The 111,652-nt window shown below is 71.3% G+C and carries 101 protein-coding genes and 3 pseudogenes (1 of these 104 cut by a window edge); 56 read left to right on the top strand and 48 right to left on the bottom strand.

All coding sequences use genetic code 11. The annotated features are described in order from the left end of the window. Nucleotides 1-380: the final stretch of a PP2C family protein-serine/threonine phosphatase gene (locus tag ACFV2X_RS29720; RefSeq protein WP_385622157.1), read on the top strand. It extends 859 nt beyond the left edge of the window; the window shows 380 of its 1,239 coding nt (coding positions 860-1,239); the start codon falls outside the window, past its left edge; its stop codon occupies nucleotides 378-380. 643 nt (nucleotides 381-1,023) lie between these two features. Here ACFV2X_RS29720 and ACFV2X_RS29715 read toward each other — a convergent pair. The 4 genes from ACFV2X_RS29715 to ACFV2X_RS29700 form a co-directional block, all read right to left on the bottom strand. Then, nucleotides 1,024-1,362 (bottom strand): XRE family transcriptional regulator, encoded by a 339-nt coding sequence (locus ACFV2X_RS29715; protein WP_014178220.1) that lies wholly within the window; start codon nucleotides 1,360-1,362, stop codon nucleotides 1,024-1,026. After that, nucleotides 1,359-1,745, bottom strand: a complete 387-nt coding sequence (locus ACFV2X_RS29710; RefSeq protein WP_385622214.1) for a type II toxin-antitoxin system RelE/ParE family toxin — start codon at nucleotides 1,743-1,745, stop codon at nucleotides 1,359-1,361. Before ACFV2X_RS29710 ends, ACFV2X_RS29715 begins: the two co-directional genes overlap by 4 nt. Nucleotides 1,746-2,462: 717 nt before the next feature. Then, entirely contained in the window at nucleotides 2,463-3,917 is a 1,455-nt protein-coding gene (locus ACFV2X_RS29705) for a choice-of-anchor P family protein (protein ID WP_385622154.1), read from the bottom strand. Between the two features lie 44 nt (nucleotides 3,918-3,961). Continuing rightward, nucleotides 3,962-5,023, bottom strand: a complete 1,062-nt coding sequence (locus ACFV2X_RS29700) for a winged helix-turn-helix domain-containing protein (RefSeq protein ID WP_385622152.1) — start codon at nucleotides 5,021-5,023, stop codon at nucleotides 3,962-3,964. A gap of 290 nt (nucleotides 5,024-5,313) precedes the next feature. Between ACFV2X_RS29700 and ACFV2X_RS29695 the strand changes: the two genes are divergently transcribed. Then, nucleotides 5,314-5,505 carry a hypothetical protein gene (locus ACFV2X_RS29695; RefSeq protein ID WP_385622149.1) on the top strand — a complete coding sequence of 64 codons (192 nt, stop codon included), beginning with the start codon at nucleotides 5,314-5,316 and terminating at the stop codon, nucleotides 5,503-5,505. Between the two features lie 389 nt (nucleotides 5,506-5,894). Beyond that, a complete protein-coding gene (locus ACFV2X_RS29690) occupies nucleotides 5,895-6,245 on the top strand; it encodes a hypothetical protein (RefSeq protein WP_385622147.1) in 351 nt (116 codons plus the stop codon). Here the strand turns inward: ACFV2X_RS29690 and ACFV2X_RS29685 are convergent, their stop codons facing one another. Then, on the bottom strand, nucleotides 6,246-6,872 hold the full coding sequence (locus ACFV2X_RS29685; RefSeq protein WP_385622144.1) for an IS3 family transposase: 627 nt from the start codon (nucleotides 6,870-6,872) through the stop codon (nucleotides 6,246-6,248). A gap of 10 nt (nucleotides 6,873-6,882) precedes the next feature. Here ACFV2X_RS29685 and ACFV2X_RS29680 point away from each other — a divergent pair, with 10 nt between their 5' ends. Continuing rightward, entirely contained in the window at nucleotides 6,883-7,119 is a 237-nt protein-coding gene (locus ACFV2X_RS29680) for a hypothetical protein (RefSeq protein WP_350734924.1), read from the top strand. A gap of 1,031 nt (nucleotides 7,120-8,150) precedes the next feature. Here the strand turns inward: ACFV2X_RS29680 and ACFV2X_RS29675 are convergent. From ACFV2X_RS29675 to ACFV2X_RS29665, 3 genes are all read right to left on the bottom strand, one after another. Beyond that, nucleotides 8,151-9,476, bottom strand: a complete 1,326-nt coding sequence (locus tag ACFV2X_RS29675; protein ID WP_385622141.1) for a maleylpyruvate isomerase N-terminal domain-containing protein — start codon at nucleotides 9,474-9,476, stop codon at nucleotides 8,151-8,153. 347 nt (nucleotides 9,477-9,823) lie between these two features. Then, entirely contained in the window at nucleotides 9,824-10,597 is a 774-nt protein-coding gene (locus ACFV2X_RS29670; RefSeq protein WP_385622138.1) for a transcriptional regulator, read from the bottom strand. 103 nt (nucleotides 10,598-10,700) lie between these two features. Beyond that, on the bottom strand, nucleotides 10,701-11,939 hold the full coding sequence (locus ACFV2X_RS29665) for a hypothetical protein (RefSeq protein WP_385622135.1): 1,239 nt from the start codon (nucleotides 11,937-11,939) through the stop codon (nucleotides 10,701-10,703). Nucleotides 11,940-12,933: 994 nt separating this feature from the next. On the opposite strand from ACFV2X_RS29665, the gene ACFV2X_RS29660 reads away from it, so the two are divergent. The 3 genes from ACFV2X_RS29660 (at nucleotide 12,934) to ACFV2X_RS29650 (ending at nucleotide 15,819) form a co-directional block, all read left to right on the top strand. Further along, nucleotides 12,934-13,443 (top strand): hypothetical protein, encoded by a 510-nt coding sequence (locus ACFV2X_RS29660; protein WP_385622133.1) that lies wholly within the window; start codon nucleotides 12,934-12,936, stop codon nucleotides 13,441-13,443. A gap of 191 nt (nucleotides 13,444-13,634) precedes the next feature. Further along, nucleotides 13,635-14,381 (top strand): FG-GAP repeat domain-containing protein, encoded by a 747-nt coding sequence (locus tag ACFV2X_RS29655; protein WP_385622131.1) that lies wholly within the window; start codon nucleotides 13,635-13,637, stop codon nucleotides 14,379-14,381. 229 nt (nucleotides 14,382-14,610) lie between these two features. Further along, the gene (locus ACFV2X_RS29650; protein ID WP_385622212.1) at nucleotides 14,611-15,819 is read left to right on the top strand and encodes an alpha-hydroxy-acid oxidizing protein; all 1,209 of its coding nucleotides are present in this window, start codon (nucleotides 14,611-14,613) and stop codon (nucleotides 15,817-15,819) included. 60 nt (nucleotides 15,820-15,879) lie between these two features. On the opposite strand, the gene ACFV2X_RS29645 is transcribed toward ACFV2X_RS29650, so the two are convergent. Then, the gene (locus ACFV2X_RS29645; RefSeq protein ID WP_385622128.1) at nucleotides 15,880-16,854 is read right to left on the bottom strand and encodes a helix-turn-helix transcriptional regulator; all 975 of its coding nucleotides are present in this window, start codon (nucleotides 16,852-16,854) and stop codon (nucleotides 15,880-15,882) included. A gap of 137 nt (nucleotides 16,855-16,991) precedes the next feature. Here ACFV2X_RS29645 and ACFV2X_RS29640 point away from each other — a divergent pair, with 137 nt between their 5' ends. Further along, complete coding sequence (locus ACFV2X_RS29640; protein ID WP_385622210.1) at nucleotides 16,992-17,387, top strand: RidA family protein; 396 nt, start codon at nucleotides 16,992-16,994, stop codon at nucleotides 17,385-17,387. 39 nt (nucleotides 17,388-17,426) lie between these two features. Here ACFV2X_RS29640 and ACFV2X_RS29635 read toward each other — a convergent pair whose 3' ends face one another. Further along, on the bottom strand, nucleotides 17,427-17,963 hold the full coding sequence (locus ACFV2X_RS29635) for a hypothetical protein (protein ID WP_385622126.1): 537 nt from the start codon (nucleotides 17,961-17,963) through the stop codon (nucleotides 17,427-17,429). A gap of 335 nt (nucleotides 17,964-18,298) precedes the next feature. On the opposite strand from ACFV2X_RS29635, the gene ACFV2X_RS29630 reads away from it, so the two are divergent. The 3 genes from ACFV2X_RS29630 to ACFV2X_RS29620 all read left to right on the top strand — a co-directional run bounded on the left by ACFV2X_RS29630 (nucleotide 18,299) and on the right by ACFV2X_RS29620 (nucleotide 21,014). Then, nucleotides 18,299-18,880: a hypothetical protein gene (locus ACFV2X_RS29630; protein ID WP_385622124.1), complete on the top strand. Its 582-nt coding sequence runs from the start codon at nucleotides 18,299-18,301 to the stop codon at nucleotides 18,878-18,880. Nucleotides 18,881-18,911: 31 nt separating this feature from the next. Then, nucleotides 18,912-20,063, top strand: a complete 1,152-nt coding sequence (locus tag ACFV2X_RS29625; RefSeq protein ID WP_385622122.1) for a hypothetical protein — start codon at nucleotides 18,912-18,914, stop codon at nucleotides 20,061-20,063. Between the two features lie 261 nt (nucleotides 20,064-20,324). Continuing rightward, nucleotides 20,325-21,014, top strand: a complete 690-nt coding sequence (locus tag ACFV2X_RS29620; protein WP_385622120.1) for a glycoside hydrolase family 11 protein — start codon at nucleotides 20,325-20,327, stop codon at nucleotides 21,012-21,014. A gap of 36 nt (nucleotides 21,015-21,050) precedes the next feature. Here ACFV2X_RS29620 and ACFV2X_RS29615 read toward each other — a convergent pair whose 3' ends face one another. Beyond that, on the bottom strand, nucleotides 21,051-23,843 hold the full coding sequence (locus ACFV2X_RS29615; protein ID WP_385622118.1) for a BTAD domain-containing putative transcriptional regulator: 2,793 nt from the start codon (nucleotides 23,841-23,843) through the stop codon (nucleotides 21,051-21,053). A gap of 216 nt (nucleotides 23,844-24,059) precedes the next feature. On the opposite strand from ACFV2X_RS29615, the gene ACFV2X_RS29610 reads away from it, so the two are divergent. Both ACFV2X_RS29610 and ACFV2X_RS29605 read left to right on the top strand, forming a co-directional pair. Next, nucleotides 24,060-24,638, top strand: a complete 579-nt coding sequence (locus ACFV2X_RS29610) for a hypothetical protein (protein WP_385622115.1) — start codon at nucleotides 24,060-24,062, stop codon at nucleotides 24,636-24,638. Between the two features lie 86 nt (nucleotides 24,639-24,724). Further along, on the top strand, nucleotides 24,725-25,468 hold the full coding sequence (locus ACFV2X_RS29605; protein ID WP_385622113.1) for an aminoglycoside 3'-phosphotransferase: 744 nt from the start codon (nucleotides 24,725-24,727) through the stop codon (nucleotides 25,466-25,468). An 18-nt stretch (nucleotides 25,469-25,486) separates the two neighbouring features. On the opposite strand, the gene ACFV2X_RS29600 is transcribed toward ACFV2X_RS29605, so the two are convergent. From ACFV2X_RS29600 to ACFV2X_RS29580, 5 genes are all read right to left on the bottom strand, one after another. Next, on the bottom strand, nucleotides 25,487-25,948 hold the full coding sequence (locus tag ACFV2X_RS29600) for a PaaI family thioesterase (RefSeq protein ID WP_385622111.1): 462 nt from the start codon (nucleotides 25,946-25,948) through the stop codon (nucleotides 25,487-25,489). Between the two features lie 32 nt (nucleotides 25,949-25,980). After that, the gene (locus ACFV2X_RS29595; protein ID WP_385622110.1) at nucleotides 25,981-26,652 is read right to left on the bottom strand and encodes an enoyl-CoA hydratase-related protein; all 672 of its coding nucleotides are present in this window, start codon (nucleotides 26,650-26,652) and stop codon (nucleotides 25,981-25,983) included. Nucleotides 26,653-26,654: 2 nt separating this feature from the next. Further along, nucleotides 26,655-27,323 (bottom strand): TetR/AcrR family transcriptional regulator, encoded by a 669-nt coding sequence (locus ACFV2X_RS29590; protein WP_385622108.1) that lies wholly within the window; start codon nucleotides 27,321-27,323, stop codon nucleotides 26,655-26,657. A 374-nt stretch (nucleotides 27,324-27,697) separates the two neighbouring features. Continuing rightward, the gene (locus ACFV2X_RS29585; RefSeq protein WP_385622105.1) at nucleotides 27,698-28,045 is read right to left on the bottom strand and encodes a DUF1330 domain-containing protein; all 348 of its coding nucleotides are present in this window, start codon (nucleotides 28,043-28,045) and stop codon (nucleotides 27,698-27,700) included. A gap of 131 nt (nucleotides 28,046-28,176) precedes the next feature. Further along, nucleotides 28,177-29,010, bottom strand: a complete 834-nt coding sequence (locus tag ACFV2X_RS29580; protein ID WP_385622103.1) for an AraC family transcriptional regulator — start codon at nucleotides 29,008-29,010, stop codon at nucleotides 28,177-28,179. A 49-nt stretch (nucleotides 29,011-29,059) separates the two neighbouring features. Here ACFV2X_RS29580 and ACFV2X_RS29575 point away from each other — a divergent pair, with 49 nt between their 5' ends. The 4 genes from ACFV2X_RS29575 to ACFV2X_RS29560 all read left to right on the top strand — a co-directional run bounded on the left by ACFV2X_RS29575 (nucleotide 29,060) and on the right by ACFV2X_RS29560 (nucleotide 32,852). Further along, nucleotides 29,060-29,500 carry a DUF2000 family protein gene (locus ACFV2X_RS29575; RefSeq protein WP_385622101.1) on the top strand — a complete coding sequence of 147 codons (441 nt, stop codon included), beginning with the start codon at nucleotides 29,060-29,062 and terminating at the stop codon, nucleotides 29,498-29,500. A 20-nt stretch (nucleotides 29,501-29,520) separates the two neighbouring features. Beyond that, the gene (locus ACFV2X_RS29570; RefSeq protein WP_385622100.1) at nucleotides 29,521-29,820 is read left to right on the top strand and encodes a hypothetical protein; all 300 of its coding nucleotides are present in this window, start codon (nucleotides 29,521-29,523) and stop codon (nucleotides 29,818-29,820) included. 38 nt (nucleotides 29,821-29,858) lie between these two features. After that, a complete protein-coding gene (locus tag ACFV2X_RS29565; RefSeq protein WP_385622097.1) occupies nucleotides 29,859-30,398 on the top strand; it encodes a hypothetical protein in 540 nt (179 codons plus the stop codon). 177 nt (nucleotides 30,399-30,575) lie between these two features. Next, nucleotides 30,576-32,852, top strand: a complete 2,277-nt coding sequence (locus ACFV2X_RS29560) for a serine/threonine-protein kinase (RefSeq protein ID WP_385622095.1) — start codon at nucleotides 30,576-30,578, stop codon at nucleotides 32,850-32,852. Here ACFV2X_RS29560 and ACFV2X_RS29555 read toward each other — a convergent pair. The 3 genes from ACFV2X_RS29555 to ACFV2X_RS29545 all read right to left on the bottom strand — a co-directional run bounded on the left by ACFV2X_RS29555 (nucleotide 32,827) and on the right by ACFV2X_RS29545 (nucleotide 36,186). Further along, nucleotides 32,827-33,600 carry a sulfite exporter TauE/SafE family protein gene (locus tag ACFV2X_RS29555; RefSeq protein WP_385622093.1) on the bottom strand — a complete coding sequence of 258 codons (774 nt, stop codon included), beginning with the start codon at nucleotides 33,598-33,600 and terminating at the stop codon, nucleotides 32,827-32,829. The genes ACFV2X_RS29560 and ACFV2X_RS29555 overlap by 26 nt on opposite strands. Before the next feature lie 121 nt (nucleotides 33,601-33,721). Continuing rightward, nucleotides 33,722-34,774, bottom strand: a complete 1,053-nt coding sequence (locus ACFV2X_RS29550) for a hemolysin family protein (RefSeq protein ID WP_385622091.1) — start codon at nucleotides 34,772-34,774, stop codon at nucleotides 33,722-33,724. Further along, nucleotides 34,771-36,186 carry a hemolysin family protein gene (locus ACFV2X_RS29545; RefSeq protein WP_385622089.1) on the bottom strand — a complete coding sequence of 472 codons (1,416 nt, stop codon included), beginning with the start codon at nucleotides 36,184-36,186 and terminating at the stop codon, nucleotides 34,771-34,773. Before ACFV2X_RS29545 ends, ACFV2X_RS29550 begins: the two co-directional genes overlap by 4 nt. Nucleotides 36,187-36,443: 257 nt before the next feature. On the opposite strand from ACFV2X_RS29545, the gene ACFV2X_RS29540 reads away from it, so the two are divergent. Next, nucleotides 36,444-36,899 (top strand): tellurite resistance TerB family protein, encoded by a 456-nt coding sequence (locus ACFV2X_RS29540; RefSeq protein WP_014178179.1) that lies wholly within the window; start codon nucleotides 36,444-36,446, stop codon nucleotides 36,897-36,899. Nucleotides 36,900-36,915: 16 nt separating this feature from the next. Here ACFV2X_RS29540 and ACFV2X_RS29535 read toward each other — a convergent pair whose 3' ends face one another. Together ACFV2X_RS29535 and ACFV2X_RS29530 are read right to left on the bottom strand one after the other, a co-directional pair. Then, nucleotides 36,916-37,863: a M56 family metallopeptidase gene (locus ACFV2X_RS29535; protein WP_385622086.1), complete on the bottom strand. Its 948-nt coding sequence runs from the start codon at nucleotides 37,861-37,863 to the stop codon at nucleotides 36,916-36,918. A 3-nt stretch (nucleotides 37,864-37,866) separates the two neighbouring features. After that, complete coding sequence (locus tag ACFV2X_RS29530) at nucleotides 37,867-38,268, bottom strand: BlaI/MecI/CopY family transcriptional regulator (RefSeq protein WP_385622208.1); 402 nt, start codon at nucleotides 38,266-38,268, stop codon at nucleotides 37,867-37,869. A 186-nt stretch (nucleotides 38,269-38,454) separates the two neighbouring features. On the opposite strand from ACFV2X_RS29530, the gene ACFV2X_RS29525 reads away from it, so the two are divergent. The 3 genes from ACFV2X_RS29525 to tatA all read left to right on the top strand — a co-directional run bounded on the left by ACFV2X_RS29525 (nucleotide 38,455) and on the right by tatA (nucleotide 40,214). Beyond that, nucleotides 38,455-39,030, top strand: a complete 576-nt coding sequence (locus tag ACFV2X_RS29525) for a TerD family protein (protein ID WP_385622084.1) — start codon at nucleotides 38,455-38,457, stop codon at nucleotides 39,028-39,030. Nucleotides 39,031-39,133: 103 nt separating this feature from the next. Continuing rightward, entirely contained in the window at nucleotides 39,134-39,964 is an 831-nt protein-coding gene (locus tag ACFV2X_RS29520; protein ID WP_385622082.1) for a hypothetical protein, read from the top strand. Beyond that, nucleotides 39,948-40,214, top strand: coding sequence for a Sec-independent protein translocase subunit TatA (tatA, locus tag ACFV2X_RS29515; protein ID WP_385622079.1), 267 nt, complete (start codon nucleotides 39,948-39,950; stop codon nucleotides 40,212-40,214). Before ACFV2X_RS29520 ends, tatA begins: the two co-directional genes overlap by 17 nt. Before the next feature lie 22 nt (nucleotides 40,215-40,236). Here the strand turns inward: tatA and ACFV2X_RS29510 are convergent, their stop codons facing one another. Continuing rightward, nucleotides 40,237-41,427: an acyltransferase family protein gene (locus ACFV2X_RS29510; protein WP_385622077.1), complete on the bottom strand. Its 1,191-nt coding sequence runs from the start codon at nucleotides 41,425-41,427 to the stop codon at nucleotides 40,237-40,239. Between the two features lie 71 nt (nucleotides 41,428-41,498). Continuing rightward, a complete protein-coding gene (locus ACFV2X_RS29505) occupies nucleotides 41,499-42,125 on the bottom strand; it encodes a TetR/AcrR family transcriptional regulator (protein ID WP_385622075.1) in 627 nt (208 codons plus the stop codon). Between the two features lie 967 nt (nucleotides 42,126-43,092). Between ACFV2X_RS29505 and ACFV2X_RS29500 the strand changes: the two genes are divergently transcribed. Beyond that, the gene (locus tag ACFV2X_RS29500) at nucleotides 43,093-44,253 is read left to right on the top strand and encodes a serine/threonine-protein kinase (RefSeq protein WP_385622073.1); all 1,161 of its coding nucleotides are present in this window, start codon (nucleotides 43,093-43,095) and stop codon (nucleotides 44,251-44,253) included. Between the two features lie 134 nt (nucleotides 44,254-44,387). On the opposite strand, the gene ACFV2X_RS29495 is transcribed toward ACFV2X_RS29500, so the two are convergent. Both ACFV2X_RS29495 and ACFV2X_RS29490 read right to left on the bottom strand, forming a co-directional pair. Then, nucleotides 44,388-46,793 carry an FtsX-like permease family protein gene (locus tag ACFV2X_RS29495; protein ID WP_385622071.1) on the bottom strand — a complete coding sequence of 802 codons (2,406 nt, stop codon included), beginning with the start codon at nucleotides 46,791-46,793 and terminating at the stop codon, nucleotides 44,388-44,390. Continuing rightward, a complete protein-coding gene (locus ACFV2X_RS29490) occupies nucleotides 46,790-47,491 on the bottom strand; it encodes an ABC transporter ATP-binding protein (RefSeq protein ID WP_385622069.1) in 702 nt (233 codons plus the stop codon). The genes ACFV2X_RS29495 and ACFV2X_RS29490 overlap by 4 nt, the downstream gene beginning before the upstream one ends. A gap of 218 nt (nucleotides 47,492-47,709) precedes the next feature. Between ACFV2X_RS29490 and ACFV2X_RS29485 the strand changes: the two genes are divergently transcribed. The 4 genes from ACFV2X_RS29485 (at nucleotide 47,710) to ACFV2X_RS29470 (ending at nucleotide 52,805) form a co-directional block, all read left to right on the top strand. Further along, nucleotides 47,710-49,059: a sensor histidine kinase gene (locus ACFV2X_RS29485; protein ID WP_385622067.1), complete on the top strand. Its 1,350-nt coding sequence runs from the start codon at nucleotides 47,710-47,712 to the stop codon at nucleotides 49,057-49,059. Continuing rightward, nucleotides 49,056-49,742: a response regulator gene (locus tag ACFV2X_RS29480; protein WP_385622206.1), complete on the top strand. Its 687-nt coding sequence runs from the start codon at nucleotides 49,056-49,058 to the stop codon at nucleotides 49,740-49,742. The genes ACFV2X_RS29485 and ACFV2X_RS29480 overlap by 4 nt, the downstream gene beginning before the upstream one ends. 180 nt (nucleotides 49,743-49,922) lie before the next feature. Then, on the top strand, nucleotides 49,923-51,281 hold the full coding sequence (locus tag ACFV2X_RS29475) for a DUF1996 domain-containing protein (RefSeq protein WP_385622065.1): 1,359 nt from the start codon (nucleotides 49,923-49,925) through the stop codon (nucleotides 51,279-51,281). A gap of 195 nt (nucleotides 51,282-51,476) precedes the next feature. Continuing rightward, a complete protein-coding gene (locus ACFV2X_RS29470; RefSeq protein WP_385622063.1) occupies nucleotides 51,477-52,805 on the top strand; it encodes a FlgD immunoglobulin-like domain containing protein in 1,329 nt (442 codons plus the stop codon). A gap of 26 nt (nucleotides 52,806-52,831) precedes the next feature. Here ACFV2X_RS29470 and ACFV2X_RS29465 read toward each other — a convergent pair whose 3' ends face one another. From ACFV2X_RS29465 to ACFV2X_RS29455, 3 genes are all read right to left on the bottom strand, one after another. Continuing rightward, nucleotides 52,832-53,779 (bottom strand): SMP-30/gluconolactonase/LRE family protein, encoded by a 948-nt coding sequence (locus ACFV2X_RS29465; protein ID WP_385622061.1) that lies wholly within the window; start codon nucleotides 53,777-53,779, stop codon nucleotides 52,832-52,834. A gap of 92 nt (nucleotides 53,780-53,871) precedes the next feature. Further along, entirely contained in the window at nucleotides 53,872-54,573 is a 702-nt protein-coding gene (locus tag ACFV2X_RS29460; RefSeq protein ID WP_385622059.1) for a response regulator, read from the bottom strand. Then, the gene (locus tag ACFV2X_RS29455; RefSeq protein ID WP_385622057.1) at nucleotides 54,570-55,925 is read right to left on the bottom strand and encodes a sensor histidine kinase; all 1,356 of its coding nucleotides are present in this window, start codon (nucleotides 55,923-55,925) and stop codon (nucleotides 54,570-54,572) included. Before ACFV2X_RS29455 ends, ACFV2X_RS29460 begins: the two co-directional genes overlap by 4 nt. Before the next feature lie 132 nt (nucleotides 55,926-56,057). On the opposite strand from ACFV2X_RS29455, the gene ACFV2X_RS29450 reads away from it, so the two are divergent. The 3 genes from ACFV2X_RS29450 to ACFV2X_RS29440 are packed head-to-tail and all read left to right on the top strand — an operon-like array spanning nucleotide 56,058 to nucleotide 59,198. After that, a complete protein-coding gene (locus ACFV2X_RS29450; RefSeq protein ID WP_385622204.1) occupies nucleotides 56,058-56,981 on the top strand; it encodes an ABC transporter ATP-binding protein in 924 nt (307 codons plus the stop codon). Then, a complete protein-coding gene (locus ACFV2X_RS29445) occupies nucleotides 56,978-58,408 on the top strand; it encodes an ABC transporter permease subunit (RefSeq protein WP_385622055.1) in 1,431 nt (476 codons plus the stop codon). The genes ACFV2X_RS29450 and ACFV2X_RS29445 overlap by 4 nt, the downstream gene beginning before the upstream one ends. Further along, the gene (locus ACFV2X_RS29440) at nucleotides 58,401-59,198 is read left to right on the top strand and encodes a hypothetical protein (protein ID WP_385622052.1); all 798 of its coding nucleotides are present in this window, start codon (nucleotides 58,401-58,403) and stop codon (nucleotides 59,196-59,198) included. Before ACFV2X_RS29445 ends, ACFV2X_RS29440 begins: the two co-directional genes overlap by 8 nt. A gap of 112 nt (nucleotides 59,199-59,310) precedes the next feature. Here the strand turns inward: ACFV2X_RS29440 and ACFV2X_RS29435 are convergent. Beyond that, nucleotides 59,311-60,611, bottom strand: a pseudogene (locus ACFV2X_RS29435) (RNA-guided endonuclease InsQ/TnpB family protein). Nucleotides 60,612-60,628: 17 nt separating this feature from the next. Between ACFV2X_RS29435 and tnpA the strand changes: the two are divergent. Beyond that, nucleotides 60,629-60,835, top strand: a pseudogene (gene tnpA, locus ACFV2X_RS29430) (IS200/IS605 family transposase); the annotation flags it as partial. A gap of 90 nt (nucleotides 60,836-60,925) precedes the next feature. On the opposite strand, the gene ACFV2X_RS29425 reads toward tnpA, so the two are convergent. Further along, nucleotides 60,926-61,885 (bottom strand): D-2-hydroxyacid dehydrogenase family protein, encoded by a 960-nt coding sequence (locus ACFV2X_RS29425; RefSeq protein WP_385622050.1) that lies wholly within the window; start codon nucleotides 61,883-61,885, stop codon nucleotides 60,926-60,928. Nucleotides 61,886-61,990: 105 nt separating this feature from the next. On the opposite strand from ACFV2X_RS29425, the gene ACFV2X_RS29420 reads away from it, so the two are divergent. After that, complete coding sequence (locus ACFV2X_RS29420) at nucleotides 61,991-62,692, top strand: hypothetical protein (protein ID WP_385622049.1); 702 nt, start codon at nucleotides 61,991-61,993, stop codon at nucleotides 62,690-62,692. A 25-nt stretch (nucleotides 62,693-62,717) separates the two neighbouring features. Here ACFV2X_RS29420 and ACFV2X_RS29415 read toward each other — a convergent pair whose 3' ends face one another. Further along, the gene (locus tag ACFV2X_RS29415) at nucleotides 62,718-63,017 is read right to left on the bottom strand and encodes a putative quinol monooxygenase (protein WP_385622047.1); all 300 of its coding nucleotides are present in this window, start codon (nucleotides 63,015-63,017) and stop codon (nucleotides 62,718-62,720) included. A gap of 30 nt (nucleotides 63,018-63,047) precedes the next feature. Continuing rightward, nucleotides 63,048-64,124: an aldo/keto reductase gene (locus tag ACFV2X_RS29410; RefSeq protein ID WP_385622045.1), complete on the bottom strand. Its 1,077-nt coding sequence runs from the start codon at nucleotides 64,122-64,124 to the stop codon at nucleotides 63,048-63,050. A gap of 177 nt (nucleotides 64,125-64,301) precedes the next feature. Here ACFV2X_RS29410 and ACFV2X_RS29405 point away from each other — a divergent pair, with 177 nt between their 5' ends. Next, nucleotides 64,302-65,261, top strand: a complete 960-nt coding sequence (locus ACFV2X_RS29405; protein ID WP_385622042.1) for a helix-turn-helix transcriptional regulator — start codon at nucleotides 64,302-64,304, stop codon at nucleotides 65,259-65,261. Nucleotides 65,262-65,905: 644 nt separating this feature from the next. Here ACFV2X_RS29405 and ACFV2X_RS29400 read toward each other — a convergent pair. Genes ACFV2X_RS29400 through ACFV2X_RS29385 form a run of 4 tightly spaced genes read right to left on the bottom strand, consistent with a single transcriptional unit; the run spans nucleotide 65,906 to nucleotide 69,673 of the window. After that, the gene (locus ACFV2X_RS29400; RefSeq protein WP_385622040.1) at nucleotides 65,906-67,177 is read right to left on the bottom strand and encodes an ABC transporter permease; all 1,272 of its coding nucleotides are present in this window, start codon (nucleotides 67,175-67,177) and stop codon (nucleotides 65,906-65,908) included. 35 nt (nucleotides 67,178-67,212) lie between these two features. After that, a complete protein-coding gene (locus tag ACFV2X_RS29395) occupies nucleotides 67,213-67,869 on the bottom strand; it encodes an ABC transporter ATP-binding protein (RefSeq protein WP_089513719.1) in 657 nt (218 codons plus the stop codon). After that, nucleotides 67,866-69,125: an efflux RND transporter periplasmic adaptor subunit gene (locus ACFV2X_RS29390; RefSeq protein WP_385622038.1), complete on the bottom strand. Its 1,260-nt coding sequence runs from the start codon at nucleotides 69,123-69,125 to the stop codon at nucleotides 67,866-67,868. The genes ACFV2X_RS29395 and ACFV2X_RS29390 overlap by 4 nt, the downstream gene beginning before the upstream one ends. Then, nucleotides 69,125-69,673, bottom strand: coding sequence for a hypothetical protein (locus ACFV2X_RS29385; protein ID WP_385622036.1), 549 nt, complete (start codon nucleotides 69,671-69,673; stop codon nucleotides 69,125-69,127). The genes ACFV2X_RS29390 and ACFV2X_RS29385 overlap by 1 nt, the downstream gene beginning before the upstream one ends. A gap of 152 nt (nucleotides 69,674-69,825) precedes the next feature. Here ACFV2X_RS29385 and ACFV2X_RS29380 point away from each other — a divergent pair, with 152 nt between their 5' ends. From ACFV2X_RS29380 to ACFV2X_RS29360, 5 genes are all read left to right on the top strand, one after another. Next, a complete protein-coding gene (locus ACFV2X_RS29380; protein ID WP_385622034.1) occupies nucleotides 69,826-70,548 on the top strand; it encodes a response regulator transcription factor in 723 nt (240 codons plus the stop codon). After that, complete coding sequence (locus ACFV2X_RS29375) at nucleotides 70,545-71,822, top strand: sensor histidine kinase (protein ID WP_385622032.1); 1,278 nt, start codon at nucleotides 70,545-70,547, stop codon at nucleotides 71,820-71,822. Before ACFV2X_RS29380 ends, ACFV2X_RS29375 begins: the two co-directional genes overlap by 4 nt. Nucleotides 71,823-72,164: 342 nt before the next feature. After that, nucleotides 72,165-72,959: an ABC transporter ATP-binding protein gene (locus ACFV2X_RS29370; RefSeq protein WP_385622030.1), complete on the top strand. Its 795-nt coding sequence runs from the start codon at nucleotides 72,165-72,167 to the stop codon at nucleotides 72,957-72,959. Then, nucleotides 72,959-75,523, top strand: coding sequence for an FtsX-like permease family protein (locus ACFV2X_RS29365; RefSeq protein WP_385622028.1), 2,565 nt, complete (start codon nucleotides 72,959-72,961; stop codon nucleotides 75,521-75,523). Before ACFV2X_RS29370 ends, ACFV2X_RS29365 begins: the two co-directional genes overlap by 1 nt. Nucleotides 75,524-75,608: 85 nt before the next feature. Next, nucleotides 75,609-76,073: a tetratricopeptide repeat protein gene (locus tag ACFV2X_RS29360; RefSeq protein ID WP_385622026.1), complete on the top strand. Its 465-nt coding sequence runs from the start codon at nucleotides 75,609-75,611 to the stop codon at nucleotides 76,071-76,073. 56 nt (nucleotides 76,074-76,129) lie between these two features. Here the strand turns inward: ACFV2X_RS29360 and ACFV2X_RS29355 are convergent, their stop codons facing one another. Then, nucleotides 76,130-77,971 (bottom strand): trypsin-like serine protease, encoded by a 1,842-nt coding sequence (locus tag ACFV2X_RS29355; protein ID WP_385622025.1) that lies wholly within the window; start codon nucleotides 77,969-77,971, stop codon nucleotides 76,130-76,132. A gap of 274 nt (nucleotides 77,972-78,245) precedes the next feature. On the opposite strand from ACFV2X_RS29355, the gene ACFV2X_RS29350 reads away from it, so the two are divergent. Together ACFV2X_RS29350 and ACFV2X_RS29345 are read left to right on the top strand one after the other, a co-directional pair. Further along, entirely contained in the window at nucleotides 78,246-78,620 is a 375-nt protein-coding gene (locus ACFV2X_RS29350) for a hypothetical protein (protein ID WP_385622023.1), read from the top strand. Nucleotides 78,621-78,623: 3 nt separating this feature from the next. Then, on the top strand, nucleotides 78,624-80,972 hold the full coding sequence (locus ACFV2X_RS29345) for a caspase domain-containing protein (RefSeq protein ID WP_385622020.1): 2,349 nt from the start codon (nucleotides 78,624-78,626) through the stop codon (nucleotides 80,970-80,972). A gap of 11 nt (nucleotides 80,973-80,983) precedes the next feature. Here ACFV2X_RS29345 and ACFV2X_RS29340 read toward each other — a convergent pair whose 3' ends face one another. Together ACFV2X_RS29340 and ACFV2X_RS29335 are read right to left on the bottom strand one after the other, a co-directional pair. Next, nucleotides 80,984-83,653: a hypothetical protein gene (locus ACFV2X_RS29340; protein ID WP_385622018.1), complete on the bottom strand. Its 2,670-nt coding sequence runs from the start codon at nucleotides 83,651-83,653 to the stop codon at nucleotides 80,984-80,986. Between the two features lie 43 nt (nucleotides 83,654-83,696). Beyond that, nucleotides 83,697-84,890, bottom strand: coding sequence for an MFS transporter (locus tag ACFV2X_RS29335; RefSeq protein WP_385622015.1), 1,194 nt, complete (start codon nucleotides 84,888-84,890; stop codon nucleotides 83,697-83,699). Between the two features lie 95 nt (nucleotides 84,891-84,985). On the opposite strand from ACFV2X_RS29335, the gene ACFV2X_RS29330 reads away from it, so the two are divergent. Beyond that, on the top strand, nucleotides 84,986-85,993 hold the full coding sequence (locus tag ACFV2X_RS29330) for a DUF5937 family protein (protein ID WP_385622012.1): 1,008 nt from the start codon (nucleotides 84,986-84,988) through the stop codon (nucleotides 85,991-85,993). A gap of 63 nt (nucleotides 85,994-86,056) precedes the next feature. Further along, on the top strand, nucleotides 86,057-87,568 hold the full coding sequence (locus ACFV2X_RS29325) for an ATP-binding protein (RefSeq protein WP_385622009.1): 1,512 nt from the start codon (nucleotides 86,057-86,059) through the stop codon (nucleotides 87,566-87,568). Nucleotides 87,569-87,605: 37 nt separating this feature from the next. Here the strand turns inward: ACFV2X_RS29325 and ACFV2X_RS29320 are convergent, their stop codons facing one another. Further along, a complete protein-coding gene (locus ACFV2X_RS29320; RefSeq protein ID WP_385622006.1) occupies nucleotides 87,606-90,131 on the bottom strand; it encodes an AAA family ATPase in 2,526 nt (841 codons plus the stop codon). Nucleotides 90,132-90,332: 201 nt separating this feature from the next. On the opposite strand from ACFV2X_RS29320, the gene ACFV2X_RS29315 reads away from it, so the two are divergent. Together ACFV2X_RS29315 and ACFV2X_RS29310 are read left to right on the top strand one after the other, a co-directional pair. Then, nucleotides 90,333-91,313 (top strand): ATP-binding cassette domain-containing protein, encoded by a 981-nt coding sequence (locus ACFV2X_RS29315; protein WP_385622004.1) that lies wholly within the window; start codon nucleotides 90,333-90,335, stop codon nucleotides 91,311-91,313. Further along, on the top strand, nucleotides 91,313-92,149 hold the full coding sequence (locus tag ACFV2X_RS29310) for an ABC transporter permease (RefSeq protein WP_385622002.1): 837 nt from the start codon (nucleotides 91,313-91,315) through the stop codon (nucleotides 92,147-92,149). Before ACFV2X_RS29315 ends, ACFV2X_RS29310 begins: the two co-directional genes overlap by 1 nt. Here ACFV2X_RS29310 and ACFV2X_RS29305 read toward each other — a convergent pair. Together ACFV2X_RS29305 and ACFV2X_RS29300 are read right to left on the bottom strand one after the other, a co-directional pair. Continuing rightward, nucleotides 92,127-95,402 carry an ATP-binding protein gene (locus ACFV2X_RS29305; protein WP_385621999.1) on the bottom strand — a complete coding sequence of 1,092 codons (3,276 nt, stop codon included), beginning with the start codon at nucleotides 95,400-95,402 and terminating at the stop codon, nucleotides 92,127-92,129. The two genes, ACFV2X_RS29310 and ACFV2X_RS29305, sit on opposite strands and share 23 nt — an antisense overlap. A gap of 89 nt (nucleotides 95,403-95,491) precedes the next feature. Continuing rightward, nucleotides 95,492-96,007 (bottom strand): MarR family winged helix-turn-helix transcriptional regulator, encoded by a 516-nt coding sequence (locus ACFV2X_RS29300; RefSeq protein ID WP_385621996.1) that lies wholly within the window; start codon nucleotides 96,005-96,007, stop codon nucleotides 95,492-95,494. 87 nt (nucleotides 96,008-96,094) lie between these two features. On the opposite strand from ACFV2X_RS29300, the gene ACFV2X_RS29295 reads away from it, so the two are divergent. Beyond that, a complete protein-coding gene (locus ACFV2X_RS29295) occupies nucleotides 96,095-96,565 on the top strand; it encodes an SgcJ/EcaC family oxidoreductase (protein ID WP_385621993.1) in 471 nt (156 codons plus the stop codon). A 24-nt stretch (nucleotides 96,566-96,589) separates the two neighbouring features. Here ACFV2X_RS29295 and ACFV2X_RS29290 read toward each other — a convergent pair whose 3' ends face one another. After that, complete coding sequence (locus tag ACFV2X_RS29290) at nucleotides 96,590-97,936, bottom strand: diacylglycerol/lipid kinase family protein (protein ID WP_385621991.1); 1,347 nt, start codon at nucleotides 97,934-97,936, stop codon at nucleotides 96,590-96,592. A 259-nt stretch (nucleotides 97,937-98,195) separates the two neighbouring features. Here ACFV2X_RS29290 and ACFV2X_RS29285 point away from each other — a divergent pair, with 259 nt between their 5' ends. From ACFV2X_RS29285 to ACFV2X_RS29275, 3 genes are all read left to right on the top strand, one after another. Next, a complete protein-coding gene (locus tag ACFV2X_RS29285) occupies nucleotides 98,196-99,899 on the top strand; it encodes an AlkA N-terminal domain-containing protein (RefSeq protein WP_385621989.1) in 1,704 nt (567 codons plus the stop codon). 136 nt (nucleotides 99,900-100,035) lie between these two features. Further along, nucleotides 100,036-100,539 (top strand): methylated-DNA--[protein]-cysteine S-methyltransferase, encoded by a 504-nt coding sequence (locus ACFV2X_RS29280; RefSeq protein ID WP_385621987.1) that lies wholly within the window; start codon nucleotides 100,036-100,038, stop codon nucleotides 100,537-100,539. After that, a complete protein-coding gene (locus ACFV2X_RS29275; RefSeq protein WP_385621984.1) occupies nucleotides 100,536-101,732 on the top strand; it encodes an MFS transporter in 1,197 nt (398 codons plus the stop codon). The genes ACFV2X_RS29280 and ACFV2X_RS29275 overlap by 4 nt, the downstream gene beginning before the upstream one ends. Before the next feature lie 13 nt (nucleotides 101,733-101,745). Here the strand turns inward: ACFV2X_RS29275 and ACFV2X_RS29270 are convergent, their stop codons facing one another. Continuing rightward, complete coding sequence (locus ACFV2X_RS29270) at nucleotides 101,746-102,423, bottom strand: TetR/AcrR family transcriptional regulator (protein WP_385621981.1); 678 nt, start codon at nucleotides 102,421-102,423, stop codon at nucleotides 101,746-101,748. Between the two features lie 121 nt (nucleotides 102,424-102,544). On the opposite strand from ACFV2X_RS29270, the gene ACFV2X_RS29265 reads away from it, so the two are divergent. The 4 genes from ACFV2X_RS29265 to ACFV2X_RS29250 all read left to right on the top strand — a co-directional run bounded on the left by ACFV2X_RS29265 (nucleotide 102,545) and on the right by ACFV2X_RS29250 (nucleotide 105,510). After that, on the top strand, nucleotides 102,545-103,105 hold the full coding sequence (locus tag ACFV2X_RS29265; protein WP_385621979.1) for an NAD(P)H-dependent oxidoreductase: 561 nt from the start codon (nucleotides 102,545-102,547) through the stop codon (nucleotides 103,103-103,105). A gap of 123 nt (nucleotides 103,106-103,228) precedes the next feature. Beyond that, entirely contained in the window at nucleotides 103,229-104,011 is a 783-nt protein-coding gene (locus ACFV2X_RS29260) for an alpha/beta hydrolase (RefSeq protein WP_385621978.1), read from the top strand. A 100-nt stretch (nucleotides 104,012-104,111) separates the two neighbouring features. Beyond that, entirely contained in the window at nucleotides 104,112-104,363 is a 252-nt protein-coding gene (locus ACFV2X_RS29255; protein WP_385621976.1) for a hypothetical protein, read from the top strand. Between the two features lie 10 nt (nucleotides 104,364-104,373). Beyond that, a complete protein-coding gene (locus ACFV2X_RS29250; protein WP_385621975.1) occupies nucleotides 104,374-105,510 on the top strand; it encodes a flotillin family protein in 1,137 nt (378 codons plus the stop codon). 43 nt (nucleotides 105,511-105,553) lie between these two features. On the opposite strand, the gene ACFV2X_RS29245 is transcribed toward ACFV2X_RS29250, so the two are convergent. Beyond that, nucleotides 105,554-105,940, bottom strand: a complete 387-nt coding sequence (locus ACFV2X_RS29245; RefSeq protein WP_385621972.1) for a luciferase family protein — start codon at nucleotides 105,938-105,940, stop codon at nucleotides 105,554-105,556. Between the two features lie 285 nt (nucleotides 105,941-106,225). On the opposite strand from ACFV2X_RS29245, the gene ACFV2X_RS29240 reads away from it, so the two are divergent. After that, complete coding sequence (locus tag ACFV2X_RS29240) at nucleotides 106,226-107,410, top strand: thiolase family protein (RefSeq protein WP_385622201.1); 1,185 nt, start codon at nucleotides 106,226-106,228, stop codon at nucleotides 107,408-107,410. A 125-nt stretch (nucleotides 107,411-107,535) separates the two neighbouring features. On the opposite strand, the gene ACFV2X_RS29235 is transcribed toward ACFV2X_RS29240, so the two are convergent. From ACFV2X_RS29235 to ACFV2X_RS29225, 3 genes are all read right to left on the bottom strand, one after another. Next, entirely contained in the window at nucleotides 107,536-108,024 is a 489-nt protein-coding gene (locus ACFV2X_RS29235; RefSeq protein WP_385621970.1) for a hypothetical protein, read from the bottom strand. A gap of 86 nt (nucleotides 108,025-108,110) precedes the next feature. Further along, complete coding sequence (gene ribD, locus ACFV2X_RS29230) at nucleotides 108,111-108,827, bottom strand: bifunctional diaminohydroxyphosphoribosylaminopyrimidine deaminase/5-amino-6-(5-phosphoribosylamino)uracil reductase RibD (RefSeq protein WP_385621968.1); 717 nt, start codon at nucleotides 108,825-108,827, stop codon at nucleotides 108,111-108,113. Nucleotides 108,828-108,856: 29 nt separating this feature from the next. Next, the gene (locus ACFV2X_RS29225) at nucleotides 108,857-109,333 is read right to left on the bottom strand and encodes a hypothetical protein (RefSeq protein WP_385621966.1); all 477 of its coding nucleotides are present in this window, start codon (nucleotides 109,331-109,333) and stop codon (nucleotides 108,857-108,859) included. Between the two features lie 95 nt (nucleotides 109,334-109,428). Between ACFV2X_RS29225 and ACFV2X_RS29220 the strand changes: the two are divergent. The 4 genes and pseudogenes from ACFV2X_RS29220 (at nucleotide 109,429) to ACFV2X_RS29205 (ending at nucleotide 111,585) form a co-directional block, all read left to right on the top strand. Next, nucleotides 109,429-110,679 (top strand): annotated as a pseudogene (locus ACFV2X_RS29220) (multiprotein-bridging factor 1 family protein). Between the two features lie 188 nt (nucleotides 110,680-110,867). Then, nucleotides 110,868-111,203 (top strand): hypothetical protein, encoded by a 336-nt coding sequence (locus ACFV2X_RS29215; protein ID WP_385621964.1) that lies wholly within the window; start codon nucleotides 110,868-110,870, stop codon nucleotides 111,201-111,203. Beyond that, a complete protein-coding gene (locus tag ACFV2X_RS29210) occupies nucleotides 111,200-111,385 on the top strand; it encodes a hypothetical protein (protein WP_385621963.1) in 186 nt (61 codons plus the stop codon). The genes ACFV2X_RS29215 and ACFV2X_RS29210 overlap by 4 nt, the downstream gene beginning before the upstream one ends. Beyond that, nucleotides 111,382-111,585, top strand: coding sequence for a hypothetical protein (locus ACFV2X_RS29205; protein WP_385621961.1), 204 nt, complete (start codon nucleotides 111,382-111,384; stop codon nucleotides 111,583-111,585). Before ACFV2X_RS29210 ends, ACFV2X_RS29205 begins: the two co-directional genes overlap by 4 nt. Nucleotides 111,586-111,652 lie beyond the last annotated feature (67 nt).

Raw genomic sequence — 111,652 nt, 5'->3', positions numbered from 1 at the left:
TCAACGCCGGGCACCCGGCGCCCCTGTTGATCCGCAATTACCGCGTCGTCCAGGCCCTGGAGAGCCCGGGCACCCTGCCCGTCGGATTCGGCGGCGCCATCCCGCAGATCAGCGACCAGGCGCTGTCCCGCGGCGACCGGATCCTCTTCTTCACCGACGGTCTCATCGAGGAGCACCGCACCGGCGAAGAGCAGTTCGGCGAGGAGCGACTGCTCGACTTCGTGGACCGCGCGGGGTGCGCGGGCGAAGGCGTACAGGAAATGGTGCGCGGCCTGTCCCACACCCTGATGCGAGAACGCGGCGGGGTCACCACTGACGACGCGACGCTCTTCCTGGTCGAGTGGTGCGGGGGCACCGCCGACCATCTCGTCACGGTGTAAGCATGACCAGCAGGTTCCCCCCTGGCTCCGCGGGCGGGGCCCGGCCGCCCGACGCCACGCCGCCCCTACAGGGGCTCATCACGGCCTCGCCCCACCTCACCGCACCCGCCCCGACGCTGCGTCAACCCCCAGCGTTGGTCTCAGCGGCTACCGGAGCGTTCGCCGCTGGGCACCCAGGCGCGGAGACAGCCACGGCGGCTGGACGCGGCGCTCGGGTTTGCCGCTGCAAGGCCGCCTCGGGCCGGGTGGGCTTGTAGGCGATGCATCCCGCTGAACCGACGGAAATCAAGAACCTTCTGCGCATCCGCTGGCCTCGTGCCTTATCCATGCCCTTCGCAGCAGTCAGCAGCGGTCAAAAACGGTGCGATCAAGCCCCCGCGCACACGCCCTTTGGGCCACGTTTTCCCTGGTCAGCCGCACCACAGCCGCGGAGAGTGTCATTGATTCCCAAGCTCAGAGCGCGGGTTCGATTCCCGTCACCCGCTCCACGACGAAGGCCCAGGTCAGCGACCCGGGCCTTGTTTGTTGTCTAGACCTCTCTATGCCTCCCGTGCCCGCTGCATGCCCGTGATGTCTCTCGGAGTCGGTCAGCGTCTCGGTACGCGGGCGCGGAGCCCCTTCTCAGGCGACGGTGTACTCGGTCTCAGGCGACGGTGTACTCGGCATCCCCGAAGTCCGCGACTACGCGCAGCCGACCTCCGAGTGCTTCGACATAGGAGCGGATGGTGGCCAGCTCGGCACGGTCCAGTTCGCCGTGCTCGATCGCCGAGACCCGAGGAGCCGAGACGCCCATGGATGCGGCAACTTGGCGCTGGGTCAGCGCCTGCTCGCGCCGGACCTCTGCGAGCTTGTGAGCGCGCACCTCGGCAGTCAGCCGGTCCATCGCCGCCTGCTTTTCCTCCGCCGATCGCACCGGCAGCCCGGCAGTCTCGCGCCGCTCACGCGCCCTGCGCTTGGCCTCCTCCCAGCTGACCGTGCTCATTCATACTCCCTGGTTTCAAGATCGGCCAGATGCGCCTGGTAGCGCTTCTCGGCGATCGGGATGTTGGTCTCGTACCAGCCCTGCCAGTTTCCAGCTTTGTCGCCGGCCACCAGAAGCACCGCCCGCCGCACCGGATCGAACGCGAAGAGGATCCGGATCTCACTGGTACCTGACGACCCTGGCCTCAGCTCCTTCAAGTGATGATTCTCGGCACCCTTGATCCGGTCGACCAGCGGACGACCAAGCGTCGGACCAGTCGCCGCCAGCATGTCGACGGCATCTTCTACCTGCTCGGCACTGTCCCAGTCTGCTTCGGCCAGCGTCTCGAACCACGCCGCGACCTCCGCGACCAGGATCACTTCCCATTGAGCCACGGCATCGATGTTAATGCAAGCGTTAACTCGCCCAGGGCCGGGCCGCCTCGCGCACGCTCACATGAGTACCGTGCCAGATACGTGCCAGAACGAGCGGTGAACCACGGTCAACACGGGCAACCATCAGCCGCGCTCAAGGTCACCCTTGCACTCGTTTCCGCTGGTCAACACCGTGGCCTGTCTCCATCACCCCGTGATTCCCAAGCTCAGAGCGCGGGTTCGATTCCCGTCACCCGCTCCACGACGAAGGCCCAGGTCAGCGACCCGGGCCTGGTTATTTTGTCTAGACTTTCTCCAGGGCATTTTCCAAGCGCCGCGCACCGGATCCGCACCAGATGCCGCCACGGCGGCCTTCTGCCGGTCGGCACGCACCCGGGCATCGATCCCGGAGGTCATGCCGATGCCTTGAGACACCTCCCATTCCTATGACTGAGCGAGCACACCGCCGAGCGCGCACCAGCTCAGAGGCCCCTTCCAGTGATGGAAGGGGCGCCTTGCGTTGCCTGGTTGGCGGCGGTGGTTGACGGCAACCGCCGACGCTTCGATCAGACGGCGACCAGGGCAACAGACGCCTCCGGCCGCACCGACATCGGCACCTTCCTCCATACGACGACGTCGGCTCCCAAGACCACAACCAAGTCTTGGGAGCCGATGCCACGCACGGGCCCGAATGAACAGCGTTCGACACCGGCTCCGGGCCCCTCAAGCTACGTACGGTGTCGTCCGCTACGCGCAGTCGTGCGCACTGCTGGTGCTGGAGCCGATCACCACATCCGCACCGGCCGGCGTGGTCAGGTGAACGGCGTTGACCGTCAAGCCCTGGTCCGCGTCGGTCACCGGGATCTGTTCGTTGACCACGAGCTTGCCCGCGATACCGAGGTCGACCTCGAATCCCGGCGTGTCCGGGATGCTGACCGGCTTACCGGCGACGGTCAGTTCCAGGCTGACGCTGCCCTTCGCCGAGGAGCAGCTGCTCGACGACTCCGACGTGACCCCGGAGACTCCGATGACCGGCAGTCCGGGAAGTCCGATGGACACATCGGCCACGGTGGCGGTCGCCGTGGCGCTGCTCGGGCCGGCCGAGGTGACGACCTTGGCGCAGAGCGCGTCGGCGTTCAGGACGACCGCGCTGACGCCCTGCGCGCACGGGGGAGACTTTGTCTCCGCCTCCGCCGTCCGTACGGTCCCGGTGTCCGGGGTCGGGTCGATGCCCACGGGAAGGAGCGGGAGCGGCACCTTCGCGGTAAGGCCGTAGGACCGGCCTTCCACGTGCTGGAGCTTCAGCTTCTCGGTGTCCTCGGATTTCTTGTACTCGTCGTCGCCCGCGAAGGCCGCGGCGAGCGACACGGTGGCGTCGTCCGTGAGGGCCTGGTCGGCCACCTTGACGGTGCAGGTCGCCGTGCCCTTGGCGTCCGTCTTCCCGTCGCAGGTCTGGGCCGTGTCACCGGAACCGAGTTCGAAGGTCACCTCGCGGCCCTCGACCGGCTCGTCGGAATCCTCCGTCTTCAGCACGGCCGAGAACTCGGCGTCCGAGCCGTTGGAAATGCTTTTGTCGCCGGTGTAGGCAAGGGTGGTGGCCTCGGGCTCGGGGTCCGGGCCGGGGCCCGGGTCGCCGTCGCAGTTCTTGCTGGCGACGTTGCGCCAGGTCTTGCCGATGCCGCCGTACTCGACTCCGTCGAACCAGGCGTTGACCCGCTCGGAACCGACTTCACCCCAGGTGGCCCGGCCGTCGTTGTCGGCGTCGATGGCCATCTCGAAGTGCAGGTGGGGATGGCCGTTCGACGTCTCTCCCGTCTTTCCGACGCGTCCGATCTCCTGCCCCTGCTTGACCGTGTCGCCCTCCTTCACCGAGCGCGACTGAAGGTGGATGTAGGTGGTGAAGTAGCCGTTGCCGTGGTCTATCTGGATCATGTTGCCGGCGTTCTCGTGCTCGAAGGACTGGTTGACGACCCCGTCCGCCGGCGCGATGAGCAGCGCCCCCTCGGTCCCCACCTGATCGGGCTCACGCACCAGGTCAAGGGCAGGAGCGTGGTCATCGGCGTAGGAGTTGATCTGCCACTCCTGGCCGCAGGTGAACGGCAGTTGGAAGTCGATGGGCGGCTCCGCCGCCGACGCGGTCGGCATGCTCAGCGCACATGCCGCCAAGGCCCCTCCCAGCACCATGGCTATGCGGCTCTTCACTGCATTTCCTCCCCGTTGCGATGCGCTATTTGATGTAGTCGTGGCTATTGGAGAGGTGGCGACACCGCATTCACCAGGGGATTGCATCCTGCTGCAAACGGAATCTTTGCCTCAATATGCTCCCGCCCGCCCCGGGCCAGTTCCCCGCCCAGCCGCGTCGCGACATGCAGCACCACGCCGCCCTGCCGCATGCTGGTGGCCAGGCCCGCCTGCCGCAGCGCCGCCGCATGCCTGCTGGCGCTCGCCACGGACACCCCGATACGCAGCGCCAGTTCGCTGGTGGAGCAGGGGTGGGACAACGCCCGCATCGCCAACGCGCGTGTGCGCCCAAGGACCGTGGCGAGGCCGTCCGCCTCCGCTCCAGTGGACGCGGCGGGGCGCGGACCCGGATCCCCGTCGGGGACCGGATAGACAAGTACCGGCGGCAGCTCGGGGTCGATGAGTGTCACCGGCGTCGCGCAGAAGAAGGACGGGATGAGCGTGATGCCACGGCCTCTGAGGTGCAGGTCCCGGTCGACCGGATAGTCGACGGTGAGCACGGGCCACGCCCACCGGACCGACGGCGACAGGACTCCGAGCAGCTTCCCGACCCCGCCGTCCAGGACGCGCCGCCCGCACGCGGCGCGCTCCGCGAACACGGTCTCGTCCAGCTCGGGCAGGCAAGGGCGCAGCAGTTCGCGGTGGTACACGGCGAGTGCGCTCACCAGCTCCCGCCGCCGCTCACGGTCACCATCCGCCAACTGACGTACCCACAAGGGTCGTTCACGAGCCCGGAACACCGTCGCGAGATCATTGGCAAACAGTCGGCGACCGGCACCGCCGATCAGTCCGAGCGCGTCGGCGAAGTCCAACTGCCCCGGCGGCGTAAGGAAGTCGGGAAATTCGCCACGCGGCGGCACGAGCGTCGTCAGCTGGTGCAGTACACCCCGCAGATCGCGCGTGCGCAGCCGGTCGCGTACGTGTCTGAGCCAGGGTCTACAGCGGGCGGCGGGCCGCGGCAGCTGGAGCCGGTGGAGGCTGATCGTCAGCTCCCACATGATGTCCGGGCGCGCCGCGACCGTCGTACGCGCCAAATCCTCTGCCGTGAAGTGAATACGCAGCGCCATGCCGTCCCCCGACCATGGTTACGCGAGTGAGGCTGTCACCGTAAGTGGCGCCGATAAACGACCGATGGACGCGAACCAGACACGGATCCCACACGGGGAGGGCTTGGGGGACGCCCCCGGAGAACTCGGGCAGACTTGCGTCGGGTATGCGAAGGGCCTCGGGACCAGTACGGGACGATGTTGGTCAATTCGAGGTCCTGCGTGACGTCGGCCTTCAAGACCCGGTCCTGGTCTGGAGGACCTCACCCGGCCCGCCCGGCTGCGCGGGCCGCGTTGCCGTAGGAAGTCTGGTGATCCGGGTCCGGGAGGAGCTGGGGCCGCTGTTCACAGACCCAGGCGGTCCCCACACCATCTCCGGCACGCTGGACAAGACACTGTCGGAGATCTTCATGCCCGACTACGGAAGACGCCTGGAACAGGCACGGCAACGGCTCCTCGATGACAACGGGGACCAAGACGGGGTCGGCTCCGCGGCCGAATGAGCACCAAGGCGAGCACCCCCCCTGCCCGTGCCCAATGCGTGCCCGATAAGGCGGCGAACCACGGTCGACCAGGGTCTTCTACGAGCCTGGCCACGCCTGGATGAGCCGCTCATTTTCGCAGGTCAAAGTAGGTTCCAGAGGCGTGAGTCCCAGTGATTCCCAAGCTCAGAGCGCGGGTTCGATTCCCCTCACCCGCTCCACGACGAAGGCCCAGGTCAACGACCCGGGCCTTGTTTTTTGTCCAGACCTCTCCGTGCCACGCGTGCCCGTTGCGTGCCAGACCAGGCGCCGAGCATGCCGACCGGTCCCCTCGCGTCGGCGGTCACTCTCCGTAGCGCTCGGCTGCGTGATCGGGGCCGCTCACAGACCACATCAGCCATGCTGAAGTGATGACCAGGTATGCAGCGGCGAAGCCGTACGTACTGCCGGAGTCGCTCGGCAAGCTGAACGGGCCCACCACCGGTGGCGTGACGTTGCCCCGCCACATCGACTGGAGACCGCACTACATCTACGACCTGGCCGACGAGGCGGACTTCCGGCTGATGTACGAGCGCGTCATCCGGGAGGCTCAGACACGCGACGACCTCAATGCGTACCTGCACGCGACATCGCTGCGACAGGTGTGGTGTGGCCTGTTCCTCCCTGTCGCGGTCAAGACCGCTTGGGGAACCCGATTCCCTGAGCTCAGTGAACACGGCACGACGGCAGCTGAGGTTCCCCCGGTGCGCGGGTGTGGCTGATTAGCTGGTCAGGGCGGGTTGACGTGGTTTCAGGTTCACTGGTTTGGCCGCTGCCTGGTCGGCGTAGTGCTTCTCCTCGAATTCGATCGGGCTCAGGTAGCCGAGCCGCTTCTGGATGCGGCGGGGGTTGTAGAAGCCGTCGATGTACTCGAAGAGCGCGAGGTTCGCCTCGGCCCTGGTGGCGAAGGTGCGGCCGCGGATGCACTCGGTTTTGACCAGTATCCACAGGTTCTCCGCCAGGGCGTTGTCGAACGAGTCGCCGACCGAGCCCATGGATGCCTGGATCCCTGCTCTGACCAGGCGTGTCGTGAGCTTGATGGACGTGTATTGCGTGCCGTGGTCGGCATGGTGGACGAGCTCGCCGGGGGCGACCTCACGGCTGGTGAGGGCATACTCCAGCGACGACAGGACCAGGTCGGCGTCCGCGCGGGCGGAGGTCTCCCAGGCCACGACCCTGCGGGAGAACGCGTCCCGGATGGCCGACAGCCACAGTGGTCCCTCCCTGGTGGAGATCATGGTCAGGTCGGTGACCCACAACCGGTTCGGCGCGGGCGCCGTGAAGTCGCGTTGCACCAGGTCAGGAGCAAGGTCGGCGTCCGGGTCACGGCGGGTGAATCTCGGCGACACTCTGACCACGGTGGGAAAGGGTGGGCTTGTCGTCGTACCGCCCGGCCTGCCGCACGTCTTTGGGGCGGCAGAGGGTGAGGTGGCCGACGTGGTCGTCGTGCTCAGCCCTGGTATCGAACGGTTTGGCTACTTCGAGCAGCTGGCCGCCATCAGCCGTGGCGAGGCGGAATTCGCCTCGCTTCTCCCCGAGCAGCACCGCTACGACGTGCACTTCGAGGACCTCCCCGACTGGCGGTCGGCCCCCTAGCGGTAGGCCGTTCTTCAGAAGACGATCGATAGGAGCGGCTTGGGGTGGAAGTGCGGCCGGCGCGCTCTTCGCCCAGCAGTCATGGCAGCGGCCGCACCGCAGATGGCAGGGCAGCCCGGAACAGAACCACGTCTGCCCGCACGTGAGTGTCTAAGTGCGTGACCAAGCCGACGAACAGCGGCGAACAACCGCGGACGCCTGCGGACCGCCGCAGCAGGTGAGAGACATACCAGCGCGAGGTCAGGCGCCCAGCGAAGTTCGTTCGGGACGAAGCGCAGCCGCACCAGGTGCGCACCAGACACCCGCTCCGGCGCAAAGCCCCAGGCCGGCGGCCCGGGGCTTCTTTGTTGCCCGGGGACGCCAGCCTCTCCGTAAACCCGCGACATCGCACGAGAGCCAACGCGACGCGATCACACTTGGGCCAGAGCGATCGAGAGGCGTCGGGCGTTGTGTGGCGAACGAAGGGCGGGCGTAGTCAGCCCAGCGTCCGTACCAACGGCCAGGCTCACGATGACCACGTAGACCATCACCCAGGAGACGTTCCGATGAGCGAGCAGCCCTCTGCCCCCGACGGGCCCTGAGCCCCATGCCGGCGCTCACTCCGGCAGCACTCCGGGCAGCGGTTGCCCAGATCACCCCCGTCCAGTTGCCTTCCTTCGCCGAGCACCTCGACCGCGCGGTTGGGCGTTGTCGCCGAGTTGCGACTCCAGCAGAGCGCTTCCCCAACTGCGCCTTCCTGATGCGGAGTACGCCGCGCGCCCCTCACGCGGTGACGACCGTGTGATGCCGATCTTCTCGCCCCGCACCGACGCCGCATGGCACCGTCTCGCATCCGACGCGAAAGCCCTGATACCGCACGATGCCGGCTTCGGGACAGGTCGTGGGAGTGGCGATCGCAGGTCGTCTGGGGGAACGGCTGTCGGCTCACTCGGTCTTGACGGGGGTCAGGCTGAACCCGTCGTTGGGCTTGCCCGCAAGGAGGTCGGCCAGCCCGCCGCTGAGCGCGTACGTCGTCCCGTTCGGTCCCTCGGTCACGTCGCTGGTGACGGGTCCTCGACGGTGTCGGTGACCTTCACCGTGGCCTTCTTCCAGCCGTCACGGGGCTCCACACGCTGGATCTGGGCGGGCTTGCCGGTCAGCAGACCGCTGCTGACCGCCGCGATCGAGCCGTCCTTCAGGAGCCGCATGCCGGCCGTGGGGGACCCCAGCGGCACGGAGAGCTTCACCTCCTGCGCCTTTTCGGGATGTTTGACGGGCACCCGTACCAGGGAGCCGTCGGCCATGGCGATGATCAGCTGGTTTCCCTCCACCCACTCCACCGCTGACATGCCCACATCGTTCAGGAAGTCGGGAATGTCAAGCGTGCCCTTGAGCAGGTCGTTCTGCAGAAATACCGAGGCGCGGCCCTTGCGGTCGATCCGGAACACCGTCGGGGTCAGCTCGTCGACGGCGTACGCGGTGCCGTCGGGTGCCACCGTCACGTCGGAGATCAGGTGCTGCTTGCCGTCCAGGGTGACCGCGGTCAGATCGACGCACCAGTCCTGCTTCCCGCTCTCCAGGTCGTAGCTGCCCACACCGGCGACGCGGAAGGGGGCGTTCTTCTTGGAACGGTCGGCAGTGCCGTAGTCCACATTGCTGACCAGGATGCGGTCCCGTTCGCGGTCGGCGAGGACGGCCTGCGCCGACACCATTTCCGGGTCGTCGATGAGGGTGCGCACCTTCCCGTCAGGACTGACGGCGGAGACCGTGCCGTGCTTCAGCGAGCCGGCGAAGAACGTGTTCGACCGCGCGTCGAAGTCCAGCGAGTGCGGGAACACGTTCGAGCCGTCGGCCTTGATGGCGCTGGGCTTCTTCTGCTCGGCCTGCTCGGTCCGGGTCTGCTCGGCGCCGGATGTGGAGCCGGATCCGGCAGAGGAACCGTTCGCGGCCAACGCCGTTCCGGTGGCCACGGCGGCGACAAGTGCCGCGCTCGCGATGGCGATCTTCAGCTCCGTCTTCTTCATTGTTGTCCTTGTTCCTCGGGAGGGTTGGGGCCGGCGTGTACTGCGGTGACCTGGGTGAGGGTCACTCGGTGATGGCGCTCCCGGCCGCTCGAAGGCGGCCACCAGGGCGGCGGCCGATGTCCGGAACGCCTTCGTGAGAGCTCCCGGAGCGGGGCCGAGCGCCGGCAGGGGCGGCTGCGCCCCCATCACGACGGCGAACGTGTGCTGACCCGCCAGCAGATGGTCGACCATCTGCTGGACGTTCCAGTCGGTGCAGGGCGTGGGCGCGCTCCACTGCTCCTCCTCCACGGCCTCGACCAGGTGGGCGATGGTGTCGATGACCCCGGCGAAAGCCGTGACGGGTGTGGTTGACATGGGGAACCTCCAGTAGGGGTGGAGGGGTGGCCGTGCGGGCCGCTGCGGATGTTCTTCCGCGATGGAAGGGGGAGCCGGCTACGCGCCCCGCCCAAGATCAATGTCAGCGTGTGTCCGCCCATCGCGTGCGAGCGCCGAATGCGTGATGTCGGCGGGCGGGGACACAGGGGAGAGGAAAGAGGGGCGGCAGCGTCATCGGCGGCCGGAAGGCGTGCGTGACGAGGCCCCCGCGGCGCTCCCTGCCAGCCTCGGGCCGGAGGCTGTCGGGTGACGGCGGGTGACGGCGGGTGACGTTCAGGTGTGACGCTCTGAGCGGACCGTGGCTTTGCGACGGCCAGACGGCCGGATCAGGGGTGTACGGAAGGAGCGACGTGTGCGGGGGTGCCGGCGGCGGGGCGGGCGGTCGCCGGCATGTCCGCGGCGGGCTGGAGGGTCTGGTTGAGCAATCGCAGTGCCGCCTGGGCGGCGGAGCCGGGCGCCGCCGTCGTCACCACCAGCCGGATCCCCTGCCCCCGGGGCACCGGGAGCGAGTGCTGCAACACGTCCAGCTCCCCGACCATCGGATGGCGCATCCGGTACTCGTTCATGCCCCAGGCGCGCACCCGGTGCTGCGCCCACAGCGTGGCGAACTGCGGGCTGCGCATCGTCAGCTCGCCGACGAGGGAGGCCAGATGCGGGTCGTCCGGATACTTGCCGACCACCTGCCGCAGCTTGCCCACCACATCCCGTGCCTTCCTGGGCCAGTCCACGTACAGGTCCTGCGTGTGGGCGTCCAGGAATACCATCCGGGCGGTGTTGGGTCGCGTGGCCGCTTGATCCGGGCTGTCCCAGGCCAGATGCCCGGCGAACAACGCATGCCCGGTGCGGTTCCACGTCAGGACGTCCGAGCGCTGGCCGAGGACCACCACGGGTGAGTCCCCGAAGGCATCCACCAGTTGGCGCACCGCCGCGGTGACACGCTCGGCGGGGAGCCGGCGGCGGCTCTGCCGGACATCACCGGACAAGGTGTCCAGGTGGCGCCGCTCCGCGTCATCCAGCCGCAGAGCCGTGGCCAGCGCGTCGAGGACCTGCGGCGAGGCGTTGAGCGACAGCCCCTGTTCCAGCCGGATGTAGTAGGCCACACTGACGTTGCCCCTGCGAGTAGCAGGCGCGAAGCCGCCGAGCACGTGGCGCCTGAGATCTCGAGGGGGAGGTTGGGGGCAGTCGCTCGAGATGAACTGCTCTTCACTGGCGCCCGCCGGTCTCCATCAGAGCATCGCTTCGCGCAGGCAACGCGCCAGAGGCCCCGCCGCTCATGCGCAGCCGCTCGGCCAGGAGGGGCAGCCCGACGACGACTATCAACCACACCTGTACGTAGAGCCTGTCGCCCTCCATCGCTACCGGGTGGGCCGCGGCCGTCAGCAGGCCCGTACCGCCCACGGCGATCAGGCAAAGCGCGATGGGCACCGAGCGGCTGATCGCGCCCCAGGCGCCCAACGCCAGGAGGAAGAGCAGAGAGGGAGCCAACGCCTCTCCCTGTAGCCACTGCCACCAGTAGTTGACATCGAGCCGGACCAGTCGGCGCCATGGGTCGGCGACTTCGGAGTACGCCCAGTGGAGGGAGAAGGTGTCCTGGAGCGAATCCTTCAATCCGGGCAATCGGAGCACCCTGCTCATCGCAAAAGCGGCCAAGGACTCGAAGAGCGAGACGATGAGCAGGCAGTGCGTGCCCTTGTGCCGGGCCTGTGGAACGAACATCAGCGCCATGCCACTCGCCGCCACCAGGCATGGCGCCACCAGGGCGAAGCTTGAGTACTTGACCGCGAACCCCAGCGCGAAGGCCCCCACGGACAGCAGAGCCCCCGTCGCCCGCCGCCCGTGGCACAGCCACACCGCACCGAGCAGCATGGCCGCCATGAGGGCGATCACCGGACCTTCCGTCATGGGCCGACTGCCCCACAGCCCTATGGGCGTGACGTAGTACAGGCACTGACCGAGCCATGCCAGCAGAGGCGGCGCGCGCAGCGCTCGCAAGAGCACCAGGACCAACAGCCCTCCCAGCGCCGTGAAACCCAGGGCAACGGCCGTCAGCCCCGCCTTGGCCCCCAAGAGCCGGACGAACGGTGCGGCCACCAGTGGATAGGCGGGGCGAGCATGAAAGAGGGCCTCGTACCGCGGATTGCTGGGGTTGAGGCCATCCGCATGCTGAGCCAGGCAATCGGGGAACTCATAGCGGCGCACCGGGGCCCGGAACTCGATCTGATGCAGCATGCGGTTTCGCTGAAGCATGGCCGCCGTGTCCGCGCAGTAGGCCCGCAGGGCTTTGTCCTGGGCTTTCCGGTAGGGGTCGCCCAAGAACACGTACGCTGCGCGAGCGTAGCGATATGAGTCATTGGAGAAGCGTGTGCCTGGATAGGCGAAGACGTGCAGCAACACGAAGACTACGACCGTCAGCAACGGGATGATCTTGTGTATTCGCATCACGATACACACCCTAAATGCGAACAAACCAGGCAACATCCCGAATGGTCCATCAGGGTCTTCGGTGTTGCACGGCCGTCGGCGACCGGACCGGTCTTCGTCGTCAGTCCGCCCCAGGACCGCCCGAAGGCATCGTCGCGCGGCTTGTCGGTCAGGGCCACTTCTGCGGGACCACGGCCGCGGCGGTGGGCACACACAGTGGCGGTGGGCACGCACGGTGGCGGTGGGCACGCACGGTGGCGGTGGGCACGCACGGTGGCGGTGGGCACGCACGGTGGCGGAGTCCACAGCGACCACCCGGCCCAGGACCTCATCGGCGCCATCCTGCCCGACCGCCTTCGGCCCGGGCCGAGCTGAGCAGACGCGGCCCAGGGCGTCCAGGTCCGCCCATCCCCTCAGGTGTCACACCCGTACGAGATCGGACGATGCCTGGACCACCCCCAGCAAAGCCCTGTTACCCCTCTATGGTGACGAGCCCGACGACGGCCACTATGAGCACGACCCGCCCGTAATTCGCGTAAAAGCCAGGGTCGGGGTCTTGGGGGCTGTGGTGGAGCGCAGGAAGTATGCGTCGCCGCCCGTTCGCGAGGGTGATCCGAGCCGCGAGCGCAGTCCCGTTTGGGCTCCCGATCTCGCGCACGTCGATCCACCGGATCTCCCGCCAGGGGTGGGTACGACCACGCCCCACGACCCACGCCCCGGCGGATGGTTATGCCGGCCGGCCCGACCGTGGTCCAGCTCCGGCGCGCGAGGAGGATGCCGAGACCGACGAGCGCGGTCGTCCCGCCTGCCGGCCGGCAGAAGCCCACGACGCCGAGTTGAACGACGGCTGCGACCGGGAGCCCTCGTGACCATGCGGGTAGGCCGGTTGTGATCGCATCAGATCTTCGTTAGTGGCGCGTTACTGGAACGGTAGCCGCCACTGACAAGGTCAGCACCACACCGGGCGAAACGTCGCTGGGTGTACGAGTCCGCTGATGACGAAGAAGGTCTTCCCATGCTGATCGCCGGCCCCCGAGTCCGTATGTTCGCCGGTGCCGGTCTGCTGGTGACTGCCGCGATGCTCGCCACCGCTTGCCAGTCCTGGGACGACGCGAGTGGTCAGTCCGGTGGCTCGTCGGCCTCCGCCAAGGCTGCGGCTGTGGCTGTGACTGGCAAGGACACCGGCTCTGGTTCATCGACCAAGTCCTTCACTGCGACGGACGAAGGAACCCAGGATGGTGTCGGCGTCGACACCGGCAGCGGCGAACGTGGCAATGTCGGGCAGAAGTGCGGGGCCAACGACATTTCCTGGAGCACCAGGGCCGAGTCGCAGGCCGGCGGGTACATCCTGATCATCGCGAAGGCCACGTCAGGGATCACCTGTGTCCTGCCCGCCGAGCTTCCCACGGTGGCCTTCGAGTCGGACGGCACCCAGGCCGGCCCTGCGGAACAGGCCGTGGGCGAGCAGATCACGCTGGGCAAGGGGGCCATCGCCTACGCCGGGGTGAACCCAACGGACCAGTAGCTCGCCGGCCGCCGACTTCCCACGAAGGCAGGTGGCGGGGTGCGCTCGGAGTCGTGCCGGATACGTGCCGGATACGTGCCGGAACGAGCGGTAGACCACGATCAGCCGTGATGGGCGGGTGACTCCCAAGCCCAGGGCGCGAGTTCGTTACCACCATCTCACCTTGCAGCAACGACGATAGGAGTTCGCAGATGCTTCGCAAGCGCTCAGTTCTGATCGCCGCCCCGATCGCGGCTGTCACCTTGACCCTGGCTGTCGCCGGTTACCAGGCCATTGCGGCCGGATCGTCGCCCTCGGGGGGCGCAGGGCGGGCCGGCAAGGCCACCGAGGCGACGGCCCCGTGCCTGGCCGGTGCCACGGCGCTGGTCGGCGATCTCGACGGTGACGGCCACCCGGACAAGATCACGAATCCGGGGCACACCGGAACCAAGATGACGATCCAGTGGGGGGCCGCGGACGGATCGTTCGGAGAGAAGCACACCGTCAGCAAGCTCCTGGGCGCGAAGAAGGGGGAGGTCGCGTCCGCCGCGGTCGCCGACTTCCAGAACGACGGCACTCTGGACATGGTCGTCAACCTCGTCGAGCCGTCCGGCGGGGACGACTCCTCGACAGCGCGCGTGGCGGAATACCGCCCCGGCCCGCTCAAGCGGGCGAACCTGAGCTCCGCCGGCTCCCGGCACTCCGACATTGGCGACCACGGCGAGGTCCAGCAGCTTCGGATCGCCAACTACGGCGACGACGCGTACCCGGACCTCGCGATCCTCAACAACCCCGGAGACGGGCAACTGGATCGGGACGTGCGCCTGTCACGGCCGAAGAGCGGTCCGGGGAACTACGACTACGAACTGATGAAGAAGTACGGCGAGTACGCGTCCACGGCCGAGCCGCCGGCCATGCCCAGCGACGGCTGGACCCAGTTCTACAAGCCCTGCTCCTGACCACAACCGGCCACCCGTCGGCCTCCTGGCACCGGAGGGCCGACGGGCGGCCACCTCTGGACGGCTTCCTGCGGCTTCCTCCTCCGCAGTGAACGCGGTAGGCGGATGAGGGCGCGCGCATAGTCTCGGCCTCCGAGCCGGAAACCTGCGTTCCGCGGCTCTCGTCCGTCACTCTCCCATTGTGGACTTCGAGAGCCCGCACCCGGCGGGCGTGCAGGAGGACCGGATCATGGCTTTCGCCGACTACCAGAACGAGATCTACCTCGACGGGCTGCGCGGGGTGCTGCCAAACCTGCCCATGACCTCCGACGAGCTGGAGCCGCTGGCCGAGGCGGCGATGCCGCCCGCGGTGCGCTCGTACGTGGCAGGCGGTGCGGGCAATGAACACACCCAGCGGGCCAACATCACCGCGTTCGAGCAGTGGGGCCTCATCCCCCGCATGATGGTCAGCCCCACCCAGCGCGACCTGTCCGTCGACCTCTTCGGGATGCGCCTGCCCACACCGCTGCTCATGGCGCCGGTCGGCGTGGCCGGGCTGTGCGCACAGGACGGTCACGGTGACCTCGCCACCGCCCGCGCCGCCGCCCGTACCGGCGTGCCGATGATCGCCTCCACCTTGACCGTCGATCCGATGGAGCAAGTGGCCGCCGAGTTCGGGGACACGCCCGGCTTCTTCCAGCTCTACACCCCCTCCGACCGGGAAGTGGCCGAGAGCCTGGTCCACCGGGCCGAGGCCGCGGGCTTCAAGGCCATCGTGGTCACCCTCGACACCTGGATCCCCGGCTGGCGGCCCCGTGACCTGGCGGCCAGCAACTTCCCCCAGCTCCGCGGCCACTGCCTGACCAACTACACCAGCGACCCGGTGTTCCGCTCCCGGCTCGCCAAGGCTCCCGAAGACGACCCGGCTGCGACCGTGATGCACTGGGCGAAGATCTTCGGCAACCCCCTCACCTGGGACGATCTGCCCTGGCTGCGGTCGATCACCGACCTGCCGCTGATCCTCAAGGGCATCTGCCACCCCGACGACGTCCGTCGCGCCAAGGACGGCGGTGTGGACGGCGTCTACTGCTCCAACCACGGCGGACGCCAAGCGAACGGCGGTCTGCCCGCGCTCAACGCCCTGCCGGAAGTGGTCGAGGCCGCCGACGGGCTGCCCGTTCTCTTCGACTCCGGCGTCCGCACCGGGGCGGACGTCATCAAGGCCCTCGCTCTGGGGGCCACCGCGGTCGGCATCGGCCGTCCCTATCTCTACGGCCTGGCGCTCGCCGGCGCTGACGGCGTCGTCCACGTCCTGCGTTCCCTGCTGGCCGAGGCCGACCTGCTCATGGCCGTCGACGGCTACCCCACCCTCGCCGACCTCACCCCCGACGCGCTTCGCCACCTCATGACCATCGCCCGAACGGGTGACCTTGAAGGCCGGCGCCGGGTTGGCCGGTAGCTGCCGGGGCCGGTGTAGTCCCCTGGACGGACTTTGACCGTCTGCTACAGACAACAAGTCTCAGGACGACGCCCCGTAGCAGGTGGCAATCGCGGCGGCGCGGTTGCGCAGGGAGGTGCGCAACCACTGCGGGGCGAGGGCTTCCGCGTCCGTGGTGAGCTGCCATATCGCCCATTCGGCGTGTCGCGAATCCTGGAAGGTCACCTCCAGCCGCAGCCAGCCGTCCGCGTCGGTTTCTTCGGCGAGGACGGCCAGCGCGGTGGCCACCAGTTCCTCGCGCCGCGCCGCGTTCACCCGCACCAGCACGGCGACTTGGTCGCCGCCGGTCCGAAACCACGTGCTGCGTTCCTGCCAGGCCCGGTCCAGATCGACCCGGTCCGGTCGCTGCGCGGGTTCGTCGAGTTCCTCGGCGGCCAGGATGCGCGACAGCCGGTAGGTGCGGTCCGCGCCGGACCTCGTGGCCAGCAAGTAGCCCTGGCCGCGTACGGTGACCAGGCCGATCGGGTCCACAGTGCGCCACTTCGGGGTCTGGTCCACGGCCGCGTAGCGGATGCGCAGCTTGTGTCCGGCGAACACCGCGCGCCGGACCTCGGCCACTACGGTGTCGGGCACCTCCTCGGCGACCACGCGGCGCGAGAGGAGGTCGGTCTCCGGATCGATGAGCAATCGCTGCGCCGCGCCGGCCGCGGTGTCCCGATAGCCGTCGGGCAGCGCATCGACCACCTTGAGCACGGCCGAGGCGAGCGCCGAGCCGAGGCCGAATACCTGCGCGCCACGCCGTGATCCGGCGACCAGCAGGGCGAGCGCCTCGTCGTGGTTCAGTCCGGTGAGCTCCGTCTGGAAACCGGGCAGCAGCGCGAAACCGCCGCGCCTGCCGCGTTCGGCGTAGACCGGGACGCCGGCTGCGGACAGCGCCTCGATGTCACGCAGCACGGTGCGGGTGGACACCTCCAGCTCGCGGGCCAGCGTGGCCGCGGACAGTCGACCGCGCTGGCGCAGCAGCAGCACCAGTGAGACCAATCGGTCGGCGCGCATACGAAAACTCTATCGGAATACATGACACAGGATGTCGTGGTTTCGCTGCGACGCTTTCAACACGGCGTCGGAGATGGGCGGATACCGAGCCGATGGACGTGCGTACGCCCAGTGAATCGAATGGAGCTGTTGTGGCCTTGGAACGAACGGCGGTCAACCCGGTGACATGGTCGGTGGAGATGGGATTCAACCAGGGTGAGGTCGTCTCCGGGCACACCCGCACCCTGTACTGCTCCGGGCAGACCGCGATGAGCGGCGACGGCAAGCCCCAGCATGACGGTGACATGGCGGCCCAACTGGCGCTGAGCCTCGACAACCTGGAGGCCGTGCTCGGCGAGGCCGACATGACCCTCACGAACCTCGTCCGGCTCAACGTCTACACCACCGACGTGGATGTGCTTTTCCAGCACTACGGCGTGCTGGCGTCGCGGTTGGGCGCCGCCAAGGTGGCGCCGAGCACCACGATGCTCGGGGTGACACGGCTGGCGATCCCCGGCCAGATGGTCGAGCTCGAGGGGATCGCCGTCGCGTGACGCGACCTCGCCCCCTCCGCTGCTCGGAATGGCGGGGTGTCAGCCTTCGTCCGGTTCGGGCAGGGCTTGGGCGATCAGGCGGGTGGCGAAGTCACGGTCGTCGGTGAGGCGGTTGATGTGCTCCGCGAGCAGGAAGGCCGTCACTTCCAGGGGAGTCATCTCGTCCTTGGTCCAGTATCCGTACTGTTTGCGCCACAGATTGGGGCTCAGGCCGGTGCCCGCGGCGACGAGTAGGCCGGCCATGGTGGGGATGGCCTCGGGGCGGACGCTCTTGGGCATCATGCGCATCGTGGCCACAAGGTTGGGCACCACGTACTCGATGACATCCTTGCCGTGGTCCTCGTAGGCCAGCCGGAGCCATTTCATGAACATGAAGATGAGCGTGCACGTGCCGTCCAGCACGGCATTGGCTCCCCTGGGGCCCAGGGACGCGGTGTACCGGTCGATCAATGCCCGCTGTTCGGGGTCGGTCTCGGTCGCCCCGTCATAGATGCCCTTGAGCCGGGAGTCGATCATCATGAGCGCTGCGCCCACATCGCCGGCGGGAGCATGCTTGGGGTCGCAGGGCGATGACACAGGATTCCTCCTCGGCTGACTTCGGTGGGTAACGCGACGCATCCGTACAGTAGATCGCCGATGCGGTCGAGGTCTGGCGAATCCTGATAAAGCGCAGATAGGGGGCAAAGGCGTTACCGGGTACTACCGCGATGCGGGTGTCAGCGGTACCGCTCGGAACGACGAGGGTGCGGATCCCAGCGGAGGAGACCCGTCGCTCGTACACGGCGTCGTCCGCCGCGCCGTCGCGAGTCCCGTGGAAGTCCACGCAGTACCGGGTCGCGGCGAACTCCGGCAACTCGACGTCCCCACCACCACGAGGATGCCGGGGTCGGACGGAACCGGGGGAACGGGCGGTGCGCGGCGCCGACGGATCGAAGCGGTCCGAACTTATCTCCGGTACAGCGGAACTGATCCACGTACCGGGCCGGAACCGCTGGTTCCCGGGCGGAACACATGTGAGGATTACTCGCCGTCGGTTGCTCGAAATCCACAACCGGCCGCGTGAAAAAGACCGTTGGGGAACAATGCGTACACATAAGGCCGCGGCCTGTCTGGCCATCACGGGAGCCCTGCTGGCAGGCTGCTCCGACGACGGCGACAAGGACGGCGCCGGCGACAGCATGGTGTCTGTCGAATTCAAGGTGACGGGGGATTCACCGGCGAGCGTATACATCCCCGGTATCAACTCGGACCTGTATACCGGCAAGAAGAACAGCAGCGGTGATACGGACCTGGATCTCGACGAGGTCAAGACGCCGTGGTCGAAGAAGCTGAAGGTGAAGCCGGGAAGGTCGCTGTCGCTGCAAACGGGTTCAGTGAACCCGAAGACGGAAATCGGCTGCCAGATATTCGTCGACGGCAAGCTCGTGGACGAGGACACGAAGAAGAACAAGCCCGGCAAGACCCTCACCGCCAATTGCTCGAGCTCGACCTAGGCACCGGGCGCCCGAGCCGTACGGTGGGCGGGTGCCTGATCCCGGAACGAGCGCCGCCCGCGTCGTGGCTCTGCAGAGCCTCCTGGCCGATGTCCACTCCGCACCGGTGGCCGTCGAGCGTTGGGAGCGGCTGGAGCCCTGGGCCGTGGCCCGGGTCCGGCTGAGGGGTGCGGCCGTCCCGCCGTCCGTCGTCGTCAAGTGGACGGACGGCGGCCACGTCCAGGCGCGTACGGCGGTGTGGCGGCTCCGTACCGAGCTGGCCGCGCTCCAGTTCCTCCGGGACGACGTCGGGGTCGCCCTCGCCCCTCGCCTCATCGCCGCCGATGTCGCCGCCGGGTTCGTGGTTCTGGAGGACCTTGCGCCTCGTACGGCCTTGGATCAGCTGTTACGGCGCGACGGAGCGCCGGCCCACGGCGAACGGCTGGCCGCCTTCGCTCAAGCACGCGGTGAGCTGAACGCGGCCACCGCCGGGCGGGCCGAGGCATACTACGCGCGCCGGGCGAGGCTGGGGCCGGTCGACCGCGGGGACGATCGGGCCGGCCGATTCGCCTCGTACCGCGACTCGGGGATCGAACACGCCGTGGCACTGGGGGCGCCGCTGGAGGGCCGAGCCGCCACCGACCTCGCCGCCGCTGTCGGCGCGTTACGCGTCCCAGGTCCGTTTCTCGCCCTCAGCAACGGGGACACGGAGGCCAACAACGTCCTCCTGCACCCCTCCGGCCCGCCCGACGCCCGCCTCATCGACTTCGAATTCGCCGGCTACACCCACGCGCTCACCGACGCCGTGTGCCTGCACGTCCCCGGGCCCGCCTGGATGTCGGTCGGCGACCCGGTCGCCACGGGCCTGGCCGACCGCTATCGCCGCGCCCTCGCCCGCGGCATCCCGGCCGCCGAGGACGACCGGCGGTACGGATTCGGGCTCGCCGCCGCCTGCGCCTCCTGGGCGCTGATCCGCCTGCAGCGGTTCGCTCTGGTGGACACCCGCCCGCCGGGCCACCCCAGCCGCCCTCAGCTCATCGCCACGCTCGAAGCCGCCACCCGCACCGCCCGGACCCACCGGGCCTTGCCCCACCTCACCGCCTGGGTCCAGCGCATCGCCGCCCTGCTGCGCGAGCGCTGGCCCGACGCGGACCAGGACTTCACCGACCCCGAGCGATTCCCGCCGTATCAGCCTCGGCGCTGACGGCAGCCCCGTGTGATCCGGAAAATCTCCGAAAACTTTTCAGTATCGTCCGCCTCGAATCTGGGCTTTGGGCCGGAGACTTCGTCAATCAGCCTCTGTCCGATGAGTCGATCACGCCAGTGAACTGGACTTATATCCCTTAGAGAGATCTCCCGGCCAGGACGGAGTTTCCGTAATCCTTGCGGAAACCGTTGACACCCAACGGCCCCAGTCCAACACTGTCGCCATCGTCGGTCGCCAGCCTTCACAGAGGAGGAAATCATGAACTCGGACAACGCCCCCGCACGCCCGGTGAACCGCAGGGACTTCATCGGCCGCGCCGGCGCCTTGGCGCTGGCCACGACCGGGCTGATGCTGCCCGGCACCGCGTACGCCGACACGACCATCACCACGAACCAGACCGGCACCAACAACGGCTTCTACTACTCGTTCTGGACCGATGGCGGCGGGTCGGTCGCCATGACCCTGGCGTCCGGCGGCAGTTACCGGACCTCGTGGACCAACTGCTCCAATTTCGTCTGCGGTAAGGGCTGGAGCAACGGCGGACGCCGGAGTGTGAACTACTCCGGCAGCTTCAACCCCTCCGGCAATGGCTATTTAGCGCTCTATGGGTGGACCTCAAACCCGCTCGTCGAGTACTACATCGTCGACAACTGGGGCACCTACCGGCCCACAGGCACGTACAAGGGAGCGGTCACCAGCGACGGCGGTACGTACGACATCTACATGACGACGCGCTACAACGCGCCCTCCGTCGAAGGCGTTCGCACGTTCAATCAGTACTGGAGCGTCCGGCAGTCGAAGAAAACGGGTGGAACCATCACCACGGGCAATCACTTCGACGCCTGGGCCCGTTCCGGAATGAATCTGGGCACCTTCAAGTACTACATGATTCTCGCGACCGAGGGATATCAGAGCAGCGGGAACTCGAATCTCACGGTGAGTGGCTGAACGTCCCGTCCCCAGTCCCCAGCCCCCCGCTGCCGACTAGTCCGGCTCGTTGAGCTTCTTGCGGAGTTCGTCGGCGGCCGTGTGGTCGATCTCGTCGGCGATCCTCAGGGCCTGCTGCCATACGGACCGGGCCAGGTCGGGTGCGTTGCGCGCGCCGTGGCTGTCGCCGAGGTGGATGAGGATCTCGACCTCCCCGCACCGGTCGCCGAATCCACGCACGAGGTCGAGGGCCCGCTGGTAGCAGTTCACGGCGTCGGCGTAACTGCCCAGGTGGTGATGGGCGTAGCCGAGGCTGTCCCACGCCCCGGCCTCGGCGTGCCGGTTTCCGGACTTCTGGTTGAGCTCGACGGCCTCGGTGCAGTAGTCGAGCGAGTGCTCGTATTCGCCGAGCATGGCGTGCAGCCATCCGGCGTTGTTGAGCGACTTGGCCTGGCCGGTCCGGTGGTCCGCCTCCCGGTAGAGCGCGAGCGCCCGTTCGTTGTGGACGAGCGCTTCGCGCAGCCGGTCCTGTTCTACGAACACCCAGCTCAGGCCCCGGTACGCATGGGCCTGGCCCAGGCGCTCGCCCGCGCGGCCGTAGAGGTCGAGCGCGTGCTGGTAGTGGGTGTGCCCGTGGTCGAGGCGCTTGACCTGGGTGTAGACCGCGCCCAGACCGCGGTGGGCGTCGGCCTGCCAGGTCAGCTCGCCGAGCCGCTGCGCCGCGAGCAGCGCGGTGTGCTGGGTGTCGGCCCAGTCGTGCCAGTGGCCGCGGTAGTCGAAGAACGGCTCGAGGGCCTGGGCCAGCATCCATACGTGGGAGTCGAAGCCGAAGGCGCGGGCGAGGTCCATGGCGCCGAGCAGGAACGGATGCTCGGCGGTGAACCACCTGAGGGCGTCCTCCTCGTCCGCGAACGCCTCCGGTGTGACGCCTGGCCGGGGGTCGGGCCGGGGGATCCGGTCCCCGTGCGGGTCCAGGAGCTCGGCCGCGGCACAGGCGCTGTGGAGGCAGAAGTCCAGCAGTCGGTGGCGGGCGGACTGACGGTGGTCGGCCGGCAGGGTCTCGGCCTGTTCGGCGGCGTAGAGGCGGACCAGGTCGTGCATCCGGTGGCGGTGCGGGGTGTGCTGCTGGAGCAGGTGTGCGGCTTGCAGGGTGCGCAGATGGTCACGGACCCGGGGCGCGGGGAGGCCGGTGAGGCTCGCGGCGGCGGGGACGCCGATGTCCGGGCCCGGTGCGAGGCCGAGGAGACTCAGCGTCTTTGCCGCGTCGGCCGCGAGGGCCCGGTACGAGGAGGAGAACACCGCCCGCAGATCCGCGGCGACATCGCCGGTGTCCAGGGCATCGAGCCTGGTGGCGGCCTCCTCGACCTCCTCGGCGAGGGCCGAGAGGGGGAGGTCCGGATGGGCGGCGGCGCGGGCGGAGAGGATGCTGACCGCGAGTGGAAGGCCCCCGCAGTGGTCCAGGAGCGTGTGGACGGCCGCGGGTTCGCCGGCCACGCGGTGGTCGCCGAGGTGGCGGGTGAGCAGGGTGCGGGCCTCGGTTTCGGAGAGCACGTCGAGGCCGAGGGCGCGGATTCCATGGGTGGCGGCGAGCCCGGTGAGGCGGTGGCGGCTGGTGATCAGCGCCGTACAGGTGGGGCTGCCGGGCAGCAGGGGCCGGACCTGGTCGCTGTCGCGGGCGTTGTCGAGCAGCACGAGCAGGCGTTTGCCCGCCACCATGCTCCGGTACAGCCCGGCCTGCCCCTCCACATCCGAGGGGATGGCCGCGGGGTCGGCGCCGAGGGCGTCGAGGAGGCCGCGTATGGCCGCCGCCACCGGAACGGGTTCCGCGGAGGGGTCGAAGCCGCGCAGATTGACGTAGAGCTGCCCGTCCGGGAAGTCCCGCAGATGGCGGTGGGCCCAGTGCAGGGTCAGCCAGGTCTTGCCGATGCCGCCGGGGCCGGTGATCGCCACGATCGCCCTGGGGTCCTCGGCCCCGGCCCGGCCGTCCAGGAGGCGGGCCAGCTGGTCCAGTTCATGGGTGCGGCCGGTGAATCTGGGGGGTGGGGCCGGCAGATGCGCGGGGACCGGGTGGCGGGCCGGCGGGGCCGCGGAAGGGGTGGGGCGCGGGGTGAGCGCCGGGTCCGCGGTGAGGATCCGCTGGTGCAGCTGTCTGAGCTGGGGCCCCGGATCGACGCCCAGTTCCTCGGCCAGCCGGCGCCGGAAGGCGTCGTAGCGGGTCAGCGCCTCCGCGACGCGCCCGCCGCGGTACAGCGCCAGCATGATGTGGCCGGTCAGCCGCTCGTTGAGCGGCTGCTCCTCGACGAGGGTGAACAGTTCGGCCAGCAGCTCTCCATGGCGGCCGAGCAGGAGCAGGGTGTCGTAGCGGTCCAGCAGGGCGGCCAGCCGCTCCTGCCGTAATCCCTCCCGTACGGAGCCGAACCACGGAGTGTCACAGGACGCGCCGAAGTCCCCCCGCCACTGCCCCAGCGCCTGATCGAACAGCGGCGCGGCCACCGACGCCTCGTCGGCGGCCCGGGCCTGCTCGACCAGGGCGCGGAAGCGGTGCAGGTCCACGGAGTCGGGGTCGACCAGCAGCGCGTAACCGCCCGGGCGCCGAGCGATCCGGCACTCGTCCTCGGCCACCGCCAGCACACCCCGCAACCGGGACAGATAGCTGTACAGCGTCCCCTTGGCGCGCTGCGGGGTGTCCTCGCCCCAGATCCGGTCGACGAGTTGATCGGCCGACACCGTGCGCCGGGCCTCCGCCAACAGCACCGCCAGAACCGAGCGCTGCTGCGCATGGCCCAGATCCAGCGCTGCTCCGTCGACATACGCCCCGACATCGCCGAGCACACGGAACTCAATCGGCATGTCCCCACCCCCCGTTGCCAGGGGTCCACTTTTGCAAGACGGGCCCCAACCAGCCAGTTCAAGTTTCAGCCAAGGTTCCACCAAGGTGAGTAGTTACGTGGCTGGAGCTGAGTACCCGGGCGGATGAGGTCCGGCCGTCCTGACGGAAGAGTGAAGATCACGGAAGGGCCGCTCACTCTCTCCCGGATCAGTGTTCGAACCACTCAGAGGTACTTCATGCGCAAGATCGGAACGACTGCCGCGGTGCTCGTCATAGCGGGCGCCTGTCTGGCCGGTACGGCCGGAATCGCCGGTGCCGCGACCGGTCCGGCGGACCAGGCCGTATCGGCCGCGGCCTGCTCGGCCTCCTGGAACAGCGACACCAAGTCGGCCGAGGACGCCACCACCAAGTCGTTGCGGAACATCACGACGGGCAAGCACACGTGCTACGACCGCATGGTCTTCGACATCGAGGGGGCGACGAGCAAGATCGGCTACCACGTCGGATACGTGACGAAGTTCCGCCAGAACGGCACCGGTGACCAGATCAGGGTCAACGGCGGCGCCATCCTGGAGATCGTCGTGAACTCGCCGAGCTACAACCCGTCGAACCCGGCCCAGAGGACCTATGCCGGCAAGCCCGGAAAGTCCCTGCCCGGTGTGAACGTCACCGGCTACAAGACCTTCCGGGACACCAAGTTCGGGGCGAGCATCGAGGGGCAGACCCAGGTCGGTCTGGGCCTCCGCGCCAAGCTGCCGTTCCGGGTGCAGCAGTCCGGCGACAAGCTGATCGTGGACGTCGCCCACGCCAAGTAAGTCACGGCGGCACCGAGGCGCGGCGGCGCTTCGGCGTGCCGCAAAATCGCTCGCGTTCGGCGCGGCGCGAAGGAGAGCATGCGCGTATGCATTACTCCGGACCGCCGCCTCGCGATGTGCGCGTGCCCGCGCCGATCGCCGCTCTTGCCGGAGACCGGCCGGTGCTGCCCGTATGGCTGAACGAGTTGGGCGGCCTGACCTTCCAGCTCGGCAGCGGGGACGACCGGCTGTTCGCCAAGTGGGATCCGAGGGGCTCTGTGGCGGATCTGGAGGTTGAGGCCACTCGTCTGCGCTGGGCCGGTCGCCATACGCCCGTTCCTCAGGTTCTGGATCTCGGAGCCGATGAGGACGGGACCTGGATGATCACCAAGGGGCTGCCCGGCGAGAGCGCCGTCAGCCCCCGGTGGAAGGCGGACCCGCGGACGGCCGTACGGGCGCTGGGGACCGCGCTACGGGCGCTGCACGAGCGGCTGCCCGTGGACGACTGCCCGTTCAGCTGGTCGGTCGACCACCGGCTGGACGTGGCCCGGCGCGCGGGCACCGAGGTGCCCGCGGAGCTGCCCGCGCCGCCGCCGATCGACCGCCTGGTCGTATGCCACGGGGACCCCTGCGCGCCCAACACGCTCCTGAACCCGGACGGCACATGGTCCGGCCATGTGGACATGGGCGCCCTCGGCCTCGCCGACCGGTGGGCGGACCTGGCCGTGGCCACGTGGAGCACCGAGTGGAACTACGGGCCGGGCTGGGATGACACGCTCCTTGACGGCTACGGCATCAGCCCCGACCCGGAGCGGATCGGCTTCTACCGACGGCTGTGGGCCGCGACCTGAGCCTCCCTTCCTCAGCGGTTACGCCTCTCCTCCGGCCCCGACGATCAGACAGGTCGTCGTGGCGTGCGCGATCAGTTTTCCCTGTTCGTCCAGCACCTTGCCTTCGGCCGTCGCCGTCCGGCGGCCGGCGTGGATGACGGTGCCTTCGGCGGTGAGGGTCTGGCCTTCGGTGCGGGCGGCGCGGATGTAGTTCACCTTCAGTTCCAGCGTGGTGAACCCGACGCCCGCGGGGAGGGTGGTGTGGACGGCGCAGCCCATGGCCGAGTCGAGGAGGGTGGCGGCGATGCCGCCGTGGACGGTGCCGAGGGGGTTGGCGAAGTCGGGGCGGGTGTCGAGGGAGACGACGATGCGTCCGTGGTCGACTTCGTCGAAGCGCATGCCGAGCAGGCGGCCGATGGAGGGGATGTCGGTGGGGCGCTCGGACTGTATCCAGCGCATGAGGTCGAGGCCGGAGAGGGCGGCCAGGTCTGTGGTCGGCATGGGCGGGGTTTCCTTGCGGGGGTGCGTCGGCGTCAGCCGAGGGGGATGTCCTTGTCGCGCAGGGCGGCCAGGACGGGGGCGTACATCCGGGTCTTGATGGTGCCGAGGGTGTCTCCGGCCTTGCCCACCTGCGCCGCGGCGAACTCGATGGCGGTCGACCGGACGGCGGCCTCGGCCACCGCGCGGTCGACGATGCCCGCGGTGAGCGCGTCGTGGCCGCCGTAGCGGCGGGCGGTGACCATGGCCTCATGGGCGGTCCGCGGGGCCAGCCGGCCCTGGATGAGGGCGGACATGCCCGGGGTGAAGGGGATGTTGATGTCCGCCTCGGGCAGACACCAGTAGCCGCGGTCGGCGCGCATCACGCGGACGTCATGGGCCAGCGAGAACATCGCGCCCGCCGCGAAGGTATGCCCCTGCAGCGCGGCCACGGTCACCAGCGGCAGGGACAGCATCCGGGCCAGGAGGTCGTGTACGGAGACGACGTAGTCGTGGTGCTGATCGGCGTGGGCGAGCAGCCAGTCCAGGTCCAGGCCGTTGGAGTAGAACTTGCCCGTGGCGGCCGTCACCAGGGCGCGGGGCCCCTCCGCCGCCCGGACCTCGTCCAGCGCGGCTTTGACGGAGGCGAGCCAGTCGGGGTGGAAGCGGTTCTCGCCGTCCCCGAGGTCGAGTACGAAGACGTTGTCCTGGCGGTCCAGCGTGGGCATGGCTACTCCTTCACACAGGGACGGGAAGGGTGCTGCTGGGCGGGCCCGGCGTGCAGGGCGTGGCCCAGCAGGTCGTGGATCTCGGCGGCGGCCGCCTCGAGCGGGGCGGTGCTCCGCTCGGCCCGGCACATGATCACGGCGCCTTCCACCGCCGCGATGATGAACGCGGCCAGCCGCCTCCCCCGCGCTTCGGGCAGACCGTGCCGGACGAGCAGCGCGGCCAGCGCCTCCTGCCAGCGGGCGAAGACCGCGGCAGCGGAGCGGGCGAGTTGCGGGGCGTCGTCATTGGTCTCCACGGCCACCGCCACGATGGGGCAGCCGGCCCGGAAGCCGCTCTCGACGAGCCGGTCACGCCACAGCGCGAAGAACGAGTCGACCGCCGCGAGCGGGTCATCAGCCTCGGCGGCGGTCTCGATCAGACCGGCGATGAAGTCACCGGCGAGCGTCACCGCCTCGTCGATCAGCTGCGCCCGCCCGCCGGGAAAGTGGTGGTAGACGGAGCCGCGCGGGGCTCCGCTGTGGGCGAGGACCCGATCTATGCTCGTGGCACCGGCGCCGTACTCACGCAGCAGCTCCGCCGCGCTCAGCACCATCCGGTCACGGCTGTCGCTCCTGCGCCGGCTCACGCCGCCGGCCGCGCCACTACCAGCGTTGTCACCGTCCCGCCGCATGCAGGTGCCTTCCCGCAGATCTCACTACCTGGCGGTAACTTATGCTGTATGGCATAGAACATGCAAGGAGACCGCTCCAGGTGTCTTTCCGAGTGGCGGGGAACATCAGCCGGGCCGAGAGAAGCGCCAATCCCAAGCTGCCCCACACAAGACCGCCCCGCAGCCACCTCATACCGCCCTCCCAATCCCGCGGGGGCCCGAAGGCCAGCCAGAGGGCGACGGCGATGCCGATCAGCAGAATCGCGATACCGGCCAGGCGGCTCACTGCAGGACTCATGCGCCCACTGTCTCCTCCGTTCCTCCCGCCCATCAACCGAAAATCGGGACGCCACGTCTCCGTCAACAGGCGGGCGGGCAAGGCGAGTTCAGCGGGGCTACGCGGCGGACACCGCCTCCCGTATCGCCTTCGCGGTGGACGCCGGGTCGTAGCCCTCGGGGAGACCGGGGACCAGGATGATGTCGCCCTCGATGTGGCGCGAGCGCAGCGGGGCGATCTCCTGGTACGCGGGCGAGTCCCACCAGGTCCGCGCCTCGGCGATCCCCGGGAAGCCGATCACCACGACATGCCCGGGCCAGCCGCCCTCCTTCACCTCGTGCTGTGTGCCGTGCACGAGGAACCGGCCGCCGTACGGCTCGAATGTGGCGGTGATGCGCTCCATGTACTCGGCGATCTCCGGGTGCGGGGCGGCCTCCCGCAGATGACCTATGACGTAGGCAGACATGGGTGGCGTCCTTCCGGTCGATGGCGCCGTGGGGGCTCCGTATGCCGACGATCGTGGCGCACGGGGGAGGTCGGGGTCGATGACCTGCCAGGTAATGGACCAGGTCATCAGCCGGGGCGTGGGCCCCGCTCTCAGGCCGCTTCGCCGCGCGGCCGGCCGCGGGTGGGGCGGGCCTTCCGGGCGTAGCGCCCCGGGGTGACGCCCACGAAGCGTTTGAAGTGCCGGGTCAGATGCGACTGGTCGTAGAAGCCGACCGCGGTCGCCACCTCCGCGGGCGGCCGGCCGTCGAGGAGCAGCCGCCGGGCGTGGTCGACCCGCCGGGCCATCAGGTACTGGTGCGGGGCGATGCCGAAGGCCGCGCTGAACGCCCGGACCAGGTGGGTGGGGTGGGCGTGCACCAGCTTGGCGGCGTCGTCCAGGGTCACGCCCTGCGACAGCCGCTCGTCGAGGAGTTCCCGCAGGCTGTGCGCCACGCCGAGGTCCGTTCTGGGTGGCGGGGCGGCGGCGGGCGGGGGCCGCAGGTGTCCGCGCAGCCGCTCGCCGATCAGGGCGAGGCGGCTCTCCGCTTCCAGTTCGTCGCCGCGCTGGGCCAGGGCCGCGTGCAGCTGTCCGATGCGTCGGCGCAGGAGGGGGTCGACCATGTCGGGGTGGTCCACCGCCGGGCCGATGAGCCCTTCGTCCAACTGGGACAGGTCCAGATAGACCACTCGCTTGCGGAAGCCCTGCGGGGTGGCGGGTGAGCCGTTGTGCGGCACCTGCGGGGGGAGCAGGGACACGGTGTCGTGCGGGGTGCCGCATTCGCGGCGGTTCAGGTCGTAGCGGACCGCGCCGTTGTCGACGATCAGCAGGGTCCATACGTCGTGGACGTGCATCGGGTACGCGTGCTCGGTGAAGTGGGCGTGGAAGACCTCGACGACGCCCGGGACCTGCGGGCGCCACGCGGATACGTCTTGCGGGGACACCATGCAAGAAACGTACAAGACGGTACGGCGGGGCGGTCGGCAGCCTCGAAGCATGACAAGCACGACGACTGAGACCACCCCCGTACGTTTCGATACGAAGATCGCCGTGGTGCTGCGGGACGATCTGCAGCCCTGGCAGCGGCTGAACGTGACCGCGTTCCTGGTCAGCGGCCTGGGCTCGGAGCTGCCCGAGGTGATCGGCGAACCGTATGCCGACGCCGACGGCACCCCGTATCTGCCGATGTTCCGCCAGCCCGTCCTGGTCTTCGAGGGGACGAAGGAGACGCTGACCGCGGCGCACGCCCGTGCCCTGTCCCGCGCGCTCCCCCAGGCGGTGTTCACCTCCGACCTCTTCACCACCGGCAACGACCGGGACAACCGCGCGGCGGTACGGGCCGTGCCGAAGGATCAGCTGGACCTGGTGGGGCTCGCCGTGTACGGGCCGCGGAACGCGGTCGACAAGGTCATCAAGGGCGCTCGGATGCACCCCTGAGCGCCGCGAACCAGACGCCCGTGGCGGCGCAGGCGACGGCCGCCATCAGGAAGGCCCAGAACGCCCCGGACGCCCCGGCCGCCCCGGCCGCGCTCTGCGGGGCGGCGCGGCACCGGCTGGCCGGCCACGCCCTGCGCCCGGCGGATCTCGCGGGGGAAAAGCTCCTGGTCAATGTGGCCCAGTGCTCCTTCAGGACGGCCGCCGACCACGTCCTCGGACCGGAAGTCGAACGGCTCGACGCCGGCGGCGTGCCCGAAGTGCGTGAGCTGCTGTACGCGGCCGGCGCGCTGCCTCGTACGGCCCCCCGTACGACCCCTTAGTGCCGGACGGGGGGCAAGTCCTGCGTACCGTGACGCGGGTGGGAAATGTGTTTGGGGGCGGAGCCGCAAATCGGCTGGAGCCGGGAAGCGGCGGCGACAGCCTCTCCCTGTCCAACGGCGGTACGGACGTCTTCCTCGATGTCCTGACGCTCTCCGTCTCCGATGTCGCGCACGACGCCTGGGACTACCGCTTCGCCGCCTTCCTGACCCTGCAGGACCAGAACGTCATGGGGCGCGGGGCCGTCGGGTTCGACCTGGAGGAGATCGACTGGGGGGCTACGCCCGCCGCACGAGCACGGGCGAAGGATTTCGTGGTGCGCGTCGTCGACCTCGCCCTGCGTCGGCACCGCTGGGACGAGTTGGGGTACGAGCCGCCGTTCGCGGAGGGGTATCTACGGCGGTTCCGGGCCATGGTCGAGGCGTTCGAGCCGAGCGACGCCGTACGCCGTGATGGCGGCGGCTTCCCCGGGCCCGGCGAGGCCGCGGTCGCCTCGTGCGTACCGCACCGCGTGCTGAGCGCCCTGCCGTACTGGGACGGCTGCCGCTTCTGTCAGTCAGCGGCGGGGCAGGAGCCATAGGCGGGTGGCCCCGGACCGAGAGAGGTGGGCTAACGTCACGCTCGTGCTCGACTTGTGCCGATTCTGCGGTGGCCCCGGTGTGGTCGGCCACTCGCGGCATACCCGCGCACCTAATCTGGTGCGGCGCACGCATTCGGGTGACGAGCGAGACAGTAGGGCGGGGAAAGAGGATGGGCCATGTCCCTGAACACCGGGGATCCTGACTTCATAGGCGGCTACACCCTGGTCGACCGGCTCGGCGCGGGCGGCATGGGCGTGGTGTATCTCGGGCGCTCGGCCTCGGGGCGGCATGTCGCGGTCAAGCTTGTGCACCAGCAGTACGCGCAGGACGAGGAGTTCCGGACGCGCTTCCGGCAGGAGGTCGCGGCGGCGCGCAAGGTGAGCGGGGCGTTCACCGCTCCCGTGGTGGACGCCGATCCGGATGCCGAACGGCCCTGGATGGCCACGCTGTACGTGCCCGGGCCGACCCTGAGCGAGGTCGTACGCAAACAAGGCCCGCTGGACGGGCGGAGCCTGCGGACGCTGGGGCTGGGGCTCGTCGAGGCGCTGCGCGATATCCACCAGGTCGGGGTGGTGCACCGGGATCTGAAACCCTCCAACATCCTGATGGCCGACGACGGGCCGCGCGTCATCGACTTCGGCATCTCGCGCGCCGCCGACAACCAGACGCTCACCGTCACCGTCGGGCGGGTGCTGGGCACCCCGCCCTTCATGTCGCCCGAGCAACTGCGCAGTCCCCGCGGGGTCACCGCGGCCTCGGACGTGTTCTCGCTGGGGTCGCTGCTGGTGTTCGCGGCCACGGGCGCCGCGCCGTTCGAGTCCGACAGCCCGTATGTGTCGGGCTATCAGGTGATGTACGAGCAGCCGACGCTGGCCGGCGTGCCCAGGCCGCTCGTGGCGATCGCCGAACGCTGCCTGGCCAAGGAGCCGACCGAGCGGCCCGACCTGGCCGAGCTGCACCGCATGCTGGACGCGCTGCCCGACTTCGCCGCCGCGGCCCCCTCGGCCACCGAACGGCCACACGCCCAAGGGCCGGTCCCCACCCACCTGGGGGCCAGTGCCGCAGGAGCCCCCGAAGCCCTGCCGCCCCAGCCGCCCGGCGAGCCCGCCGCCGGGCGGCGGCGCCGCGGGCGGCTGATCCTCACCGCCGTCGGCGCGGCCCTGGCGCTGGCCGGGCTGACCGTCGCGGCGGTGATGTTCGCGACGGACTCGCCCTCGCCGGACACGACGCAGCCCACGGCGTCCGCGCCGTCCGCGGCGCTGCCCAAGGGCTGGCGCCCCTGGCGCACATCGCTGAGCGTCACCACGTCCGGCCCCCAGCAGGGCTACCAGAAGTCCGGGTGTGTGTCCGACGCCTCCGACGCCACCACCGTGTACTGCGGCGGAACGGGCTTCACCGTCGCCGCGGTGGACGCAGCCACCGGTCGCATCCGGTGGCGGTGGGGCGACACCCCGCAGCAGGCGCGGCCGATCGGGGTGCGCGACGGGGTTGTCTACGCCTACCGGGAGACGGCGGAGCAGGGCCGGTACGTGGTGGCGCTGGACGCCGACACCAAGGAACCGCGGTGGGAGCAGCGGATGAGCGGGTCCGGATCGGCGGTCCTGTTCCCCGGCGGGGTGCTGACGCTGTCGGACGGGGAAGGGGAGTTCATCGCGTACGGGACGTCGGGTCGGCCGCTGTGGCGGTCGCCGGCGCTCGCGGGGAAGTTCTGCGATCCGACGGTACTGGGCGGCGTCCCGTACGCCCTGTGCTCACCCACCGACGACTCCGGCCTGTCCGAGGAGGGCCCGTACACCCTGCTGCGCCTCGACCCCGCGGACGGCACCCCGCGCGAACTCGCCACCCTCCCCAGGAAGTCGCTGCTCCTCGGCGCCTTCCACGACCAGCCCGTGTTCCTCGTGCCGCAGACCGCGAAAGACGTGTACGACGAGGGGTACGTGCGGCCGTACAACGCCCTGATCCGAGTGGACCCGCGCACCGGTGAGACCGAGCGGACCGCGCTGTCCCACACCATGTACGGCTCGGCCACCGTGCTGAACGGCGTCGTCTACTTCGTCCAGGACAACGGGACGGTCAGCGCCGTGTCCGCGGACACCGGCCGGAGGCTGTGGCGGAGGTCGACGGACATCGAGAGCCTGTCCGTGCCGGTGAGGTCCAAGAAGTACGGACAGCTGTACTTCTCCAACCGCTTCGGCCGGTTGCTGGCGCTGGACATCAGGACCGGGGCGCAGGCGTGGCGCGTCACCGCGCTGAACAACGTCGGGATCGGAGGGGTGGCCGTCCCGCCGAGCGTGATGCTCGTCAAGGACGAGATCGTGGCCACGGCCGGGTACACGGCGTTCTCCGTGCGCGCGGACCGGCCCTCGGCCCGGCCGCCGGACCAGCCGTCGACCCAGCGCTCGGCCCGGCCGTCCGCGTCCGGGCAGGTCACGTCCCCTGGTGCCACAGGCTGACGGCGAGGCCGAGACCGGCCAGGGCGATGACGATCCGCAGGGGTGTCTCGGGCAGCCGCCGTACGATCATGGGCCCCACCCAGCTGCCGACGAGGGCCCCGACGCCGAGCGCCACGGCGGCGCCCCAGTGCACGGGCGCGATGAAGGCGTAGGCGACCGCGGCAGTGATGTTCGCCGCGCCGGTGGCGATGTTCTTGACGGCGTTGGTGACCGGAAGCGGCTCACCGGCGGCGGCGGAGAGCGAGAGCACCGCCAGCATCAGCACGCCCGAGGCCGCGCCGAAATAGCCGCCGTACAGGCCGACCAGCAGGATCGCGCAGGCCATGGGGAGCGTGGGGCGGGCGGCTCGGCCGACCGGGCGCGACTTCGACTCCACCAGGCGGCGCAGCGGGTCGCGGACGAGGATCAGCACCGAGCCGAGCGCGATCAGCCATGGCACGACCGCCTCGAAGGCCGAGGACGGGGTGGAGAGCAGCAGCGCGGCCCCGACCGCGCCGCCGAGCGCGGCGAGGACGCCTAGACGCAGCAGGCGGTCGCGCTGGCCGCGCAGTTCGGCCCGGGACCCGGCCGCGGTGCCCACCGTGTTGGAGAACAGCGCCACCGTGTTGGTCACATTGGCGGCCACGGGCGGCAGACCGGCCGCGAGCAGGGCCGGATAGCTGAACAGCGAGGCCAGCCCGGCGATCGAGCCGGCGAGCCCTGAGGCCACGCCGGCCGACACCAGCAGTGCCGAGGACCCGATGCTCATCCGTCGCCACTCCTGCCCGCGCCTGTGCCCGTACCCATGTCCGTGTCCGCCGTCGGCTCATCCTCCAGACTCGCTGTCTCGTATGCAAGACGGTGTCCACATACTTAGACGCCAGGCATGCTCAGACAGCAGGGGGCACCTCCCAGCGGTAGCTGGGGGAAGGCTCGGGGCCCACGAGCTCGTCCAGGACATCCGTCATGGTGACGAAGCCGAGCACCGCACCGCCGTCGTCACCGGTCACCGCCGCCAGATGGGTGCCCGCGCCGCGCATCGCGGTGAGGGTGTCGTCCAACGGGGTGTCGGCCTGTACGCGGGTGACGGTGTGCAGGGCGGTGCGCGGGAAGGGCTTGTCCCGGTTGGTCGCCCCGAGGGTGTCCTTGATGTGCAGGTAGCCGAGCACCGCCCCGGCCGGGCCGATCACCGGCAGCCGGGAGTAGCCGGAGGCGGCCGCGGCGCGCTCCAGCTGGTCGGGGGTGACCTCGGGGCCGACGGTGACCATCTCGTCCAGCGGCACCAGGATGTCGCCCACCCGCCGGGTGCCCAGCTCCAGGGCGTCGCGCAGCCGCTCGCTGCCGGAGGGGTCCAGCAGCCCCGCGGCGCTGGAGTCCCGGACCAGCCGGATGAGCTCGTCGTCGGTGAAGACCGACTCGACCTCGTCCTTGGGCTCGACCTTCAGCAGCCGCAGCAGCGTGTTGGCGAAGGCGTTGATGCCGAAGACGACGGGGCGCAGCGCGCGGGTGACGGCCACCAGGGGCGGGCCGAGCAGCAGCGCGGTGCGCTCGGGGGCGGCGAGGGCGATGTTCTTGGGGACCATCTCGCCGATGAGCATGTGCAGATACGTCGCCGCGGTGAGGGCCAGCACGAAGGCGATCGGGTGCACCAGGCCGTCCGGGACGTGCACCGCGTCGAAGCCGGGCTCCAGCAGATGGGCGATGGCCGGTTCGGCGACCGCGCCCAGGACCAGCGAGGAGATGGTGATGCCCAGCTGGGCGGTGGCCAGCAGGGCGGACAGGTGCTCCAGCGCCCACAGCACGGTGCGGGCCCGCCGCGAACCCGCCTGGGCGGCGGGTTCGATCTGGCTGCGGCGCACCGAGATCAGGGCGAACTCGGCGCCGACGAAGAAGGCGTTGGTGAGCAGGGTGAGGGCGCCGATGGCCAGCTGTAGAACGGTCATCGGGCGTCCTCCTTCTCGATCGCGCGCTCGGCGGCGGGCCCGGTGGCGGGCCCGGTCATGGACTCGGACGTGGACTCGGCGGCGGGCTCCGTCGCGGACTCGGCGGCGGAGCGCGCCGGGGCGGTGATGGTGACGCGGTCGGCGCGGTGGTGGTCGACGTCGAGGACGGTCAGGTCCCAGCCGTCGAGATGGACGGTGTCGCCCTCCTCGGGGATGCGCCCCAGGCGGGTCGCGAGCAGCCCGGCCAGGGTCTCGTACGGGCCGTCGGGCGCGCCGAGACCGATACCGGCGAGCTCGTCGAGGCGGACGCCGCCGTCGGCCTCCCAGACGGCGCGGCCGTCGTCGGTGGGCGGCGCGGGCAGCAGGTCGGGGGGATCGAGGGGGTCGTGTTCGTCACGTACCTCGCCGATGACCTCCTCGACGACGTCCTCGACGGTGGCGACCCCGGCGGTGCCGCCGTACTCGTCGATGACCACGGCCATGACGCGCTCGGCGCGCAGCCGCTGCAGCAGCGTGGCGACGGGGAGGGTGTCGGGCACCAGCAGCGGCGGGGTGATCAGGTCGGTGACGGGGGTGGCCGCGCGCTTGGCGGCGTCCAGGGCGAGGACGTCGCGGATGTGGACGGTCCCGATGACCTCGTCCAGGCTGTCGCGGTAGACGGGGAAGCGGGACAGACCGGTGGCGAAGGTGAGATGGGCGGCGTCGACGGCGGTGGCATGGGACTCCAGCGCCTGGACGTCCACGCGCGGGGTCATCACGTTCTCAGCGGTCAGCTCGCCCAGGTGGAGGGTGCGCACGAACAGCTCCGCCGAGTCCGGCTCGATGGCCCCCTGCGCGGCCGAGTGGCGGGCGAGGGCCACCAGCTCCTCGGGGGTACGGGCGCCGGCCAGCTCCTCTGCGGGCTCCAGGCCGAGGCGGCGTACGAAGCGGTTGGCGGTGTTGTTGAGGTGGCGGATGAACGGCGAGAAGGCGGCGGTGAAGCCGCGCTGCGGGCCCGCGACCACCTTGGCCACGGCCAGCGGACGGGAGATCGCCCAGTTCTTGGGCACCAGCTCGCCGACCACCATCAGCACCACGGTGGACAGGGCCACGCCCAGCACCGTGGCCACCGAGGAGGCGGCAGCACCCAGCCCGACGGCCCGCAGCGGGCCGCGCAACAGCACAGCCAGGGAGGGCTCGGCCAGCATGCCGATCACCAGGGAGGTGACCGTGATGCCCAGTTGGGCCCCGGACAGCTGGAAGGTCAGCCGGCGGACGGCCGCCAGGGCGCCCTCGGCGCCGCGCTCGCCCGCCTCGACCGCGCGCTCCAGCTCACCGCGCTCGATGGTGGTGAGCGAGAACTCGGCGGCCACGAAGACCGCGCAGGCCAGGGTGAGCAGCAGCGCCAGCAGGAGCAGCAGGACCTCGGTCACCGTGCCACCCTCCGCTCATCGCTCGACTGCCGACGGGGGATGGCACGGCCGGTACTGGGAGGTTCGCCCATGGCGGGTCTACCGCTCCTTCTCATCGCTCGGGTTCATCGTCATGGCTCAGGTTCATCGCTCATTCAACGTAAAGAGATGGTAAAGCATTCCCGTCCGGGACTACGGTGGCCATCAGGCAGACCCACCCCGACCGCACCCTGCTAGTTTTTACACCACTGTAGAAACAACACACATACGGAGTTCTCATGGCCCTGTGGGATCGCATCAAGGATTCCGCCCAGACGATGCAGACCCAGCTCGTCGCGAAGAAGAACGACCTGAAGAGCGGTGCGTTCCGCGACGCGAGCATGGCGATGTGCGCCCTGGTCGCGGCGGCGGACGGCAGCGTCGACCCGTCCGAGCGGCAGCGCGTCGCCCAGCTCATCGCCACCAACGAGGTGCTGCAGAACTTCGCCGCGGACGATCTGCAGCGCCGCTTCAACGACTACCTCAACAAGATCACCGCCGACTTCGAGTTCGGCAAGGTCAGCCTGTTGCAGGAGATCGCCAAGGCGAAGAAGAAGCCCGCCGAGGCGCGGGCCGTCATCCAGATCGGCATCGTCATCGGCGGCGCCGACGGCAACTTCGACAAGACCGAGCAGGGCGTCGTCCGCGAGGCCTGCTTCGCTCTGGAGCTGCCGCCGGCCGAGTTCGACCTGTAAACAGACGGTCCGCCCGTTACAGCGGGGTGGCCGCCTGCAGGACGAGGAACAGCGCCACCGCCGCGTTCGCCGAGGACAGCGCGGACGCGGCGGTGCCGGCGGCCGCGATCCAGGCGGCCAGACCGGCCGCCGTGGCCACGGGCGGCCACCAGCGCGCGGGCGGCACCGGCCCCAGCAGCGCGGCCACCCGCCGCGGCACCGGCCCGGGGGCGGCGAATCCGGCCAGCGTGGGGGCGGGTGTGCCGCGCGAGACCAGCGCCGCCTTGCCGACCGCCCGTGCCGTCACCCTGCGGTCCCCGACCTCCCCGGCCGCCTCCTCGTCCGCCCATCGCTCCGCGCAGTAGGCCACCGCGGCGCGCAGCGCGTGCAGCAGGGGGTTCGCCCGCGCCGCCAGCTGGGCCACCAGCAGATAGCGATGGTGCCGCCCGGCCAGATGCGCCTGCTCATGGGCGATCAGCGCCTGCCGTTCGCGGGCGTTCAGACAGTCCAGCATCGCGGTGGAGACGACGATCCGCCCCCGCGCCCGGCACCCGCCCGGCCCGCCGGGCAGGGCGTACGCATACGCCTTGCCGTCGGGCAGCACCGCGACCGGCGAGTCCGGCATGCCGGCCAGCGCCGCCTGGGCCCGCCGCCGCACCGTCACATGCCGCACCAGGGTCGCCGCACAACCGGTGGCCACCACGGCCAGCGCGCCGATCGCGGCCTTCCCGGCCACCTCGTCGTACGGCACCGCCGCCCGCACCTCGGGGTCGGACCAGCCGTCCGGGAGCGGATTGCCCGGCAGCTGGGCCGTGCCGACGACGACCAGCAGGCCCAGACAGAGCGTCGAGCACAGCGCGAGCACGCCCCCGACGAACGACAGCAGGCGGGTGGCGGCGCGCGGATGCAGATGCTGCTCGGCCAGGCGCGCGATCGGCAGCGCCGTCAGCGGCAGCACCAGGGGGAGGAAGACGAACACACCCATGGGTCAGTCCTCCGGCTCCCCCGCCGCCTCGCTCAGCAGATCGCGCAGCAGCCGCTCGTCGTCCGCCGACAGCCCGGTCACAAAGCTCGCCAGCACGGCCTCCCGGTCGTCCTGGCCATCCAGCACCCGGCGCATCCGCAGCGCGGCCAGGCCCGCCTCGTTGGCCTCGGCCCGCCATACGAACGACCGGCCCACCCGCTCCCGTGCCACCGCCTGCTTGGTGTGCAGCCGCGACAGGATCGTCATCACCGTCGTATACGCCAGGTCGCCCTCAAGCCGCTCCTGCACCCAGGCCGCCGTGACCGGGCCGCCCGCCCGGCACAGCAGATCCAGGACCTGCGCCTCCAGCTCGCCCTGCCCGCGCCGACGGGAACGCGGGCGCGGACCGCCCTCGTCCGGGTTCAAGGGGTCGTGCCTCACCGTCCGTCTCCCTCCGCCAGGCCGCACCGCGCGGGCGACGCGCCACGCGCGACCGGCCGCCACAGGACCGTACCGCCTCCGCGGCCCCACATCGCCCTCCCATTTCTTCTACAGTGCTGTAGATTTTTCCTCCGGGCCCGGCAACCAGCACACCGAACACAGGAGGAGATCGTGGGAGTTTCCCTGTCCAAAGGCGGCAACGTCTCGCTCAGCAAGGAGGCACCGGGCCTGACCGCGGTCCTGGTCGGCCTCGGCTGGGACGTACGGACCACGACGGGCACCGACTACGACCTCGACGCCAGCGCCCTGCTCTGCGACGAAGCCGGGAAGGTCCCCTCCAACCAGCACTTCGTCTTCTACAACAACCTGAAGAGCCCCGACGGCTCGGTCGAGCACACCGGCGACAACCTCACCGGCGAGGGCGACGGCGACGACGAGTCCATCAAGGTCAACCTCGCCGCCGTGCCCGCCGAGATCACCAAGATCGTCTTCCCGGTCTCCATCCACGACGCCGAATCCCGCGGCCAGAGCTTCGGCCAGGTCCGCAACGCCTTCATCCGCGTCGTCAACCAGGCCGACGGCAATGAGCTCGCCCGCTACGACCTCAGCGAGGACGCCGCGTCCGAGACCGCCATGGTCTTCGGCGAGCTCTACCGCCACGGCGCGGAGTGGAAGTTCCGCGCGGTCGGCCAGGGCTACGCCTCCGGCCTGGCGGGCATCGCCTCCGACTACGGGGTCGGAGTCTGACGTCCCCGCCACCACCGCCGCCGCTGCCGGGCACGGGCCGGGCCCTTGGGCGCCCCGGCCCGGCGGCGGCACCGGCTGGTTCCAACTCACCGAGGGAACGGACATGACCGGCCCGTACGCATCCCAGGCACCGCAGGCATTGGACGCGGCGGACAGACCCGACTTCGAGCAGGTGCTGCACCGGGCGCTGAACACCCCGGAGATCCGTACGGCCCTGCGGCACGGCTCCGCCGAGGGCCCGGACCTCGAGGAGCTGCGCTCCCAGGCCCTGGCGGACGCCGCGTCCATCGCGGTGGCGGCGGCGACCGAGTACGGCGCTTATGTCCGGCAGCGCGCGCCGGCGTTGCCGGACGAGTCGGCCGGAGGCCCGGCCGCATCCGGGGTCGGGTCCGGGCCGGGCGGTCAGGGGCAGGCCGGGCAGCGGTTGCTGCCCGCGCTGGCGGTTCTGACGCCGGTGCTGGCCACGGCGGCGACCGTGGTCTTCCTTCTTCTCGGCCACACCCTGGGGCTCAGCGCCTCCCAACGCCGACTGGCCGACACCCTGTTGACCGCCGCGCACACCACCGCTGTCATCGCGGCCCTGACCACCGCTGCCGGCGCCATCTGGCTGTTCACCACCGCCGCACGGCACCGCACCACACCCGTCGACCGGGCCGAGCGGCACCGGGACGGCGTCGCCGCGGCCCGCGACGCCTGGCGGCTGGCCCTCCTCGAACGCGGAGTCCTGCCGTATCTGCGCGGGCGACTGCGCGACAATCGCCCACAGGGGACGGTGGAACTCATCCGCCGTCCGCGCCTCGGCTACTCCAGCCCGGACTACGCAAGCCCCGACTACGCCAGCCCTGACTTCTCCGGCCCCGACTTCTCCGGCCCTGACTTCACCTCACCCCACCACTCCGCGAAGAAAGCAGGCACCGATGCTCGGGATAAGTGAGCTGTCGCTCCTCCTCATCGTCGTCATCGTCATCCTCGGGGCCAAGAAACTTCCCGACCTGGTCCGCTCCATGGGCAAGTCGGCCCGCATCCTCAAGAGCGAGTCCAAGGCGATGAAGTCCGACGACCAGCCCGCCGTCACCGAGGACAAGTCAGGGCACCGAGTGATCCGGGCCGAACCCGGCGACGTCATCCGGTCCCGGACGGAGCCGACCGACCCCAACAGCGGCACCGGCACCGGTCAGCGCTGACCCGTCCCAACCGCGCCCCTCCTCACAACACCGAGCGGAACCCGGGCAGCCGGCGCAGCCCGGCCGCCACCAGGAACGCCGCGCCCAGCGCCAGGACCGCCGTCAGGGCCCAGGCGCCGAGCGCCGGAAGACCGTCGCTCCCCAGGGCGAACTGCACGGCCACCACGATCGGCAGATGCACGATGTAAACGGCGTACGAGCCGGCCGCCGGCTCACGGCGGAGCCGCCCCGAGCCCGCACAGCGCTCACGGAAGAGGGTGAGCAGCCCGACGCACAGCGCCACGCACAGAGCGCTCTCGTACAGCGACCACAGCGCGGACCGCCATCCTGAGCCTCCCGGGGCGAAGCAGCCGGCGCCCGGCCCGACGGCGAACAGCAGCGCGGCCCCGCCCAGCCCGCCCGCCAGCCACAACCAGCCCGTCCGGGCGGGGAACCGCTCCAGCCAGCCGTAGCGGTGGGCCACCACGCCGAGCAGGAAGAAGCCCCCCTGAAGCGGCAGCCGGGCGGGCTCCACCTGCAGAAAGTCCAAGAACGGCACCCAAGTGTCCAGCGGATAGCACAGCCGTACGGCATAGGTGGCCACCGCGAGCACCACGGTCAGCAGCGCCAGCGCGCCGTGCCCCGGTATCCGCCCGCCCTCTCCACGCGCGGCGCCCCGGTCCGTACGCCGCCGCCGGACGAGCCGGGCGGCCTGCCGGCACACCAGATACAGAACGCTGTACGCCAACAGGTTCTGGATGAACCAGAGATGCGCGAACTGCAGATCCGGCCAGGACGGCCCGCTCCAGTCGGCCGGCTTCTCCCCGAGCCCCAGGTAGACGTCGGTGAAGTAGCGGGGGAAGGAGATCGGGGCGTAGCCGCGGTAGTGGACGTAGTACGCGTACATCAGCCCCGGGACGATCGTCAGCGCCCCGACGACCAGCGGGATGCCGAGCCGCCGCAGCCGGGACGCCAGGAAGGCGCGGGCGCCGTGGCGTTCGTACGAGACGGGCACGAAACAGGCCGAGACGAAGAAGAACAGGCTCATCGCGAACGTGCCGTCCAGCGCGGACAGCGTGGCCAGCGCCCCGGAGTGCGGCCGGCCCTCGACGTACCACCAGTCGCCGGGGCCGTACGCCTGGGCGGCGTGGTGGACGACGACGAGGACGGTCACGGCGATACGGAGGTTGTCCAGCCAGGCGAGCCGGGGTGGAACAGAGGGCTTGGTGTTCATGTGTTGAGGATGGTGTACACATGCACACTCGCGCGGTAAGGCTGTCCCCCGTATCCGCCCTCGGGCTGGCCCTACGTACCGTCAGGTCCGAACAGGCCGTGCCGCATTAGCTGTTGGTTGGCAGCGCTACGGCGGGCGAGCACCTCGGGGGCGAACATCGGGGCGCTCAGGTTCGGTTGCATGACCCGCTCAAGCAGCAGCGGCCCAAGGACCAGACAGAGCATCTGGAACGGCGCCCACTCCTCATCGCCCCGTCCGCCATCCGCCCCTTGCGGCGACTTGCCGGACGCCTCCCGCAGCCGCTCCAGCTCCCCGCGCGCTCCGCTCAGCAGCCGGCCGAACAGCGCCGCGCTCGCCTCGCTGTCCTCCAGCAGCGCCTGCCGCAGATAGCCGCGCAGCACCGGATCGGCCCCGAACAGCCGCGCCGAGACCTCCCCCAGCGAGGCCATCAGCGCACCGCCGTCCGCGCCATCGGCATCCAGGCCGCCCAACGCCTCGCCGATCCGCCCCAGTACGTACTCGTCCACCGCCGCCCGCAGCCCCTGTTTCGAGCCGAAGTGCCGGGTCACCAGCGCCGGGGAAAGCCCGGCGGCCGCCGCCACCGCCCGCGTGGACGTCGCCTCGAACCCCCGCTCCGCGAACAGCACAAGCGCCGCCTCCCGCAGCCGCGCCCGCCCCGTCAGGTCCGCTCTGTCCACTCCACCCACCGCTCGCATACCGGCAGGCTACTGAGGTTTTCGGTTCGGGCTGACTGCGCGGGTGCGGGTTTCGTCTCGGACCCTCCCGGTCCGAAGCGCCGGCGAGAAGGGGGAAGGGGGGCGGCTGGCCCGTTGTCCCGATTCCTTGGCCCGGTGCGTGGCTGAGCTCAGGACTGGCTCCGCTGCGCTCCGCCGCAGCTGCTGCCGCGCGGTGGCCGACCGATCAGCCCAGCGGTGCGCTCGCCGGGGGCGCGGGAGGGCGACGGACAAGCCGGCGCCGACGGACAGGACCGCCCCTCCCCCACCCCCTCTTGGAAAAACGCTTGCTGCAGTACTTGATATAAAGCAAGCACTTTTTTAAGAGCAGGTGAGGGGAGAGCCCAACCGGACCGGCATCCTCCGCTCCGGACGACCCCCCACCGTCCCACCGTCCGCCAGCCGGTGAACACCACTTGGGCAGGACGGCGACGACGCCTCTCGCACCCCCTCCCCTCCCCGCTGCCGGCCGCTGTGCGCCGAAGGCGCGAGACGATGCCCGCACGCGGCATCCGGACCATACCGCCCAGCGGTCGCCCACCCGTTCGTCGCGCTCGCGCACCCCCAGCCGGGCGCACCGCCGGGCTGACCGGCTCGCCACCGCGCGGCAGCAGTTGCGGCGGAGCGCAGCGGAGCCAGTCCTGAGCTCAGCTACGCACCGGGCCAAGGAATCGGGACACCGGGCCAGCCGCCCCCCTTCTCCCCTCGGAAAGCGCTCAGTGTGGGTGACGTACGTCACGCCCACCTCCGATGCCGTGCCTGTCCACCCCGACGGCGAAGACCTCAGCAGCCGCGCTCGGTACCCTGAAAACGTCGCGGTCCCCCCACCACCTGCCTCCTCGTACGGTGCTGCTGTCCGTCGGCGTCGGTTTGCTCAGAGTCGATCAGGATAGAGGTTGGTGCACACGTGCTGGTGGCGGATCGGTACCGGTTGGAGACACCCATAGGCCGCGGCGGAATGGGCGAGGTCTGGCGGGCCACCGATGAAGTGCTGAGACGGACCGTGGCCGTCAAACTGCTGCTCGGGGACGACCCCGCGTCGCAGGCGGCGGCCCGCTTCCGGCTGGAGGCCCAGACGGCGGCCCGGCTGAGTCACCCCAACATCGTCGGCGTGTTCGACTTCGGGGCGCGTGACGGCCGCTTCTATCTGGTGATGGAGCTCGTCGAAGGCCAGAGCCTGGCCCAGGAGTTGACCGCCCAAGGCGCGCTCCGCGCCGAGCGGGTGGCCGTCATCGCCGCCCAGGCGGCCGCGGGGCTGGCCTCCGCGCACCGTACGGGGATCGTCCACCGGGACATCAAACCGGGCAACCTGATGTCAGACGCCGACGGCACGGTCAAAATCGGCGACTTCGGGATCGCCCGGTTCGTCGACGACCCCGCCACCGCGCTCACCACGGCGGGGCAGATCATCGGCACCAGCCTCTACCTCGCCCCCGAGCGCGCTCTGGGAAGGCCCGCGAGCCCGGCCTCCGACGTGTACTCCCTGGGCTGTCTGCTCTACCAACTGCTCACCGGCACCCCGCCGTTCCAGGCCGACACCTCCGCCGCCACGCTCGCCCAGCACATCGACGCAGCGCCCTTGCCGCCCAGTCAGCGGGGCGCGGGCCTGCCGCCCGCGTTCGAGAACTATCTGCTCGGCATGCTCGCGAAGCAGCCCGAGGGGCGCCCCACCGCGCAGCACATCGCCGACTGGTTCGGCTCGGGCGCCTGGCAGGGCCACCCGGAACCCATGCCACAGCCCGCCCCCACGCCTGCGCCCATGCCGGGCCCGCCCCCGCACGCCCAGGTTTTCGGCACCGCGACGCCGCAGGCCCCGCCCGCGGCCGCGCCCGCAGCGGGCTCGCCCCGTGCGCCGGAGACGCCCTCCGTGGCCACGTACCGCCTTCCGCAGCCCGCCCCCGCCCGCCGTCCGGCCCGCGGCCACCGGTCCACGTCGGCGTCCCCGTCCACGTCCCCTTCCGCGTCCACGCCCGCGAAGCGGCGCGGCGCTCGCGAACTCATCAGGCGCCGGCCGAGAGTGGCGAGCCTGATCGCCGGTGCCGTGGCCTTCATCGCCGCGGTCCTGATCGGCATCGCCTGGTTCTCGGGCTGAACGGCGGCGCGGACCACGTGTAGCGCGCTGACCGGCGAACCCCGAGGTGCGGGGCGGGCTGACCGGTGGGCAGCACGTGGGGGCAGGGACGGGCGCGGCCGAGCGCCCCGCCCCTGCCCCCGTTCTCCTCCGCCTCACTCCGTACGCAGCGCCGTGGCCGTACGCGTCCGGGCCGCCCAGCCCGCGGGAAGCAGGGCCCCGGTGGCCGCGATCAGCAGGCCGCCGAGGCCGAGCAGAAGTAGCTCGGGCAGGGCGTAGACGTCGAGGGCCGAGGTGGGGAGGGTGAGTCCGGCGCTGTGGCCCATGGCGGGGACGACCGCCGCGTGCAGGGCCAGACCGGCCGGGACGCCGAGGGCGCCGCCCGCAAGACCCACCACGACGACCGAGGCGAGGACCATCACGACGGTCTGCCGCGGGGTCATGCCGAGCGCCTTGTGTACGCCGAGGTCGTGGACGCGTTCGCGGGTGTCGAGGACGACCGCGTTGAGCACGCCAAGACCAGCGACGGCGACGAGCATCAGGGTGAGGAGGGCGGCCAGCGCGTCGAGGACGAGGATCAGCTCGCTCTCGCCCCCGGAGGGGCCGGTGTGCGCGGTGACGTCCAGCGAGCCGAGGGCGGAGTTCAGGGCGGTGACGTAGGCGGCCGCGTCCGTGCCGGGCTTGAGGGTGATGCGGTAGCTGTCGGCGGGAGTGCTCGCGGGGGCGAGCGTCGCGGCGTCGGTGAGGACGTTCATGCCCTGGTTCCGGGGGTCGAAGACCTCCCCCACCATCCGGACCCGGATCGTCTTGCCGTCGTGGTTCAGGGCGACGGTGTCCCCGAGCCGGGTGCCGGTGGCGGCGAGAAACTGGGTCGGTACGACGGCCTCGCCCGGCTTCTCGAACCATCTGCCGGAGACCTTCTGGTAGTTGGACCAGGTGCCGTCCCCGGCGAAGGTGTGGAGATCGGTGGTGCCGGACAGCCCGGCGATGGTCACCTCGGTGGCGGCGGTGGCGTAGTACGCGCGGGTCCCCGGTTGGGCCTTGATCGCCGCGGTGATCACGGCGGGGTCGGCCGTGATCCGCGGCGGACCGCCCGGGCCCTTGCGGTGCGGGCCGGGCCCGTTGTCCTGGCCGGGCCCGCCCTCCGCGCCGGGCCCGCCCTCCGGGCCGAGGACCGCCGCGTTGGCCTCGACCGTGACATCGGCCCTGTCGTGCTCCCTGGCGTCCTGCACCCGGTTCAGCGAGGCGGCCAGGCCCACGGCGAAGGTGACGGCGGTGGCCCCGAAGGCGACGGCCGCGACCATCGCGGCGGCGCGGGCGGGGCGTGCGAACGGGCGGGCCAGGCCGAGGCCGATCGGGCGGGGCAGCGGGAGCCGCCCGGTCAGCCGGACCACCGCCCGGCCGCGGCTCGGGCGCGCGGAGCGGCCGACGGCGAGCGCGTCGACGGCCCGCAGCCGCCCGGCCCGTGCCGCGCTCGCCCACGCGGTCACCGCCACCAGGCCGAGCGCCCCGGCGGCCACCGCGACCACGACCCACGGGGCAATCGTCAACGCGGCGGTTCCGTAGGCCTCTTCGGCCTGGGACAGAACGGGGCGGGTCAGGAGGACGCCCGCGACGACGCCGACCACGGTGCCGAACGCCGCCGGGATCAGGGCCTGGGCCATATAGGCCCGTACGACCTGGGCGGGGGTGAACCCGAGCGCCTTGAGGACGCCGATCCGCCGCAGCCCGCCGCCGACCGCACCGGCCACCACATTGCCCACGATCAGCACCGCCATGATCAGGCCGAGCACGCCGAAGGCGACGAGGAACGGCACGAACACCGCGGTCTCCTGCTCGGCCTCCCGTTTGACGGCGAGCCAGGGCTGGTCGCCGACCCGCGCCCCGGCGGGCACCGCCGCCGTCACCGCCGCGCGCCCCGCGGCGATCCGGGCGCCGCTGTCCGCGTGAGCGAAGCGGTAGAGCATTTGGTAGCCGGCCCGCGCCCCGGGCGCGGTCAGTGCGGCGATCTGGGAGGGGGCCACCCAGGCGTCGGCGGTGCGGCTGACCGAGCGGGCCACGCCGACCACGGTCAGCGTCGGGTCGCCGGGCAGGTCGGGGAAGTTCAGCCGCAGGCCGGGCGAAGGGGGCACGCCGGCCTCGGCGGACAGCACGATCTGGCCGGGCCTGGTGGCCCAGACCCCCTGGGTCAGGGTGACGCGGTCGACCTGATCGTGGCCGGGATCGGCGCGGCCGACGACCGACATCGGTGCGAGCTTCTGGCCGTCGAGGCTCGGGGTGATTGACGTGGTCGGGAAGGGCCCGGCCGCCGCCGTGACCCCGCGGGCGTCCGCGGACCCGGCCAGTTGCGCGGCCGTGGCCTTGGCCGCGTCGTACCGCACCGACAGGTGCGCGCCGCGCTGTTTGGCGAAGGCGTCGGTGAACGGCGCGCTGGAGGCCACGAGCAGCGAGGCGCACAGGACGGCCGCGGTCACCGCCATCGTGGTGGCCAGGCCGATCACGGCGTTCTGCACCCGGCGGCGGCGCACCCCCGAGCGCACGACGCGGCCCAGGGCGCTCATCGGGCCTCCTCCGCCATGACGGTGTGTCCTGCTGCGGCGATCCGGCCGTCGACGAGCCGGACCGTACGCGTCGTACAGGACTGCGCGAGCCCGAGGTCGTGGGTGACCAGGACCACCGTCTGCCCGGCGGCGTTGAGCTCGGTGAGCAGATCGCGGACGGCCTCGCCCGCGGCGGTGTCCAGCGCTCCGGTCGGCTCGTCGGCCAGCAGCAGCGCGGGCCGGTTGACCAGGGCCCGGGCCACCGCGACGCGCTGCCGCTCGCCGCCGGACAGCCGCCCCGGGTAGGCGTCGGCGTGCCGGTCGACGCCGAGCGACTGGAGCAGTTCGGCCGCGCGTCGGTGAGCCGCGCCGCGCGACCGGCCCGCCATGCGGGCGGGCAGGGCGACGTTGTCCTCGACGGTCAGATCGTCGAGCAGATTGAAGAACTGGAAGACCATGCCGATCTTCGCGCGCCGGAAGCGCGCCGACGCCGCCTCGCCCAGGGTGTCCACGCGCACTCCGTCCACCGTGACGGTGCCGGAGTCCGGCCGGTCCAGGCCCGCGATCAGATTGAGCAGCGTGGACTTGCCGCTGCCGGACGGCCCGAGGATCGCGACGGCCTCCCCGGCACGCACGGTCAGCGACACGTCGTCCAGCGCGGGCGGCCCCCCGTCGTATCCGCGGCTCACATCCCGCAGTTCGATCACCGGCGTGGTCATGCACATCTCCCTCGATACGTACGCGTCTGGCGCGGTTGGACGCTAGGCGTGGGGCCTGCCCGAGCACGTCGCTCGACCGGGGCATTTCCGGTACCGCGCCGGGATGAGGGCGGCCGCCGTCATCCCCGCGATGTAGGCGAGCGATGTACGGGCGGGCGGCCCCCAGGACCGGCGGAAGGATGTGGCGGGGCCGGGCCGGTGGCCAGAATGGGCCGGTGATGAACGTGCCGTTGGCGGACCGGCTGCGCGGAGCGGCCAAGGCGCTGAAGCGCGCGACCGGTCCGCTGCCCCGCCCCACCCGCCGCGGCCTGGTCTTCGACGCGGCGCTGGCGCTGGCCCTGGGCATCGCCAGCGTCCAGTACGCCGTGGAGCACTGGGACGGGCGGGTCGAGGCGGTCGTCGACGGCGCGGTCGAGCCGTGGTTCCCTGCCGGGCCGTCCGAGCCCGCGCCCCCGCTGCCGCCGAGTGGACCGCCCCCGGCCCCGGACTGGCTGAGCGGCTGGTTCGTCCCGGTGGCCCTGGCGGTGCTCGCCTCGGCGCCGCTCGCACTGCGCCGCCGGTATCCGCTCGCCGTGCTGTGGATCGTGACGGTCGCGGTCGCGCTGACTCCGGCCGAGGCGCCAAGGACCACCTCGTACGCCTGCGTGATCGCCGCCTACGGCGCCGCGGCGTACAGCCCTTACCGGGTGGCCACGCTGGCGAGTCTGCCGGTGGCGGTGTTCGCGCTGAGCAGGCTCGCGGACGGCACGCTGCCCGTCGTCCAGAACGAGTACATCCCGCTGCTGATCCTGGTGCCGATCGTGGTGGCGGCCAACGGGCTGCGCACCTGGCAGCTGCGGGCCGGCGAGAGCCACGCGCGGATGTCCGCGCTGGAGCGCGAACGGGCCGAGGAGCTGCGCCGCGCCGCGGAACAGGAACGTGCCCGCATCGCCCGCGAGTTGCACGACGTGGTGACGCACAACGTGAGCGTGATGGTGATCCAGGCGGGGGCCGCCCGCAAGGTCATGGCGACCACCCCGGACCGGGCCCGTGAGGCGCTGCTCGCGGTCGAGGCGAGCGGCCGGGCGGCGATGGCCGAACTGCGTCATGCGATGGGCTTGCTGACGATGGACGAAGACACCACCGCCACCGACGGAGCAGCCACCCCGGACCTCGCCCCACAGCCGGGCCTGGGCCAGTTGGACACGCTGGTCGCCCGGGTACGGGAGGCCGGGCTGCCGGTCGAGCTCACCGTGACCGGGACGCCGCGCCCCGTCCCGTCCGGGGTCGGCCTCGCCGCGTACCGCGTGGTGCAGGAGGCGCTGACCAACACCGTGAAACACGCGGCCGGATCGACGGCGGCGGTCACCGTCGCGTACGGCGACGACCGGCTGCGGGTCGCGGTCACCGACACCGGTGGCACCCCGAGCGCGTCCGCGGCGGCCGGCGGCGGGCGCGGGCTGATCGGCCTGCGCGAGCGGCTGTCCGTCTACGGTGGGACCCTGCACACCGGGCAGCGCCCCGGCGGCGGTTACCGCGTCGAAGCAACCATCCCCCTGGAGGAGATGTGCCCCCTGGAGGAGAGGTGACCGGGCCGCTGCGCGTGGTGGTCGCCGACGACCAGGCGCTCGTCCGTACGGGCTTCACGATGATCCTGGCGGCCGACGGCATCGACGTGGTCGCCGAGGCGGCGGACGGCGCAGAGGCCGTCGAGGCGGTCCGGCGCACCCGGCCGGATGTGGTGCTGATGGACATCCGGATGCCGGACGTGGACGGCCTGGAGGCGACCCGGCGCATTCTGACCGGCGCCCCCGGCGAGCCCCGCGTGATCATCCTGACCACGTTCGACCTCGACCACTTCGTCTACGCGGCGCTGTCCGCCGGTGCCAGCGGCTTCCTCCTCAAGGACGTCACCCCCGAGCATCTGGTCGCCGCCGTCCGCATGGTCCGCGACGGCGACGCGCTGCTGGCCCCGGCCATCACCCGCCGCCTCGTGGAGCGTTACGCCCGCCGGGACCCCGACACCTCCGCGCTCCACCGCGACCTGGCCGCGCTGACCCCGCGCGAGGCGGAGGTGCTGCGGCTGCTGGCCCAGGGCCTGTCCAACGCCGAACTCGCCGCCCGCCTCCGCCTCTCCGAGGCCACCGTCAAGACCCATGTCGCCCGTATCCTCGCCAAGCTCGGGCTGCGCGACCGGGTCCAGGCCGTGGTCGTGGCGTATGAAACCGGGCTGGTCAGCCCCGGTGCGCGACGGGATGCCGACGGCGGCTGAGAAGGGCGCTGAGAAGAGCGCTGAGAAGAACCGCCCCCGTTTACGTATCTCTTCGGTATGCGACGACAACCGATGAGGGGCGGCCCGGTGAAAAACAGGAAGAGACATAAGCGGTCCCGAGTGATCGTTATGTCCGTGGTCGGTGTGACGGCCCTGGCTGTCGGGGGCGGAGCGCTCCTGATGACCGACAACAACGCCTCGGCCGCCAAGGAGACCCCGGCGCAACAAGCGGCCGCGCGGGCCGGCATGACGGTCAAGTGCCCGGATGTCGCCACCAGCCTGTCGAACGTGCCGCAGCAGGCGCGGCCCGCCGTCAACAACGAGCTGGCGAAAATGGACAGCCAGGTCGCCGACGCGTACCAGCGGCTCGCGGAGCCGGGCGCGAAAGCCGACCAGGAGTCCGTACGCACCCGCGTACTGGACCCGCTGGCGTCCGAGCGGCGGCAGACCCTGGACCGGATCGCCACCGAGATCGAGAAGGTCCAGCCTCGCCCGTCGGGCCTGGACTCGCTCGCGGCCTGCACGGTCAAGCGAGACGAAACGGCCGCCGCGGACGCCCAGGCCGCGGCGCCGAACACCCCCGCGGCGGGGGACGCGGCCCCGGCCGCGGGCGCACAGGGCACGGGCGGGCAGGGCGCGGGCGGCCAGCAGCAGTCCGGCCCGCAGCGGGCGGACTTCGTGGACATCCGCAAGGTCAAGCCCAACGTCAAGAACCCCCGGGTGCAGGCCAAGGGCTCCAAGGGCACCTTCTCCTCGCGCTGCGGACGCAACGAGAACAAGCACTTCAACTCCGACAACGTCATCGTGGCCCCCGGCGTGGGCAACGGCGCCCACCACATGCACGACTACGTCGGCAACAAGAAGACGGACGCCTTCGCCTCCAACCAGGTCCTCGAATCCGCCGGGACCACCTGCACCAACGGCGACCGCTCCACCCACTACTGGCCGGTCCTGCGGCTTCAGGACGGCACGAAGGAGTTCGACGCGGGCGCCCCGGGCGGCGGTACGGAAGGCAACGTGGGGCGCATCCTGCGGCCCACCTCCGTACAGCTCAGCTTCAAGGGCAACCCGGTCTCCAAGGTCGTGGAGATGCCCAAGTTCCTGCGCATCATCACTGGTGACGCCAAGGCGTTCACCAACGGCACGGCCAACGCCAACGCGTCCTGGAGCTGCACCGGATTCGAGAACCGCCAGCTGAAGGACAAGTACCCGGTGTGCCCGAAGGGCAGCAACGTGGTGCGCACGTTCAAGTTCCAGAGCTGCTGGGACGGCAAGAACATCGACAGCGCGAACCACCGTACGCATGTGGCGTTCGCCCGCGCGGACGGCTCGTGCCAGCAGGGGTTCAAGGCCATTCCGCAGCTGGTCCAGCGGATCACCTACAAGCTCGCACCCGGCGCCCGCAACTTCGCGGTGGACAGCTTCCCCGAGCAGTTGCACAAGCCGGTGACGGACCACGGCGACTTCATCAACGTGATGTCGCAGAAGCTGATGAAGCAGGCCGTGAGCTGCATCAACAGCGGCCGCAAGTGCGGCTGACCCACTGACCCGGCAGGGGGAATGCCCCCTGCCGGGCTTTTTCGTGTTCATTGGTTCAGATGAACCAAAGCTTCCGCTGCCACCCCGCTGCTACGCTCCATCCGACACGCCCGCGAGGCGCATACGGGGCCCCACACCCGAGAACCTGGTCCACACCCGCCACCACGGCGGAATCCACCGTTCTGGGAGGCCCCCTTGAGACGCCCTGTCCGTCGTCCGTTACTGGCCGCCGCCGTCGCCCTCGTCGCGGGTCTCACCGCGACCACCAGCGCGAACGCCGCGGATACCCCGCTGCCGATCCAGACGGACGGCGTCTGGGGCATCGACTTCGCGGGCGGCACGCTGGCCACCGTGGAGCACAGCGCGTCCCGCGAGCAGTACGTCATGACACGGCGGGTCGCGCCGGACGGATCGACGGCGGCCACCCGGGTCCCGATGATGTACGCCGGTACCTTCGCCGACGGCGACCACATCAAGCGCGTACCGTGCGACGCGGGCGAATGCATCCCGCTGGTCGGATCCGGCAACGGCGACGTCGGCCTCGTCTTCGTGGACGACGGCAAGGAATACGTCCAGATCCGGACGAGCCCCAACACCTACCACGGCGTGGAACCGGCCGTGACGGGCGCCCGGATCGTGGATGTCACCGGCCGCTACTTCCTCTACAACGCGCAGTCCACCAACAAGCAGTACCTCGACGACCTCCAGCCGTACCGCACCACGGACATCCGGATCACCCGCTCCATCACCGCCGCCTCCGTCTGGGGCACCCGGCTGTGGGCCGCGAGCTCCACCGCGGGGACCGTCACCCAGACCGACATCAAGACGAAGAGACTCGTCGAGACGGTCGCCACGGGCGCGCCCTGCGTCATCAAGGAACTACAGGTCATGGGGCGCTGGGTCTACTGGAGCTGCGGTACGACCGGCCCGGCCGGGGTCTACGACCGTACGGCGAAGAAGAGCTTCACCGTCCCCTCAGGACCCGCCCTCGTCGGCGACGGCTACCTGGTCCGCCACGACCGCACCGCCGGCCAACTGCTGCTCACCGACTTCCACACCGGCACCGCCGCGGCCCCGCGCCCGATCGCGGACCTGCCGGCCGGCAACACCGCCGACCAGCGCCGACTGACCTGGGCCGTGGACAAGTGGGGCGGCGACATCGCGTACGTCGACTCCGCCAACGCGATCCACGTCGTGCCCAGCGGGGTCCCCACCCAGTCCCTGGCGAAGATCGAGTCCGATGTGGACGGCACCTCGCTGGATGTCGATAACGCGCGGTGGGGCAGCACCTGGCAGTTCAACAAGCCGGTGACCTGGACCTTCACCGTCAAGAACGCGAGCGGGCGCACCGTCCGCACCCTCACGGGGAGCGGCAGCCCCCAGGCGGACGTCGCGTGGGACGGCAAGACCGACGCGGGCACGTACACCGACAACGGCCGCCACACCTGGACGCTGACCGCCACGGCCGTCGAGGGCGCCGGCACCAGCACCACCACCGGGGAGATCGCCGTCACCGGCACCTGACCGGCGGGGACGAACCCCACACCGACTCAGAGAGGGACCGCGACGGTGTTGAACGTCGTTTCCGGTGTCTGGGGCGAGGTGAAGCGGGCGTTGACGAGGTAGAGGCGATCGGCCCAGCGGGCGGCGGTGGTGGGGACGTCGAAGCGGGGGTCGGTGATCGTGCGGCGCAACGTCGCCGAGCGGGCCCTGGTGTCGAGGCCGAAGACGCTGATGAGGTTCAGCCGGTTCTGCACCACGTACAGCGTGCGGCCGATACGGAGGAGGCCGTCGCCGTTGGCCACGTCGGTGGCGCCGATCAGGGCGATCTCGGTGGCGTGGCCGTCGGCCAGGTCCACGTGGTAGAGCCTGCCGGGCGAGCTGCTGACGACGATCAGTCCTCGGCCGTCCGGGGTGCCGACGACGCCGTTGGCGTTGTAGACGTTGGGCGTCTGTACCCAGTCGCCGCCGAGCCGCAGGCGGCGGACCGTCCCCTCGCGGCCGCGCGGTACGCCGTAGAGGGCGGCGTCGGTCGAGTCGGTGAACCAGGCGCGGTCGCCCAGCAGGATGACGTCGTTGATGAAGTGGCCGGAGGTGTCGGTCAGCTGGTACGTGGCCAGCAGTTCGCCCGAGCGGGAGTCGACGACGCGCGCGGTCCCTGCGCCGCCTCCTGAGATGTACAGCAGGCCGTCCTCGTCCAGCTTGAGCCCCACGGCCACCGTGCCCGTGGTGCCCTTGTGGATGACTCGGCCCTCACCGGTGCGCAGATCGGTGCGGTAAACCGCGCCGTTGGCACGTGAGCCCATGTAGGCGTACGGGCTGCGGCCGATGGTGATCCCCTCAGGGATGAAGCCGTCGGGGAGCGGGAACTCGGTCGGCCACGTGGCGGCCTGCGCCGCGCCGACGCCGACCGTCGTCGCCGTGAGCGCGGCGACAACGGCGCCGCGGAGAAGGGTGCGGCGCGTCGGCTGGGGGTGGTTCCGGGTTCGACTCGTCATGCCTCGCAGTCTCACGCGCGGGCGATCGATGAGTCCAACACATGTCTGTCACTTCATCGATCTCGATACGAGATAGGTCTACAACGGCACGGCTACCACGGCGCCTTTCGTGGCCCACCCGAGCGGGGCACGACCAGGCCGAACTCATACGCCAGCATCACCGCCTGGGCCCGGTCGCGGGCGCCGAGTTTGGCCAGGACTCGGCTGACGTGGGTCTTTACGGTCTCGGCGCTCACCGTGAGGCGGGCGGCGATCTCGGCGTTGGACAGGCCCTCCGCGATGAGGCGGAGCACTTCGGTTTCGCGCGGGGTCAGGAGGGCGAGCGGGGAGGGTTCGGCGGTGTGAGGGCGCAGGCGGACGAACTCGCCGATGAGGCGGCGGGTGACGGTGGGGGCGAGCAGGGCTTCGCCGGCGGCGACCACGCGTACGGCCTCGAAGAGGCGTTCCGCGGTCATGTCCTTGAGGAGGAAGCCGCTGGCGCCGGCGGCCAGGGCGTCGTAGACGTACTCGTCGAGGTCGAAGGTGGTCAGCATGACGATGCGCGGGCCGCGGCCGGGTCCGGTGCCCGCCCCGGCACCCGCGATGATGCGGCGGGTGGCCTCGATGCCGTCGAGGACCGGCATGCGCACATCCATGAGGACGACGTCGGGGCGCGTCTCGCGGCAGACCCCCACCGCCGCGGCGCCGTCCGCCGCGCTGCCGACGACGGACAGGTCGGGCTGGGTGTCCAGCAGCGCGCCGAATCCGGCGCGCACCACGTCCTGGTCGTCGGCGATGACGATGCGTACGGTCATGCGGCCGCCTCGCGCAGCGGCAGTTCGGCCGCGACGACGAAGCCGCCCGCCGGGCCGTGTTCGGTGCGCAGGGTGCCGCCGGCCATGGCGACGCGTTCGCGCATGCCGAGGAGGCCGTGGCCGGCGTCGGCGTCGCGGGCGGGGGCGGGGCCGGCGGTCGGGGCGGGGCCGGCGCCGATGTCGCGTACGGTGACGCACAGCGCGCCCTCGGCGTAGTGGAGTTCGACGTCGACCGGCGCGCCGGGGGCGTGTCGGCGGGCGTTGGTCAGGGCCTCCTGGACGATGCGGTAGGCGGTGAGCTGCAGGCCCGGGTCCAGGGGGGTGATCCGGCCGCGTATGACGAGCCGGACCCCGCCGCCCGCGGTGTCGCGGGCCTCGTCGACGAGGGTGAGGAGCTGGTCGAGTCCGGGCTGTGGCCGGCGCGTCGCGGGCGCCTCGGCCGACGCGTCGTCGCGCAACACGCCCAGCAAGCGGCGCATTTCGGTGAGCGCCTGCCGGGCCGTGTCGCCGATCGCCAGGAGCCGCTCGGCGCCCAGTGGGGGCAGCCCGGGGGTGGTCAGCCGGGCGGTCTCGGCCTGCACGGACAGGGTGGAGATGTGGTGGGCGACGACATCGTGCAGCTCGCGGGCGATCCGGGCCCGTTCGCCGCGCGCCGCGTGTTCCAGCACGGTGTGCGCGTACGCCCCCTCGGCCGCGGACCGGGCGGCGGCCTCCCCGCCGGCCCGCCGTGCCGCGCCGGCCGCGAGCGCGGCCGCGGCGCCCACCAGCAGGGCTGTGCCGAAGGGCTTGCCGCCCGCCGCGGTTGGGGCCGGGCCCACCGCGTACGCCACGAAGGGGACGGCGAGCAGGAGCGTGGTGCGGGGCGAGCGGCGCAGTCCGGTCAGATAGAGCAGTGCGGCCAGGGCGGGCAGCGCGGCGGCGCAGGGCAGCCGCCCGCTGAGGGGGGTCAGCAGGACCGCGGCCGTCACCGCCGTGGCGGCGGGGAGGAGTTGGCTGCGGGCGAAGGCGAGCGGTGCGGTAGAGCCGAGGACCAGGGCCAGGGTGAGCGGGATGTCGGCGCGGGGCCGGTCATCGATGGGCACGACGGCCTGGAGCAGCCCGGCGGCGCACAGCGCCGCGGCCGCCACGAGCGGCAGATCCGGGGCGCGGCCGAGCCGCCGCAGCGCAGCCACCCAGCGCCCGGCCGCGCCGCGCGCCCCGGCCACGCCTCGCCCAGCCGCTGCGCGCCCGTCAGCCCCGCGCCCAGCCACGGCGCGCCTGTCAGCGGCCCGCGCCGCCGCCCCGCGCCCGCCCGCGGCCAGCCCGCCCGCAGCCCGCTCCGCCACGCCGGCCAGGGGCTTTCTCCACCTCACGCCGGTCATTATGCGGCGGGCGGCGCTCCCTGCCGTCCCCCGCGCGGGGGACACCCGGGCCGGAAAGATTCCCCACCGGCGTGACGGCCCACCGCACACCGCTGCGTAGCGTCCCTGGGCATGGCGAAAACCATGACGGGCCTCTCGATCGAGGCCCACGACCTGCGGAAGCGCTACGGGCCCACGGCGGCCGTGGACGGGCTGACGTTCGCGGTGCGGCCGGGCCTGGTCACCGGGTTCGTCGGGCCCAATGGCGCGGGGAAGTCGACGACCATGCGGATGGTGATGGGGCTCGACGCCCCGGACGGGGGCACCGCTCTGATCGGCGGCCGGCCGTACGCCTCGCTGCGCGAGCCGTTGAAGGTCGTCGGGGCGCTGCTCGATGCCGAGGCGGTGCACCCCGGGCGTCGGGCGCGCAGTCATCTGCTGTGGCTGGCGCGGTACAACGGGCTGCCCGCGCGGCGCGTCGACGAGGTGTTGGAACTGGTCGGGCTCGCGTCCGCGGCACGGCGGCGGGCGGGGGGATTCTCGCTGGGGATGCGGCAGCGGCTCGGTATCGCGGCGGCGCTGTTGGGCGATCCGCCGGTGCTGATTCTGGACGAGCCGGTGAACGGGCTCGATCCCGAGGGCATCCAGTGGATCCGTGGCTTTCTGCGGTCGCTGGCCGCCGAGGGGCGCACCGTGCTGGTCTCCAGCCACTTGATGAGCGAACTGGAGGACACCGCCGACCACGTCATCGTCATCGGCCGGGGCCGGCTGCTCGCGGACACCGATGTGGCGACGCTGCTGGCCGCCGCGTCCAAGGGGCGCGTGACGCTGCGTACCCCGCGCCGCGCGGAAGCGGTGACGGCGCTGACCGGGGCCGGGGCCGAGGTGGCGGTGTTGGGGCCCGACCGGCTCACCGTGGACGGGCTGGCCGCCGAGCGCGTGGTGGCGCTGCTCGGCGCGGGCGGGGTGCCGTTCTCGGAGGTGGCGGCGCATCGCGCCTCACTGGAGGAGGCCTATTTGGAGCTGACCCGGGACGCCGTCGAATTCCAAGCGCGGGAGGGCTCGTGATACGCGCGATCCGCGCCGAGTGGACCAAGCTGATGTCGGTGCGCAGCACCGCCGTCGCCCTGCTGGCCGCCGTCGCCCTGACCGTCCTCATCGGCTGTCTCGCCGCGCAGGGCGGCCACGGCAACGCCAACGACGCCCCGCGGACCGTCGACCACTTCAGCTTCGTACACCGCGAACTCACCGGCGACGGCAGCGTCACCGCGCGCGTCGCCCGGCAGAAGGACAGCGCCCCCTGGGCGAAGTCCGGCGTCGTCATGAAGGCGTCCACGGCCAGCGGCTCCTCGTACGTGGCCCTGATGGTCACCCCCGACCACGGTGTACGGATGCTGGCCGACGCGAAGACCGAAGTCACCGGCAGCGGCGACACCAACGCCCCGGTGTGGCTGCGGCTGACCCGCTCGGGGCGGAATGTGACCGGGTACGAGTCGGCGGACGGCCGTACGTGGCGGAAGGTCGGGACCCTCACCGTCCGCGCGCTGCCGACACGCGCCCAGGCGGGGCTGTTCGTGGCCTCCCCCGCGCGCAAGCACGAGCGCCATGTGGGTCCCGGTAATGTCACGGGCAGCTTCGAGCCCACCACCGGCACCGCCGTCTTCGACCACGTGGCCCTGGCGCCGGCGGCGGGCGACTGGCAGTTGACGGACGTGGCCGAGGCTCCCACGGCCGGCGGGCCGCCCGCCGAGATCCGCACGGCGTCGGACAATCCGGGCACCCTGCGGCGCGACGGCGGCGCGTTCACCGTCACCGGGAGCGGCGACATGGGCCGCATCGGGATGGCCGGCGTCGGCGACATGCTCAACAGCTTCGACCGGGTCAAGGACAGCCTGTCCGGTGCGCAGTTCGGGATAATTGCGGCGATCGCGCTCGGTGTGCTCGCGGTGACCTCCGAGTACCGGACCGGCACGATCCGTACGACGTTCAGCGCCTCCCCGCGCCGGGCCCGGGTGCTGGCCGCCAAGGCCGTCGTGCTGGCGGGCACGGTCTTCGCCGCCGGGCTCGCGGCGACCGTCACCGTCCTGCTGCTCACCCGGCCGATCCAGAGCCGCAACGGCATGGGGCCGCCGACCTTTCCCGACCCTTCCCTCACCGACCCGGCGGTGCTGCGCGCGGTCGTCGGCACGGCAGCCGCCATGGCCCTGGTCGCGCTGTTCAGCCTGGGCGTCGGCGTGCTGGTGCGGCGTACGGCGGGGGCGGTGATCCTGCTCTTCTCGGTGTTCCTCGTGCTTCCGATCGTCGCCCGGATCAGCTCGGTCGGTGTCAACGACGGGGTCAACCGGGCAACCCCGATCGCGGGTCTGGCGATCCGCCAGACCCTCTCCCTGATCGACGACTCGATCAGCCCCTGGGGCGGCCTCGCCGTGCTGTGCGGGTACACGGCGGTGGCGCTCGGCGCCGCGTTCTGGGTGCAGGGCAGGCGCGATGCGTGAGGCGCGGCGCACCGGGCGGGGGCTGAGCGCAGGGCGGGCGCTGCGCGCCGAGTGGACCAAGCTGTGCACGGTGCCGTCCCAGCTGTGGACCCTGGCGGCCCTGGCCGCGCTGATGGCGGGCGTGACCGCGCTCACCGCCGCGGGCCAGGGGCGCCCCCGGGACACCCCGGCGGACCCGGTGGCGCTCGCCCTGTCGGGCGTCTACGCCGCACAACTCGCCGCCCTCGCGGTCGGGGTGGCGCTGGTCGCCTCCGAGTACCAGCCGAGGGTGATCCGTACGACGCTGGCCGCGCACCCGGGACGGACCGGCGTCCTCGCCGCGAAGGCCGCCGTCGTGACCGCGGCGGTGCTCGGCGCGGGTGTCCCCGGGGTGCTCGGGTCGGTGCTCGCCGGGCGGGCCGTGCCGGCGGGGCGGGGCCACGGTACGGCGGCCCTGTCCGACCCGGAGCTGTGGCGGGCGGCCGTCGGCACCCTGCTGTACCTGGCGCTGGTCGCGCTGCTGGGCGCCGGGGTGGCCGCCGTGCTCCGGCACGCCGGGGTGGCCGTCGGGGCCACGGCGGCGCTGCTGTACGGCCCGTTTCTGGCCACGAAGGTCATCCCGATGTCCACGCACACTCTTCACCTGGTCCAGAAGGTCTCGCCGATGAGCGCCGGCCTCGCCGTCCAGACCGCCCTCCCGGGCACCGGCCCCGCGCCCCTCGGCCCGTGGGCGGGGCTCGGTGTCCTCGCGGCCTGGGCCGGGGCGGCGCTGGCCGTGGGGTGGGCGGGGCTGCGGTTCCGGGACGCGTGACGGGACCTGAGTCAGCTTCCCCCAGGTGAGCCGACGAGGGAGTCGAACCCCAGCGCGCGGTAGCGCTCGTTCCATTGAAGTGCTCTCCCGGCTGAAGCCGGGAGATTCCCACCTACCTTGCGGTGACGGGCTTGACGCCATGAGTGCGCCTGACGACTGCCCTTCCGGCAGCCGGGATGAGCGCGTGGCCCATCCGGTACAGGTGAAGGACGTTCCGGGCTGCGTTGTGGTCTGCGTTGCATGACCATCCGCAGTCCGGGTTCTTGCATACGAACGTGGCCTGGTCCTCCCGGCTGCCCGGCGTGGTGAAGCCGCATGCGGAGCAGCGCAGGGAGGTGCCGGGGGCGGGGACTTTGTGCAGGGTGCCGCCGTGGCGGGCGGTCTTGTACGTCAGCATGGTCACGGTGCGGCCCCATGCCTCCTGGCTGATGGAGCGGTTCAGGCCGGACTTCTGCGCGACGTTCTTCCCCGGGTTGTCGATGGTGCCCCTGGCGGACTTGACCATGTTCGGAATGTCCAGTTTTTCCACCACGATCACACCGTAGGTGCGGGCGAGCCGCGTGGTGGTCTGGTGCTGCCAGTCAGAGGCGCGGCGCGTGGCTCTTGCGCGTAGCCGTTTGATCTGGTCGTAGGTGTTCTGAAGTCGGCGGGGGGTTTTCTCGCCGCGTTTGCGGAAGCTCTTGCGGTGTGCGGCGCGCCGCTCCAGGCGGAGCAGTTTGGCCTTCTCGTCGGGGTTCAGCCACTTGCCCCGGTCGGCGGTGCCGTCCGGGAGCCGGGGCGGGCGGCCGTGGCCTTGGTGGTTGCCGTCGGACAGGGCGAGGGGGACGTTGACTCCGGCGTCGATGCCGACCTCGGGGCCGGTGCGCGGTTCAGGTGCGGTCTGGAGGGTCTGGACACGGAAGGCGATGTGCCAGCCGAGGGCGTCCTTGACCAGCCGGGCCCCGGTGATCCGGTTGTCCGCGCTCGCGTTTTTCCCACGGGCAGGTCGCGGGTCCAGCGGAACCGGACCCGGCCGACCTTGGGGATGTTGACCATGCCCCATCGGCGGTGCACCCGCTTGATCTGAAGGTCACGCCCCTGGGGAATGTCCACCGACATCACCGTACGGAAGCGGGCTTTGAAGTTCGGCTCGTCGGCCCGGCCTTCCCAGCAGTTCTTCCATGCCTGGAAGTAGGTCTTCAGCACCGCCTGGGCAGCCTGGGCCGGGAGGACGGCGAGCCAGTCGATCTCCTTGCGGGCCCGCCGGATCGCCTCGTCCGCGGCTTTGAGGGACCGGCGGCACTTCGGCGTCATCGTCCATAAGTCGTGCAGGAGATTCCACGTCGCCCGCGCGGCGTGAGCCTGGGCGTCGATGAGCCGGACCTGCGCAGGGGTCAGTGCCAGCCGGGCCCGATGCCCGAACTGCCACTTCATCCCAGCACGTTCCGTTATACCCGCCCAAGGTCCAGCTCTCCAAACTGGTCAACTCCCTCAAGGGCGTCTCCGCCCGGCTCCTGCGCAAGGAGTACGACGCCCACGTGCGCCGGTACCTGTGGGACGGCCATTTCTGGTCCGGCTCGTATTTCGCCGGAAGCTGCGGCGGGGCACCACTGACCGCCGTGCGCCAGTACATCGAGAACCAGCAGCACCCCGTGTGACGGCCGCCCTGGGCGCGGGCCAACAACACAGACGTGCCCACAGCCGAGGTCACGGCAGTCTTGGGGTGCGCTTACGGACGGGCATACGCGTCAGCCGAGGACGCGTACGGGCGAGCCATCGAGGAAGGCACGGATGTCCTCGACGGCGTCGCCGTAGTACCGGCGGTAGTTGTCCTGGGAGACATAGCCCAGATGCGGGGTGGCCAGCAGCCGGGGCACGGTGCGCATGGGGTGGTCCGCCGGAAGGGGTTCGACGTCGAACACATCGACCCCCGCCCCGGCGAAGGCGCCGCGCCGCAGGGCGTCGATCAGCGCGTCCTGGTCGACGATGGCGGCCCGGGAGGTGTTGACGAGGTACGCGGTCGGCTTGAGCAGGGCCAACTCGGCGGCGCCCAGCAGCCCGCGGGTGCGGTCGCTCAGCGCCAGGTGGATGGAGACCACATCGCTGGAGGCCAGCAGCTCCTCCTTGGAACCGGCGAGCGCCACCCCGACCTCGTCGGCCCGCTGCCGCGTCAGATTCTGGCTCCAGGCCGTCACCTCCATCCCGAAGGCCGTCCCGATCCCCGCCACCCGGCTGCCGATCTTGCCCAGGCCCAGCAGCCCCAGCCGACGGCCGTGCAGATCCGCGCCGACCGTGCTCTGCCAGGGCCCGCCCGTACGCAGCGCGGTGTTCTCGACGACCAGGCCACGGGCCAGGCCGAGGATCAGCGCCCAGGTCAGCTCGACCGGCGGCGCCTGGGAGCTGGCGGTGCCGCAGACCGTCACCCCATGGCGCTCGGCCGCGGCGTAGTCGATCACCGAGTTGCGCATCCCGGAGGCGATCAGCAGCTTCAGCTTGGGCAGCCTGGAGAACAGCGAGGCGGGAAAGGCCACGCGCTCGCGCAAGGTCACGATGAGGTCGAAGTCGGCCAGAGCCGCGGCGAGTTCATCCTCGGTGCCGAGGTGCTCGGTGAAGCTCACCGCCTCCACCCGATCCAGGACGGGCGTCCAGTCGGCGCTGGTCATGGCCACCCCCTGGAAGTCGTCGAGCACCGCACAGCGCAGCTTCATTCCGCTCCCTCACCGCGGCTTTCCGCGTTATGTTGTCCGTTTCGTTGTCCGGGCACGGCCTGTGAGGCTGTTCCCGGCACAGGTTTATCGGGAATACTGCCCGCCGTGGAGCAGCGCATAGGACCGAGCACCCCGCCCGTGCCCGCCGCCGGGTTCGATCCGGCGTACATCCCGGGCATCACGGCCCCGCGCCCTGATGAGCCGAAGGAGGCAACCGAGCCCTCACCCGAGGACGCCGTCCCTGACGAGGCCGCAGTCGCCGCGGATGTCGTCGATGACGTCGATGCCGTCGATGACGAGCGGGCCGAATCCGCGGACGCGGCCGAAGAGGACACCGCCGAAGCCGAGACCGCCGACGCCGAGGCGAGGGCCGAGGACGGAGGCGAGGAGGAGGCCGACGGCCCCGTCTTCAATGCCTCCGACCACCGCGGCTCGATCAGCGCCGGCCGTCGCGGTGTCACCCTCCTGCTGGACGGCGAGACGGCAGAGTTCGACTGGAGCGAGATCGGCGCGGTCGAGATCGACACCCCGCGGTTCGGGCGCCGGTTCTCCGTCACGGTCTACACGACCGCCCGTCGCTGGTACTCGGCCGATATCGCGGCGTCGTCGAGGAAGGCCCTCAAGGAGTGGACGGCGGAACTCGACGCGGTTCTGGACACCTACTTCGAGGACACGAAGCCCGAGGACGCGAAGGCCAAGGACAAGGCCGAGCCCGAGGACGCCGAGCCCGAGAAGGCCGCGTCCGAGGCCGCCGAGTCGTCGGACACCGAGCCCTCGGACGCCAAGACCTCAGACGCCAAGTCCTGAGGTGTCCCCGCGCGTCCGGCCGGGGTCATCCCGGCGGCCGCGCGGCCATCAGCCTTCGTACGGCCATCGGCTCGGCGAGCACCAGGTCGAGCACCTGCCGCGCATGGCGGACATACGGGGTGGTGCCGTGCCGGGCGAGGGCTTCGGGATCCGTCCACTCTGCCACCACCACCATGTGGCCGGGGATGTTGGGGTCGGCGTACGTCCGGTAGGCGAGACAGCCGGGCTCGTCCAGGGACGGTTCGATCAGCGCCTCCAGGGCGGTGCGGAGCCGGTCCTCCTGACCCGGCTCCGCCACGCACTCGGCGACGACGACAAGCGACATGCCGGAGCCCCTTGTGGCGGCCAGTGGCCGTCAGGGGCGGGCCGGGCCGGTACCGGCGCCGGACGCGGTGATGGCGGAGGCGATCTCGTCCAGATCGGCCCGGGCAAGCTCCACGCCGCCCGCCCCGATCCAGCCGTCGGCCTGGCCCGACTTGCGGGCGCCGACGATGGCCCCGGTGATACCGGGCCAGGCCAGCGCCCACGCGATGGCCACCTCGGCGACGGAGGCCCCGTGCCGCTCGGCGACGGGCCGCAGCGCGTCGGCCAGCTGGAGATTGGCGGCCAGGCCCGTGGTGAAGTCGGCGTGGGCGGAGCGCCAGTCGTCGGCGGACAGGTTCGCCGCGCGGTCTGCGGTGAAGGCGCCGGTCAGCAGCCCGGACTGGAGCGGGGAGTACACGATCACGCCGGTGTCATGGGCGTGCGCCCAGGCGATCTCGGCCGCGGCCGAGCGGTTGATGGCTGAGAACGGCGGCTGGATGACATCGACGTGGGCGATCCGCTCGGCGGCCGCCAACTGGTCGGCCGAGTGGTTGGACAGGCCGATCGCCCGGACCTTGCCTTCGGCCTTCAGATCGGCCATGACCTGCCAGTACTCCTCCAGCGGCGTGGCATTCGGGGACACCGCGCCGAAGCCGCCGCCGGCGTACTCCAGGGATTCGCCGGTGTCCGGGTAGTGCACCTGGTACAGGTCGATGTGGTCGACGCCCAGGCGCCGCAGCGAGTCCTCGATCTCGCGGCGCACACTGGCGGGCTTCATGATCCGGCGGGGCGCGGCCTTCGGATCGGCCGGGTCCCAGACCAGCCCGGCCTTGGTGAACAGATACGGGCGCTCGGCCTCGGGCAGCTCGGCCACGGCCTTGCCGACCAGTTCCTCGGAGTGGCCGAGCCCGTAGACGGCGGCGGTGTCGATCCAGTTGACGCCGGAGGCGACCGCGTGGCGGATCGCGGCGATCGACTCGGCATCGTCGGTGGCTCCCCAGCTGAAGCGCCAGTTGGCCCCGGACACCGCCCAGGAGCCGAAGCCGACCCGGGTGATGTCCATACCGGTGGTGCCGAGGGGGAGGGCGGGAAGGCCGTTGACGGTCGTGGTGGTCGTCGTGGTGGTCACAGCAGGTTCTCCTGAACGAGACGGGATGAGATGTGTCGCGCCGGAACCGTTGGAACCGTTCCGGCGAGACCAACTCTCTCCGCCTCGCGGCGGCGTACCCAGTGGCAGCCGGTGCCTGGGCACGGCGTGACCAGGCTGGCCTCCCCGCGATGCGAACGGGTTGGGGATACTTGTCGCATGGCACTGGACAGACGCGCGGAACTCGGCGAATTCCTCCGGTCCCGACGGGCCCGGCTGCGGCCCGAGGAGCTGGGCCTGCCGGGCTACGGCGGCCGTAGGCGGGTCCCCGGACTGCGCAGGGAGGAGCTGGCCCAGTTGGCCGGAGTGAGCGTCGACCACTACGTCCGGCTGGAGCAGGGCCGTACCCTGCACTTCTCCGAGGCGGTGCTGGACGCGGTCGCCCGCGCGCTGCGGCTGGACGCCGTCGAGCGCGACCACCTCTACCGGCTGGCCCGCCCCTGGTCGGAGGCGGACCGTACGGAGGCGGCGGACCTGCCGCAGCGCATACGGCCTGGGCTGCGGCGGCTGCTGGACTCGGTGACCGACGTCCCGGCGTACATCGTCGGCCGGAACACCGACGTCCTGGCCTGGAACCACCTCGCCGCGGCCTTGATCACCGACTTCGGGGCGTTGCCGCCGGCCGAGCGGAACCTGGCCCGGCTGGTCTTCCTGGACGAGGGCATGCGCAACCTGTACGCCGACTGGCCCGGCAAGGCGAGCGACGTGGCCGCCTATCTGCGGCTCGACGCCGCACGTCACCCCGACGACCCGGGAACGGCGGCCCTGCTGGACGAACTCTCCGCCGTCAGTCCGGAGTTCCGCGAGGCATGGGCGGAGCACCGGCTCAAGGACAAGACGCACGGGCGGTATGTCTACCGGCACCCCGTGGTCGGCGAGCTGGACCTCGGCTTCGAGACCCTGCGCCTGCCCGACGACCCCGATCAGGCGCTGATCGCCCACACCGTGGAGGAGGGCTCCCCGTCCGAGACCGCGCTGCGGCTGCTGACGGCATGGGCTCAGGAGCGCGGCGGCGCGCCGAGTGCCTGGGCGGTGGGGGTGGAGTCCGGTTTGAAGGAGACCGCCACCAGCGGGGCGTCCAGACCGGGGTCGGAGACGGTGAGCACGAGGACCGGATAGTCGGCCGCGTCGTTGCTGCGGGGCGGGGTGGAGTTCATGAGGTCGGACATCGAGTAGCCGTGCCGCAGCGCCGAGCGCGGCAGTTCGACCATGAAGCGCAGCGGCTTCTCGCGGGTGACGCGTATCGCCCCGTCCTTGGCGGCGGGGGTCTCGACGGACTTCGGCGACAGCCCCTTGGCCTCCGCCATCACGCCCTTCCCGTACGGGGCGCAGAAGCGGACCGACACCCCGCCGCGCGCGAGCGGCGGGTGGAGGACGAGCGGGCGGCGGCCCACGTTGATGCTCGCCCCGATGGTGAAGTGCTTCTCGCCGCCCATCGCGGATTTCGAGGAGTATCCGTAGCTGAGCGTGAGCAGCCGCGGCTCCTTTTCGTCCCAGACCCCGGGGTGGGGCGCGTCCTTCACGCAGGGGTCGTCGGCGGGCCATGGGGCGGCTTCGCCGGCCGCCTCCCGCGAGCCGCGGGTGCCCAGGTACACCAACGCAAGCAGGCTCACGACCAGCGCCGCGATCAGCGCGTACGAGCGCCGTGACAGGTTCAACTCCCCCTCCTTGCCCCACCTTGTCCGGTCCTGCCATCCAACCATGCCTGACTGACAAGGCGGCGAGCCGCCCGCCCACGGGGGTGGGCGGGCGGCTGGGCCCGTTCACGGCATGGCCAGGGCTTCCGTCGGGGAGAGCCGGGAGGCGCGGAGCGCCGGGTAGAGGCCGGCCAGGCCGCCGATGGCGAGGGTCGCGGCCAGGCCGCCGAGCAGCGCCCACGGCGGGATCACGACGGGCCAGCCCTGCGACAGCGCGTAGCCCGCCGTCACCGTGGCGCCCAACAGCGCGCCGCCCGCCCCGCCCAGGGCGGACAGAAGCTGGGACTCCGCGACGAACTGGGTACGGATCTGGCCCCGGGTCGCGCCCAGGGAGCGGCGCAGCCCGATCTCCGCCCGGCGCTCCAGTACGGAGATCACCATCGTGTTGGCCACCCCGACACCGCCGACGAGCAGCGCCACCGCGCCAAGGCCGAGGAGCAGCCCCGTGAAGGCCTCGCCCGCCGCCTGCTGGGCGGCCAGGGCGTCGGAGGGGCGGGAGACCTCGACCTCGCCGGGCGCCTCGGGGTTGGCGGTGGCACCCAGGACGGAGGCAACCGACTCGACCGCGGAGTCCTGCGAGCGGGTGTAGATCGTGGTGGGGCGCCCGTCGAAGTACAGCTCGCTCTCGGCGGCGCGCCAGCCGACGAGGGCCGCAGTGTCCAGCTCGGGGGCGAGCGGGGCGGGTTCGAGGACGCCGACGACGGTGAACCACCGGCCGCCGATCAGGACCTGGGTGTCCGGGCCGACCTGCCCGATCCCGAGCCGTTCCGCGGCGGTGGCGCCGAGCACGGTCGTCGGGTAGGTGCTGGTCGCGCCGTTGAGCCAGCTGCCGGTGCGGAGCTCGGCGCCGAGGGTGGCGCGCAGATCGGTGCGGGCGGCGTAGGCGGCGAGGCCGTTGGTCTCCGCCTCGGGGATCTTGTCCGTACGGTAGACCTTGGCGTCGGAGAGCTTGCCGACGGCCGACACCGAGTACACCGGGCCGATCCGCGACACCATCTCCTCCGCGGTCTCCGGCAGCCGGGCCTGGCCGCCGGACATCGTCGAACCGGGCGAGACGGTCAGCAGGTTGGTGCCCAGCGCGGCGAGGCTGCGGTCGAGATCGGCGCGGGAGGACGACGAGATGCCGACCACCGCGACCATCGCCGCGATGCCGATGGCGATGCCCAGCGCGGAGAGGAACGCCCGCAGCGGGCGGGTGCGCAGGCCCACCGCACCGACCTTGACCACGTCGCGGGGGCGCAGCCGGGCGGGGCGGAGCGCATCGGCGCGCCGGTCCGTACGCCCACGCCCACGGCGGTCCGTACGCCCGGCCCGGTCCGTACGCTTCGTGGACTCCATAGGCTCCGTACGCCCAGAGTGTGTGTCCGTGGCCATCAGTCCGCCACCACCCGCCCGTCGCGCATCCGCACCTGCCGGGGCAGACCGCCCGCGATCTCCCAGTCGTGCGTGATGATCACGACGGTCGTCCCCCCGGCGTGCAGCTCCCGCAGCAGCCGCATCACCTCGGCGCCGGAGACCGAGTCGAGCGCGCCGGTCGGCTCGTCGGCCAGCAGCAGCGCGGGGTCGCCCGCGACCGCGCGGGCGATGGCGACGCGCTGGCGCTCGCCGCCGGACAGTTCGTGCGGCTCGTGGTGCACCCGGTGGCCGAGCCCGACCCGGTTCAGCATCAGCGCGGCGCGCCTGCGCCGCTCGCCCACCGGCAGCCCGGAGTACAGGAGCCCGTCGGCGACGTTGTCCAGCGCCGAGGTGCCGGTGGCGAGGTGGAAGTGCTGGAAGACGAAGCCGATGCGGCTCGCCCGCAGCGCGGAGAGCTTGGTGTCGGAGAGCGTGCCGATGTCGTAGCCGTCGATGCGCACACCGCCGGTCGTGGGCCGGTCCAGGGTGCCGAGGATGTGCAGCATCGTCGACTTGCCGGAGCCGGACGGGCCGACGATGCCGACGAGTTCGCCCGGCGCGATGTCCAGGTTGACGCCGCCCAGCGCGGTGACCCCGCCCGGATAGGTCTTGGTCACATCCGTCAGACGGATCACTTGGGCACCCCCACCTTCGTGCCCTCGGCGAGGCCCTCGCCCGAGATCTCCACCCGGCCGTCGGCGAACAGACCGGTGGTGACCGGCACATACTCCGAGGTCGAACCGTGGACGACCTCCACGCCGAAGCCGCCCTCGGCGAGCGCCAGCAGCGCACCGACCGGCACGGTGAGCACGTCCTTACGGGTCTCGGAGGTGAAGTCGACGTGCACCGCGGCCAGGGCGTAGGCGTCGGCGGCCTTCCGGCCCGTCTCGTCCTTGAACCCGACGACCACCTCGACCTTCGTCTTCGCCTCCTCCCCCTGCCCGTTGCCCGGCTCGATCACCGTGGCGACGTCCTGGACGGTGCCCTTGACGGTCCGGTCGTCCGGCAGCTCGACCTCGACCTCCCTGCCCTTCTTGGCCAGCCGCTGGTCGGCGGGGTCGAGCTCCACCGTGACGGCCTGCTCGGTGCCGGTGTACGACAGCACCTTGCCGCCGGGGCCGACCGTGTCGCCCTTACGGGCCGCCACGCTGTCCACCCGGACGGCGTCGGGCGCGAACACCACACTCCCGAGCTCCACGGCCCCGGTCTCCGCGAGCCCCAGGTCCTCCTGCCACTCGCGCACCGCGTCGGCCGTGGTGTCGGTGTACTCGTCGTCGACCGTGAAGCCCGTGTAGCCGAGCGCGCTGAGGTTCTTCTCCAGCTGGCGTACGTCCGCGCCCTCGGCGCCCTGCTTCAGGGCGCGGTACGCGGGCGTCGAGCCGTACATCAGCGTCACCGGGCGCCCGTCCACCTCGTACAGCGCCTTGCCGCGGGTGATCCGGTCCCCGGCGTCGGGCGCCTCGGTGACCGTGCCGGGCCGCCGGGCGGTCAGGGTGGTCGTCGGGCCGAAGCCGAGCTGTCCGTCGACGCTCTGGGTGTCCTTGAGCGTCCGGCGGGTCACCTCGGCGGTGCTCGGCGGCAGTTCGCTCGCCGCCTTGTCGCCCGAACCGCGGTCGCCAAGACCCAGCTTGGCGGCGGTGACGCCGCCGCCCGCCAGCAGGACGAGGACGGCGAGGGCCACCACTTTCCTGCCCCGGCCCCTGGCCTTACGGCGCCGGGGGCTGAGGGCAGTTGCCGGATCCGGCGCCTGCTCCGATGCCGGTTCCGGCGCCTGCTCCGACTCCCGCTCGGGTGTCCGCTCGCGCTCGGGTGTCCGCTCGCGCTCGGGTGTCCGCGCTCGCTCGCGCGCCGGCTCCCGGTCCTGCGCGCTGTCCACGGTCACCTCCCCCATCAGCCCTTTTCCTTGTGGAGCGTGCCGCCACCGCCGATGAACTTGTTGCACGCCTTCTCCGCCTTGGAGAAGTCGGGGTCGTCCGTGATCGATCCCTCGACCCGGAGTCCGCCCTCCGTCACCGGGTCCGGGAAGTTCTCCACGCCCTCCTCACGCATGCACTTGGCGTACTTGCGCATGTTCTCCTGCGCCTTCGCGTCCGGCTTGCGCCCGCCCCCGTTCTGCACCGGGTCGTACGCGCGGCAGGCCTCCTGGGCCTTCTCCACCGTCCCCTTGGGGGTGCCGGGCGGGATGGCGAGCCTGATCCCCTGCCCGGGCTCCGGGTCCTCCATGTCGATGCCGTGCTCGCGCATGCACTGCGCGAACTTGACCCCCATCTCCTGCGGGTCCATGCTCGGGCCCGCGCTGCCGCCGCCGTCCTTCTTCGCGCCGTTCGCCGAGGCCACCTTGCCGTCGCCGCCGCCGTCGGAGCCACATCCGGTCAGGGACAGGGCGAGGGTCAGCGCCAGTGGCACGGCCGCAGCCATGCCGAGGATCCGCCTGCTCATGTCGTCGTCTCCTTCTGCTCGATCGGTCCGTACGAGAAGGGATGCAAGAGCAGACCGCGTTTCCCCCACGTTTCCGTCACCCCTTAACGGCGCGGAAACGCCGGGACGGGCACCATGGCCTCGCCGAGGAGGGCCGGACGGGGAGGGTACGGATGCGGGTGCTGGTGGTCGAGGACGAACCCTTGCTCGCCGACGCGATCACGGAGTGGCTGCGCGACGAGCCGCACGCGGTCGACGTCGCGTACGACGGCGCGGCGGCGCTGGAGCGGCTGACCGTCAACGACTACGACGTGGTCGTCCTGGACCGGGACCTGCCCGGTGTGCACGGCGACGACATCTGCCGCGAGCTGGCCGGGGCCGGATCCGGAGCCGGAGGTGAGGCGGCGACCGGGGCCGGAGCCAGGGCCGGGGCCGGAGCCAGGGCCGGGACGACGGCGCGGGTACTGATGCTCACCGCCGCCGCCGAGGTCGCCGACCGCGTCGCCGGGCTCACCCTCGGCGCCGACGACTACCTCACCAAGCCCTTCGCCTTCGCCGAACTAGCCGCCCGCGTCCAGGCGCTGGGCCGCCGCAGCCGCCCGGCCGCGCCGCCGGTGCTGCGCCGGGCCGGTATCACCCTGGACCCGGCCCGCCGCGAGGTGTTCCGGGACGGGCGCTACGTACCGCTGTCGAAAAAGGAGTTCGCCGTGCTGACCGAGCTGCTGCGGGCCGACGGAAGCGCGGTCTCCGCCGAACAGCTGCTGGAGAAGGCATGGGACGAGCACGCCGACCCGTTCACCGGGGCGGTCCGGCTGGCCGTGCTGAAGCTGCGGCGCAAGCTCGGTGAGCCGCAGGTCGTCGAGACCGTCACGGGCGTGGGGTACCGGATCGTATGACGCGCCGCCTGAAATTCCCGCCGCGCCGGATCAGCCTGCGGGCCCGGCTCACCCTGATCTACGGAGGGCTGTTCCTCGCGGCCGGCGTGGTGCTGCTCGGCGTCACGTACGCGCTGTTCAACCAGCAGCTCGCCGGCGGCGGTCTGAAGATCTACGCACGCAACGTGAAGTCCGACGGCCCCGCCACGGGCCCGCCCCAGAATCAGGTGATCACCGGGGACGGCGATGTGCTCACCGACAAGACGGCCCAGAAGTGGGTGAAGGACGAACGCGACCGGCTGAACGCCGCCGCCACCACCTCGCTCATCACCCAGGGCGGGCTCGCCCTCCTGGTCGTCGGCGGCGTGGCGGCCGGCTTCGGCTGGCTGGCCGCCGGCCGGGTGCTGGCCCCGCTGCACCGGGTCACCGACACCGCCCGCCGTATCGCGAGCGCCCCCGCCGCCGACCGGGGCCTGCACGAGCGGATCGCTCTGCGCGGCCCCGACGACGAGGTCAAGGACCTCGCCGACACCTTCGACACGATGGTCGAACGGCTCGACCGGTCCTTCGACGGCCAGCGCCGCTTCGTCGCCAACGCCTCCCACGAGCTGCGCACCCCGCTGACCCTGGGGCGGGCCCTGGTCGAGGTGGCCATGCACCGCAGAACCGCCTCCGAGGACGTCAAACAGCTCGGCGAGAACCTTCTTGAGATCAACGCCCGCCACGAGCGGCTGATCACCGGGCTGCTGCTGCTCGCGAGTTCGGAGAACGAGATCACCGAGCGGGCGCCGGTCGATCTCTCCGACGTCGTGGACCATGTCGTCGGGCAGACCGCGCGGGAGGCGGAGGCGGCCGGGATCACGGTGACGCAGGAGACCGCCCCGGCCCCCACCACCGGCGACGCGCTGCTGCTGGAGCGGCTGGTGCACAACCTCGTCGAGAACGGCATCCGCCACAACACCCCCGACGGCGGCGACGGCGACGACGGTGGCGGCCGGGTACGGGTCGGCTGCCGCGCCCGCGACGACGGCCGGATCGAGGTCGAGGTGGACAACACCGGCCCCGCCGTCCCCCCGTACGAGCTCCCCGCCCTCTTCGAGCCCTTCCGCCGCCTCGGCACCGACCGCCTGGTCACCGCCAAGGGCGCGGGCCTCGGCCTGTCCATCGTCCGCTCCATCGCCCGCGCCCACGGCGGCGAGGTCACAGCCCGCCCCCGCGAGGGCGGCGGCCTGACCGTGACGGTGACCCTGCCCGCGCAGGCGGAGGCGGCCGACGCGCCGACCGCCCCCTCATAGCAGCTGCGCCCACCACCGTCGTCCTGAATGCTTGCCGGAGCAGGCGCTCATTGATGAACGACTGAACTTGCGGCTGACGAGGTATGAGCGGGTTGACCACCGGGTCGAAGGTGGGGCTAGCCCCATGTTCCGGGGCGGCAGAGTGCCGCTAGTTTCATCATCGCCACCGCGATTCTGGGCTACGCCCTGCGTATCCGTCACGTCTCGGATTTCGCATCCGAGCCACGGTTCGAAAGAGAGCCCAACTGTTCTTCGGCACCGGCATTTTCCGGCGTCCTCGTGCTTCGACGCCTCCTGCGGTCGGCCCGAACTGACGGAATTCCCCGGACTTAGGAGATCTGCATGCGTTCGGAGCAAGAGCGGCCGACCACGGACGAGCTGCTGCGCCTGCAGGACGTCCACAAAGTGTACGGGCGGTCGCGCAACAGCGTGGCGGCGCTGGCGGGGGTGTCGCTCGGCTTCCAGCGCCACACATTCACCGCTGTGATGGGCCCCTCCGGCTCCGGCAAGAGCACCTTCCTGCACTGCGCCGCCCTCCTGGATCGGCCGACGTCCGGCAGCGTCTTCCTGGACGGCCAGGACCTGACGACGATGAACGAGCGCTCGTTGACCAAGCTGCGCAGGAACCGGATCGGGTTCGTCTTCCAGAGTTTCAATCTGCTGCCCGCGCTGAACGTGGTGGACAACGTGACGCTGCCGCTGCGGCTGGCGGGCAAACGGCCCAACCGCAGGCTGGTGGACGACGTCATCGAGCGCACCGGCCTCACGTCCCGCCGCAAGCACCGCCCGGGCGAGCTGTCCGGCGGTCAGCAGCAGCGCGTGGCGATCGCCCGCGCCCTGGTCACCCGACCGGTCCTGCTGTTCGGAGACGAGCCGACCGGCGCCCTGGACACCGAGACCGCGCTGGAGATCCTGGGGCTGCTGCGCACGGCGGTGGATATCGGCGAGCAGACCGCGGTGATCGTGACGCACGACCCGGTGGCCGCATCGCACGCCGACCGCGTGGTGTTCCTTGTGGACGGTCGGGTGAGCGCCGAGCTCGCACGGCCCTCCGTCCAGGAGGTGGCCAGGCAGATGACCCAACTCGGCGCGTGGGCCCGGATGCAGCGGCCCGTGCGCACGGATCGGATGGTCTGATGCTGCGTCTCGCGCTCAAGACCCTGCGGTACCGCAAGGGCGGGTTCCTCGCGTCGCTGATCGCGCTGTTCGTCGGCGCCGTCGTCGTACAGAGCTGCGGCGGTCTGCTGGAGACCGGTATCCGTGCCGACGTCAAAGCCCAGCGGCTGGCCGCGGCGCCCGTCGTGGTGACCGGCAGCCAGGATTATCCCGGCCACGCGGTCGGTACCGCGACCGATCCGATGACCGAGCGAGTGTTGCTGGACGAGAGCCTGGTGGACGCGGTGGCCAAGGTGCCCGGTGTGGCCGCGGCCGTGCCGGACATCTCGGTGCCGATCACTGCGCTGGCCGACCGGCCGGCCGACGCGTCCGGGCACGGCTGGTCCAGCGCGTCGCTCTCGCCGTACAAGCTGGTTGCGGGGGCCAAGCCGACCGCGTCCGGCGAGGTCGTGGTGGACAGCGCCACCGCGAAGAGGCTGGGTGTGCGGCCGGGCGAGCGGCTGAAGGCGTCGGTGCGCGGCATCCCGCACGTCTTTCGGGTCAGCGGAATCGCCGAGAGCCGGATCGCCACCCAGTCCGTGCTGCTGTTCTCCGACGGCGAGGCCACTCGGCTGTACGACCGGCCCGGAAAGATCGACGACATCGGGGTGCTCGCCGCCCCGGGCACCGACCCGGCGAAGCTCGCCAACGCGCTCGATGACGCCGTCGCGGACCGCGGTGCCCAGGTGCTTCAGGGCGACGATCGGGGGGTTGCCGAGTTCCCGGACGCGATCAGCGGCAAGCAGAACCTGATTCCGCTCGCGGGCGCGTTCGGCGGCCTGGCGACCATGGTCGCGATCTTCGTGGTGGGCAGCACCGTGGGCATGTTGATGCAGCAGCGCCGCCGGGAGATGGCGCTGCTGCGCGCGACCGGGGTCACGCCAGGGCAGTTGCGCCGCATGGTAATGGCGGAAACGTCCGTGATCGCGCTGCTCGCGGCCGGCCTGTCGCTCGTACCAGGGCTCGCGTTTGGTCGCTTCATGTACGACATCCTGGTCCGGCAGGACCTGATCCCGGGCGAGATGATCTTCAGTCAAGGGTTGATCCCGCAGCTCGCCGGCTTCGGCGCCACGCTGTTCGCGGCGCTGGCCGCCGCCTTCATCGCCTCCCGCCGGGTGTCGAAGGTCCGGCCGACCGAGGCGATGGCCGAGGCAACGCTGCAGATCCGCTGGGTCAGCCCGATCCGTATGATCCTCGCGTTCCTGTTCCTGGGCGGTGCGACCGCGCTCGCGATCGTAACGGCGTCGGTGATGACCGGGCCCACGGCGGCGAGCACGGCCGGGCCCGCCGCGATGCTGTGGGCGGTCGGGATCGCCCTGGTGTCCCCGGGCCTGTGCCGCTGGCTGGCGGCTCTGCTGCGCCTGCCGGTCGGCTGGTTCACCGGGCTGTCGGGGCGGCTGGCGATGCTGAACGCGTCAGCGCGCAAGGTCCGGCTGGCCTCGGCAGTCACCCCGATCATGCTGGCGACCGGGCTGGCCACGGCACTGATCTACCTGCAGACCAGTCAGGACGAAGTCAGCAGCCGGATGTTCGCCGACGGCCTGCGGGCGGACGCTGTGGTCAGTTCGCAGAGCGGTGCGCTGCCACCGTCGCTCGTGGACACGCTCTCCCGCCTGCCGCAGGTCGCCGGAGCGTCCGCTTCGGTGTCCAGCGAGGCGCGGCTGGAGACCGTCCTCGACTCGGGGAAGGACGACAACGACACGACGGCGGATCGTCGCGTCAGGCCGATCCGGATCGACCTGCAAGGGGTCACGGCCTCCGGCGCGCGGCAGACGATCGGCTACCCGACCGTGCAGGGCGGCTACAGGCGCCTGACCGGCGACAGCATCGTGCTGCCCGCGGATGTGCTGGACGACAGCGGCAAAGACGTCGGCGACCGGGTGAGGCTGCGTTGGGGCAACGGAGAGGCGACCACGATGTCGGTCGTCGGATCGTTCACCCCACCGCGCGGGTTCGGCTACGCGATGGTGCCCGCGACCGAGCTGCTGCCCCGCACAACGACCGGCGTACTGCAGCAGATCCTGGTGAAGGCGGAGCCGGGGGTGTCGTCCACGGACCTGAAGACGGCGGTGCGGAAGGCGGCGGGCGGCGTGCCGGGAGTCGTCGTCGTGGACCGCGCGGAAGCGACCGTGGCGCACGCGCAGAGCGATAAGACCGGCCGGGTGGCGAGCTTCCTGCTAGCCGCAGTGGTGGTCGGCTATGCGGTGATCGCGCTGATCAACTCCCTGGTCGTGGCGACCGCCGAGCGGCGCAGCGAGTTCGCGCTGCAACGATTGATCGGCTCGACCCGCGGCCAGGTGATGTGGATGACGTCGGTCGAGGCGCTGGTGACGGCGCTGGTCGGGGTCGTGCTCGGCACCGGGGTCGCCGCTGGGTCACTGGTCCCGTTCGGGCTGGCCCTGGACGGGTCGGCGCTGCCCAGCGGGCCTTTGTGGATCTACCTGACGATCGTCGGGACCGCGGTGGCGCTGACGTTCGCGACGATCCTGTTCCCAACGTCGGTCGCGCTGCGGACGAGGCCTGTGGACGCCACCGCCCGCCCATGACGTCCGGCATCGGGCAGCCAGGTCGTGCTCTGTGCGCCGGTCGACCCGGGACCGGAGCGCCAGGGTCACAGCCGAGGACGACCTGTTGGATCCGCTCCGCGGCGAACTCGAAGAGACCTACCGCCGGATCCTGGTAACCGATCCCGACGATGCGGACACCCTGACCGCGCTGGCCGTACTCCTCTCCACGGATGTTCAGGTGCCGGACGGAGAGTCGGTGGAGCTGTTGTGGCGGGTGTTCGACATGGACCGCGCGGATGAAGACGTGTGCGAGTCCCTGGTGGGCCTGCTGGAGAACCTCTCCGAGGAGGAAGAAGCGGACGAGGTCTACCGTCTGGCCTCGGAAGCGGGAAATCTCCAGGCGACCTTCGAGCTCGCGGCGCGATTCGACGAACGAGGGGACCTCGAGGAGGCGGAACCGCTCTACCGCCGGGCGGCCGAGGCGGGCAACGCCCACGCCGTGGCGAACCTCGCCGCCCTTCTGGAGGAACGCGGCGACCACGAAGCGGCCACGGCACTCAGAAACGGCGAGGGCGCCCGCCCCAGCTAGGGGACGGACGCCCTGCAAACCCACCTCTTTCGGCCAGTTCAGCCGGCTCAGCCGGCTCAGCCGAAGAGGTTGTACTGCTGCCAGCCCGTGCCGATCGTGACCGGCGTGCCGAAGAGGTCGGACGTGGCCTTGCCGGTGCCCGGGTAGAGGTAGAGCGTCCCGGCGGAGGTGCGGGCGACGAGGTCGGCCTTGCCGTCGCCGGTGATGTCGCCGACGGTGTCGAAGGCGTTGTACTGGCTCCAGGTACGGACGTGGATCCGGGTGCCGAACGCCCCGGAGCCGGACTTGCCGGTGCCCGGATAGAGGTAGATGTACGAGTTGCTGCTGCTCCGGGCGATCAGGTCGGGCTTGCCGTCGCCGGTGAAGTCCCCGTGCCCGAGCAGCCGGTTGTACTGGTTCCAGCCGCTGCCGACCGCGACCGGGGAGGCGAAGGTGCCGTCGCCCTTGCCCGGGTAGATGTAGAGCGTGCCGCTCGCGGTCACCGAGAGCAGGTCGGGCAGCTGGTCGCCGGTCACATCGCCAGGGGCGACGGCCTTTGTGCGGGTGGACCAGTTGCCGAAGACCAGGGTGGTGGCCCAGCTGCCGCTGGCCGGCACCCAGTGGCGCCAGTAGATCGCGCCGGTGGAGGCGCGGCGGATGATCTGGTCCTGGAAGCCGTCCCGGTTGAGGTCGGCCTGCAGGACAACGTTCTTGTCGCTGTACGAGCCCCAGGACACCCTGGTCGCGAACGACGTGCCCTTGGAGTCGTACTCGTAGCCCGTGTTGTCCGAGGCGCGGCGTACGAACAGGTCGGCCCTGGCGTCGCCGCTCAGGTTGGTGTCGTCGATGCGCGGATAGGCCGCCCCGACGTACGTGCTCACCTTGGTGAACACGCTGTACGACCCCTCGGCCACGCAGTCGGTCGTGCCCCACGACACCACGCCGACGACCTTGCCGCCGACGATCAGCGGTCCGCCCGAATCCCCGTTGCAGGCCGCGACGGTGCCGCTGTCCGAACCGCTGGCCGGCTCGCCTGCGCAGACCATGTGACCCTTGATGAACTGGCTGCCGTACGTGGTGCCACAGGTGGTGTCCGAGACCATCGGCAGGGTCGCGGTGCGCAGCGTCTCGGAGATGTCCTGGCTGGTGGAGCTGGTGCGGCCCCAGCCGTAGAGGGTGGCCTTGGTGCCCGCGGCGTACGACGCGGTGTCGTTGGATGTGGTGATGGGGGCGGGCTTGGCGGTGACGGGGCTGGGCAGCGTCAGCACCGCGATGTCGTTGTCGATGGTGGTCGCGCTGTACGACGGGTGGTTCCACTGCCGCCAGACCCCGGAGACGGTGCCTCCGTGCACATCGACCGAGCCGTCGCTGTTGTCCGTCGGTAGCTGGGCAGTGCCGGTGATGACGGCACCGTTGGCGTTCCAGTCGTAGCCCTTGACGCAGTGCGCCGCGGTCAGGATCTTCGTGGGGGCCACGACTGTGCCACCGCAGAAGAAGCCGATGTCGTCCGAGGTGTCGGCGGTGCCCTTGTCGTCGGAGTACCACAGCTGCGCCATCCACGGGGCCGTGGTGATGGTGGTCTCCGTACCGCCGATGATCTTGGGGTCGACGGTGCCGGACGGCGAGGTGGCGTCCGACGGCGAGGTAGCGCCCGCCGAGGGCGCGGACGGCTTGGACTCGGTGGGCGCCTGACGCTGATCGGCGTTCAACGCGCCCTTGATCCGGGCCAGGAGTTCGGTGTGCGAGGGGACCGCGTCGCGGCCCGCCGTCGCCGGCGCGGGCGAGGCGTGGGCGGGCGAGGCATGGGCCGGCGCGAGGGGGAGGGCGGCGGCGAGGCCGGCGGCGACCGCGACGGCAGCGGCGGGAAGGGCTCTTCGCGCCCGCCTTCTGCGCCGCTCCCGCTTCTGGGCAGCGAACACTCAGGTCTCCTGTCGGTGAAGGATCGACTCGCACCCGGACAGGGAGAAGCGGCCGGACAACGGCAGCGCGAATACCGCCCGCTATGCGGACGAACGCGGTCAGAAAACGCGTTCCCCTCCCGAGGCGGACTGATCGTATGACCGCTCACCGCTCCGTCGGCCACGCGGCGGGAAACGGGTGCACAAGACTTGGCAAAAGACGCGGCAGAGGACGGACCGCCGGGTGGCTCGCTATGCTCGTTCGGCTGAGGTCGCTGGTTCCAGGGGGGCTTGGATGGAACTCCGGATCGGTCTGCGCACGACGGGGGAGACGGCTGACGCCGCTCCCGACACCCCGCTGGAGCGCCTGCGCCAGTGGCTGAGAAACGAACCGGAGTTGCGGGGCCGGATCACACCGCTGCGTTCCACTCCGGGCCCTGAGCAGATGAGCGGCGGCGTGGTCGAGGCGCTGGTCCTGGCCGTCGGCTCGGGCACGGTGGGGGTGCTGGCCAGGTCCCTGCCGATTTGGCTGAAGCAGCAACGGTCCCAGGTCGAGATCGAGATAACCGGCGCCAACGGCGAGACGGTGCGCGTCAAGGCGGACAACATCCAGGACGCCGAATCCCTCATCCGCAGAGCGCTCGGTCAGCCTCCGGCGTCGGACGACTGACCGATGGGGCTGCCCGACCCGCGGCGGTCCCGCGCGGTGCTCATCGGAACCCGGTCCTACACCGTCGAATCCGGCCTCGCCGAGCTGCCCGGTGTCACCGGCAACGTCATCCAGCTCGGCCGCCTCCTGACCACACTCACCGGACTGCCCGCCGACCACTGCCGGTCCCTGCTGGACCGGACCGAGGACCGGGAGGTGTGCCAGGAGGTCAGAAAGGCGGCCAGGGAGGCCGACGATCTGCTTCTGGTGTACTTCGCGGGCCATGGGCTCATCGACCCGGAAACCAATGAACTCTTCCTCGCGCTGTCCGGCAGCAACCCGGACGAACCCCTCTACACGGCGGTGCGATTCTCCGAGATCCGCGAAGCCGTGGCCGCGAGCCGGGCCCGCAACCGCGTCATCATCCTCGACTGCTGCTACAGCGGCCGGGCGATCGTGGACACGATGGGGACGGACGCGGCGGCGATCGCGTTCGGGCAGACGGAGACCAGCGGCGCCTATACGTTGACGGCGACATCGGCGAACCTCCCGGCGATCGCCCGCGCCGGCGAGCGACACACCGTCTTCACCGGCAAGCTGCTCGAACTGCTCCAGGAGGGCATCGCGGACGCGGGGCCCCACCTCACGCTGGATCGCGTCTACGACGAACTCCGGCGCACGCTGGCGCCTCGGCCGCGGCGCCAGGGGACGGACAGCGTGGGGGAATTGGGGCTGGTGCGCAACGCGCGGCATGGAGCGTCGTCCACGGCGGCCGCTGAGGGCACGGGCGGTGGTGAGACCACCGAGGACGCCGCCCGCGCGCCGCGGGAACCGGTGATGTTCCGTACGAACACCCGACGCCTGATGTGGCGGCGCGCTCTCCTCTATCTCGGCCTGGCCGGGCCTCCGGTGGTGGCCGCCATTCTCTATGTGGCGTTCGTGGCCAACGATGACGAAACTCTGGTGGTTTCCTTTACCTTGGCTCCAGCTGTTTCCATGATGGCGGTCGCCTTAAGTGACCGGGTACTTTTCTTGGTGCCTCGAATCTACGAGTTGACCATCGGCGAAGAGGGCCTGCTTTTCGCAGTGCAGGGCGATAAGACGTGGCTTCGGTGGAGCGATGTCCAGCAGATGATGACGGTTCGCGGGCGCCCTGGGCACGATTCCCCGCACTGGCTCGCGGTCAGAACCAGGCGCGGCTTCATTCCACCGCGACGCTCCCGCCCGTTTCACCCGCGCATGGACCGCCGGCGAAACGTTCTCGTGCTGTGCAACCTGCGCTACGTCCAGGCATCGCCCGGCGAGGTAGAGGCTGCGATCGCCTCCTTCGCCGGACCTCTGTGGGACGACGGTCACGGCCTGAGCGAGGCGACGCATGCGCGCTTCGGAAGGGGTAGAAAATACGCCGCCAACGTGGCGGCGGCCTGGCTCGGGCTCGCGGTGACGGCGTTCGCCGTGTGGGTGGATACTTCGGGTACCGCCCGCTGGATCACCGTATTCTTCGGGGTCGCGATCGCAGCGCTCCTGCTCTGGCTCTCGTTCCTGCCTGTTCGGGTCGAGCTGGACGACCAGGTACTTCGACTGCGCTACGCGCACCGCTCGACGTGTCTTTCCTGGGATTCGATCACTGAGGTCAGGGCCATCAGTGACGCATCACTTGCAGAGTCCTTCCTCCTGATCGTGACGGCCCCCCGCGGTGAGCGTTGGTCACTGCCGTACGACCCGCGATTCGGCGGGATGAAAATGGGTCTCACCAACGTGGCCGCCACGCCCGGCGAACTCTCAGCGGCGTTTACCCGCTTCGCGGGAGAACGCTGGAGGGGATACACGGACGAGTTCGCCGTCACGGCCGAGGCTTTCGGGGCAAGGGCCGTCTTCAAGGGAAGATTGGGAGGGAACACGGCTGTGGCGGTGGCTGTCGCGGCGCCGATCGCCGTTCTGCTGGCCGGCACCTGGGCCATTTTGGCGATGGACTTTCTCGCGGCGGCGTGGGGAGTGCTCCCCATTCTCGCACTCCTGAGCGCGATGCTCAGCATCCCTTTCTATGTGCCATTGGAATTACATATCGACGACGACGCAATGGAGTTGATCGCCGGCCGACGGCGCACCAGAATCCCCTGGTCGGAGCTCAGCCGGGTGGAGGTGATGCCGCCGCTCCTCGGTCCCGGCCACACCCCGTCCATCGTCGTCTGGTTCAAGGAAGGGGCCGACGTCCCTCCCCGATGGCGCTGGGGCGGCTGTTTCCGCCCCTGGTCCGGCGGCGTCATCGTCACCCACTGCGGACTGGCCCTCACCGGCCTCCAGGAGTCCGCCGCCCAAGTCGACCGCGCACTCGCCCGCTTCGCGGGCCCCGCCTGGACCCGGCGCCCGTGAAACCGCGGTGATCAGGCAGGCTTCTGCGGCACCACGCAGCGGTCGTCCTGGGCCGGGGTGCCCTTGGGCCAGGCCAGTGCCTCGAAGGTCAGCTTGGTGCGCATCGGGTCGAGGCGGACGATGGCCAGGGCCTTGTTGTACGGGTTGCCGGCGTTCGTCAGGCAGATCCAGCCGCCTGCTCCCTGGATCCGGAAGGCGGAGTTCAAATTCTCGTAGTCCTCTTTGATCCGCTCCTGTGAGGGGACGGGCGTTCTGGTGGTCGCCGCCGCCTTCGTGAGGGCCTTCGCGGCGGTCAGGATCACATCGTGGGTCTCGATCGCCCGTCCGTCGTCGAGTCGCACCGTGCCCAGCTTTCCCTCATGGGCCCGAGCCTCCGAGCGCAGTTGCTCCATCGCCCGCTGCGGTTCGACCAGATAGCGCGGTTGTTTGCCAGGGTCCGCCCCTTTCGGGCCCGCGCGCTTCTTCCAGCGTTCGAGTTCCACGTTCCAGGCGTCGGGGTGTGCCGGCGCCGCGTACAGGACGTTGATGGTGGGAGTGCCGGCCTTGGAGTCGCCCCGGAGCAGGGCGCGTTCGTCGCCGCCCAGGCGCTCGTCGAGCGAGGTGGCGTCGGAGCCGGTGATCACGGTGTACGACTGCTTACGGGCGCAGTACGTGCGGGCCAGCTTCTTCACGAAGAGTTCCAGGTGGAAGGCCCGGCCCGCGAAGTAGACGACGCGTGCCTTGGATTCGCAGAGGTTCATGGCGAAGGTCTCGAACTCGTTCGGGGTGACCCCGGCCGTCTCCGGCCCCTCCGAGGTGAAGGTCATGTCCTGGGCTCCGGCACCGGCCCCTCTGGCCTCGGTGAACGCGTCGCGGAGCGACTTGTTGTAGCTGTCGCCCGGCCGGGTGTCGGCGACCAGCGCCGTCTGGGCCCGGGCCAGGCCCGGGTCGTAGTGGAGCAGCGCGGCGGCCTGGTCCTTGCTGGTGGAGACCACGCGGGCCAGGCCCGGGTAGCGGTAGGGGCCGGGGCCGTCGGTGTTGGCGAAGGCCTGGGAGGTGACCAGGCCCGCCACGACGGGGATCTTCAGGTCGCCTGTGAGGTGGCGCATGGCGTCCTGGGTGTTGTCGAGGCTCAGGTTGAAGCCCACGACCATCCGCAACTCGGGCTCCTGGTCGACCAGCCGGTCCACCGTGTACGACCATGCCCGGTAGTCCCGGCCGGGGTTGGCCAGCACCAGCCGGATGGGTGGGGCCGCGTCCGAGCCGTTCGCCTGGAGCTGTCCCAGATAGGCGCCCTGTACCTCGCTGACGATCTGCCTGCGTACGGCCGCGTTGTCCGACTCCATCGGGATCATCAGCGCCACGGTCGCATGCGCTTTGCGCTCGATCCGCTCGTTCTCCGCCTCGATCCCGGCGAACACCTCGCGCATGCCCTGGACGCGGGGCATGAACACCCCCGTCCCGTCCGAGACCCCGACGCAGTCCGCGCCCCGCATCAGCAGCCGCTCGCCACAGCCGTCAGCGCGATCCCAAGGAGCCCAGCTCAGCAGCCCGGCGAGCACCGCGAGGGCCACGCCGACGGTGCCGGCGGACAGCATCGCCGGCCCCCAGCGGCCGGCCTTGAGCGGCGGGAGCGGGGCCGGAGCCGGGGAGGCGAGGCGCACCTGGAGGACCCGGCTCGGCAGCGGTACGTCCTGGCTGCGCCGCCACCGCTCCACCGCCTCGTCCCGCTCGCGGAACCGCTCGGGCACCGCCGCGGGCAGCTCCTCCGCGGTCACCGAAGGCTTGCCGCCGCGCGGCGGTGGCGCGGCGCCCGGGGCGCAGGTGGCGATGACGACAGGGTGCACCCGCAGTTCGCGCGCCCCGTCGTCGTAGGCGTCGAGCAACCGGTCCCTGATCAGCCGCCGTGCGGAGGACAGATCGACGTCCGGCAGCAGGATGACCGGGCGTCGCGCCCGGTTGAGGCGGCGGAAGCGGCCGTAATGCGCGTCGATGTCGGCGAGCAGCGCCTCGACGAGCAGAAGCTGCTTGTCCGCCACGGGCCTTTGCTGCCGGCCGCGTAACTCCCGGAAGACCTCCAGCTGGGTGACGACCCGGCCCCGGAACCACTTCCTGCGGTACCAGCGAACCGTACGGCGGTGGGGGAAGCGGCAGACGTCGGCCACCTTCACCATCACCCCGACCAGCCCGCCCAGCCGCTGGGCCACCTGCTCGTCCCGGGCCAGCGCCTCGGCCCGTTCCTTCATCTCCTGGAGGGTGTAGCGGCGTTCCTCGGCGATCGCCTGTTTGACCATCCGCGCGATCTTGGAGTTCTGTTTGGCGGGCAGCTGCCCGTCGTCCGGCCGCCAGACGTACAGCGCCGCGAAGGCCGCCGCGAACCGGGGAAAGCTGATGGGCAGCCGGTAGGCCGGGCGGCCGTCGTATCCGCAGCCCTGGGCGATGGCCAGCAGCTCGGTGACGACCTGCTGCTCCTGCGTCTCCTCCTCCGGCAGCTCGTCCGGGCAGTTGAGCGGCAGAACGCCGCGGTACCGCTCGTGGAAGCGGCGGGGCCAGCCCCGTACGGCCGGCTCCTCGCCCTCCAGCTGAAGGATCAGCGCTCCGGCCGCACGGCGGAACTTCAGCCGCCTGACGCGCAGCCGGTCCCTGATCGTCAGCTGCGCCAGCGCATCGTCCAATGCCTGTTCCATGTCTGCCCGCGCCATGGCGCGACGTTAGGCCCAGGGGAGCGGGAGGGGTCCCGCTCCATCAGGCAGCCAGGTCGTGCTCCATGCGCCGGTCGACCCGGGACCGGAGCGCCAGGGTCACAGCCGAGGTCAGGACGCCGGCGAGGAGGGCGCTCCACCACAGGACGGCGGGGCTCAGGGACGTGTAGACGGTGACGCCCAGGGTGAGGGCGCCGAACCGGGCCGCTCCCCACGTCCACTGGAAGGCCCCCTGGTAGCGACCGCGGGCGTGAGCCGGAGCGAGGCCGGCGACCATCGACGCGGCGATCCCGGCGACCACGACCTCACCGAGGGACCAGACGACCACGGACGCGGTGTACACGGCCACGCTGTCGGCCACACCGGTCAGCGCCACGCCCACGGCGATCAGCACGCTGCCCGCCGCCTGCACGGGCAACTGCGGAAGCCGGGCCAGAGTGGCCGTGGCGACCGGCTGGAGTACGACCACGAACACCGCGTTGACCGCGGCCATCGCGCCGTACACAGCCGGCGAGAGCCCGCTGTCGCGGATGGCCAGTGGCAGGGCCACCTCGGTCAGCGAGTAGACGAAGAGCTGGACTCCGAACAGCGGGAGCAGGGCGAGCAGCAGACGGTCGCGCAGGACGACGCCATAGCCGATACCGTCCGCCACCGCGCCCTTGTCCTTCCCGGCGGGGCGGGTCTCCCGCAGACGGGTGGCGACGATCACCGCGTAGACCAGCATGGTGGCCACATCGACCGTGAACAGGAGCCAGAAGCCGTGTGCGGCGAGGAAGCCGCCGAGAACGCCGGCCACGGCCGTTCCGATGTTGACACCCCAGCCGAAGAGCGCGTACGCGCGCTGCCGGCGGCCCGCGTCCACGGAGTCGGCGAGCAGCGCGTACGCGGCCGGGCTGATCATCGCGCCCGCCGCACTGAGCAGCAGGGCGGCGGCGGCCATCGTCAGCACCCCTGGCGCCGCGAACAGGGCGCCCTGCGCGGCGGACGCGCCCAGGAGACCGATCAGCATCGTGGAACGGCGGCCGATCCGGTCGGCGAGCAGGCCGCCGAGTGCCGGGCCGAGGAGGTTGCCCGCGCCCAGGGCGCCCAGGACATAGGTGGTCTCGGCGCCGGTGACGCCGCGCGCCGCCAGGAAGAAGACCAGGAAAGGGGTGACGAGGTAGCCGAGCCGGTTGACGATCGTGCCGGCGAAGACGGTCCAGACGACGGACGGCAGGCCGCGGAATGTGGAGAGCATGCCTGGAGGGTGCGGGGTGACCCAGCGGCCTTACCATTGATTAAGGTGAGACCGAATCCATGGGCGGCCGTGGGCGTCGTCGGCAGGGAGGTCGCATGGAGACCGGGCTCAGCTTTTCCGCCGCGGACTTGGCACAGACACGCTTCGCGGTCTCCCCGATGTGGGAAGTCGTCACCAGCTTTCGGCTGCTGCGCCGCACCGAGGGCGAGCCGCCGCTGCACCGGCGGTGGGCGGCGCAGGTACGGCCGCGGCTGGCGGAGGCGGGGCTCGACCGCGGCTGGCTGGCCGCGTTGATTCCCGAGGGCGGCTATCTCGCGGACTTCCTCAACCCGACCCCGGTGACCCCCTTCCCCACCCTCGCCGCCGAACTCGACGCGATCCGGCAGACCCCGTCGACGCGCGTGCGCACGGAACTGGACATGCTCGGTGCCGAACGGGACCTGGGCCGGCAGCCACGGATCCGGCTGCTCAGGGAGGCCCCTGAAGCGGCGCTGCGGAAGGTCGCCGCCGAAATCGAGACGTACTGGGAGCTGGCGCTCGCACCCTATTGGGACCGGATCCGACAGCTACTGGAGGCGGATGTGTTCCACCGGGCCCGGCAGGTGGCCGAGCACGGCGCCGGACATGTCCTCGGCGAGCTGCATGAGACCGTGCGCTGGGACGACGGCACGCTGCGCCTGGTGCGCCGGCACTGCGGGCTGAGCCGGGACGAGGCCGGGGCAGGGCTGCTGCTGGTGCCCTCCGCCTTCGCCTGGCCACGGGTGCTCACCCGGTCCGTACCGCCCGGCCCTCCGCAACTCGCCTATCCCGCGCGCGGAATCGGCACACTGTGGGAGCCGCGGCACACGGGGTCGGTCGACGCGGTCGCGGCCGTGCTGGGCCGGTCTCGCACACTGCTGCTCGCGGAGCTGGACACACCCGCGTCGACGAAGCAGCTCGCGGCGCAGTTCGGGATGTCGGCGGCGGGGGTGTCGCAGCATCTCACCGCGCTGCGCGGAGCGGGGCTGGTGACGGCACACCGGGCGGGACGTTCGGTGCTGTACGCGCGCACAGCGGTGGCCGACGCGCTCATGGCGCCCGCCGGAGCCACCGCGCCTCTCTGATCTCAGCGCCAACAGTTAGGAGTACACTCCTTAGGAGTGCACTCCTAAGGAAGGCCCGAGGCGATGCAGCGTCGTACACCTCTGTACAAGCCGTCGCATGTCTTCGACCGCGGTGCGGAGTGGGACGCTCTCTCCGCCTTCGTGAGCCGGCCTCTGCCGCACGCCATGCTCGGGATCGTCAGCGGCAGGCGGCGCATGGGCAAGACCTACCTCCTGCGAACCCTGGTCGAGCAGCTCGGGGGCTTCTACTTCGGGGCCACGGCGGCGACCGAAGCAGAGTCGCTGCGCCAGTTCGGCGCGGCCCTCGCCGATCACACGGGATCTCCGGCGCCGTTCTCCTTCGCCACCTGGGATGATGCGATCTCCTATCTGTTCGGCCTCGCCGGACCTCGGCAGACGGACGCGCCACTGCTCGTGGTCATCGATGAGTTTCCGTACCTGGCGAAGACCGCTCCGGAGCTTCCGTCGCTGATCCAGCGGGAGATCGACCGCTTCCAGGTCGACGAGAGCTGGATGCGGCTGCTTCTGTGCGGATCGGCGATGTCTGTCATGGGTGGTCTGCTGGCGAGCACCGCACCCCTGCGGGGGCGCGCGCAGATGGAACTTGTGGTTCGCCCCTTCGGGTACCGGGCTGCCGCCGACTTCTGGGGGGTCGCCGACGACCCGGCCCTCGCGGCCCGCCTCCATGCCGTGGTCGGCGGCACGCCGGCGTACCGGCGGCAGTTCCTGGGGGACGATGTGCCGGGCAGCCTGGAGGAGTTCGACGACTGGATCTGCCGTACGGTCCTGTCCCCCTTCAGTCCTCTCTTCAGGGAGGCGCGGTATCTGCTCGCCGAGGAAGCGGACATCCGGGACACCGCGCTGTACCACTCGGTCCTCGCCGCCGTGGCTCAGGGCAACACCACCCGGGGCGGGATCGCGGGCTATATCGGCCGTAAGTCAGTGGACATCTCACACCCGCTCCATGTGCTGGAGGACAGTCATCTACTGGCGAGAGAAGCGGACATCTTCCGGGCCGGGAAGTCGCAGTACCGCATCACCGAGCCGCTGATCAATTTCTACGAGGCCGTGATGCGACCCGCCTGGGCCCGCCTGGAAAGTGGCCAGGCGGCCGAGGTGTGGGCCCAGTCCGCGGAGCGTTTCGCCGCCCAGGTGGCCGGGCCGCACTTCGAGGCGGTGTGCCGTGAGTACCTGCTCGGGCCCGGACGGTCCCTGCTCGGCCCGGCCTTGGGCGAGGTCGGCTGTGGTGTGGTGACGGACCCGGCGGCGCGGCGGCAGATTCAAGTCGATGTAGCCGTGGTCGAACCCGGGTCGGGGGGAAGAAAGCCGGCGGTCCACCTGCTCGGTGAGGCGAAGTGGGGCACGGTCATGGGGCTGAGCCACTTGGAGCGCCTCGCTCGGGCGCGGGAACTCCTCGCCGGACGCGGCATGGACACCAGTCAGTGCGGGCTGGCCTGCTTCAGCGCCGCGGGCTTCAGCGACGCGCTGCGCGGCGCGGCGGCAGGTGACGACGGCGTACTGCTCATCGGCGTCGACGAACTCTACGGTGGGGCGGCGCCTGCCCCATCACGCTGATCAGACCGGTGTTCCACCGGCCCTGGACCGCGACGGCTCAGAAGTCGTCCGGCATCCGGGAGATCCGCCGCTCTTCGCGTCGTTGCCCGACAAACATGAGCCGCGCGTGGGCGACCGGTATGTAAACCGCGACGCACCACCACAGGACCCCATCGAGAGCGTGCTCCGCGAAGGCCGCCAGGCACGCCACCCAGATAGCCACCGGCGACGCCAGGGCCCAGAGGATCTCCCCTGCCCGGCCCCGGAAGCCGTCGACGGCCGACTTGACCGCCTGGTCGTAGTGCTCCCACAACTCGGCCGTCATCAGCGCTCCGTAGCCGGCCCAGAGCCAGCTCCAGCCGCGGAGCGCGATGGCGGCCAAAGCGATGACAACACCGAAGGCGGGGAGGAGGAGGGAGCGCAGCACGACGTGTCGGTCGAGGCGGGCGGGAGACGGCGGAGGCGGCTCCGGGGTGCCGGGCGGCAGCCCGCCCGTACCCGCACCGTCCTCCAGCGCCCTTGCAGCCGCCAACCGTTCTTCCGCCTCGTCGCCGCGGCCAAGGCCTTCCAGTATCAACGCCTCCTGGACCAGGGCAGCCACCTCCTCATGCGGCAGCCGGTGCTCGCGGGCCATATCGGCGGCCCGTCGTGTCGTGGTGATGGCCTGCTCCTCGTCGCCCGCTCCGTTCAGCGCGACCGACGACGCGATCAGAGCACCGATGACAGCACGGACGTCGCCCGACCGGTGGGCCAGGTCGAGGGCCTGGGAGGCATGGAACCGGGCCGACTCCCAGTCGGGGGGCGGCTCGCCCTCGGCGTCCCGCGGAAAGGGCCAGGAGCCGTAACCCTGCGCGAGCTTGGCCAGGTCGATGTGCACGATGCAGACGGTGTCCGGGGCGGCTGCCTCGTGGGCGGCGGCGAGCGCACGCTGGAACATGTGCAAGGCGTCGGCATCCCGTCCGAGGTGGGCGTGCACCTCGCCCAGATGGTCGAGCGCAACGGCGAGTCGGCGCTGGTCGCCCAGCCGGTTCGAAGCCTTGACGGCCCTGCGGAAGTGCCGGGCGGCGGACTTGTAGTCCTCCCGGTTCAGGGCCACCCTCCCCAGCTGCTCATGGGCGAAGGTGGCGCCCACACCCCGGCGCATCTGGAGCGCGTAGTGGGCGCGCAGACATACCCAGGCCCCTTCGTCGTCATCCAGCGCCGCGTACTGCCGACTCATCGCCAGGAACAGGTCCGCTTCCCGTACCAGGTCCCGCCGCCACTGGGCCGCGATCACCATCTCGCGGAGCAGGCGCAGGGCTTCGACGAAACGGGCCTGCCGGACGAGGAAGCGTGCCAGGGGCGCGGCCAGCGGCTCCACGTGCTCGTACAGGCCCGCGTCCACGGCCGCGTCGACGGCGCTCGCGAGCATACGGCGCTCTTGCCCGAGCCACTCGTCGTCCGCCCCCGCCACACGCTGTGCGCAGTGGGTGAGGAAGCGGTCGAGGGCGGCCCTGCGCTCCGGCTCGGGCTCGTCGGCCAGGCGCTCTCGGGCGTACAGGCGCGTCAGGTCGTGGAAGCGGACCCGGCCGTGGGCGTCGCCGGGTTCCAGCAGATGGGCCCGACGCAGGCGGCGCAGGGCGGGTCCTGTCTCGCTCTCGGGGCGGCCGCTGAGGGCCGCTGCCGACGCCGCGTCGAGGAAGGTGCCGGGATGGAGGCCGAGCAGGCGGAACAGACGCGCGTCGGCCGGTGGGAGGGCGTGGTACGAGACGTCGAACGCGGCCTCCATGCCCAACTCGGCGAGCCGCGCCGACTCGGTGCGCAGGGCTGCCAGCAGCAGCCCCGCCCCCGCTTCCCGGTACTCCCCCAGCCGGGCCGCCGCGACGCTCAGGGCGAGCGGCAGCCTTCCGCACAGCCGGGCGACCTCGTCCAGTTCGGCGTCCGGGACCGTCCCCGGCGAGCCGAGTACGGTGCGGGCGTCCTCGGCGGAGAGCGGGGCCAGGCGCAGTGCGGCGGTGCCGGGGGCCTCAAGGGGCATACGTGAGGTGACGAGGAGGCGGTGCGAGCCCTCGGGCGGGAGACAGGCGGCGAGCTGGGTGTCGTCGGACGCGTTGTCCAGCACGACGAGCACGGCCCCGCGTCGCTCGGCCTGTCGCACCAGTTCGGTGCGCAACAGGGCGGTGAGTCCGATGCGATGGGTCGGCAGCTGGTCACCGGGGATGCCCAGCATGCGCAGCAGCTCGCCCAGCAGTTCCTCGGTGGTGGGCGGCCGTTCGGCCCCGCGAGTGCCCAGGTCGGCGTAGAGCACTCCGCCCCGGAAGCAGCGCTCGGCAACCGCGCGGTGCGCCGCCTCCAGGGCCAGCGCTGTCTTGCCGACACCGGGCGGGCCGATCACGGCCAGCGCCGTGTGCTCGGATCCGGGCTCCAGGGCCCGCAGCGCCGTCGCCAGCTCCGCGTCCCGTCCGACGAGCGGACGGTGGCGGGGCGGCAGACTGTCGAGGGCCTGGACGGCTGAGGGCTGTCCGTGGAAGTGCACCGACCCCACGGATCCCGCCTGGACGACGTGGTGGGCCGTGCCGCTGAACTCGTTGTGCGTTCCGGACATGATCCCCCGTTTCCCGTCCCGCCCTTCCTCAGACACGTATCACGCGCCGCCGCCCCGGTCAGTGGTTTTTCAGGTCTGCTCGATGGTCAAGCGGGCCTTACGCATGACACTCACAAGCACAACCTCCGTGCGAACTGGTCCCGGCGCCCCTGAAACCGCCGTGAAACCGCCGTGAACCCGGCCGCCCGCACTCTCTTGGGCATGACGACTTCCCGATCCCCCCGGGCCATCACGGCGACCGGACTGCGCAAGGCGTACGGCGAGCAGGTGGTGCTCGGCGGCATCGATCTGGACATCGCCGAGGGCACGGTCTTCTCGCTGCTCGGGCCCAACGGCGCCGGCAAGACCACCATGGTCCAGATCCTGTCCACGCTGATCGGCGCCGACGGCGGTGAGATCCGCGTCGCCGGGCACGATCCGGCCAAGGACCCCGACGCGGTGCGGTCCGCGATCGGGGTGACCGGGCAGTTCTCGGCGGTGGACCATCTGCTCACCGGCGAGGAGAACCTGCTCCTGATGGCCGACCTGAACTACCTGGGCCGGCGCGAGGGGCGGCGGCGCGCCGCCGAGTTGCTGGAGCGGTTCGACCTGGTCGACGCGGCCAAGAGGACGCCCGCCACCTACTCGGGCGGGATGCAGCGGCGGCTCGACATCGCGATGACCCTGGTCGGGCGGCCGCGCATCATCTTCCTCGACGAGCCGACCACCGGCCTCGACCCGCGCAGCCGGCACACCATGTGGCAGATCGTCCGGGACCTGGTGGCGGACGGGGTCACGGTGTTCCTGACCACGCAGTACCTGGACGAGGCCGATCAGCTCGCCGACCGCATCGCGGTGCTCAACGGCGGCAAGCTGGTCGCGGAGGGGACCGCGGAAGAGCTCAAGCGGCGGATTCCCGGGGGGCATGTCCGGCTGCGGTTCGCCGTGCCCGGCGATCTCGAACGGGCCGCCCGCGCCTTCGGCGAGGTCTCGCGCGACAACGAAGCGCTCACCCTCCAGGTGCCGAGCGACGGCAGCGTACGGGAGCTGAGGTCCCTGCTCGACTGGCTGGACGCCGAGTCGATCGAGGCCGAGGAGCTGTCCGTACACACCCCCGACCTCGACGACGTCTTCTTCGCCCTCACCGAGAAGCCCGGCAACCCGACCGACCCGACCACCACCGCACAGAAGGTGAACGCGTGATGAGCAGCACCATGTCCCGTCCCCTGTCCCGTCCCGCGTCCCGTCCCCTGTCCCGTCCGCTGAGCGATTCCATGACGATGCTGCGGCGCAACCTCCGGCACGCGCTGCGCTACCCCGCCATGTCGATCTCCGTCCTCGCGATGCCGGTCGTCATGCTGCTGCTGTTCGTGTACGTCTTCGGTGGCGCGCTGGGCACCGGTGTCGGCCCGATGGGCGGGGCGGGCGGCGATACGGACTACATCGACTACGCCGCCCCCGGGATCATCCTGATGGCGGCGACCTCCGGATCGCTGGCGATGGCGGTGGCCATCTCCGTCGACATGACCGCGGGCATCATCAACCGGTTCCGCACGATGGCGATCTCGCGGTCGTCGGTGCTGATCGGACACGTCGTCGGCTGTGTGCTCCAGACGCTGATCACCATCGCGCTGGTCATCGGGCTCGCGCTGGCCATGGGGTTCCGGCCGAACGCCACCGCCGTCGAATGGCTGGCCGTGCTCGGCCTCCTGGCGCTGGTCACCGTTGCGCTCACCTGGCTCGCGGCGGCCATGGGGATGGCGTGCAAGAGCCCCGAGACCGCGAGCAACGCGCCTATGCCGCTGCAGTTCCTGCCGTTCCTCGGCAGCGCGATCGTCCCCACGGACTCGATGCCGACCGCGCTGCGCTGGTTCGCCGAGTACCAGCCCTACACCCCGATCATCGAGACGCTGCGGGGGCTGCTGATGGGCACGGAGATCGGCAACAGCGGCGTCATCGCGGTGGCCTGGTGCGTGGGACTCACCCTGCTCGGCTTCCTGTGGGCGCGGGCGTTGTTCAAGCGGGAGCCCCGGCGTTAGCGGGCCCGCCGTACTCCCGTGGCGCAGGCGTCAGGGGCTCGATCGCCGTCAGGGCCGTGGCCAGCAGTTCTTCCCGCCTCAGGGCGGCGTACGAGGACACCGCGTCCTCGTACGCCGGCCTGTCGGCCTGTACGGCCGCGTGGCGGGCGCGGGCGGAGGCCATGGTCGGCTGGAAGCCGCGCAGGAAGCGGAACCGCTCCGCCAGGGCGATCAGCCGGGCGCCGGCCGTACGGGCCGCCGCGTCCCCGGTGCGCTCCGCGCGGTCGAGTTCCACCATGGCCAGGGCCAGCAGCAGCGCACCGCACACCGGGAGGTCCATCAGATAGGCCGGGGGCTTCTCGACGGGGTGGCTGAGCATTGTCCACAGCTTGTGGGGAAGTTCGCCGACGGCATTCGCGATCAGGTCGAGCCGGCCGTGGTGAGCATGAGCGACCACGGCGACGGCTTCGATCTCCAGGGTCCAGGGCTCCAGACCGGGCGGATCGGTGCGGTAGAACGCGCGCTCGCCGCCGTCCGACGCCCCGACGGCCCGCCGCCACTCGCGGCAGCCGGCCTCGCCCTCACCGCGCGCGAGCAGCAGCTCCGCCCGCATGCCGAGGCCGAAGGCGACCGCGCCGACCGTCTCCGCCTCCTCCTGCTGTTCGGGCGTCGTCAGCGGCAGCCATCGCTCCGCCTCGTCGACGGCGCCGAGTTGCAGATTGGCGAGGACCAGGGCCGCCTTGATGCCGGTGATGTCCCCCCACGACATGCCCCCCTCCATCAGCCGCAGCGCCGCGACCAGATGGCGCCGGCCCTGCTCGCCCCGTTCGGCCTGCAGGGACAGTTCGCTGATCCGGGTGCGGGCCAGGACCTCGACCCAGTCGGCGCCCCGGCCCCGGAACGCGTCCAGCATCCCCTCGGCCGCCCGGATCGCGCCGTCCACGTCGCCCTGCCGCTCCAGGACATAGCTCGCGAGGGAGTTGGCGACGACCGCCTGCAGCGGTTCGTCGCTGTCGCAGAGCGCGCGCAGCGGGACGGGATCCGGCCCCAGCACCTCGGGCGCGGCGGCCATCACGGTCGCGATGGCCCGGACGAGGGTGTCGGGCGGGGCGGGTGGCAGCCGGCGCAGGGTGACCAGCGGGCGGCCGGCGCGCAGCCCGACGACGGTGAAGGTGTTCGCGGTGAACAGCGCCGCGGCGGTCCGGGTCACCTCGACGAGCGCGGGGTCGGACCCCCGCTCGGGCCGGTAGTGCGACAGCAGCCGGCTGCTCTGCTCGGCCAGTGCGGCGACGCGCGTGTAGTTGCCCTCGACCGTCCACAAGGACGCGAGTACGGCGGACGTCGCCGCGACCGCCGGGCCGTCGCCGCGGGCCAGCCCGTACCGCAGGGCGTGGACGAGGTTGTCCTGCTCGGCCCGGATCCGGTCGAGGGGCGCGAAGAAGTCGCGTTCATGGGGCGAGTCGTGGTGCGCCACACCGAAGTCGCGGGCCCACGCGAGGAAACGGCCGATCACGCGGTCCGTCTCCCCGGCCGCCTCCCGGTGGGCGGTGCTGAACTCCCGTACGGTCTCCAGCATCCGGAAACGCGCCCCCGACGGGGTGTCGGCGACCTTGAGCAGCGACTGGTCGGCCAGGTCCGCGAGCGCCCCGAGGGCGTCGTCCTCCTCGCCCTCGTCTCCGAGGAGGTGGCACGCGGCGTCCGCCGTGAATCCGCCCGGGAAGACGGACAGCGCCCGCAGCGCCGCCTGTCCGGCCGGATCCAGCAGGTTCCAGCTCCAGTCGACGACGGCGTGCAGCGTACGGTGGCGGCTGGGCGCGTCCCGCGCGCCGCCGCGCAGCAGGGTGAACCGGTCCTCCAGGCGGCGGGCGATCTCCGCGACCGACATGACCCGGACCCGCGCGGCCGCCAGCTCCACCGCGAGCGGCAGCCCGTCCAGGTGGCGGCACAGCTCCTCGACGGCGTCGGCGGGCAGATCGGCGCCGGGCCGTACCGCCCGCGCCCGCTGCTCGAACAGCTCGACCGTCGTCGCCCGGCTCAGCTCAGGCAGCAGATACACGGCCTCGGAGGACAGGCCGAGCGGCGCCCGGCTCGTGGTGAGCACCCGCAAGTCCTGTGTCATGGACACCAGGTGGTGCACCAGCTCGGCTGCGCCGCGGATGACGTGCTCGCAGTTGTCCAGCACCAGCAGCACCGGCCCGGAACCGAGGGCGGCCAGGATGCCGCTGAGGACGTCCGTCGGCAGGCCCAGATGGCCGACCGCGCCGGGCGGGGCCTCGCCGACGCCGAGCGCCGACGCGACCTCCCTGACCACGTCCTCGTCGGAGGTGACGCCCGCGAGCCCGACGAAGTACACGGCGCGCCGCTCGGCCCGGCGGCTCACGGCGTGCGCCAGCCGCGTCTTGCCCAGGCCGCCGGGGCCGACGACCGAGGCGACCCGGGAGGCGTGCAGCAGCTCCGCCACCGCGGCGATGTCCTCGTCGCGGCCGAGCAGGCGATTGGGCTCGTACGGGACGCCGTGCCGCACCACCGGCGCCTCGCCGCGCAGCAGTTCCTCATGGACGGCCTGGAGCGCCGGGCCGGGGTCGGTGCCGAGCTCGTCGCGCAGCGCACGGCGGTAGGTGTCGTACCTGGCCAGCGCCGCGGACGGGCCGAGCGTGGCCGCCTCGCAGCGCAACAGCTCCAGCAGCACCTCCTCGTCCCGCGGCCGCTCGCGGGCCAGGCCGTCCAGCGGCTCGGCCGCCTCGGCCCGGCGGCCGAGCCGGGACAGGGCCAGCGCGCGGGCGCGCGCCAGCGTCCGGTACGTCGCGGCCCGCTCCGCGCGCAGGGCCGCCACCGGGTCCTCGGCCGCGCCGCCCCGCACCGCGCCGTCGGCCTCGCCGCCCGGGTCGCCCTCCCACAGCGCGAGGCCGGCCTCGGCGTGCGCGAGCGCCGCGGCGTGGTCGCCGGCGCGCGCGTGCCGGGCGCTCGCGGCCGCGCTGAGCAGGACGGCGGAGCTGTCGACCTGATCCTCGGGCAGGGCGAGGCGGTAGCCGGTAGGGGTGCTGGCGATCACATCGGCGCCCAGCTGGGAGCGGGCGCGGGAGACCAGGATCTGGAGCGCCTTGGTCGGGTTCTCCGGCCGGTCCTCCGGCCAGAGCCCGTCCACCAGCCGCGCGGTGCCGCAGCCGGTACGCGGCTCACCCGCGAGAAGCGCGAGCAGGCCGCGCAGCCGGGGCCCGGTTATCTCGCGGCCGCGGCACGAGACCCGCGACAGCAGGGTCAGCTCGGTGGTCACCGGGTCAGATTAGCCAGTCGGCGGATGGGCCGGTCAGCGAGTTGCCGCTGCCGTACGGTCGCCGCCGTACGGTCGTCGCCGCCGTACGGTCAGGGCTCGACCGGCTCCAGCCCCTTCGTCTCGGCGGTCGCCGCGCGCAGGGCGGGCGCCGCCCGTTCGAAGTAGCGGCGCAGCACCCGCAGTTCGTCGTCGCCGAAGCCGTCGAAGACCTCGGCCATACGGCGGCGGGCCGGGCCGAACGCCTTCTCGTCCGCCTCCTCCGGCACGGGCACGGCGGCCACCACGACCCGCCGCCGGTCCACCGGGTCCGGCCCGCGGCTGACCCAGCCCGCCCGCTCCAGCCGGTCGACGAGGCGGGTGGTGGCGCTCTGCGACAGTCCGATCCGCTCGGCCAGCACGCCGGTGGTGAGCGGGCCCGCGAGCTCCAGCGCGTTCAGGGCGTACAGGTCGGTGGGGTTCTGCCCCAGGGCGTCGGCGGCCGCCTGTCCGTGCAGTACGACGGCGGTGAGATAGCTCCGGTAGACGCCCGCCAACTCCCCGAGCATCGGTCCGCGTTCCTGGTTTCGTTGCCGGTCGGCCATGGTGTCGCGCCCCTCTTCCGTCATGTCGTCCCACGCCCCCTTGCCAACTCCATGCGTGCCTGCATATATTGCATGCACGCACGCAAGTTTACCAGCATCGGAGGAACACCCATGACCACCGCCACCACCGAAGACATCGCGACCACCGACACGGCTGCCGTCCGCGCCCTCTTCGAGGCCAACAGCCGGGCCTGGGGCGACACCGAGGCGTTCGCCGACACCTTCACCGAGGACGCCGACTACGTGACCTTCTTCGGCGGCCGCATGACCGGCCGGAACGGCATCGCCGACGGACACCGTGGCCTCTTCGAGGGCGTACTGAAGGACTCCCGGCTGTACGCCGAGATCGACACCCTGGCCTTCCTCGGCCCCGACACCGCCCTGATCCACTCGCGCGGCGCCGTCCTCAAGGGCAAGCGGACCAGCCCCTCCGCGCGGGCCATGTCGGTGCAGACGTATGTGATGACGCGCGGCGCCGACGGGCACTGGCTGATCCGCGCCTTCCAGAACACCCGCCACCGCCCCCGCGTCGAGGCGTTCACCAACTGGCTCGCCGACCGGTTCGGCCCCGGCGGGAAATGAGACCGCCCTACGGGGCCGGAGCGCTCAGAACCCGCGCCCGCCGACCGCCGTACGCCCCACCACAGCGCCCAGCTTGCGCAGCCGCCGCCAGTCCATGGGCGGCTTCACCGCCGGGACGCCGGGCCGGGCCCGGGGGACCCGTACCCGCAGCGCGCCGGGCGCGATGCGGCAGCGCACCGGGACCGACACCATCAGCGCCTCGCCGTCCACGCCGACCTCGATCTCCTCGCGGTCGGCGTCCACCAGCACCTCCTGGGCGGTCCGCACCGTCAGGCCCGCGGCCTTCCGGCCGCGCAGCAGCCCGGCGGCCTGGGCGGCGTTGTCGACCTTGACGCCGAGGACACCGAGCCTGCCGGAGTTCAGCAGCTCGCGGCGGCCGAGCCCGGCCGCGTCGCCGGTGCGGTACGGGTTGTTGCTGACCAGCAGGGCCTGGGGAGCGGGGATCTTGACCCCGTCGGCCTGCGCGATCATGCGGGGGCCGCGCTGGCGGGTCAGCAGGTCGGGCAGCAGCTCCAGGGTGGTGCGCACCTTGTCGTCGCGGTAGGCGGGGCTCTGGACGACCGCCGCGTACGCGCCGAAGGACGCGTTGTTGACGAAGGGATGCTCGTTCGCGTAGCCGAGGTCGACGCGGAGTTCCACGCCGTCGGTGAGCGCGTCCAGGCAGGTCGACGGGTCCTCGCGGTCCAGGCCGAGGTCCAGCGCGAAGTGGTTGCGGGTGCCCGCGGAGATCACCAGGAAGGGGAGTCCGCGCTCCACCGCGACGGCGGCGACCAGCGCCTGCGTACCGTCGCCGCCCGCCACGCCCAGCAGATCGGCGCCCGCGTCCGCCGCCTCCCGGGCCAGGGCGGCCACGTCCTGCGGATGGTCGGGGTCGAGCAACACCACCCGCGCGCCCATCCGTTCGGCCTTCTCCTTCAGCCCGAACCGCCCCACCTTTCCGCCCCCGGAGCGCGGGTTCATGATCAGGAAGGGGTTCCGCGGCGCGGGGGTCTCGTACTCCGGCACCGGTACGGCGCCATAACCGGTGCTGCGGATCGCGGCCCGCCCCGCCCAGACCGCCACCCCCCACAGCCCCAGGGCGACCATGACCACCCACAGCAGGTTCCGCGCGTCGTAGAACCCGATCACGGTCAGCGGCGCCGCCACCGCCAGAGCGGCCGCCGCGATCCGGATCATGCCGCGGCGGGTCAGCACCCACCAGACGGAGGCCGCGGTCACCGCCATGCCGCCGAGACCGACCACCAACAGGATCAGGCTGGCGGTCCCGGCGAAGATCATCGGCAGCAGTACGCCCAGCGCGGCGGCGCCCAGGGACAGCCGTGCCGACCAGCGCTGCGCGGCGTGGGCCCCCTCGTCGGGATCCAGCACCATCGGCCGTCCCCGGCCCGGCATACCACTCAACGGCGTTCTCGATCCTCTTGAGGCTTTGACGCTCTGGGCACCTTCGGCACGTTCGACAGCGCGTCATGTTAGGCCGTACGGCGGGCCGTTCGTGCCCACCCGCGCCAAGCGCATGTCCGCGTCACCCTGGAGGACGGGCAGTCGGTGGGATGTGGTTCACCGAACCGGGCCCATCACCTGGTCCGATTACCGCCAGACAGCGCCCGGACCGGCGGCGAAGAATGGCCGCGTGCTCGATTTCCACATCTGTTACCGGGCCATGGCCAGCCGCGACGCGCGGTTCGACGGCGCCTTCTACGTGGCAGTCACCTCGACCGGCGTCTACTGCCGCCCGGTGTGCGGCTCGCGCACCCCGAAGCGGGAGAACGTCCGGTTCTTCCGGGTCGGGGCGGCGGCGGAGGCGGCGGGATTCCGGGCGTGCCGACGGTGCCGCCCCGAGGCCGGACCCTCGTCGCCGGAGTGGAACGTCCGGGGCGACCTGGTGGCCCGTGCGCTGCGGCTCATCGCGAGCGGCGCCGTCGACGAGGCGGGCGTGGCCGGGGTGGCGCGGCAGCTCGCGGTGAGCGAGCGCCATCTGCACCGGCAGCTGGTCGCGGAGGTGGGCGTGGGACCGCTCGCCCTGGCGCTGAACCGCCGCGCCCAGACCGCGCGGCTGCTCATCGAGGCAGGCGCCCTGCCCCTGACGGATGTGGCGCTGGCCGCCGGATACTCCAGCATCCGGCAGTTCAACGACGGCGTCCGCACCGCGTTCGGCCGCTCGCCGAGCGAACTGCGCAAAGGCGGCGGAGCCCGGACGCCGCACGACGGCCGGCGGGCCCAGCGGTCCGGGCCGCTGGCGCTACGGCTGCGATACCGGCCCCCGCTGAACGGCACGGCGCTGGTGACGTGGCTACGCAACCGTGCGGTCCCGGGCGTGGAGGAGGTCGACGGCGACCGTTACCGCCGTACGCTGCGCCTGCCTCGGGGCTCGGGGGTCGCCGAGCTGGATCTGAACAGCGCCACCTCCGGCGGCCGCGAGCCGGTCCCCGAGGTGCGGCTGCGGCTGTCCCTGGACGACCTCCGCGACATCACGGCCGCCGTACGGCGCTGCCGTGACCTGCTCGACCTGGACGCCGACCCTGCCGCCGTGGCAGACGCCCTGGGCCCGGACCCGCTGCTCGGCCCCCTGGACCGGGCCACGCCCGGCCTGCGGGTGCCGGGCTGCGCGGAGGGGTTCGAGCTCGCCGTACGTGTCGTCGTCGAGCAGTACGCCCCGCGGGACGAGGCCCGTCGGCTGTGCGGGCGGCTGGCTGCCGGCTACGGCGAGCCGGTCGGTCCGGCGGCGGAGGCTGACCCGGGCGGGGAGGCCGGCCCGGCGGCGGAGGCTGACCCGGGCGGGGAGGCCGGCCCGGCGGCGGGGGCCGGATCGGCGGCGGGGGCCGGATCGGCGGCGGGGGCCGGATCGGGACAGGCGGCACGCCCTGGCCGGGAGGGCGGACCGGGCCGGAAGACGCGATCGCCCCGGGCCGACTCGGTTCATGACCGGGGCGCCCCGGCCCCGGCGGCGGGACCCACCCGGCTGTTCCCCTCCGCCGCCGCGCTCGCTGCCGCCGACCTCACCGCGCTCGGCCTCGGCGACCAACCGGCCGCCGCCGTACGGGCCCTGGCCCGCGCCGTGGACGGCGGGACGCTGCGGCTGGGCCGGGACGCGGACCGGGAGGAGGCCACGGCCCGGCTGCTCGCCCTGCCCGGGATCGCCCCCTGGGCCGTCCAGCGCATCGCGGCGCATGCGCTGGGAGACCCCGACGCCTTCTCCCCCGAGGACCCGGGGCTCCGCCGCGTGGCCGGCCGCACGGCCCCCGCGGAGCTGGCCCGGCGCGCCCGTGGCTGGCGGCCGTGGCGCTCGTACGCGGCCATGCACCTGTGGTCCGCGCCGCAAGACCACACCCCCTGACCACGCCGCCCCACCATCTCACCACCTGGCCGCCACCTCACCACCTGGCCGCCCTGCCCACTCGGCGCCCGACGCACGCGACGCCCGGGTGCGGGCTCCCCATGCCTCACACCAACCAGCAGAACGGGACACGACCATGTACGCCGCGACGGTGCCGACCCCGCTCGGCCCCTTCACCCTGGTGACCGCCCCGGAGGGCATCCTCGCCGCGGGGTTCACCGAGGACTCCGCCGTCCTCCTCGCCGAGCTCCCCCGGCCGCTGCGGAAGCAGCGACCGGCCCCGGGCGGCGCGGCGGTGGAGCCGTACGCCTCCGCCGTGACGGCCTATTTCGACGGCGAGTTGACGGCGCTCGACGCGCTCCCCGCCGTCCAGTCCGGCAGTGACTTCCGGCTCGCGGCCTGGCGGGAAATGCGCCGGGTGAGGCCCGGAGCCACCGTCAGCTACCAGGAGCTGGCAGCCCGCGCGGGAAGCCCCGCCGCCGCGCGGGCGGCGGGAGCCGCCTGCGCGTACAACCTGGTGCCCCTGGTCGTGCCCTGCCACCGCGTATGCCGGTCGGACGGCACCCTGGGCAACTACTACTACGGCCTGGACGCCAAGCGATGGCTGCTCGCCCACGAGAGCGGAAGCGGTGTCCGGTGAGGGCGTACGCGCAGGTCCTGGTGCGGCCGGGCGGGTTCGGCCGGCTGTGGCTGGGCACCACCGTGTCGCTGCTGGGCGACGGAATGACTTTCCTTGCCCTGGCGTGGCTGGTGCTGGATGAGGGCGGCACCGGCCGGCTCGGGCTGCTGGGCGTCTGCTTCACCGCGCCCGTCGTGGTCGGCGGGCCGGCGGTGGGGCTGCTGCTGGACCGGGTCGACAAGCGGACGCTGCTGATCGCGGACAGCGTGTTCCGGGCGGTGTGCGTGGCGTCGGTGCCGCTCACGGCCGCCTTCGGCGGCATGCCGACCGCCCTGCCGTTCGTCGTGGCGGTGGTCTACGGGCTGCTCAAGATGGTTCCGCTGGCGGGTTTCCCCGCGGCGATACCGCAACTCGTCGACGACGAGAACCTGGACACCGCGAACGCACTGGAGTCGCTGGCGTTCAGCGTCTCGACCGTCGTCGGCCCGGCCCTGGCCGGTGTCCTGGTCGGCGCGATCGGCGCGGCCGACGTGCTGCTCGTCGACGCCGCCTCGTACCTCGTCCTCGCGGCCCTGGCCGCGACCGTACGGCAGCCACTGTCTCCGCCCGCGCGCACCGGGAACCCGGCGCGGGCGAAGCCGTCCCTGAGGAGCGTGGCCGGTGACCGGGTCGTCGTGGCCACGACGGCGGCTTTCATGCTCTTCAACATCGCCGAGGGGATGCTGCTGGTGGTCGGCCCGTGGCTGGCCAGGCACCAGCTGGGCGGCGGGGCCTCGACCCTCGGTGCGCTGACCGCCGCGCTGGCGGCCGGGGAAGTGGTGGGCGCGGCGCTCGCCGGGCGCGGGCGGCCCGGACGGGCTTCGCCGCGGCTGATCGGGCTGTGCCAGGCTGCCGCCGGACCGGCCTTCCTGGCTGTACTGGGGGCGCCCAGCGCCCTGGTGGTCGGCGCCGGGTACTTCGCGGTGGGCGCGCTGAGCGCGCCCATGACCGTATGGGCCCAGTCGATGCGGATGCGCCGTATCCCGCCCGCGCTGCACGGCCGGGCCTTCACCGCGCTGCGTACGCTCATGCAGGGCACGCCGCCGCTCGGCTCCGTGCTCGCCGCCCCGCTCCTGGCGCGCGGCGAGCTGACCGCGGCCGCGGTGATCATGGCGGGGGTGGCCGGTCTGCCCGGGCTGTGGCTGATGCTGGCCGTAGACACTCAAGAAGCCTGAGCCACCAGGCCATTCACCCGGCGGGCCCGACCGTACGGGCGACGAGATCGCGCCAGCCCGCCTCCAGCCGCTCCAGCGTCATACCGCGCTGCCGGATCAGATGGTGGATGAGCGCGGGCTCCAGGTAGCCCATCAGCGTCTCCGCCAGCAGCTCCACATCGCCCTCGGCCCGCGCCTCGCGCAGCAGCATGGTGATGTGGGTGAGCCGGACCTGGCGCGGGGCCACGGCCAGGCGGCGGCCGGCGGGCGGATCCCCGGCCAGGTAGAGGTCGAGATACGCGAACATGTGCCGGAGGGTGGTCACCCCGAACGCCGCCAGCCGCTCCGGGGCCGGGGCGCCGGGCCCCAGCGGGGGCGGGCCGGTGAGAAACGCCTGCTGGTAGGCCTGCTCGGAGTGGTCGAGCAGGGCCTGGAGCAGACCGGTGCGGTCGCCGAAGCGCCGGAAGACCGTCCCCTTGCCGACCGACGCGGCGCAGGCGACCGCCTCCATGGTCAGCTTCTCCACCCCCTGCTCGGCCACCAGCCGCACAGCCGCCTCCAGCAGTCGGGCCCGGTTGCGTACGGCGTCGGCCCGCATCGGGGGCGCCTGGCCGGCCATGGGCAGCAGCGGCCGCCCGGCCACGTCCGCGGATACCGGTACGGATGCCGCGGCGGGAGGGGGAGGGGGCTGGGCCGGCGCTGACGAGTTCATGATGGGCCATCGTAGCGGACCGCGGTCCGTTTAGGCTAAAGTGGACCGCGGTCCGATTATCTGGTACAACCTTCAACTAATGAGGTCCGCACCGCGGGCGCCTATCGATCTTGGAGAACTCATGTCTGTTCGCATCCTCGCCCTGGTCGGCAGCCTCCGTGCCGGCTCGACCAACCGCCAGCTCGCCGAGACCGCCGTGAAGCTCGCCCCCGAGGGCGTCGAGATCACGATCTTCGAGGGTCTGGCCGAGACCCCCTTCTACAACGAGGACATCGACGTCGAGGGGTCCGTCCCCGCGGCGGGGGCGAAGCTGCGCGCCGCGGCCGGCGAGGCCGACGCCCTCCTGTTCTTCTCGCCCGAGTACAACGGCACCATGCCGGGCGTCCTGAAGAACGCGATCGACTGGCTGTCCCGCCCGTACGGCGCCGGTGCCATCTCCGGCAAGCCGGTGGCCGTCGTCGGCACCGCCTTCGGCCAGTACGGCGGCGTGTGGGCGCACGACGACGCCCGTAAGTCCGTGGGCATCGCCGGCGGCACCGTTGTCGAGGACGTCAAGCTCTCCATCCCGGGCTCCCTGACCCGCTTCGCCGAGCAGCACCCGTCGGACGACGCCGAGGTCACCGAGCAGCTGACCCACGTGCTCGCCCGCCTGACGAAGGAAGCCGCGGCCGCGAAGGCCTGAGCCCCGACTCGCCTCAGCGGGCCCCGTCGACCGAACACGGTCGGCGGGGCCCGCTCGCCTTACGGGGCCGTTACGCTGCCGCCGAGACAACGATGCCGCCGCATCCAACCAGCGGGAGCACCCGTGGAATTCATCCACCACACCGACGGCGAAGCCCTGAGCTGTGCCTCCTTCGAGCCCACCGAGCCCACCGAGCCCACCGAGCCCGCCTCGTCCGCCTCGTCCGCCTCGTCCGCCGGCACCGCCCGCGCCGGCGTGGTGATCATGCACGGGGCCGGAATCGGCAGCAAGGAGCGGAGTATCCCGCTCGCCCGCGACTTCGCCGCGGCGGGCCACCCCTCCCTCGCGTTCGACTTCTCCGGACACGGGGACAGCTCCGGAAAGCCGGCGGAGCTGAGCCTGGAGCGGAGGTTCCGTCAGGCGCTCGGCGTCATCGAGGCGTTCGCCCCCGACGGCGGCCCGCTGGCGCTGGTCGGCTTCAGCATGAGCGGCCAGACCGTCGCCGATCTGACCTCGCACCTCGGCGGCCGGGTCGAGGCGATCTGCCTGTGCGCACCGGCGGCGTACGGACCCGAGGCGTGGCCGGTGCCGTTCGGGGACGGCTTCACCGAGCTGATCCGCCGGCCCGGGAGCTGGCGCCCCAGCACGGTCTTCGACGCGCTCGGCGCCTTCACCGGCCGCTCCGTCCTGGTCGTACCCGAGCGCGACGAGGTCATCCCGCCCGAGGTCACGGCCGGGATCGAGCAGGCACTCCGGACGAAATCCCGGTTCTCCAAGGTGGTCCTGGACGGCGCCGACCACCAGCTCGGCCGCTGGCTCTCGGACCACCCCGAACACCGCGCCCGCCTCGTGGATCTGTGCACCCGGCCGCACGACCCGGACCACACCGACCTCGCGCGGACCTGAGCCCCAAGGACCTCGACACCGACCCCGGTCAGAGGCGTTGACGCCACGGGCGTAGTGTCCGAGCCTCGACATCAGCAGGACGAGGGGGGCGTGGCCATCCATGGCGACGGACGATGCCGTACGCGGCTGCACGGGTGTGCTGGTCATCGGCACGCGTGGCCCCGCGGGCCCCGGAGAGGTCCTGGTACGGATCAGAGGCGGCTCCGAAACCTTCCTCGCCTGGTCCGACGAGCCCTTGCCCAAGGGGGCGTCCGTGCTCGTGATCGACTGCCGCGGCACGCGCCAGGTCGATGTCGTCGAGTGGGCTGATCCGTTGAACGCGTTGGCCGGCGGGGCCGGCAACGCCGGCTGAGGAGACGAAAATGTTCGGTTACCGCGTTCCCGCCCCCGACGAGGCGATGCTCATATCCGGTGGCAGGCGAGGCCAGGGGGGTGCGCCGTTCCGTGTGGTGACCGGGCACGGCAAGTTCGTACTCCCGGTCTTCCGCAAGACCCGGTTCCTCACGCTGGCGATGTGCGAGGCGGAGGTCGCCGAGAAGTGTGTCACCAAGCAGGGCATCGTGCTGACGGTCCGTGCCGTGATCGCCTTCAAGGTCGGCAATGACACCGAGAGCATCGTCAACGCGGGTCAGCGATTCCTCTCCGACCAGGACCAGATGTCCGTACTGACCGGCCGGATCTTCGCCGGGCATCTGCGCGCCATCATCGGCTCGATGACCGTCGAGGAGATCATCACCGAGCGGCAGAAACTCGCCACCGAGGTCCTGGACACCTCCAAGACCGAGATGGCGAAGATCGGTCTGATCGTGGACTCGCTGCAGATCCAGTCCATCGACGACGGCGACACCGGCTACATCGCGGCGATGTCGGCCCCGCACAAGGCCGCCATCCAGCGCCAGGCCCAGATCGCCCAGGCCCAGGCCGCACAGGCCGCGGCCGAGGCGGAGCAGGCCGCCGCCCGGAAGCAGGCCGAATACGCCCGGCAGACCGCCGTGGTCCAGGCCGAGTACTCGGCGGAGGTGGACCGCGTCCAGGCCGAGTCCGCGCAGGCCGGACCGCTGGCGGAGGCCCACGCACAGCAAGAGGTGCTCGCCGCCCGGACCGAACTGGCCCAGCGCGCCGCCGACCTGCGCCAGCAGCAGCTCGTAGCCGAGATCGTCAAGCCCGCCGAAGCCGAGGCCGAGCGGATCCGGGTGCTGGCGCTGGCCGAGGCGGAGCGGATGCGCATCCAGGCCGAGGCCGCGGCCTCGCACGGCCGGGTCGCGCTGGACCGCATGCTCATCGACCAACTGCCGCAGATCGTCAAGGAGGCCGCCTCCGGGCTCTCCGGAGCCAATGTCAACGTCCTCAACGGCGCCGACGGACTGGGCGAGATCGCGGCGGGCCTGGTCGGGCAGGGCCTGACGATCCTGGACTCGGTACGGCGCAACCTGGGTTCGCCCGACGGCGGTGCGGAGAAGAGTGACGGGACCGGGGGCGGCAGGGTCGAGATCCGCTGAGGGGCGGCGGCTGGACGGCTACGTGTCGTCCGGCCGCCGTACGTCAGCACATCTGGTAGTCCCGCCGGTCCGGGAACGTCACCCGGTTGAGGTTGCACCGGTGCGGCGCGGCCCCCGCACATCGCGCATGCTCCCTCAGCGCCACGCTGACCAGGCACAGCAGCACATCCGCGTCCCGCTCGTTGTCCAGGTGCACGGTCACCCACTGCGAGTCCGGCACCAGCCGGATCGCCGTCGACCGTCCCAGGTGGACGGCCAGGTGCCGGATGGCCGGTTCGGTAAGGTGCAGGTCAGCGTCGCGGTCGGAGTGGAAGTGCACGATCTCGCACTCCGCCGTCCGCACCGCCCGGCCCATGCCACAACAGGCCGGGCCCACGTCGAGGTCCGGCCAGTCCCGCAATCGCTCCATGGCCCGATGCGCCACGCTCACGGATACATCCTCCCCCGGTTTCCCGGGGGCTCACCCTCGCGTTGCCCGACCGTAACCATCCGATATGACAAGCCGATTGGGCTCGTGCGGCCGAGAGCACACTGCACATGACCAGCAAGCGCGCGTTTCGGAGTTGAAGCAATAAGTGACACCAGCGGGGCGACCCGGACAGCGCTCCGCGGAGGACGAGGGTTGTGACGCCGCGACCTCCTTGCTACTCTGCAGTAGCAAGGAGCGTTGGAAAAACAAACTTACGTGACCTCGCTGAAAGAGGAGGCGATCGCCATGCGCGACGCCGTCATCGTCGAAGCCGTCCGCACCCCCATAGCCAAGGGCAAGCCCGGCGGCGCGCTCGCCGGGGTGCATCCGGTGGAGCTGCTGGCACATACGCTGGGCGCCCTCGTCGAGCGGAGCGGGGTGGACCCGGCCCTGGTCGACGACGTCATCGGCGGCTGCGTCGACCAGGTGGGCGAGCAGGCCATGAACCTCACCCGGTACGCATGGCTCTCCGCCGGTTTCCCCGATACGGTCCCGGCGACCACCGTGGACCGGCAGTGCGGGTCCTCGCAGCAGGCCGTGCACTTCGCCGCGCAAGGGGTGATCTCCGGAGCGTATGACCTGGTGGTGGCCTGTGGGGTGGAGTCCATGAGCCGGGTGCCCATGTGGTCGAACGTGCCGGAGGGCGTCGATCCGTTCGGGCCGGGGATCGCGGCCCGCTACCCCGAGGGCCTGGTCCCCCAGGGGATCAGCGCCGAACTGATCGCCGCCAAGTGGTCCCTGACGCGCGACCAGATGGACGAGTTCGCCACCGCGTCCCACCAGAAGGCGGCCCGCGCGACCGCCGAGGGCCGGTTCGCCGCCGAGCTCGCGCCCCTGACGGCTGACGGGCGCACGGTGGACACGGACGAGTCCATCCGGCCCGCCACCACGCCCGAGGTCCTGGCCGGGCTACGGCCGGCCTTCGCCGACCCCGGGTTCGCCGAGCGGTTTCCGCAGATCCAGTGGTCGGTGACGGCGGGCAACAGCAGCCCGGTCAACGACGGCGCCGCCGCGCTCCTCATCACCACCAGCGAAACCGCGGCCCGCCTCGGCCTCCGCCCCAAGGCCCGGCTCCACAGCTTCGCCGTCACCGGCTCGGATCCCCTGCTGATGCTCACCGGCGTCATCCCGGCCACGGAGAAGGTGCTGCGCCGCGCCGGGCTCGACCTCGCGGACATCGACCTGTTCGAGGTCAACGAGGCATTCGCGAGCGTGGTCCTGGCCTGGCAGCAGGAAACGGGCGCGGATCCGGAGAAGGTCAACGTCAACGGCGGCGCCATCGCCCTCGGCCACCCCCTCGGCGCCAGCGGCGCCCGGCTGATGACCACCCTGGTCGGCGCCATGCGCGGGCGCGGCGCGCGGTACGCACTGCAGACCATGTGCGAGGCGGGCGGGCTCGCGAACGCGACGGTGCTGGAAGCCATCGGGTAGGTCGTTGTAGGTCGTTCGGTCGGGGGCTCGCCCGCTGTGCTGTGCTCCCCGTGTCGTTTCCGGTCTTGCTCGCCGTCGGTTTCCCCCAGCGTGAGTTGCTGGGGGCGTCGTCCGGGGGGCCTTCGTCACGCCTGGCGGGACGCCCCGTCCGGCCATACGACGTCCACGGGCACCCCTGCCTCACGCGCCTCGTACACCACGTCCGCCGTGCCGCCGCCCTTGCCGGTCGGCGGCTGCCCGTTCCACACGGCCACAAGACGATCCGCCCGCTCCAGCAGTACGGCGTTCGCCGCTTCGTACGCCTCGCGGTTCGCCGTGGCATGCGGCATCACCAGCACCTCGTCCGCCGCGTCCATGAGCCGGTCGAACGTCGCGGCGTGGTCCGGCTTCACCTTCGCCTCCCGGTAGTCCCGCGACGGAACCACCACGACCAGCCGCCCACCCACGGCCAGGACCGCATCCGCGAACAGGCTGTCGCTGCCTCGCGCGATGCACGACACGCCGACGAGGGTGGAGGGGTCGTACGCGGCGAGCACCCTGGCCAGTTCCCCACGCACCAGCGGCACCGAGTCCTCGGTGATGTCCATGTGTCCGGTCACGGCGATCGTCGTCATCGTCGTATCCACCTCGTCATGCGGTCAGCAGGTTACGGATGCTACAGCGAACATCGGCCACGGCCCGGGGCGCGCCGTCCGTGGCTTCACCGCCGCGGGCGTGCGATCAGCCGGATGTCAGGGCCTGATCGCGCGACGTCCAGCAACTCGCACCGCAAGATGTCTTCCATGGTCTCGATGGTGCCGCCCTGGAGCGCGCTCTTACCGCGGCCGAGGAGCGCGGGAGCGATATAGGCGATGACGCGGTCGACCAATCCTGCCGAGACGAAGGAAGCGGCAAGCGTGGGCCCGCCTTCGAGGAACATCCCGCGCACGCCACGGGAGGACAACTCGCGCAGCAGCGCGTCGAGATCCAGGCCCTCCTTCGCCCTTGGAAGCCGGACGACGGTCGCGACCCCGTCCAGGTGCGTGGCCTCCGCGTCCTCGGCCACGGCGATGATCGTGGGCGCGGCGTCGTCGAGCACACGGGCGCCTGCGGGCGTACGCGCGTTGCTGTCGACGATGACCCGCCACGGCTGCTTGTCGATCGGTACGGCTACCTTCAGCTTGGGGTCGTCCACCGCCGAACGCACGGCGAGGTGCGGATTGTCGGCCTGCTGCGTGCCGGAGCCCACCACAGTGGCCTGGCAGGCCGCGCGCAGGGAATGGACCTCGGCCCGGGACTCTGCGCTGGTGATCCACTGGCTGGTGGAATCCGCTGCGGCGATCCGTCCGTCCAGCGTGGCCGCGTACTTGTAGACGACGTAGGGGCGGCCCTCGACGGTGGTCCATTCATCGGCGCCGACCAACTCTCTGATGTTCATGGGTCGCTTTCCAATGCTTGGCCTCATGCTCAGTCCCGGTCAGCGCCCTCGGGCCAGATCACGCGAGTACGGACACCAGTACGCTCGGCGTAGGCCACAACGTCGGCCGTACCGCCGTACCCGCGGGCCGGCTGCCCGTCCCATACGGCAATCAGCTCATCCACTACGCCCACCAGGATCTCGCTACCGGCCATGTGTGCCTCGGAGTCCGATGCCACCATCCCCGTGCGATGGACTTCCGCCGCTTGGCGCAGAAGCTCGTCATAGGACTGGTGGTGCTCCCCGGGCAGGCCGTCCCGGTACTGCTCTGCGGGTACGACAACCTCCAGCATTCCCCCAGCCTCCAGGACCATTTCGGCGAACCAGGCGTCAGGGCCGTCGGCGATGCACGAGACACCGACCAGCGCTTCCGGAGAGTGCCGCTTCACCTCCTCGCGCAAGGCCTCACGGACCAGTTGCTCCGTCTCGGCCGACAGCCCGCGGTGGCCAGTGATCCCCAGTCGCATATGTCGCTCTCCTTCCCAGAGTGAACGGCCCGCAGATGAGAAGGGTTTCGCCTCATACTCTTGCAGTGACGAGCCGGACTGAGAGGGGCACGGCCATGCCATCTGACGCTACCCCGAACCCGCTGGACCACCCGCTGGTCTTCGGCCAGCGGATGCAAGTCCTCCGCACCCGCCGGGGCATGAGTCGTACCGTCCTCGCCGGTCACCTCGACAAGTCCCCGAGCTGGGTGAAGCAGGTGGAGAACGGCGATCTCCACACTCCCGGACTTCCGATGATTTTGCGCATCGCCGAGGCTCTACGCGCCCGCAACCTCGCTGAGCTCACTGGCGACCAGGCCATGCCCATCGACCTCTTCATCGGCCCCGGTCACGCCAAGCTGCCTGCGGTGCGCGCCGCGATTGACGCGTACCCCATCGCCGACGATCGCGAAGCGCCCTCGGCCGCGCATCTGAGTGCACGCCTCGAACGCGCTTGGTCAGCCCGCCACTCCGCACGCAACCACCGCGATGTGATCGGCGGTCTCCTGCCGAATCTCATCCGGGATGCACAGCTCGCCGTACGCCAGGCCGACCGTGCCCCCGAACGGCGAGCGGCTCAAGCGGTGCTGTCCGAGGTCTACTCCCTCAGCCAGTTCTTCATCGCGTACCAGCCGGACTCCGCCCTGCTGTGGCGCGTGGCCGAACGCGGCATGGTTGCTGCCCAGGAGAGCGAGGACCCGCACGCCATCGGCGTGGCCGCCTGGCTCACCGCCCAGGCCCACCGCGACAGCGGCCCCACCCACTTCGACGCAGCCGACGCCGTGACTCTGGAGACCCTGCGCTACCTCAAGCCGCTACTGCCGGACGCACCGGACGACGTGCGCGCCATCGCGGGCGCGCTGCAGTTCGAGGCCGGATACACCGCCGCACGCCGCGGAAATACCGGTACCGCGTGGAGCTACTGGGACACCGCAAGCAAGGTGGCCAAGCGGCTGCCTGCCGACTACTACCACCCCGTGACGTCGTTCTCCCAGGCCATCATGGGTGCGCACGCGGTCACGGTCGCCGTCGAGCTGCATGCGGGCCGGGAGTCCGTACGGCAGGTCGCAAAGGCCGACGCCGAGACAATCCCTTCACGACCTCGGCTGGCCCGGCACCGGATCGAGGAGGCTCGGGGCTACTAACTTGACGGGCAGCCGGAGACGGCGCTGGCAACGTTGGACAAGGCGTACGAGGCCGCGCCAGAGACGATTCGCTACAACGGCTACGCGCGCCGCATCGTCTTGGAAGAGACGGAGGCGAAGTCTCCGGAGCGTCGCCGCCGCGCGGCCGACCTAGCCGTGAAGATCGGAGTATTGGCCCCCTGAACCCGCGTTCGAGGGGCAGAATCTCTGCCCCTTCCCCGCTCCCTGCGCTCTTACGGTCGGTAATCACCTGATCACCGATGATGTCGGGGGCTCCCTTGGAGACGACGAACACCGACCCAGTCCTGCCCTGGACACCGCCGAGCGGCCGTAGCGCGCAGTTGCAGCCCGCCGGCCGATCGTGGGACGTCGTGCGCGTCCCACGTTTCATCGGCAAACCGGCCCTGGAATCCCTCGGCGGAGCCACGGGCGCGGTCATCGAGAATCCGATCGACGGGGTGCTGTACTGGCTGATCGAGCCGGGCGCCGCCGCTGCATGGGACTTGAGCCTGCTGCCATCCGTCCAGGTGTGGGGAGCGACCGCCTACATCGAGGTGCCACCGGTGGCCCGCACGACCGGGCCTGGCGTCCACTGGCGCGTACCGCTCCGGTACGGCCGGCATCTCACCGACCCGACAGCTCTCCTCGCCGCGCTGAAGATCGCCACGAGCGCGGCGCTCGGCCCACGTGAAGGGGCCTCCCGGTGACCGAGTGCTGCTATCGCTGCGACAAGCCCACCCGCGAACCGATCACCGTGCTGCGCGGGTCGGCCTCCGGGCCCGGCTGTCTGCGCCACCTGTGCCCGGAGTGCAACCGCCGACGGCCGCACCCCGACGCCGACCTCTACACGGTGCTGGTCACCCTGCAGCGCGAGAGGCAGACGAGGTGACCGTCCCCGTCGGCACCCGGCACATGTCCCCGTACTGCGCGCTGTACACCGCCGAGCCCGACACCACACCCGCCGAGATCCACGCTTTCTGCACCGGCCCGGGCGAAGTCCGGCTGAAGCCGGTACCGCCCGCCACGCGCGGAGCGCTCATCATGACCGTCCCCTGCGACTGCGACTGCCACAAGGCGAACGCCACCTAGACCGGTGGGGCGCGCGGCGGCCCCCCCCCCCCGCCCCCCCCCCGCCCCCGTGCAGGCCCCTGGGCGG

The organism is Streptomyces sp. NPDC059679, assembly GCF_042734105.1.
GTDB lineage: Bacteria > Actinomycetota > Actinomycetes > Streptomycetales > Streptomycetaceae > Streptomyces.
The sequence above is the reverse complement of the archived record's forward strand: the minus strand, read 5'-3'. Positions and strand labels throughout refer to the sequence as shown.

Excerpts from the sequence above, each read along its gene's own strand:
- ACFV2X_RS29715 (WP_014178220.1), bottom strand. The coding sequence starts at position 1,362 with ATGAGCACGGTCAGCTGGGAGGAGGCCAAGCGCAGGGCGCGTGAGCGG.
- ACFV2X_RS29700 (WP_385622152.1), bottom strand. The coding sequence starts at position 5,023 with ATGGCGCTGCGTATTCACTTCACGGCAGAGGATTTGGCGCGTACGACG.
- ACFV2X_RS29690 (WP_385622147.1), top strand. The coding sequence starts at position 5,895 with ATGACCAGGTATGCAGCGGCGAAGCCGTACGTACTGCCGGAGTCGCTC.
- ACFV2X_RS29675 (WP_385622141.1), bottom strand. The coding sequence starts at position 9,476 with ATGTCAACCACACCCGTCACGGCTTTCGCCGGGGTCATCGACACCATC.
- ACFV2X_RS29660 (WP_385622133.1), top strand. The coding sequence starts at position 12,934 with ATGCTGATCGCCGGCCCCCGAGTCCGTATGTTCGCCGGTGCCGGTCTG.
- ACFV2X_RS29655 (WP_385622131.1), top strand. The coding sequence starts at position 13,635 with ATGCTTCGCAAGCGCTCAGTTCTGATCGCCGCCCCGATCGCGGCTGTC.
- ACFV2X_RS29650 (WP_385622212.1), top strand. The coding sequence starts at position 14,611 with ATGGCTTTCGCCGACTACCAGAACGAGATCTACCTCGACGGGCTGCGC.
- ACFV2X_RS29645 (WP_385622128.1), bottom strand. The coding sequence starts at position 16,854 with ATGCGCGCCGACCGATTGGTCTCACTGGTGCTGCTGCTGCGCCAGCGC.
- ACFV2X_RS29620 (WP_385622120.1), top strand. The coding sequence starts at position 20,325 with ATGAACTCGGACAACGCCCCCGCACGCCCGGTGAACCGCAGGGACTTC.
- ACFV2X_RS29615 (WP_385622118.1), bottom strand. The coding sequence starts at position 23,843 with ATGCCGATTGAGTTCCGTGTGCTCGGCGATGTCGGGGCGTATGTCGAC.
- ACFV2X_RS29610 (WP_385622115.1), top strand. The coding sequence starts at position 24,060 with ATGCGCAAGATCGGAACGACTGCCGCGGTGCTCGTCATAGCGGGCGCC.
- ACFV2X_RS29605 (WP_385622113.1), top strand. The coding sequence starts at position 24,725 with ATGCATTACTCCGGACCGCCGCCTCGCGATGTGCGCGTGCCCGCGCCG.
- ACFV2X_RS29600 (WP_385622111.1), bottom strand. The coding sequence starts at position 25,948 with ATGCCGACCACAGACCTGGCCGCCCTCTCCGGCCTCGACCTCATGCGC.
- ACFV2X_RS29595 (WP_385622110.1), bottom strand. The coding sequence starts at position 26,652 with ATGCCCACGCTGGACCGCCAGGACAACGTCTTCGTACTCGACCTCGGG.
- ACFV2X_RS29590 (WP_385622108.1), bottom strand. The coding sequence starts at position 27,323 with ATGCGGCGGGACGGTGACAACGCTGGTAGTGGCGCGGCCGGCGGCGTG.
- ACFV2X_RS29585 (WP_385622105.1), bottom strand. The coding sequence starts at position 28,045 with ATGTCTGCCTACGTCATAGGTCATCTGCGGGAGGCCGCCCCGCACCCG.
- ACFV2X_RS29580 (WP_385622103.1), bottom strand. The coding sequence starts at position 29,010 with ATGGTGTCCCCGCAAGACGTATCCGCGTGGCGCCCGCAGGTCCCGGGC.
- ACFV2X_RS29575 (WP_385622101.1), top strand. The coding sequence starts at position 29,060 with ATGACAAGCACGACGACTGAGACCACCCCCGTACGTTTCGATACGAAG.
- ACFV2X_RS29560 (WP_385622095.1), top strand. The coding sequence starts at position 30,576 with ATGTCCCTGAACACCGGGGATCCTGACTTCATAGGCGGCTACACCCTG.
- ACFV2X_RS29555 (WP_385622093.1), bottom strand. The coding sequence starts at position 33,600 with ATGAGCATCGGGTCCTCGGCACTGCTGGTGTCGGCCGGCGTGGCCTCA.
- ACFV2X_RS29550 (WP_385622091.1), bottom strand. The coding sequence starts at position 34,774 with ATGACCGTTCTACAGCTGGCCATCGGCGCCCTCACCCTGCTCACCAAC.
- ACFV2X_RS29540 (WP_014178179.1), top strand. The coding sequence starts at position 36,444 with ATGGCCCTGTGGGATCGCATCAAGGATTCCGCCCAGACGATGCAGACC.
- ACFV2X_RS29535 (WP_385622086.1), bottom strand. The coding sequence starts at position 37,863 with ATGGGTGTGTTCGTCTTCCTCCCCCTGGTGCTGCCGCTGACGGCGCTG.
- ACFV2X_RS29520 (WP_385622082.1), top strand. The coding sequence starts at position 39,134 with ATGACCGGCCCGTACGCATCCCAGGCACCGCAGGCATTGGACGCGGCG.
- tatA (WP_385622079.1), top strand. The coding sequence starts at position 39,948 with ATGCTCGGGATAAGTGAGCTGTCGCTCCTCCTCATCGTCGTCATCGTC.
- ACFV2X_RS29510 (WP_385622077.1), bottom strand. The coding sequence starts at position 41,427 with ATGAACACCAAGCCCTCTGTTCCACCCCGGCTCGCCTGGCTGGACAAC.
- ACFV2X_RS29495 (WP_385622071.1), bottom strand. The coding sequence starts at position 46,793 with ATGAGCGCCCTGGGCCGCGTCGTGCGCTCGGGGGTGCGCCGCCGCCGG.
- ACFV2X_RS29490 (WP_385622069.1), bottom strand. The coding sequence starts at position 47,491 with ATGACCACGCCGGTGATCGAACTGCGGGATGTGAGCCGCGGATACGAC.
- ACFV2X_RS29485 (WP_385622067.1), top strand. The coding sequence starts at position 47,710 with ATGAACGTGCCGTTGGCGGACCGGCTGCGCGGAGCGGCCAAGGCGCTG.
- ACFV2X_RS29475 (WP_385622065.1), top strand. The coding sequence starts at position 49,923 with ATGACCGACAACAACGCCTCGGCCGCCAAGGAGACCCCGGCGCAACAA.
- ACFV2X_RS29465 (WP_385622061.1), bottom strand. The coding sequence starts at position 53,779 with ATGACGAGTCGAACCCGGAACCACCCCCAGCCGACGCGCCGCACCCTT.
- ACFV2X_RS29460 (WP_385622059.1), bottom strand. The coding sequence starts at position 54,573 with ATGACCGTACGCATCGTCATCGCCGACGACCAGGACGTGGTGCGCGCC.
- ACFV2X_RS29450 (WP_385622204.1), top strand. The coding sequence starts at position 56,058 with ATGACGGGCCTCTCGATCGAGGCCCACGACCTGCGGAAGCGCTACGGG.
- ACFV2X_RS29440 (WP_385622052.1), top strand. The coding sequence starts at position 58,401 with ATGCGTGAGGCGCGGCGCACCGGGCGGGGGCTGAGCGCAGGGCGGGCG.
- ACFV2X_RS29425 (WP_385622050.1), bottom strand. The coding sequence starts at position 61,885 with ATGAAGCTGCGCTGTGCGGTGCTCGACGACTTCCAGGGGGTGGCCATG.
- ACFV2X_RS29415 (WP_385622047.1), bottom strand. The coding sequence starts at position 63,017 with ATGTCGCTTGTCGTCGTCGCCGAGTGCGTGGCGGAGCCGGGTCAGGAG.
- ACFV2X_RS29405 (WP_385622042.1), top strand. The coding sequence starts at position 64,302 with ATGGCACTGGACAGACGCGCGGAACTCGGCGAATTCCTCCGGTCCCGA.
- ACFV2X_RS29400 (WP_385622040.1), bottom strand. The coding sequence starts at position 67,177 with ATGGAGTCCACGAAGCGTACGGACCGGGCCGGGCGTACGGACCGCCGT.
- ACFV2X_RS29390 (WP_385622038.1), bottom strand. The coding sequence starts at position 69,125 with ATGGGGGAGGTGACCGTGGACAGCGCGCAGGACCGGGAGCCGGCGCGC.
- ACFV2X_RS29385 (WP_385622036.1), bottom strand. The coding sequence starts at position 69,673 with ATGAGCAGGCGGATCCTCGGCATGGCTGCGGCCGTGCCACTGGCGCTG.
- ACFV2X_RS29380 (WP_385622034.1), top strand. The coding sequence starts at position 69,826 with ATGCGGGTGCTGGTGGTCGAGGACGAACCCTTGCTCGCCGACGCGATC.
- ACFV2X_RS29375 (WP_385622032.1), top strand. The coding sequence starts at position 70,545 with ATGACGCGCCGCCTGAAATTCCCGCCGCGCCGGATCAGCCTGCGGGCC.
- ACFV2X_RS29370 (WP_385622030.1), top strand. The coding sequence starts at position 72,165 with ATGCGTTCGGAGCAAGAGCGGCCGACCACGGACGAGCTGCTGCGCCTG.
- ACFV2X_RS29365 (WP_385622028.1), top strand. The coding sequence starts at position 72,959 with ATGCTGCGTCTCGCGCTCAAGACCCTGCGGTACCGCAAGGGCGGGTTC.
- ACFV2X_RS29350 (WP_385622023.1), top strand. The coding sequence starts at position 78,246 with ATGGAACTCCGGATCGGTCTGCGCACGACGGGGGAGACGGCTGACGCC.
- ACFV2X_RS29345 (WP_385622020.1), top strand. The coding sequence starts at position 78,624 with ATGGGGCTGCCCGACCCGCGGCGGTCCCGCGCGGTGCTCATCGGAACC.
- ACFV2X_RS29340 (WP_385622018.1), bottom strand. The coding sequence starts at position 83,653 with ATGGCGCGGGCAGACATGGAACAGGCATTGGACGATGCGCTGGCGCAG.
- ACFV2X_RS29335 (WP_385622015.1), bottom strand. The coding sequence starts at position 84,890 with ATGCTCTCCACATTCCGCGGCCTGCCGTCCGTCGTCTGGACCGTCTTC.
- ACFV2X_RS29330 (WP_385622012.1), top strand. The coding sequence starts at position 84,986 with ATGGAGACCGGGCTCAGCTTTTCCGCCGCGGACTTGGCACAGACACGC.
- ACFV2X_RS29325 (WP_385622009.1), top strand. The coding sequence starts at position 86,057 with ATGCAGCGTCGTACACCTCTGTACAAGCCGTCGCATGTCTTCGACCGC.
- ACFV2X_RS29320 (WP_385622006.1), bottom strand. The coding sequence starts at position 90,131 with ATGTCCGGAACGCACAACGAGTTCAGCGGCACGGCCCACCACGTCGTC.
- ACFV2X_RS29315 (WP_385622004.1), top strand. The coding sequence starts at position 90,333 with ATGACGACTTCCCGATCCCCCCGGGCCATCACGGCGACCGGACTGCGC.
- ACFV2X_RS29310 (WP_385622002.1), top strand. The coding sequence starts at position 91,313 with ATGAGCAGCACCATGTCCCGTCCCCTGTCCCGTCCCGCGTCCCGTCCC.
- ACFV2X_RS29300 (WP_385621996.1), bottom strand. The coding sequence starts at position 96,007 with ATGACGGAAGAGGGGCGCGACACCATGGCCGACCGGCAACGAAACCAG.
- ACFV2X_RS29295 (WP_385621993.1), top strand. The coding sequence starts at position 96,095 with ATGACCACCGCCACCACCGAAGACATCGCGACCACCGACACGGCTGCC.
- ACFV2X_RS29290 (WP_385621991.1), bottom strand. The coding sequence starts at position 97,936 with ATGGTGCTGGATCCCGACGAGGGGGCCCACGCCGCGCAGCGCTGGTCG.
- ACFV2X_RS29280 (WP_385621987.1), top strand. The coding sequence starts at position 100,036 with ATGTACGCCGCGACGGTGCCGACCCCGCTCGGCCCCTTCACCCTGGTG.
- ACFV2X_RS29270 (WP_385621981.1), bottom strand. The coding sequence starts at position 102,423 with ATGAACTCGTCAGCGCCGGCCCAGCCCCCTCCCCCTCCCGCCGCGGCA.
- ACFV2X_RS29265 (WP_385621979.1), top strand. The coding sequence starts at position 102,545 with ATGTCTGTTCGCATCCTCGCCCTGGTCGGCAGCCTCCGTGCCGGCTCG.
- ACFV2X_RS29255 (WP_385621976.1), top strand. The coding sequence starts at position 104,112 with ATGGCGACGGACGATGCCGTACGCGGCTGCACGGGTGTGCTGGTCATC.
- ACFV2X_RS29250 (WP_385621975.1), top strand. The coding sequence starts at position 104,374 with ATGTTCGGTTACCGCGTTCCCGCCCCCGACGAGGCGATGCTCATATCC.
- ACFV2X_RS29240 (WP_385622201.1), top strand. The coding sequence starts at position 106,226 with ATGCGCGACGCCGTCATCGTCGAAGCCGTCCGCACCCCCATAGCCAAG.
- ACFV2X_RS29235 (WP_385621970.1), bottom strand. The coding sequence starts at position 108,024 with ATGACGACGATCGCCGTGACCGGACACATGGACATCACCGAGGACTCG.
- ribD (WP_385621968.1), bottom strand. The coding sequence starts at position 108,827 with ATGAACATCAGAGAGTTGGTCGGCGCCGATGAATGGACCACCGTCGAG.
- ACFV2X_RS29225 (WP_385621966.1), bottom strand. The coding sequence starts at position 109,333 with ATGCGACTGGGGATCACTGGCCACCGCGGGCTGTCGGCCGAGACGGAG.